The organism is Streptomyces sp. NPDC050485 (genome assembly GCF_044458185.1).
Lineage (GTDB): Bacteria > Actinomycetota > Actinomycetes > Streptomycetales > Streptomycetaceae > Streptomyces.
On sequence record NZ_JBITHR010000015.1, the window covers coordinates 112,950 to 225,252 of the forward strand.

At 71.4% G+C, this 112,303-nt stretch carries 106 protein-coding genes, 1 tRNA gene and 2 pseudogenes (2 of these 109 only partly in view); 45 read left to right on the forward strand and 64 right to left on the reverse strand.

Annotation, left to right across the window (positions count from 1 at the left end):
- Nucleotides 1-47 carry the beginning of a DUF4177 domain-containing protein gene (locus tag ACIBK6_RS27700; protein ID WP_003975360.1) on the reverse strand. The gene continues 115 nt to the left of window position 1, outside the view, so the window shows 47 of its 162 coding nt (coding positions 1-47); it begins with the start codon at nt 45-47; its stop codon lies off the left edge, out of view.
- Nucleotides 48-143: 96 nt separating this feature from the next.
- On the opposite strand from ACIBK6_RS27700, the gene ACIBK6_RS27705 reads away from it, so the two are divergent.
- A complete protein-coding gene (locus ACIBK6_RS27705) occupies nt 144-1,106 on the forward strand; it encodes an ArsA family ATPase (RefSeq protein WP_399054090.1) in 963 nt (320 codons plus the stop codon).
- Nucleotides 1,103-2,560 carry an ArsA family ATPase gene (locus ACIBK6_RS27710; protein ID WP_399054091.1) on the forward strand — a complete coding sequence of 486 codons (1,458 nt, stop codon included), beginning with the start codon at nt 1,103-1,105 and terminating at the stop codon, nt 2,558-2,560. The genes ACIBK6_RS27705 and ACIBK6_RS27710 overlap by 4 nt, the downstream gene beginning before the upstream one ends.
- A gap of 13 nt (nt 2,561-2,573) precedes the next feature.
- Here ACIBK6_RS27710 and ACIBK6_RS27715 read toward each other — a convergent pair whose 3' ends face one another.
- Nucleotides 2,574-2,942: a WhiB family transcriptional regulator gene (locus ACIBK6_RS27715; RefSeq protein ID WP_399054092.1), complete on the reverse strand. Its 369-nt coding sequence runs from the start codon at nt 2,940-2,942 to the stop codon at nt 2,574-2,576.
- 415 nt (nt 2,943-3,357) lie between these two features.
- On the opposite strand from ACIBK6_RS27715, the gene ACIBK6_RS27720 reads away from it, so the two are divergent.
- Nucleotides 3,358-5,616: a transglycosylase domain-containing protein gene (locus tag ACIBK6_RS27720; RefSeq protein WP_399054093.1), complete on the forward strand. Its 2,259-nt coding sequence runs from the start codon at nt 3,358-3,360 to the stop codon at nt 5,614-5,616.
- Between the two features lie 296 nt (nt 5,617-5,912).
- Here ACIBK6_RS27720 and ACIBK6_RS27725 read toward each other — a convergent pair whose 3' ends face one another.
- On the reverse strand, nt 5,913-6,377 hold the full coding sequence (locus ACIBK6_RS27725; RefSeq protein WP_399054094.1) for a GatB/YqeY domain-containing protein: 465 nt from the start codon (nt 6,375-6,377) through the stop codon (nt 5,913-5,915).
- 100 nt (nt 6,378-6,477) lie between these two features.
- Between ACIBK6_RS27725 and ACIBK6_RS27730 the strand changes: the two genes are divergently transcribed.
- From ACIBK6_RS27730 to ACIBK6_RS27770, 9 genes and pseudogenes are all read left to right on the forward strand, one after another.
- Nucleotides 6,478-7,407 carry a metallophosphoesterase gene (locus tag ACIBK6_RS27730; RefSeq protein WP_399054095.1) on the forward strand — a complete coding sequence of 310 codons (930 nt, stop codon included), beginning with the start codon at nt 6,478-6,480 and terminating at the stop codon, nt 7,405-7,407.
- Nucleotides 7,408-7,646: 239 nt separating this feature from the next.
- A tRNA-Pro gene (locus ACIBK6_RS27735) sits at nt 7,647-7,720 on the forward strand.
- Nucleotides 7,721-8,098: 378 nt separating this feature from the next.
- Nucleotides 8,099-8,767 (forward strand): two-component system response regulator CseB, encoded by a 669-nt coding sequence (gene cseB, locus ACIBK6_RS27740; RefSeq protein WP_399054198.1) that lies wholly within the window; start codon nt 8,099-8,101, stop codon nt 8,765-8,767.
- A gap of 32 nt (nt 8,768-8,799) precedes the next feature.
- Nucleotides 8,800-8,877 (forward strand): annotated as a pseudogene (locus tag ACIBK6_RS27745) (hypothetical protein); the annotation flags it as partial.
- A gap of 9 nt (nt 8,878-8,886) precedes the next feature.
- Nucleotides 8,887-10,218, forward strand: a complete 1,332-nt coding sequence (locus ACIBK6_RS27750; RefSeq protein WP_399054199.1) for a sensor histidine kinase — start codon at nt 8,887-8,889, stop codon at nt 10,216-10,218.
- Nucleotides 10,219-10,578: 360 nt separating this feature from the next.
- Nucleotides 10,579-11,349 carry an ABC transporter ATP-binding protein gene (locus ACIBK6_RS27755; RefSeq protein ID WP_399054096.1) on the forward strand — a complete coding sequence of 257 codons (771 nt, stop codon included), beginning with the start codon at nt 10,579-10,581 and terminating at the stop codon, nt 11,347-11,349.
- A gap of 155 nt (nt 11,350-11,504) precedes the next feature.
- On the forward strand, nt 11,505-14,069 hold the full coding sequence (locus ACIBK6_RS27760; protein WP_399054097.1) for an ABC transporter permease: 2,565 nt from the start codon (nt 11,505-11,507) through the stop codon (nt 14,067-14,069).
- Nucleotides 14,070-14,578: 509 nt separating this feature from the next.
- Nucleotides 14,579-18,658 (forward strand): AAA family ATPase, encoded by a 4,080-nt coding sequence (locus tag ACIBK6_RS27765; RefSeq protein ID WP_399054098.1) that lies wholly within the window; start codon nt 14,579-14,581, stop codon nt 18,656-18,658.
- A 157-nt stretch (nt 18,659-18,815) separates the two neighbouring features.
- Entirely contained in the window at nt 18,816-19,574 is a 759-nt protein-coding gene (locus ACIBK6_RS27770; protein ID WP_399054099.1) for a glycosyltransferase family 2 protein, read from the forward strand.
- 19 nt (nt 19,575-19,593) lie between these two features.
- Here ACIBK6_RS27770 and ACIBK6_RS27775 read toward each other — a convergent pair whose 3' ends face one another.
- Both ACIBK6_RS27775 and ACIBK6_RS27780 read right to left on the reverse strand, forming a co-directional pair.
- Entirely contained in the window at nt 19,594-20,520 is a 927-nt protein-coding gene (locus ACIBK6_RS27775) for an FkbM family methyltransferase (protein ID WP_399054100.1), read from the reverse strand.
- Between the two features lie 79 nt (nt 20,521-20,599).
- Entirely contained in the window at nt 20,600-21,835 is a 1,236-nt protein-coding gene (locus ACIBK6_RS27780; protein WP_399054101.1) for an amidohydrolase family protein, read from the reverse strand.
- A 179-nt stretch (nt 21,836-22,014) separates the two neighbouring features.
- Between ACIBK6_RS27780 and ACIBK6_RS27785 the strand changes: the two genes are divergently transcribed.
- Nucleotides 22,015-22,467 (forward strand): DoxX family protein, encoded by a 453-nt coding sequence (locus tag ACIBK6_RS27785; protein ID WP_399054102.1) that lies wholly within the window; start codon nt 22,015-22,017, stop codon nt 22,465-22,467.
- A gap of 66 nt (nt 22,468-22,533) precedes the next feature.
- A complete protein-coding gene (locus tag ACIBK6_RS27790) occupies nt 22,534-23,136 on the forward strand; it encodes a hypothetical protein (protein WP_399054103.1) in 603 nt (200 codons plus the stop codon).
- Nucleotides 23,137-23,190: 54 nt separating this feature from the next.
- Here the strand turns inward: ACIBK6_RS27790 and ACIBK6_RS27795 are convergent, their stop codons facing one another.
- Nucleotides 23,191-23,733 carry a GNAT family N-acetyltransferase gene (locus tag ACIBK6_RS27795; protein ID WP_399054104.1) on the reverse strand — a complete coding sequence of 181 codons (543 nt, stop codon included), beginning with the start codon at nt 23,731-23,733 and terminating at the stop codon, nt 23,191-23,193.
- A gap of 157 nt (nt 23,734-23,890) precedes the next feature.
- On the opposite strand from ACIBK6_RS27795, the gene ACIBK6_RS27800 reads away from it, so the two are divergent.
- Complete coding sequence (locus ACIBK6_RS27800) at nt 23,891-24,595, forward strand: DNA-binding response regulator (protein ID WP_399054106.1); 705 nt, start codon at nt 23,891-23,893, stop codon at nt 24,593-24,595.
- A gap of 9 nt (nt 24,596-24,604) precedes the next feature.
- Here the strand turns inward: ACIBK6_RS27800 and ACIBK6_RS27805 are convergent, their stop codons facing one another.
- The 8 genes from ACIBK6_RS27805 to ACIBK6_RS27840 all read right to left on the reverse strand — a co-directional run bounded on the left by ACIBK6_RS27805 (nt 24,605) and on the right by ACIBK6_RS27840 (nt 31,781).
- Entirely contained in the window at nt 24,605-25,042 is a 438-nt protein-coding gene (locus tag ACIBK6_RS27805) for a molybdopterin-binding protein (protein ID WP_399054107.1), read from the reverse strand.
- A 136-nt stretch (nt 25,043-25,178) separates the two neighbouring features.
- A complete protein-coding gene (locus tag ACIBK6_RS27810; protein ID WP_399054108.1) occupies nt 25,179-26,408 on the reverse strand; it encodes a 4-hydroxybenzoate 3-monooxygenase in 1,230 nt (409 codons plus the stop codon).
- A gap of 1 nt (nt 26,409) precedes the next feature.
- Nucleotides 26,410-27,588: a 3-oxoadipate enol-lactonase gene (gene pcaD / locus ACIBK6_RS27815; RefSeq protein ID WP_399054109.1), complete on the reverse strand. Its 1,179-nt coding sequence runs from the start codon at nt 27,586-27,588 to the stop codon at nt 26,410-26,412.
- 231 nt (nt 27,589-27,819) lie between these two features.
- The gene (gene pcaB / locus ACIBK6_RS27820; protein WP_399054110.1) at nt 27,820-29,061 is read right to left on the reverse strand and encodes a 3-carboxy-cis,cis-muconate cycloisomerase; all 1,242 of its coding nucleotides are present in this window, start codon (nt 29,059-29,061) and stop codon (nt 27,820-27,822) included.
- Entirely contained in the window at nt 29,048-29,608 is a 561-nt protein-coding gene (gene pcaG / locus ACIBK6_RS27825) for a protocatechuate 3,4-dioxygenase subunit alpha (RefSeq protein WP_399054111.1), read from the reverse strand. The genes pcaB and pcaG overlap by 14 nt, the downstream gene beginning before the upstream one ends.
- Complete coding sequence (gene pcaH / locus ACIBK6_RS27830; protein ID WP_399054112.1) at nt 29,608-30,330, reverse strand: protocatechuate 3,4-dioxygenase subunit beta; 723 nt, start codon at nt 30,328-30,330, stop codon at nt 29,608-29,610. The genes pcaG and pcaH overlap by 1 nt, the downstream gene beginning before the upstream one ends.
- A gap of 21 nt (nt 30,331-30,351) precedes the next feature.
- The gene (locus ACIBK6_RS27835; protein ID WP_399054113.1) at nt 30,352-31,005 is read right to left on the reverse strand and encodes a 3-oxoacid CoA-transferase subunit B; all 654 of its coding nucleotides are present in this window, start codon (nt 31,003-31,005) and stop codon (nt 30,352-30,354) included.
- On the reverse strand, nt 31,002-31,781 hold the full coding sequence (locus ACIBK6_RS27840) for a CoA transferase subunit A (protein ID WP_399054114.1): 780 nt from the start codon (nt 31,779-31,781) through the stop codon (nt 31,002-31,004). Before ACIBK6_RS27840 ends, ACIBK6_RS27835 begins: the two co-directional genes overlap by 4 nt.
- 122 nt (nt 31,782-31,903) lie before the next feature.
- Between ACIBK6_RS27840 and ACIBK6_RS27845 the strand changes: the two genes are divergently transcribed.
- The 3 genes from ACIBK6_RS27845 to ACIBK6_RS27855 all read left to right on the forward strand — a co-directional run bounded on the left by ACIBK6_RS27845 (nt 31,904) and on the right by ACIBK6_RS27855 (nt 36,047).
- Entirely contained in the window at nt 31,904-33,535 is a 1,632-nt protein-coding gene (locus ACIBK6_RS27845) for an IclR family transcriptional regulator C-terminal domain-containing protein (protein WP_399054115.1), read from the forward strand.
- A gap of 185 nt (nt 33,536-33,720) precedes the next feature.
- Nucleotides 33,721-34,926 (forward strand): cytochrome P450, encoded by a 1,206-nt coding sequence (locus ACIBK6_RS27850; RefSeq protein WP_399054116.1) that lies wholly within the window; start codon nt 33,721-33,723, stop codon nt 34,924-34,926.
- Nucleotides 34,927-34,955: 29 nt separating this feature from the next.
- The gene (locus tag ACIBK6_RS27855; RefSeq protein WP_399054200.1) at nt 34,956-36,047 is read left to right on the forward strand and encodes a type III polyketide synthase; all 1,092 of its coding nucleotides are present in this window, start codon (nt 34,956-34,958) and stop codon (nt 36,045-36,047) included.
- A 52-nt stretch (nt 36,048-36,099) separates the two neighbouring features.
- Here the strand turns inward: ACIBK6_RS27855 and ACIBK6_RS27860 are convergent, their stop codons facing one another.
- Complete coding sequence (locus tag ACIBK6_RS27860; protein ID WP_399054117.1) at nt 36,100-37,620, reverse strand: LCP family protein; 1,521 nt, start codon at nt 37,618-37,620, stop codon at nt 36,100-36,102.
- Between the two features lie 160 nt (nt 37,621-37,780).
- Here ACIBK6_RS27860 and tatA point away from each other — a divergent pair, with 160 nt between their 5' ends.
- The 4 genes from tatA to ACIBK6_RS27880 all read left to right on the forward strand — a co-directional run bounded on the left by tatA (nt 37,781) and on the right by ACIBK6_RS27880 (nt 41,950).
- Nucleotides 37,781-38,056, forward strand: a complete 276-nt coding sequence (gene tatA / locus ACIBK6_RS27865) for a Sec-independent protein translocase subunit TatA (protein WP_399054118.1) — start codon at nt 37,781-37,783, stop codon at nt 38,054-38,056.
- A gap of 23 nt (nt 38,057-38,079) precedes the next feature.
- Nucleotides 38,080-39,042, forward strand: a complete 963-nt coding sequence (locus ACIBK6_RS27870; protein WP_399054119.1) for a threo-3-hydroxy-L-aspartate ammonia-lyase — start codon at nt 38,080-38,082, stop codon at nt 39,040-39,042.
- 79 nt (nt 39,043-39,121) lie between these two features.
- A complete protein-coding gene (locus tag ACIBK6_RS27875) occupies nt 39,122-40,909 on the forward strand; it encodes a prolyl oligopeptidase family serine peptidase (RefSeq protein WP_399054201.1) in 1,788 nt (595 codons plus the stop codon).
- A 258-nt stretch (nt 40,910-41,167) separates the two neighbouring features.
- The gene (locus ACIBK6_RS27880; protein ID WP_399054121.1) at nt 41,168-41,950 is read left to right on the forward strand and encodes an SURF1 family protein; all 783 of its coding nucleotides are present in this window, start codon (nt 41,168-41,170) and stop codon (nt 41,948-41,950) included.
- 57 nt (nt 41,951-42,007) lie between these two features.
- Here ACIBK6_RS27880 and ACIBK6_RS27885 read toward each other — a convergent pair whose 3' ends face one another.
- From ACIBK6_RS27885 to ACIBK6_RS27915, 7 genes are all read right to left on the reverse strand, one after another.
- Nucleotides 42,008-43,219, reverse strand: a complete 1,212-nt coding sequence (locus tag ACIBK6_RS27885) for a hypothetical protein (protein ID WP_399054122.1) — start codon at nt 43,217-43,219, stop codon at nt 42,008-42,010.
- Nucleotides 43,216-43,887: a SigE family RNA polymerase sigma factor gene (locus ACIBK6_RS27890; protein WP_399054123.1), complete on the reverse strand. Its 672-nt coding sequence runs from the start codon at nt 43,885-43,887 to the stop codon at nt 43,216-43,218. Before ACIBK6_RS27890 ends, ACIBK6_RS27885 begins: the two co-directional genes overlap by 4 nt.
- Nucleotides 43,888-44,155: 268 nt before the next feature.
- On the reverse strand, nt 44,156-45,214 hold the full coding sequence (locus tag ACIBK6_RS27895) for an aspartate-semialdehyde dehydrogenase (RefSeq protein WP_399054124.1): 1,059 nt from the start codon (nt 45,212-45,214) through the stop codon (nt 44,156-44,158).
- Nucleotides 45,211-46,482 carry an aspartate kinase gene (locus tag ACIBK6_RS27900; RefSeq protein ID WP_399054125.1) on the reverse strand — a complete coding sequence of 424 codons (1,272 nt, stop codon included), beginning with the start codon at nt 46,480-46,482 and terminating at the stop codon, nt 45,211-45,213. Before ACIBK6_RS27900 ends, ACIBK6_RS27895 begins: the two co-directional genes overlap by 4 nt.
- Before the next feature lie 195 nt (nt 46,483-46,677).
- A complete protein-coding gene (locus ACIBK6_RS27905; RefSeq protein ID WP_399054126.1) occupies nt 46,678-46,827 on the reverse strand; it encodes a hypothetical protein in 150 nt (49 codons plus the stop codon).
- A 175-nt stretch (nt 46,828-47,002) separates the two neighbouring features.
- Nucleotides 47,003-47,947: a hypothetical protein gene (locus ACIBK6_RS27910; protein WP_399054127.1), complete on the reverse strand. Its 945-nt coding sequence runs from the start codon at nt 47,945-47,947 to the stop codon at nt 47,003-47,005.
- A gap of 309 nt (nt 47,948-48,256) precedes the next feature.
- Nucleotides 48,257-48,808 (reverse strand): RICIN domain-containing protein, encoded by a 552-nt coding sequence (locus tag ACIBK6_RS27915; RefSeq protein WP_399054128.1) that lies wholly within the window; start codon nt 48,806-48,808, stop codon nt 48,257-48,259.
- Between the two features lie 278 nt (nt 48,809-49,086).
- Here ACIBK6_RS27915 and ACIBK6_RS27920 point away from each other — a divergent pair, with 278 nt between their 5' ends.
- The gene (locus tag ACIBK6_RS27920) at nt 49,087-49,929 is read left to right on the forward strand and encodes a helix-turn-helix transcriptional regulator (RefSeq protein ID WP_399054130.1); all 843 of its coding nucleotides are present in this window, start codon (nt 49,087-49,089) and stop codon (nt 49,927-49,929) included.
- 54 nt (nt 49,930-49,983) lie between these two features.
- Here the strand turns inward: ACIBK6_RS27920 and ACIBK6_RS27925 are convergent, their stop codons facing one another.
- The 3 genes from ACIBK6_RS27925 to ACIBK6_RS27935 all read right to left on the reverse strand — a co-directional run bounded on the left by ACIBK6_RS27925 (nt 49,984) and on the right by ACIBK6_RS27935 (nt 51,744).
- Nucleotides 49,984-50,643 carry a DUF5063 domain-containing protein gene (locus tag ACIBK6_RS27925; RefSeq protein ID WP_399054131.1) on the reverse strand — a complete coding sequence of 220 codons (660 nt, stop codon included), beginning with the start codon at nt 50,641-50,643 and terminating at the stop codon, nt 49,984-49,986.
- 32 nt (nt 50,644-50,675) lie between these two features.
- A complete protein-coding gene (gene recR / locus ACIBK6_RS27930) occupies nt 50,676-51,275 on the reverse strand; it encodes a recombination mediator RecR (protein ID WP_399054132.1) in 600 nt (199 codons plus the stop codon).
- 133 nt (nt 51,276-51,408) lie between these two features.
- A complete protein-coding gene (locus tag ACIBK6_RS27935; RefSeq protein WP_399054133.1) occupies nt 51,409-51,744 on the reverse strand; it encodes a YbaB/EbfC family nucleoid-associated protein in 336 nt (111 codons plus the stop codon).
- Between the two features lie 318 nt (nt 51,745-52,062).
- On the opposite strand from ACIBK6_RS27935, the gene ACIBK6_RS27940 reads away from it, so the two are divergent.
- On the forward strand, nt 52,063-52,797 hold the full coding sequence (locus ACIBK6_RS27940; protein ID WP_399054134.1) for an SLATT domain-containing protein: 735 nt from the start codon (nt 52,063-52,065) through the stop codon (nt 52,795-52,797).
- 54 nt (nt 52,798-52,851) lie between these two features.
- On the opposite strand, the gene ACIBK6_RS27945 is transcribed toward ACIBK6_RS27940, so the two are convergent.
- From ACIBK6_RS27945 to ACIBK6_RS27960, 4 genes are all read right to left on the reverse strand, one after another.
- Entirely contained in the window at nt 52,852-53,502 is a 651-nt protein-coding gene (locus tag ACIBK6_RS27945; RefSeq protein WP_399054135.1) for a hypothetical protein, read from the reverse strand.
- A 288-nt stretch (nt 53,503-53,790) separates the two neighbouring features.
- Entirely contained in the window at nt 53,791-56,202 is a 2,412-nt protein-coding gene (locus ACIBK6_RS27950; RefSeq protein WP_399054136.1) for a dolichyl-phosphate beta-glucosyltransferase, read from the reverse strand.
- Nucleotides 56,199-56,870, reverse strand: coding sequence for a GntR family transcriptional regulator (locus ACIBK6_RS27955; RefSeq protein WP_399054137.1), 672 nt, complete (start codon nt 56,868-56,870; stop codon nt 56,199-56,201). Before ACIBK6_RS27955 ends, ACIBK6_RS27950 begins: the two co-directional genes overlap by 4 nt.
- 123 nt (nt 56,871-56,993) lie before the next feature.
- Complete coding sequence (locus ACIBK6_RS27960) at nt 56,994-58,355, reverse strand: aspartate aminotransferase family protein (protein ID WP_399054138.1); 1,362 nt, start codon at nt 58,353-58,355, stop codon at nt 56,994-56,996.
- 259 nt (nt 58,356-58,614) lie between these two features.
- Between ACIBK6_RS27960 and ACIBK6_RS27965 the strand changes: the two genes are divergently transcribed.
- Nucleotides 58,615-60,198, forward strand: a complete 1,584-nt coding sequence (locus ACIBK6_RS27965; protein WP_399054139.1) for a serine/threonine-protein kinase — start codon at nt 58,615-58,617, stop codon at nt 60,196-60,198.
- On the opposite strand, the gene ACIBK6_RS27970 is transcribed toward ACIBK6_RS27965, so the two are convergent.
- Nucleotides 60,180-60,599 (reverse strand): hypothetical protein, encoded by a 420-nt coding sequence (locus tag ACIBK6_RS27970; protein WP_399054140.1) that lies wholly within the window; start codon nt 60,597-60,599, stop codon nt 60,180-60,182. The genes ACIBK6_RS27965 and ACIBK6_RS27970 overlap by 19 nt on opposite strands.
- 155 nt (nt 60,600-60,754) lie before the next feature.
- Here ACIBK6_RS27970 and ACIBK6_RS27975 point away from each other — a divergent pair, with 155 nt between their 5' ends.
- Both ACIBK6_RS27975 and ACIBK6_RS27980 read left to right on the forward strand, forming a co-directional pair.
- Nucleotides 60,755-61,591: a Scr1 family TA system antitoxin-like transcriptional regulator gene (locus ACIBK6_RS27975; RefSeq protein ID WP_399054202.1), complete on the forward strand. Its 837-nt coding sequence runs from the start codon at nt 60,755-60,757 to the stop codon at nt 61,589-61,591.
- Nucleotides 61,588-61,896, forward strand: coding sequence for a DUF397 domain-containing protein (locus ACIBK6_RS27980; protein ID WP_399054141.1), 309 nt, complete (start codon nt 61,588-61,590; stop codon nt 61,894-61,896). Before ACIBK6_RS27975 ends, ACIBK6_RS27980 begins: the two co-directional genes overlap by 4 nt.
- Here the strand turns inward: ACIBK6_RS27980 and ACIBK6_RS27985 are convergent.
- The 4 genes from ACIBK6_RS27985 to ACIBK6_RS28000 are packed head-to-tail and all read right to left on the reverse strand — an operon-like array spanning nt 61,889 to nt 65,344.
- Nucleotides 61,889-62,899 (reverse strand): ROK family protein, encoded by a 1,011-nt coding sequence (locus ACIBK6_RS27985; protein ID WP_399054142.1) that lies wholly within the window; start codon nt 62,897-62,899, stop codon nt 61,889-61,891. The two genes, ACIBK6_RS27980 and ACIBK6_RS27985, sit on opposite strands and share 8 nt — an antisense overlap.
- 46 nt (nt 62,900-62,945) lie before the next feature.
- A complete protein-coding gene (locus tag ACIBK6_RS27990) occupies nt 62,946-64,001 on the reverse strand; it encodes an ROK family protein (RefSeq protein WP_399054143.1) in 1,056 nt (351 codons plus the stop codon).
- Between the two features lie 22 nt (nt 64,002-64,023).
- Nucleotides 64,024-64,824: a hypothetical protein gene (locus ACIBK6_RS27995; protein WP_399054144.1), complete on the reverse strand. Its 801-nt coding sequence runs from the start codon at nt 64,822-64,824 to the stop codon at nt 64,024-64,026.
- Entirely contained in the window at nt 64,808-65,344 is a 537-nt protein-coding gene (locus tag ACIBK6_RS28000; RefSeq protein ID WP_399054145.1) for an RNA polymerase sigma factor, read from the reverse strand. Before ACIBK6_RS28000 ends, ACIBK6_RS27995 begins: the two co-directional genes overlap by 17 nt.
- Before the next feature lie 250 nt (nt 65,345-65,594).
- Between ACIBK6_RS28000 and ACIBK6_RS28005 the strand changes: the two genes are divergently transcribed.
- Entirely contained in the window at nt 65,595-65,807 is a 213-nt protein-coding gene (locus ACIBK6_RS28005) for a hypothetical protein (RefSeq protein ID WP_399054146.1), read from the forward strand.
- Nucleotides 65,808-66,020: 213 nt separating this feature from the next.
- Here the strand turns inward: ACIBK6_RS28005 and ACIBK6_RS28010 are convergent, their stop codons facing one another.
- On the reverse strand, nt 66,021-66,599 hold the full coding sequence (locus ACIBK6_RS28010; protein WP_399054147.1) for a hypothetical protein: 579 nt from the start codon (nt 66,597-66,599) through the stop codon (nt 66,021-66,023).
- A 580-nt stretch (nt 66,600-67,179) separates the two neighbouring features.
- Here ACIBK6_RS28010 and ACIBK6_RS28015 point away from each other — a divergent pair.
- From ACIBK6_RS28015 to ACIBK6_RS28035, 5 genes are all read left to right on the forward strand, one after another.
- Nucleotides 67,180-67,515, forward strand: a complete 336-nt coding sequence (locus tag ACIBK6_RS28015) for a hypothetical protein (RefSeq protein WP_399054148.1) — start codon at nt 67,180-67,182, stop codon at nt 67,513-67,515.
- Nucleotides 67,516-67,536: 21 nt separating this feature from the next.
- The gene (locus ACIBK6_RS28020) at nt 67,537-67,848 is read left to right on the forward strand and encodes a pore-forming ESAT-6 family protein (protein ID WP_399053764.1); all 312 of its coding nucleotides are present in this window, start codon (nt 67,537-67,539) and stop codon (nt 67,846-67,848) included.
- Between the two features lie 66 nt (nt 67,849-67,914).
- Nucleotides 67,915-68,346 (forward strand): DUF6507 family protein, encoded by a 432-nt coding sequence (locus ACIBK6_RS28025; RefSeq protein WP_399054149.1) that lies wholly within the window; start codon nt 67,915-67,917, stop codon nt 68,344-68,346.
- Nucleotides 68,343-71,024, forward strand: coding sequence for a hypothetical protein (locus ACIBK6_RS28030; RefSeq protein WP_399054150.1), 2,682 nt, complete (start codon nt 68,343-68,345; stop codon nt 71,022-71,024). The genes ACIBK6_RS28025 and ACIBK6_RS28030 overlap by 4 nt, the downstream gene beginning before the upstream one ends.
- Nucleotides 71,025-71,036: 12 nt before the next feature.
- Nucleotides 71,037-71,903, forward strand: coding sequence for an immunity 49 family protein (locus tag ACIBK6_RS28035; protein ID WP_399054151.1), 867 nt, complete (start codon nt 71,037-71,039; stop codon nt 71,901-71,903).
- Between the two features lie 76 nt (nt 71,904-71,979).
- Here ACIBK6_RS28035 and ACIBK6_RS28040 read toward each other — a convergent pair whose 3' ends face one another.
- The gene (locus tag ACIBK6_RS28040; RefSeq protein ID WP_399054152.1) at nt 71,980-72,159 is read right to left on the reverse strand and encodes a hypothetical protein; all 180 of its coding nucleotides are present in this window, start codon (nt 72,157-72,159) and stop codon (nt 71,980-71,982) included.
- Nucleotides 72,160-72,200: 41 nt separating this feature from the next.
- Here ACIBK6_RS28040 and ACIBK6_RS28045 point away from each other — a divergent pair.
- The 3 genes and pseudogenes from ACIBK6_RS28045 to ACIBK6_RS28055 all read left to right on the forward strand — a co-directional run.
- Nucleotides 72,201-72,668, forward strand: a pseudogene (locus tag ACIBK6_RS28045) (carboxyl transferase domain-containing protein); the annotation flags it as partial.
- A complete protein-coding gene (locus tag ACIBK6_RS28050; protein WP_399054153.1) occupies nt 72,665-72,874 on the forward strand; it encodes an acyl-CoA carboxylase subunit epsilon in 210 nt (69 codons plus the stop codon). The pseudogene ACIBK6_RS28045 and the gene ACIBK6_RS28050, both read left to right, overlap by 4 nt.
- Before the next feature lie 104 nt (nt 72,875-72,978).
- Nucleotides 72,979-73,125: a hypothetical protein gene (locus ACIBK6_RS28055; RefSeq protein WP_399054154.1), complete on the forward strand. Its 147-nt coding sequence runs from the start codon at nt 72,979-72,981 to the stop codon at nt 73,123-73,125.
- 57 nt (nt 73,126-73,182) lie between these two features.
- Here ACIBK6_RS28055 and ACIBK6_RS28060 read toward each other — a convergent pair whose 3' ends face one another.
- Nucleotides 73,183-74,466 carry an adenylosuccinate synthase gene (locus tag ACIBK6_RS28060; RefSeq protein ID WP_399054155.1) on the reverse strand — a complete coding sequence of 428 codons (1,284 nt, stop codon included), beginning with the start codon at nt 74,464-74,466 and terminating at the stop codon, nt 73,183-73,185.
- Between the two features lie 175 nt (nt 74,467-74,641).
- Here ACIBK6_RS28060 and ACIBK6_RS28065 point away from each other — a divergent pair, with 175 nt between their 5' ends.
- Nucleotides 74,642-75,451: a diacylglycerol kinase gene (locus ACIBK6_RS28065; protein WP_399054156.1), complete on the forward strand. Its 810-nt coding sequence runs from the start codon at nt 74,642-74,644 to the stop codon at nt 75,449-75,451.
- A gap of 158 nt (nt 75,452-75,609) precedes the next feature.
- Here the strand turns inward: ACIBK6_RS28065 and ACIBK6_RS28070 are convergent, their stop codons facing one another.
- The gene (locus ACIBK6_RS28070) at nt 75,610-76,110 is read right to left on the reverse strand and encodes a GbsR/MarR family transcriptional regulator (protein ID WP_399054203.1); all 501 of its coding nucleotides are present in this window, start codon (nt 76,108-76,110) and stop codon (nt 75,610-75,612) included.
- 110 nt (nt 76,111-76,220) lie between these two features.
- Here ACIBK6_RS28070 and ACIBK6_RS28075 point away from each other — a divergent pair, with 110 nt between their 5' ends.
- Nucleotides 76,221-77,147, forward strand: coding sequence for an ATP-binding cassette domain-containing protein (locus ACIBK6_RS28075; protein WP_399054157.1), 927 nt, complete (start codon nt 76,221-76,223; stop codon nt 77,145-77,147).
- The gene (locus tag ACIBK6_RS28080) at nt 77,144-78,766 is read left to right on the forward strand and encodes an ABC transporter permease (protein WP_399054159.1); all 1,623 of its coding nucleotides are present in this window, start codon (nt 77,144-77,146) and stop codon (nt 78,764-78,766) included. The genes ACIBK6_RS28075 and ACIBK6_RS28080 overlap by 4 nt, the downstream gene beginning before the upstream one ends.
- A gap of 146 nt (nt 78,767-78,912) precedes the next feature.
- On the opposite strand, the gene ACIBK6_RS28085 is transcribed toward ACIBK6_RS28080, so the two are convergent.
- From ACIBK6_RS28085 to ACIBK6_RS28100, 4 genes are all read right to left on the reverse strand, one after another.
- Nucleotides 78,913-80,169, reverse strand: coding sequence for a cytochrome P450 (locus ACIBK6_RS28085; RefSeq protein WP_399054160.1), 1,257 nt, complete (start codon nt 80,167-80,169; stop codon nt 78,913-78,915).
- Between the two features lie 181 nt (nt 80,170-80,350).
- Nucleotides 80,351-81,016: a response regulator gene (locus tag ACIBK6_RS28090; protein WP_399054161.1), complete on the reverse strand. Its 666-nt coding sequence runs from the start codon at nt 81,014-81,016 to the stop codon at nt 80,351-80,353.
- Entirely contained in the window at nt 81,013-82,392 is a 1,380-nt protein-coding gene (locus ACIBK6_RS28095) for a sensor histidine kinase (protein WP_399054162.1), read from the reverse strand. Before ACIBK6_RS28095 ends, ACIBK6_RS28090 begins: the two co-directional genes overlap by 4 nt.
- A 101-nt stretch (nt 82,393-82,493) precedes the next feature.
- Nucleotides 82,494-82,985: an FBP domain-containing protein gene (locus ACIBK6_RS28100; protein WP_399054204.1), complete on the reverse strand. Its 492-nt coding sequence runs from the start codon at nt 82,983-82,985 to the stop codon at nt 82,494-82,496.
- A gap of 77 nt (nt 82,986-83,062) precedes the next feature.
- On the opposite strand from ACIBK6_RS28100, the gene ACIBK6_RS28105 reads away from it, so the two are divergent.
- Both ACIBK6_RS28105 and ACIBK6_RS28110 read left to right on the forward strand, forming a co-directional pair.
- A complete protein-coding gene (locus ACIBK6_RS28105; protein ID WP_399054205.1) occupies nt 83,063-83,632 on the forward strand; it encodes a TetR/AcrR family transcriptional regulator in 570 nt (189 codons plus the stop codon).
- Nucleotides 83,629-84,837 carry a GDSL-type esterase/lipase family protein gene (locus ACIBK6_RS28110; RefSeq protein WP_399054163.1) on the forward strand — a complete coding sequence of 403 codons (1,209 nt, stop codon included), beginning with the start codon at nt 83,629-83,631 and terminating at the stop codon, nt 84,835-84,837. Before ACIBK6_RS28105 ends, ACIBK6_RS28110 begins: the two co-directional genes overlap by 4 nt.
- 8 nt (nt 84,838-84,845) lie before the next feature.
- Here the strand turns inward: ACIBK6_RS28110 and ACIBK6_RS28115 are convergent, their stop codons facing one another.
- The 13 genes from ACIBK6_RS28115 to ACIBK6_RS28175 form a co-directional block, all read right to left on the reverse strand.
- Nucleotides 84,846-85,715 carry an alpha/beta hydrolase family protein gene (locus ACIBK6_RS28115; protein ID WP_399054165.1) on the reverse strand — a complete coding sequence of 290 codons (870 nt, stop codon included), beginning with the start codon at nt 85,713-85,715 and terminating at the stop codon, nt 84,846-84,848.
- Nucleotides 85,716-85,954: 239 nt separating this feature from the next.
- Entirely contained in the window at nt 85,955-87,151 is a 1,197-nt protein-coding gene (gene kynU, locus ACIBK6_RS28120) for a kynureninase (RefSeq protein ID WP_399054166.1), read from the reverse strand.
- Entirely contained in the window at nt 87,144-88,004 is an 861-nt protein-coding gene (locus ACIBK6_RS28125; protein ID WP_399054167.1) for a tryptophan 2,3-dioxygenase family protein, read from the reverse strand. Before ACIBK6_RS28125 ends, kynU begins: the two co-directional genes overlap by 8 nt.
- Before the next feature lie 323 nt (nt 88,005-88,327).
- Entirely contained in the window at nt 88,328-88,741 is a 414-nt protein-coding gene (locus ACIBK6_RS28130; protein ID WP_399054169.1) for a DUF3151 domain-containing protein, read from the reverse strand.
- Nucleotides 88,742-88,882: 141 nt separating this feature from the next.
- On the reverse strand, nt 88,883-90,367 hold the full coding sequence (locus ACIBK6_RS28135; protein WP_399054170.1) for an MFS transporter: 1,485 nt from the start codon (nt 90,365-90,367) through the stop codon (nt 88,883-88,885).
- Between the two features lie 190 nt (nt 90,368-90,557).
- Nucleotides 90,558-91,733, reverse strand: a complete 1,176-nt coding sequence (locus ACIBK6_RS28140) for a MalY/PatB family protein (protein ID WP_399054171.1) — start codon at nt 91,731-91,733, stop codon at nt 90,558-90,560.
- Nucleotides 91,734-91,806: 73 nt separating this feature from the next.
- Nucleotides 91,807-92,829, reverse strand: coding sequence for a class II fructose-bisphosphate aldolase (fbaA, locus tag ACIBK6_RS28145; RefSeq protein ID WP_053726437.1), 1,023 nt, complete (start codon nt 92,827-92,829; stop codon nt 91,807-91,809).
- A 212-nt stretch (nt 92,830-93,041) separates the two neighbouring features.
- Nucleotides 93,042-93,590 (reverse strand): orotate phosphoribosyltransferase, encoded by a 549-nt coding sequence (pyrE, locus tag ACIBK6_RS28150; protein WP_399054172.1) that lies wholly within the window; start codon nt 93,588-93,590, stop codon nt 93,042-93,044.
- 23 nt (nt 93,591-93,613) lie between these two features.
- Entirely contained in the window at nt 93,614-94,402 is a 789-nt protein-coding gene (locus ACIBK6_RS28155) for an aldose 1-epimerase (protein WP_399054173.1), read from the reverse strand.
- Between the two features lie 49 nt (nt 94,403-94,451).
- A complete protein-coding gene (locus tag ACIBK6_RS28160) occupies nt 94,452-95,234 on the reverse strand; it encodes an SRPBCC domain-containing protein (protein WP_399054174.1) in 783 nt (260 codons plus the stop codon).
- Nucleotides 95,235-95,309: 75 nt separating this feature from the next.
- Complete coding sequence (locus tag ACIBK6_RS28165; protein ID WP_399054175.1) at nt 95,310-96,887, reverse strand: polyamine aminopropyltransferase; 1,578 nt, start codon at nt 96,885-96,887, stop codon at nt 95,310-95,312.
- Between the two features lie 84 nt (nt 96,888-96,971).
- The gene (locus tag ACIBK6_RS28170; RefSeq protein ID WP_399054177.1) at nt 96,972-97,496 is read right to left on the reverse strand and encodes a DUF2617 family protein; all 525 of its coding nucleotides are present in this window, start codon (nt 97,494-97,496) and stop codon (nt 96,972-96,974) included.
- A gap of 355 nt (nt 97,497-97,851) precedes the next feature.
- Nucleotides 97,852-98,157 (reverse strand): hypothetical protein, encoded by a 306-nt coding sequence (locus ACIBK6_RS28175; protein WP_399054178.1) that lies wholly within the window; start codon nt 98,155-98,157, stop codon nt 97,852-97,854.
- A gap of 122 nt (nt 98,158-98,279) precedes the next feature.
- On the opposite strand from ACIBK6_RS28175, the gene ACIBK6_RS28180 reads away from it, so the two are divergent.
- Together ACIBK6_RS28180 and ACIBK6_RS28185 are read left to right on the forward strand one after the other, a co-directional pair.
- Complete coding sequence (locus ACIBK6_RS28180) at nt 98,280-99,470, forward strand: pyridoxal phosphate-dependent aminotransferase (RefSeq protein WP_399054179.1); 1,191 nt, start codon at nt 98,280-98,282, stop codon at nt 99,468-99,470.
- Nucleotides 99,471-99,744: 274 nt separating this feature from the next.
- Nucleotides 99,745-100,788 (forward strand): hypothetical protein, encoded by a 1,044-nt coding sequence (locus tag ACIBK6_RS28185; protein ID WP_399054207.1) that lies wholly within the window; start codon nt 99,745-99,747, stop codon nt 100,786-100,788.
- Nucleotides 100,789-100,804: 16 nt separating this feature from the next.
- Here the strand turns inward: ACIBK6_RS28185 and ACIBK6_RS28190 are convergent, their stop codons facing one another.
- Nucleotides 100,805-101,347: a YbjN domain-containing protein gene (locus ACIBK6_RS28190; protein ID WP_399054180.1), complete on the reverse strand. Its 543-nt coding sequence runs from the start codon at nt 101,345-101,347 to the stop codon at nt 100,805-100,807.
- A gap of 115 nt (nt 101,348-101,462) precedes the next feature.
- On the reverse strand, nt 101,463-104,069 hold the full coding sequence (clpB, locus tag ACIBK6_RS28195) for an ATP-dependent chaperone ClpB (protein WP_399054181.1): 2,607 nt from the start codon (nt 104,067-104,069) through the stop codon (nt 101,463-101,465).
- A gap of 130 nt (nt 104,070-104,199) precedes the next feature.
- Between clpB and ACIBK6_RS28200 the strand changes: the two genes are divergently transcribed.
- Nucleotides 104,200-104,613 (forward strand): pyridoxamine 5'-phosphate oxidase family protein, encoded by a 414-nt coding sequence (locus tag ACIBK6_RS28200; protein ID WP_399054182.1) that lies wholly within the window; start codon nt 104,200-104,202, stop codon nt 104,611-104,613.
- Between the two features lie 160 nt (nt 104,614-104,773).
- Here the strand turns inward: ACIBK6_RS28200 and ACIBK6_RS28205 are convergent, their stop codons facing one another.
- Complete coding sequence (locus tag ACIBK6_RS28205) at nt 104,774-105,106, reverse strand: (2Fe-2S)-binding protein (RefSeq protein WP_350231239.1); 333 nt, start codon at nt 105,104-105,106, stop codon at nt 104,774-104,776.
- A gap of 382 nt (nt 105,107-105,488) precedes the next feature.
- On the opposite strand from ACIBK6_RS28205, the gene ACIBK6_RS28210 reads away from it, so the two are divergent.
- Nucleotides 105,489-106,424 carry a helix-turn-helix transcriptional regulator gene (locus ACIBK6_RS28210; protein WP_399054183.1) on the forward strand — a complete coding sequence of 312 codons (936 nt, stop codon included), beginning with the start codon at nt 105,489-105,491 and terminating at the stop codon, nt 106,422-106,424.
- Between the two features lie 108 nt (nt 106,425-106,532).
- Here the strand turns inward: ACIBK6_RS28210 and ACIBK6_RS28215 are convergent, their stop codons facing one another.
- From ACIBK6_RS28215 to ACIBK6_RS28240, 6 genes are all read right to left on the reverse strand, one after another.
- Nucleotides 106,533-106,997 carry a heat shock protein transcriptional repressor HspR gene (locus ACIBK6_RS28215; protein WP_399054184.1) on the reverse strand — a complete coding sequence of 155 codons (465 nt, stop codon included), beginning with the start codon at nt 106,995-106,997 and terminating at the stop codon, nt 106,533-106,535.
- A 1-nt stretch (nt 106,998) separates the two neighbouring features.
- Nucleotides 106,999-108,177: a molecular chaperone DnaJ gene (gene dnaJ / locus ACIBK6_RS28220; RefSeq protein WP_399054185.1), complete on the reverse strand. Its 1,179-nt coding sequence runs from the start codon at nt 108,175-108,177 to the stop codon at nt 106,999-107,001.
- Between the two features lie 45 nt (nt 108,178-108,222).
- Nucleotides 108,223-108,864, reverse strand: a complete 642-nt coding sequence (gene grpE / locus ACIBK6_RS28225) for a nucleotide exchange factor GrpE (RefSeq protein ID WP_399054186.1) — start codon at nt 108,862-108,864, stop codon at nt 108,223-108,225.
- Entirely contained in the window at nt 108,864-110,729 is a 1,866-nt protein-coding gene (dnaK, locus tag ACIBK6_RS28230) for a molecular chaperone DnaK (protein WP_399054187.1), read from the reverse strand. Before dnaK ends, grpE begins: the two co-directional genes overlap by 1 nt.
- A 323-nt stretch (nt 110,730-111,052) precedes the next feature.
- Nucleotides 111,053-111,826 (reverse strand): FkbM family methyltransferase, encoded by a 774-nt coding sequence (locus ACIBK6_RS28235; RefSeq protein ID WP_399054188.1) that lies wholly within the window; start codon nt 111,824-111,826, stop codon nt 111,053-111,055.
- 29 nt (nt 111,827-111,855) lie between these two features.
- Nucleotides 111,856-112,303: the 3' portion of an MraY family glycosyltransferase gene (locus tag ACIBK6_RS28240; protein WP_399054189.1), read on the reverse strand. 599 nt of this gene lie beyond the right edge of the window; only the last 448 of its 1,047 coding nucleotides appear in the window; its start codon lies beyond the right edge, outside the window — the gene reads right to left on this strand; it ends in the stop codon at nt 111,856-111,858.

The following is a 112,303-nucleotide window of genomic DNA, read 5'->3' on the forward strand; positions in this document are numbered from 1 at the left end:
GTCGCGTGCACGAGAAGGGGCACGGTCGCGTATTCCCACTTGGTCATGGGCCCGACTGTAGCCGCTGCCCGCCGCCCCCTCGCGCGGACGCCTTACCCGGACCACATGCGTAGGCCGCGGGCGGACTGGTTAGGCTCGAAGGTGTGAGCAGGCTCCAGGTCGTCAGCGGCAAGGGCGGTACCGGCAAGACCACGGTCGCCGCAGCACTCGCGCTCGCCCTCGCGACCGAGGGCAGGCGCACCCTCCTCGTAGAGGTCGAGGGCAGGCAGGGCATCGCGCAGCTCTTCGAGACGGAAGCCTTTCCGTACGAGGAGCGGAAGATCGCCGTCGCGCCCGGTGGCGGCGAGGTGTACGCGCTGGCCATCGACGCGGAACGCGCGCTGCTCGACTACCTCCAGATGTTCTACAAACTGGGCGGCGCGGGCCGGGCGCTGAAGAAGCTCGGCGCCATCGACTTCGCCACCACCATCGCACCCGGCGTCCGGGACGTGCTCCTCACCGGCAAGGCCTGCGAGGCGGTGCGCCGCAAGAGCAAGCAGGGGGCGTACGCGTACGACTACGTCGTGATGGACGCGCCGCCCACCGGGCGCATCACCCGCTTCCTGAACGTGAACGACGAGGTGGCCGGGCTCGCGAAGATCGGGCCGATACACAATCAGGCCCAGGCCGTCATGCGGGTCCTCAAGTCACCTGAAACCGCAGTGCACTTGGTGACGCTGCTGGAGGAAATGCCCGTACAGGAGACCGTCGACGGGATCGCCGAGCTGCGCGGCGCCGAGCTGCCGACGGGCAAGGTCATCGTGAACATGGTCCGGCCGCACGTGCTTGACGAGGCGGCGGTGCGCGGGGTCACCGGCGACCGGCGCAAGGAGGTCGCCAAGACGCTGACGCGCGCCGGGGTGACCGGTTCGGCGAAGCTGGTGACGCCGCTGCTTGAGCAGGCCGCCGAGCATGCCGAGCGGGTGGAACTGGAGCGTGAACAGCGGGCGGTGCTCAGCGAGTTGGGGCTGCCGACGTACGAACTGCCGCTGATCGGCGAGGAAATGGATCTGGCCGGGCTCTACCGCCTGGCCACGGAACTGCGCGAGCTCGGGGTGGGTGAGTGACTTTGGACGCGGCCGAGCCGCTGGCGATCGATCCGCTGCTGGACGATCCGGGTACCCGCATCATCGTGTGCTGCGGCTCGGGCGGGGTGGGTAAGACAACTACCGCTGCCGCACTGGGAGTTCGGGCCGCCGAGCGCGGCCGGAAGGTCGTGGTGCTCACCATCGACCCGGCCCGCAGGCTCGCCCAGTCCATGGGCATCGACTCGCTGGACAACACCCCGCGCCGGGTCAAGGGCGTGGAGGGTGAGGGCGAGCTGCACGCCATGATGCTCGACATGAAGCGGACCTTCGACGAGATCGTCGAGGCGCACGCGGATCCCGACCGGGCCAAGGCGATCCTGATGAACCCCTTCTACCAGTCCCTGTCGGCCGGTTTCGCGGGCACGCAGGAGTACATGGCGATGGAGAAGCTGGGGCAGCTGCGGGCCAGGGACGAGTGGGACCTGATCGTGGTCGACACCCCGCCGTCGCGTTCCGCGCTCGATTTCCTGGACGCACCGAAGCGGCTGGGCTCGTTCCTCGACGGCAAGTTCATCAAGCTGCTGATGGCGCCGGCGAAGATGGGCGGCCGGGCGGGGATGAAGTTCCTCAATGTCGGCATGTCGATGATGACCGGCACCCTGGGCAAGCTGCTCGGGGGGCAACTGCTGCGTGACGTACAGACCTTCGTGGCGGCCATGGACACGATGTTCGGCGGGTTCCGGACCCGGGCCGACGCCACCTACCGGCTCCTGCAGGCGCCGGGCACCGCGTTCCTCGTGGTGGCCGCGCCCGAACGGGACGCGCTGCGCGAGGCCGCGTACTTCGTGGAGCGACTGGCGGCCGACGACATGCCGCTGGCCGGGCTCGTACTCAACCGCGTGCACGGAAGCGCGGCCGCCCGGCTCTCGGCCGAGCGCGCTCTCGCGGCGGCGGAGAGCCTGGAGGAACGGAGCGTGGAGGAACCGAGCTTGGACGAGCTGCCGGACGCGGCGGACGTGCCCGACGACGCTTCGGACACCACCTCGGGGGTACTCGACGCCTCGGACACCACCTCGGACGTGTCCGAAACCCCGGACGCCACTCCGGACAGCAGGCGCACAGAAAATCTTGACGGACGTCGCATTGTGGATCAGGAGGCCGGGAAGGCTGGAGGTCGTGGCTCCAGCGATTCCTCTCCCGAAGCTGCCGAGTCACCGGACACCAAGGCTCCCGAGCCTGCCAACACCCCTGGCGCTGACGGGAATTGTGAGGATTCGGTCGAGCGGCTGACCGCCGGACTGCTGCGGCTGCACGCCGAACGGATGCAGGTGCTCGCCCGCGAACAGCGCACGCGCGACCGCTTCACCGCGCTCCACCCCGAGGTCGCGGTGGCCGAAGTGGCCGCCCTGCCCGGTGATGTGCACGACCTCGTGGGGCTCCGGACCATCGGGGACCGGCTCGCGGCCGGTGGTCACCCGGCCGGAGCTGCCTGATCCCTCGACCTCGTCAGCCCACCGCCGCGTACGCCTCTTCTCCGAAGGAATGCCGGTAGTCGTAGACGGCTTCCTCCTCCGCGCACACGGGCAGGATGCCCGTACTGCGCTCGTACTCGGTGCGCGCGGTCTCCAGAAGACGGCGCCAAGAGGTGACGGTGGGGCGCCTGCGCAGCAACGCGCGCCGCTCCCGCTCCGTCATCCCGCCCCACACGCCGAATTCGACGCGGTTGTCGAGCGCGTCCGCCAGGCACTCGGTCCGCACCGGGCAACCGGTGCACACCGCCTTGGCCCTGTTCTGCGCTGCACCCTGTACAAACAGTTCATCCGGATCGGTAGTGCGGCAGGCTGCCTGCGCACTCCAGTCGGTTACCCAGCCCATACCGGCGCCGTCCTCTCCCGAATCGAGGCTCCCCCACGGCGGCAGCGGCATATTCACCGCTGCCAGTTGAGGACGTTACGGAAGGTGGGCACAGCGCAACACCCCCGGCGTGCCCAATCTTGAATGGCCCGAACGGACTATGCGTACGCGGCAGATCACCCAACGGAGTGAGCCGAGGACATGCGTGATGAAACCGAAATAACGGGACGCACCGGCTGAGCCAGAACGGACGCCCGATGACGCATGAGGCGCAATCGGACACCAACAAGGTTGATTCCCACCGGATTCGGGAACGGTGGAACACCTCTGCGCACGCCCGAGGTCTTGATGCGCAACCGCACAGCTGTGACAGTTGAGGGCAGCTTAGGCCAGAGCCTTGAGCCGTGTCCGGCGATTGAGAACGTAGGCTGCCCCCATGGCAAAGAAGCGTTCGGGCGCAGGCCTGACCGGGACCCAGCAGGCCGCCAAGTTCCTGGGCGTGAGCGTCCTTGCGGGAGCCGTGCTCGCGGGGATCGCCCTGCCGGCGGCCGGTGCGCTGGGGCTCGCGGCCAAGGGAACGGTCGACGGATTCGCCGAGATCCCGGCCAATCTGAAGACCCCGCCGCTGAGCCAGCGCACCACGATCCTCGACAACAAGGGCGGCACGATCGCCCAGGTCTACTCGCGCGACCGCACCGTGGTGCCGCTCGCCGACATCTCCCCGTACATGCAGAAGGCGATCGTCGCGATCGAGGACTCGCGCTTCTACGAGCACGGCGCGATCGACCTCAAGGGCGTGCTGCGCGCGATGAACAAGAACGCGACGAGCGGCGGCGTCGCCCAGGGCGCGTCCACCCTCACCCAGCAGTACGTGAAGAACGTCTTCGTCGAGGAGGCCGGCGACGACCCCGACAAGGTCGCCGAGGCCACCCAGCAGACGATCGGCCGCAAGGTCAAGGAGCTCAAGTACGCGATCCAGGTCGAGCAGGAGCTCGGCAAGAAGAAGATCCTGGAGAACTACCTCAACATCACGTTCTTCGGGCAGCAGGCGTACGGCGTCGAGGCCGCCGCCCAGCGCTACTTCTCCAAGCCGGCCAAGGACCTGACGCTTGACGAGTCGGCGATGCTCGCCGGAATCGTGCAGTCGCCCAGCCGGTACGACCCCGTCAATGACGCCCAGGAAGCGAAGAAGCGCCGCAACACGGTGCTCCAGCGGATGGTCGACATGAAGGACATCTCGCAGGCCGAGGCCGACCAGGCCAAGGAAGCGCCGATCAAGCTGGACGTCAGCAAACCGAAGAACGGCTGCATCACCGCCGTCGACGGTGCGGGCTTCTTCTGCGACTACGTGCGCGAGGTGTTCCTGTCCGACCCGGTCTTCGGCAAGACGAAGGAGGAGCGGGCCAAGCTCTGGAACCGGGGCGGGCTCACCGTCCAGACCACCCTCGACCCGCAGGCGCAGAAGTCGACGCAGGAGTCGATCAAGAACCACGTCTACCAGAAGGACAGCGTCGCGACGGCGGTCACGCTGGTCCAGCCCGGCAGCGGCAAGGTCCTGGCGATGGGTCAGTCCAAGCCGTACGGCTTCGGGGACAACGAGACCCAGATCAACTTCTCGGTCAACCGCCAGATGGGTGGTTCCAACTACGGCTTCCCGGTCGGCTCGACCTTCAAGCCGTTCCTGGCCGCGGCCGCGATCGAGGGGGGCAAGCCGCCGACCCAGCAGTACCCGTCCCCGTACGACATGGACTACCCGGCGACCGTCCAGACGTGCAGCGGCAAGCCGTGGGTGAACGACCCGAAGAACCCGGCGCACCTGGAGAACGAGAACGAGAACGAGGTCGGCCCGTTCGCGCTGAAGGACGCGATGGCCAAGTCGGTCAACACGTACTTCGTGCAGATGCTCGGCGACATCGGCATGTGCCCGGTCTCGCAGATGACCGACAAGCTGCACGTCTTCCAGGGCAACGGCGAGAAGCTGCCCATGGTGCCCTCGGCGCTGACCCTCGGCTCCACCGGCATGTCGCCGCTGACGATGGCCTCCGCATACGCCGCCTTCGCCAACCGGGGCACGTACTGCACCCCCATCGCCATCGAGTCCATCAAGAAGGGGGACGGCTCGTCGCTGCCGGTGCCGAAGACCTCCTGCTCGCAGGCAATGTCGCAGAACACCGCGGACAGCATCAACACGCTGCTGCGCGGAGTGATCGACTCCGGTACCGGTCAGGAGGCCGGGCTCAAGGACCGCGACAACGCGGGCAAGACGGGTACCACCGACGCCCGCAAGAACGCCTGGTTCGTCGGCTACACCTCGAACCTGTCGGCCGCAGTCTGGGTCGGCAGCCCGTCGCAGCGCGTCGAGATGAACAACATCACCATCGGCGGCCAGTTCCAGGAGCAGGTGTACGGCGGCCAGGTCCCCGGACCCATCTGGCGGGACGCGATGACCGGCGCCCTGCAGGGCCAGACCTCGGCGCCCTTCACCACCGTCAACATCCCCGACGGCCCCCAGAAGCCGGGCGCCCCCGCGACCGGCACGCCCGGCACGCCCGGCAACAACGACAAGAGCAAGAACAAGCACAAGCCGAAGCCGGGCGGCGACAACAAGCCCCCGGCCCCGGGCGGCTCCCCGTTCCCCGGCATCTCCATCCCGCCGGACCTGATCGGCGGCAACGACGGCGGCTGGCCGCAGTAGCGGGGCGTACGCACGGGGGCCCTGGGCACGTGGGCGTGGGCCACAGAGGTCGCGGGCACGTGCCGCGCGCCATGGGCCGTACGGCACGCGCATAGGCCGTACGCACATGGGCCGCACCCAGCCGGGCCGCAGGCTCACGGGCCGCACGCGCATGGATTCGACCCACATAGGCGATGCGCACATGAACCGCATCCACACAGGCCGCAGGCACACAGGCCGTACGCACATGAACATGAAAAGAGGCGCCCCGGGATTCACTTCCCGGGGCGCCCCTTTGCGTACGGGGGGTGCGGGGGTCAGCCCGCCAGGAGCTTCTTCACCGCGGCGGCGACGCGGCCGCCGTCGGCGAGGCCCGCCACCTTCGGGTTCACGATCTTCATGACGGCACCCATGGCGCGCGGCCCCTCGGCCCCGGCCGCCCGGGCCTCCTCGACGGCGGCGGCGACGATCGCCGCGAGCTCGTCGTCGGAGAGCTGCTTGGGCAGGTACGCGTCGAGGATCTCGCCCTCGGCCAGCTCGCGCGCCGCGGACTCGGCGCGGCCGCCCTTCTCGAAGGCCTCGGCCGCCTCGCGGCGCTTCTTCGCCTCCTTGGCGATCACCTTCAGGACCTCGTCGTCGGAGAGCTCACGCGCGGTCGTGCCGGCGACCTCTTCCTTGGCGACGGCGGTGAGGGTCAGCCGGAGCGTGGACGAGCGCAGTTCGTCGCGCGCCTTCATGGCGGTGGTGAGGTCGTCCTTGAGTCGGGCCTTGAGCGTGGTCATGCGCCCAGTGTGTCAGGTGCACTGTCGTACCCGCCCACTGATTTCCTCCGCCGCCCCCGGCGCCGCCGCCACGATCGTCGCAGTCTGCGACGATGGTCGTATGCGCGCGCGATACGGAATTCCCCTGGGTGTCACGGCGATCGGGGCCGCCGGTCTCGCCTATGCGGCCGGGTTCGAGGCCAGGTCCTTCCGGCTGCGCCGGGTGACGGTGCCCGTACTGCCGCCGGGGGCGGGCCCGCTGCGCGTACTCCAGGTCTCAGACATCCACATCGTGAGCGGCCAGCGCAAGAAGCGGGCGTGGCTGCAGTCGCTGGCCGGACTGCGTCCGGACTTCGTGGTCAACACCGGCGACAACCTCTCCGACCCGGAGGGCGTGCCGGAGGTGCTCGACGCGCTCGGCCCGCTGCTCGAATTCCCCGGCGTGTACGTCTTCGGCTCGAACGACTACTACGGCCCGAAGCTGCGCAACCCGGCCCGGTACCTGTTCGAGAAGGCCCAGGGCCGGCACGGGCTCAACGGCAACGCGCCGGCCGTCGGCGTCGTACACAACCCGTGGGAAGAGCTGCGGGACGCGTTCGACTCGGCGGGCTGGGTGAACCTGAACAACACCCGGGGCCACCTGAAGCTGGACGGCATGGAGCTGGCCTTCACCGGCCTGGACGACCCGCACATCAAGCGGGACCGTTACGAGCGAGTGGCCGGCGGTGCGGAAGCGGGAGCGGACTTCTCGATCGCCGTGGTGCACGCCCCGTACCTGCGGACGCTGGAGTCCTTCACCGCGGACGGCTACCCGCTGATCCTCGCCGGGCACACGCACGGCGGGCAGCTGTGCATCCCGTTCTACGGCGCCCTGGTCACCAACTGCGACCTGGACACCGGCCGGGTGAAGGGCCTCTCGACGCACGAGACCGACGGCCACCGCGCCTTCCTGCACGTCTCGGCGGGCTGCGGCACCAACCGCTACACCCCGATCCGCTTCGCCTGCCCTCCGGAGGCGACCCTGCTGACGTTGGTGGAGCGGCAGGGCTGAGCGCCGCCCGGCCGCTACCCGTACCCCTTCCTGCACCCCTTCCCGGACACCGGCCAGCACGGCTACGTCGGCGTCCTCGGCAACGCGCCGGCCCTCGGCCTCGCCTTTTACGTCCTGGCCCCGGCGATCGTCGGCCTGGGCCGCCTCCGCCCCTACCTGCGAGGCCCCGAAAACCGGATTTCGTCTCCGGCCGCCGGTGGGCTAAAGTAAACGACGTCGCCGCGACAAGCGGAGACAATCGGGGTGTAGCGCAGCTTGGCAGCGCGCTTCGTTCGGGACGAAGAGGTCGTGGGTTCAAATCCCGCCACCCCGACAGCTGAAGAACCACTTAAGGGTCTGATCCTCATCGAGGATCGGGCCCTTAAGTGGTTTCTGCTCCTGTCTCGGGAGCCGTTCACGATGCCGGTCAGCGATGTGCGGCCCTGGGTGGTTTTGTATCCGGTGGGTATCAGTGGGCGCTTGGTTGGCCGTCGGATCGGGGGCTGGGGGCGCGACGCGGTTGCCGCGTGGAGTGGCTGCCATATCGTTCCTTTCAGGTCGGGTCGTCGGCTGCCCGTGCGTGCGCGCGGGGCCGATGACCGGTGCCTCCCCGAGCCGTCCGAACAGGAGTGATCCGCCCGTGTCCTCGTCCGCGCCGAACCCGGCTTCCGTGCAGCCTGTTCGCGTGCTGCTGGTGGAGGACGACGACTTGATGCGGCGGTCCTTCGCCGTCGCTCTGCAGCGATACGGCTACGAGGTGGCGGTCGCGGCCGATGGGCTGACGGGGCTCGAGCGTTTCCGGGAGCAGGGCTTCGACCTGCTGATCCTGGACGTGATGCTGCCCGGCCTGGACGGGATCGGCCTGTGCCGCAGGGTCCGGGAGACCAGTCTGGTGCCGGTCCTGATGATGTCCGCCCGCGGCGACGGGCTCGATGTCGTCGCCGGTCTGGAGGCCGGGGCGGACGACTACGTGGTCAAACCCGTCGACACCTACGTACTCGTCGCACGCATCCGGTCGCTGCTGCGGCGGGCGACCTACGCACCCGCCCCCGGATCCGAGCGGGCCGCGGGCGAGGGGCCGGCGCGGTCCGACGGAGAGTCGCTGGTCTTCGGGGACCTGACCATCGACACCGCCGGCCTGGAGGTGTTCGTCGCCGGAAGCCCGGTGGCACTGACCCCGACCGAACTGAAACTGCTGCTGGAGTTCGCCGCGCACCCTGGCGTCGTCCTGGAGCGGCACACTCTGCTGCGCAACGTCTGGGAGTACGGCTGGGACGGCGACAGCCGGGTCGTGGACCTGTGTGTGCAGCGGCTGCGCAGCAAGCTGGGCCGGAACCGGATCGAGACGGTCCGCGGCTTCGGCTACAAGCTCAGGCGCTGAGGCCGGTGCGCCCGTTCCACCGGCTACGGCCCGTGCGCCTCCTCCACCCGCTGAGGCCCGTGCGCCTGTTGCACCCGCTGAGGTCGGCGCGCCTCCTCCACCCGCTGAGGCCCGTGCGCCTGCCCCACCCGCTGAGGCCGGCGCGCCTCCTCCACCCGCAGCGGCCGGCCCGCGTGTCGCTTCGCTGGAAGATCGCCGCGCTGGCCGCGGCCACCGCCTGCCTGGTCGTGGCGGTCGTGGGCGTACTGGTGCACACGTGGACCGCGGACGACATCCGGAGCCGGGCCGACATGCGGGCCTTCAACACGGTGTACTCGGCCATGGACACCTACCGGCGCACCGGAACACTCGCGGACGGTGCCGAGCTCGATCCGGCCGAACTGCCCCCGGCGCTACGACACCCCGCCGACGGCGCCCGGCACACCGCCTACGACGGGCACGTCGACGGGAACCTGGGGCCGAGCGCCTGGGCCGCCCAGCGGGTCGGCGGTCCGGACAGCCGGGTGCTGGCCGTCCGGATCAACATGAACTCGGAGTTCTACCAGCTGCGCCGACTCGACGTCGTCATGGTCCTGGCCTCGCTTCTCGCGCTCGCGGCGGCCATGCCGCTGGCGGTGTACGGGGCCGGGCTGCTCGGCCGCCGGCTGCGGCAGGTCTCCGAGACCGCGGGCCGGATCTCCGCCGGGGACCTCGACGCCCGGACCGGGCCCACCAAGGGCCGCGACGAGGTGTCCGACATCGCCGCCACCGTCGACCTCATGGCGGACAGTCTCGGCCGACGGCTGCGCACCGAGCGCCGGTTCACCGCGGACGTGGCCCATGAGCTGCGTACCCCCGTCGGCGGTCTGCTGGCCGCCGCCGACCTGCTGCCGCCCGGCGAGACCGAGGATCTGCTCCGGGCCCGGGTACGCGATCTGCGCGGCCTGGTCGAGGACCTCCTGGAGATCTCCCGCCTCGACGCCGGCGCCGAACAGCCGGTCCGCGCCCATGTGCCGCTCGGCGCCGTCGTCCGCGACGCCGTGGTGCGCACCGGCCTGGACACCGAGGTCAGCGAGATCGGCGCGACCGAGGTCAGCACGGTCACCGAGGTCAGCGACGCGCGGGGCTCGGCGGCCGGGCAGACCGTGGAGACCACCGTGGAGACCGACCCGCGACGCCTCGAACGGATTGTCAGCAACCTCGTCGTCAACGCCCACCGGCACGGGGACACCCCGGTACGGGTCACCGTCGAGGGCCGTACGGTCGTCGTGCGCGACCACGGCCCCGGGTTTCCGCCGGACCTGCTGCGCGACGGGCCGCGCCGTTTCCACACGGGCGCGGCGGAGCGCGGCTCGGGCCACGGCCTGGGCCTGACCATCGCCCTGGGCCAGGCCCGGGTCCTCGGCGCCGAGCTGCGCCTGGACAACGCCCCGGACGGCGGCGCCATCGCCACCCTGCGGCTGCCCGCCTGATCCAGGCCGGTTCCGGTTGGTCTGGCGATCTGGGCTAGTTCCGGTTGGTCTGGCATGGTCCCGGTTGAGTCGGGCAAGTCTGCCCGGTTCAGCCCGATCGGACTAGTTCCGACCAGTCCTGACTGGTCCCGGTTGGTTCAGCCCAGTCCCGGTTGGTCCGGCCCGGTCCGACCTGGTCCGGCCTGATCCCGCGTGATCCCGCGTGATCCGCAAGACACACCCTGACCGCCCCGCCTACAGAACCGCTACGCAGCGGAGCGGGCGCCGATACACGGTGGCACAGGCCCCGATACGTTTCCCGGACACCCTTCGAAGTGCACCTTTCCGATCCGAAGACCGCACCCCGAAGAGGAGTCCCCCGTGACCGCCGACCCCCTTGCCCCGCACACGCTGTACGCGACGACCGGGATCGCGGCCGCCACCACCGATCTGTCGAAGGTCTACGGCAGCGGTGACAGCCGTGTCGTCGCCCTGGACCGGGTCAGCATCGCCTTCCGGGAGGGCGAGTTCACCGCGATCATGGGTCCCTCCGGCTGCGGCAAGTCCACCCTGATGCACTGCGCCGCCGGGCTCGACCCGGTCAGCTCCGGCTCCGTACGCATCGGCACCACCGAACTGAGCACCCTCAACGACCGCCAGCTCACCCAGCTGCGCCGCGACCGGATCGGCTTCATCTTCCAGGCGTTCAACCTGCTGCCGACGCTGACCGCCCTTGAGAACATCACGCTGCCGCTGACCATCGCCGGACGCCGGCCCGACCGGCAGTGGCTGGACCAGGTCATCTCGATGGTGGGCCTGGCCGACCGGCTCGGCCACCGTCCGGCCCAGCTCTCCGGCGGGCAGCAGCAGCGCGTCGCGGTGGCCCGTGCCCTGGCCTCCCGACCCGCGATCATCTTCGGCGACGAACCCACCGGCAACCTCGACTCCCGCGCCGGGGCCGAGGTCCTCGGCTTCCTGCGCGACTCGGTGCGCGAGCTGGGCCGGACGGTGGTGATGGTGACCCACGATCCGGTCGCCGCCGCGTACGCCGACCGCGTGGTCTTCCTCTCCGACGGGCGGCTGGTCGACGAGATGACCCGTCCCAGCGCGGATCGGGTCCTCGACCAGATGAAGGCCCTGGGCACCCGCTGACCCCGAGCCACCGAGGGCCTGGCCCCCAGCCCCTAGCCCCCTGGCCCCCTGGCCCCCTGGCCCTTGGCCGTCCCGCCTCCCCCGCTTCGGCCCGTGAATCCTCGGCCCCCGAATCCTCGCCACCGCCCCCCGACCACCCAGGACTGAGACACCCCATGTTCAAAACCGCCCTGCGCAACGTGCTCGCGCACAAGGCGCGGCTGCTGATGACGGTGCTTGCCGTCATGCTCGGCGTCGCCTTCGTCTCCGGCACCCTCGTCTTCGCCGACTCCTCCTCCGCCGCCTACCGCGCCGCCGCGTCGAAGAGCTTCGCGGACATCGCCGTCACCGTGGTCCCGAAGGACCCCCCGCCGGGGAGCGCCGCGGACGAGCGCACCAGCGTGCTGGACGACCCGCTCGCGCGGAAGCTCGCCGGCGTGCCCGGTGTCGGCTCCGTACGGCCGTCGGTCGACGGGTCGGCCGTCCTGAACGGGGCGGACGGCGCTCCGCTGCGGGCCGGGAAGGCGTGGGCGAACCTGGCCGCCGCCTACGTACCGGGCCAGGACGGCAAGGACAGCCGCTATCCGCTGGTCACGGGCCATGCCCCGAAGAGCGGCGATGAGATCGCCGTGGACAGCGGCACCGCGGCCGCCGGCCGCTTCGGACTCGGCGACCTGGTCACGCTGGCCACCGACGGCCCGGTCATGGCCAAGCGGCTCGTCGGCATCGTCACCACCAAGGACAGCCGGGTGACCGCAGGCGGCACCCTCGCCCTGTTCGACACGGCGACCGCGCAGCAGCTGTTCTCCTCCCCGGGCCACTACACCGGGATCGACGTGTCCGCCGCACCTGGCACCGACCAGTTCAAGCTCTCCGACCGGATCGGCGCCCTGCTCCCGGCCGACCGGGCCGAGGCTGTCACCGGCACCGCCCAGGCCAACCAGCAGGCCACCCTGGTCGACACCCTGACCCGGGGCTACACGAAGCTGCCGATGATCTTCGCCGGGGTCTCGCTGTTCATCGGCTCGTTCCTCATCGTCAACACCTTCACCATGGTCGTGACGCGGCGCACCCGGGAGATCGCGCTGCTGCGGGCGATCGGCGCCGACCGCCGCCAAGTGGTCCGCTCCGTCCTCGCGGAGGCCCTCCTGCTCGGCCTCGTCGCATCGGTGGCCGGATTCCCGCTCGGACTCGGCATCGCCGCCGTACTGCCCGACGTCCTGAGCACCGGCGCGGACACGCTGCCCCGCGGCCCCCTGGTGATCGGCCCGCGCTCCGTCGTGGCGGCGCTCGTCGTGGGCGTGGGCGTCACCGTGCTCGCCGCCTGGCTGCCGTCCCGCCGGGCGGCGAAGATCGCGCCCGTCGAGGCGATGCGCTCGGCCGAGCAGCCACCGTCCGCCCACCGGTCCCGGATCCGCGGCGCGGTGGGTACGGCCCTCCTCGTCCTCGGCACCGGCTGGCTGGTGTCGCTCACCGGGGCCAAGGACGCCTCCGAGGGGAACGTGCAGAGCGCGATGCTCGGCTGCGCCATCCTCGTCGTCGCGGTGATCGTCCTCGCGCCGCTGCTCGCCGCCCCCGTGATCCGGCTGACCGGACGCCTGACCGGCCGCTTCGGGATCACCGGCCGGCTCGCCCGGGAGAACGCCCTGCGCGACCCCCGGCGTACCGCGGCCACCGCCGCCACCCTGATCGTCAGCACGGCGATGGTCGCGGGGCTCGCCGTCCTCGGGAACTCCACCGGGCAGGCCCTCGACCACCAGGCTGCGGCCGGCCTCGGCGCCGACTACGTGATCGGCACGCGTACGCCCACGACCGGCATCGACGCGGCCGCCGTACAGCGGGTGGCCGACGTCCCCGGGGTGCGGACCGCGGCCGCCGTCACGGACTCCACCCTGTTCACCGGCGGCGGTGTCCGGCAGATCTCCGGGGTCGGCCCCGACACCGTGAACGCCGTCATGAAGCTCGACTTCACCAGCGGTTCCCTGGCCGGCCTCGGGCCGGGCCGGATCGCCGTCTCCAGCACCCTCGCCCGGGAACACGGCCTGAGCGCGGGCGGCACGCTCAACGCCCGCATGGGCCGCGACCAGGACTTCACGGCGTACACCGTCGTGGGCGTCTACCGGGACAACCCCATCGCCCACGACGCGCTGGGCGCCCGCGGTGAGGTGCAGCGCAGCAGCTTCAAGCCCGGCTCCGTCCAGCGGATCCTGGTCCGCACCGACGGCGGCGCGGTCTCGACGAGCACCGAGGCCCGGCTGCGTACCGCCGTGGGCAACAACCCGCTGCTGAAGGTGCAGGACCGCAAGGAACTCGTCGCCGAGGCCGCCGGCACCCTGAGCAGCCTGCTCACCCTGATGTACGGGCTGCTCGCCATCGGCGTCGTGATCGCCTCGCTCGGCATCGTGAACACCCTGGCCATGTCGGTCGCCGAACGCACCCGCGAGATCGGCGTCCTGCGCGCCATCGGCATGGACCGCGCCGGCATCCGGCGGATGATCCGCCTTGAATCGGTGACCGTCGCCGCGTTCGGGACGCTGCTCGGCCTGGCGGTCGGGCTGTTCGGTGCCTGGGCGGTCGGCTCGCTGGCCAACGGGGCGATGGCCCAGTACTCCCTGGCCCTGCCCTGGGGGACGCTGCTCCTGGTGTGCCTGCTGTCCCTCACCGTCGGCGCGGTCGCCGCAGCCGTCCCGGCCCGCCGGGCTGCCGCGCTGAGCCCGCTGGAAGCCGTGGCGGAAACGTAAAGCCGAGCCCGCCGGAAGCCGTCGCGGAAGCGTGACCGGGACGAACGAGATGAACAGGACGAACGAGACAGTCGCTACGGCCCTCCCCGCCGACCCGTTTGGTCCGGCACCGGTCCCTCCCCTGTTGGGACCGGTGCCGGACCATACGGTCGGCGTCGATCCGCGCCGATGGGCGCGGGTCGACGGGAGGCGACCCGTGGTGGCGCGACGGCAGTCCGGATGGGACTGACTCCACGGATCCCTCAAGCTCACGCGACGAGTCGCCGACACCGTCTCGCGACTCCACGGACGCTGACCGAGAACATGCGGCATCATGAGCTGTCTCTCCGAGCGCTGAACCTTGGTGGCCCTGTCCGGGCGACGCCCGGTTGATGCGCTACTGGGTCGAGATCCTGCCATCTGCGGCTCCCGCCGCAGAGGCTCCGGTCTCGGACCCAGGACTTAACCGCAGGTCAGCCATATAGGGTGAGTTTTCCGGTCCGGACGTCCAGGTGCGGGTGAGGTAAGGGGTGGAGACCTTGAGCTCCGACTCAGGGGCACGCACGGCCTTCGCGGAACGTCTCGCGCTGCTCTACAAGGAGGCCGGCGACCCTCCCCTCAAGCGCGTCGCCGAAGCCGTCGTCCGGCTTCAGCGGGTCGACGAACGCGGGCGGCCGGTGCGGGTCTCCGCTCAGCGGATCAGCGACTGGCGGCGGGCCAGGAACGTGCCCGCCCAGTTCGCCGCCCTCGCGGTGGTGCTGCACATCCTGATACCCGAGGCGCGGCGCGCGCGGCCCGCGCCCGTGTCGTCGGGTCTGTACGACCTGGCCCAGTGGCAGCGCCTGTGGGAGCGGGCGGTGGCCGATCCGGTCGGCGACCGCCCCGCGCCGTCCGCGGAAGAGCAGGAACAGCCCCCGGCAGAGGCCCCGGCCGTCCCCGGCGGTGTCTGCCCGTACCGGGGGCTGGCCTCGTACCGCCCGCAGGACGCCCGGTGGTTCTTCGGCCGGGAGCGCAGTACGGACGCCCTCGTCGCCCAGCTCCGCGCGGTGGAGCAGACCGGCGGCCTGGTCATGCTCGTGGGCGCCTCGGGGGCGGGCAAGTCCTCCCTGCTGAACGCCGGTCTGGTGCCCACGCTGCGCGACGGCGCGCTGGGCGGAGCGGACGGCCGGGCGAGGGAGGTGCTCCAGCTCGTACCGGGAGCCGACCCCCTCGCGGAGCTGATCCACCAGATCCCCGAGCTCGAACCCGTCGTGTCCGCCATGGCGGAACCCGGCACCCCGCAATTCGGCCAAGCCGTGCGGGAGGCCGTCACCGCCTGGGCGCGGCGCGAGACGTCATCGCCCGCCCCGCCGGTCGTCATCGTGGACCAGTTCGAGGAGACGTTCTCCCTCTGCTCCGACGAGGCGAACAAGCGCACTTTCATCCAGGTCCTGCACGCCGCGTGCACGCCCTCCCCCAAGCTCTCGACTCCTCCCCCGAGTTCTCGGCTTCGCTCGAACAGGGGGGACCCCCATGAGCAGGGGGGACCCCCATCCTCGGACGGTCCGGCCCCCGTGCTCGTGGTCCTCGGCATCCGCGCCGACTTCTACGAGCAGTGCCTCGCGCATCCGGAACTGGCCGACGCGCTCCAGCACCGGCACATGGTGCTCGGCCCGCTGACCACGGCGGAGCTGCGCGAAGCGGTGACCGGCCCGGCCAAGGCCGTGGGAATGGAACTCGAACCCGGCCTCGCGGAGCTGATCGTCCGGGAAGTGAGCGCCGACGGCCCCGGCGGGACGCACAGCGCGGGGGCGCTGCCGCTGCTGTCCCACGCCCTGCTCGCCACCTGGCAGCGCCGGAAGGCGGGCCGGCTGACGCTGGCCGGCTACCGCGCGGCGGGCGGCATCCAGGGGGCGGTGGCGGCGACCGCCGAGCGGGCCTGGTCGAGCCTCGACCCGGCGGCCCGCACGGCCGCGCGACTGCTCCTCCTCAGGCTGGTCAGGCTGGGCGAGGACACCCAGGCCACCCGTCGGCGCGGGACGCGTCGCCAGCTCGCGGACGAGTCGACGGACTCCGACAAGACGGAGGAATCGCTCGAAGCGCTGGTCCGGGCCCGGTTGGTGACGCTCGACGCGGAGACCGTGGAGATCACCCATGAAGCGCTGCTGCACGCCTGGCCGCGGCTGCGTGACTGGATCGACGAGGACCGCACCGGCAACCTGCTGCGCCAGCGCCTTGAGGAGGACGGCAGGGCCTGGGAGGGATCGAACCGCGACACGTCACTGCTCTACCGGGGTTCCCGTCTCGAACAGGCCCACACCTGGGCACAGTCGGCCGGTGACACCTTCCTGACCCGGATCGCGGTCGATTTCCTGGCCGCTTCGGTCAAGCTGCGCAGGCGCACGGTCTGGATCAGCCGCGCCGCGGTGTCGGCCCTGGTCGTCCTCGCGATGCTGGCCGTCGGCGCGGCCGTGGTCGCCTGGCAGCAGCGGGACGACGCCGTGTTCGAGCAGGTCGTCGCCGAAGCCGATCGCGTCCAGCACAGCGATCCGTCGCTGTCCGCTCAACTCGCCCTGGTGGCACACCGCTTGCGGCCCGACGACGAGGGCGCGAACAACCGGCTCATCTCGATCGTCAACGCGCCGCTGGCCACCCCGCTCCTCGGCCACACGGCCGCCGTCTACCTCACCACGTTCAGCCCGAACGGACGGATCCTGGCCACCGCCAGCTACGACCGGACCGTACGGCTGTGGGACGTGGCCGACCCGGCTCGCCCCAAACCGCTGGGCGACCCGCTCACCGGCCACAAGAGCTGGGTGAGCAGCGCGGTCTTCAGCCCGGACGGGCACACCCTGGCCAGCGCTTCGGACGACGGCACGGTCCGGCTGTGGGACGTACGCGATCCCGGCCACCCGCAGCCGATCGGCGCGCCCCTGACCGGCGACGGCGGCACGGTCTACCTGGTCGCCTTCAGCCCGGACGGACACACGCTGGCCAGCGCCAACGAGGATCACACCGTCCGGCTGTGGGATGTGACCGACCCGCACCGGCCGACCCCGCGCGGTGTCCTGACCGGCCACACCGCCGCCGTACGCTGCGTGGCGTTCAGCCCCGACGGGCGGACGCTGGCGGCGGGCGGCGACAACGGCTCCGTCAGGCTGTGGGACATGACGGACCCGGGCCGTCCGGTGGGCATCGACACCGTGCTGACCGGCCACACGGGCACGGTGCACTCCGTGGCGTTCAGCCCCGACGGCCGCACCCTCGCCAGCGGCGGCTCGGACGACACGGTCCGGCTCTGGAACGTGGCCGACCCGCGGCACGCGACCCAGCTCGGCTCGCCGCTCACCGGCCACACCGGTCCCATCTGGTCGGTGGCCTTCAACCCCGCCGGGACCATGCTGGCCGCCAGCAGCGCGGACAGCACGGCGAGCCTGTGGAACGTCAGCGATCCGGCCTATCCCTCGCAGGTCGGCGAGCCGCTGGCAGGCAGCAGCGGCGAGATGTACGCCCTGGGCTTCAGCCCCGACGGCCGCACCCTCGCCACCGGGAGCGGCGACAGCAAGGTCCGCCTGTGGTCGATACCGACATCGGACATGACCGGCCGGATCGGGGTGTTCCGCCCGGACGGGCGGGTGCTCGCCACGGCCGCGAGCGACGGCAGGATCCGGCTGTGGAACGTGGACACTCCCGGTAGGCCCGCGTCGCTTGGCGAGCCGTTCGTGCCCGGCGTCGGCGACCTGCGTGAGCTGGTGTTCTCCCCCGACGGCCGCACACTCGCCGTGTTCATGGGGAGCCAGAACGTACAGCTGTGGAACGTCACCGATCCGGCCCGGCCCGTCTCGTACGGGTCGCCCGTCCCGCTGCGGACCCGGTTCTCGGGCCCCGACTCGCTGGCCTTCAGCCCGGACGGGCGCACCCTGGCGACCGCCTACGACGACCGCACGATCCAGCTGTGGGACGTCAGTAACCCGGCCCGCCACGTTCCGCTCGGCACACCGCTCACCGGGCACAAGGGCTACGTCAACTCCCTCGTCTTCAGCCCGGACGGCCGTACGCTCGCCAGCGGCAGCGCGGACACCACGGTCCGGCTGTGGAACGTGACCGACCCGCGGCACGCCGCGCAGCTCGGCGCGCCGCTCACCGGGCACCTCGGACCCGTCAACGCGCTCTCCTACAGTCCGGACGGCCGCACCCTGGCCAGCGGCAGCGACGACGACACGGTCCGGCTCTGGAACATCACCGACCCGGCCAGGGCGACCCGGGTGGGCTCCCCCCTCACCGGCCACACCGAAGCGGTCGTGTCGCTGACGTTCAGCCAGGACGGCCGCACCCTGGCCAGCGGCGGCAACGACAACACGGTCCGGCTCTGGAACGTCAGCCACCCGTCCGAGGCCGCGCCCATCGGCCAGTCGATGAGCCCCAACGCCAAGACGGGCAATTTCCTGTCGTTCGGTCCCAGGAGTCACATGCTCGGGGTGTCGAGCGGCAGCGACACCGTCCGGCTCTGGAACCTGGACGCCGCAGAGGCCATCAGCCGCATCTGCTCGACCACCCGAGGTGTCCTGACGCCGGAGATCTGGCACGAGAACCTGCCCCGCCTCTCGTACGCACCTCCGTGCGGCCAGTGACCGCACCACGTGATCTCGATCACAACTCGTCATCGCGGCGGAGCAGTTGACTCCCGCCGCACGACCAGCCTTGTTAGTCTGGCCTTAGCCCGATCGCTGGTGCATCCCCCGTCGCCAGCGGTCGGGCGCTGCCATACCCGGAAAGGTGGTGACCGCCGTGTCCCGGCGCATCATCGTCCTCACCGCCGTCCACGGCCCTTCGGCCCGCTATCTGCCCGAGGCGTACGAGTCGCTCCGCGCGCAGGAGCTGCCCGAAGGCTGGGAGTGGCACTGGCTCATCCAGGAGGACGGCCGCACCGACGAGGTCGAGCCGTATGTCCCGGACGATGGGCGGGTGACCTTCCGGCAGGGCCGCCGAGGCGGCCCGGGGGTCGCCCGGACCATCGCACTCGCGCGGGCCGACGGCGCATACGTGAAGGTCCTGGACGCCGACGACCGGCTCACCCCCGGCTGCCTGGCGCGCGACCTCGCCGCTCTGGAAGCGGACCACAGCATCGGCTGGACCACGTCCCGGGTGCTCGACCTCCTGCCCGACGGCTCCACGGCCGGCTTCGAGGGAGACCCGGAACAGGGCCCGCTGGAGCGCGGCGCCGTGCTCGCCTACTGGAAGGCGCACGATTTCCTCGCCCAGGTGCACCCGGCCACGCTCTGCGTGCGCCGCGATCTGCTCCTCGCGCTCGGCGGCTGGATGGCGCTGCCCGCCTCGGAGGACACCGGCCTGCTGCTCGCCCTGAACGCCACCAGCCGCGGCTGGTTCACCGCCGAGCCCGGCCTCCTCTACCGCAAGTGGCCCGGTCAGGCGACCGGCCAGGCCGCCCACACCGACACCGCCGAGCGCGCCGCGCGGATGGCCGTCGCGGAGGCGCGGGCGCGGGCGCTGGCCGAGTTCGGGTGGCAGTACCCGGCCAAGGACTGACCGGCGCCGGTCCGAGGGGCTACGGAAGCGTCTCGGCGTCCGTCCGGGAGAACACCAGGTCGCTCTCGCCCACCACCGGAGTGCGCAGGCGGACGGGCACTTCGGGCGTGCTGCCGTAGAGGGCCGCCGGATAGCTCTCCGGGGCGTAGTCGTTCGCCATCCGGTACGCGTGGAAGCCGTGCGCCCGCATGGTGGACATCAACTCCTCGGCGCTGTCGCCCAGTTGGGCCATGCGCTCCGGGGTCACCTCGACCGTGATCTCCGCGTCGGGGCGGAGCCGGTCGAGGACCGGAGCCAGGCCCCGGACCACGCTTCCCTCCGCGCCCTCGACGTCGATCTTGATGACTCGGGCCCGGCCGACCTCGGTGGCGCTCAGCACTTCGGCGAGCGGGCGCGCCTCGACCTCGAAGGTCGATTCCGCCGGACCGTCGTACGGGACGATGCTGTTCGCGCCCATGTTGCGGGAGCTGGCGAGGGTGAACTTCAGCGTCTTGCGGGAATCGGCGACGGCCTCGTTCACGGCCCGGATGTTGGTGCTGCGGTTCAGCTCGGCCTGGCGCACAAGTCGCCGGTGGAACACCGGAGATGCCTCGATGGCCACCACCTGGCCGCCGGCGCCCACGAGTTGGGACGCCAGGAGACTGTAGTAGCCGATGTTCGCGCCGACGTCGATGAAGGCGTCACCCGGCCGCAGCCGCCCCCGCAGCCAGCGGGTCATGTGGGGCTCCCACACCCCGAACAGGTAGAGGTAGCGCTGGATTATGTCCTGGGTGTCCACACCCATCCTCGCCCCGGACCGGGTGCGCACGATCCGCCGCCGCGGCTGATCACGGAGCCCGGGGTTGAGGTACTCGGCCACCAGCGGGGCCTTGCCGATCGCGCCGGGGGCGTGGCGGACGTACCAGCGCCCCAGGGTCAGCAGCGCCTGTGCCGTGTGGCTGTCCATCCGACCGCCTCCTCGAAGGATCACGAGGGAACCGTAGCGCTGGGCGGGTCGAGGCCCCAGCGCCACCCCCCGCCGCAGGTCAGGTGGCGGTCGGCCGCCGGTCGGCATCGAAGGAGAGATCCAGCATGCGGATGGCGTTCCCGCGGAGCAGCTTGTAGACCACGTCGGCGGGCAGCCCCGCGACATGGTCGGCCGCCACCTGCTTCGTATGCGGCCAGGTGGAGTCGACGTGCGGATAGTCCGTCTCGAAGGTGGCGTTGTCGACTCCCACCGTCCTGATCGCCTCGATGCCGTGCTTGTCCCGGAAGAAGCAGCAGAAGATCTGCCGGTAGTAGTACGTGGACGGCGGCTCGGGGATCAGGTCCTTCACCCCGCCCCAGGCGCGATGCTCCTCCCACACGTCGTCGGCGCGCTCCAGGGCGTACGGGATCCAGCCCATCTGCCCTTCGCTGTAGGCGAGTTTGAGCCGGGGGAACTTCACCAGCACGCCGCTGAACAGGAAGTCCATCATCGAGGCCATGGCGTTGTTGAAGCTCAGCGCCGCCTGGACGGCGGGCGGCGCGTCGGGCGAGGCGGCGGGCATCTGCGAGCTGCTGCCGATGTGCATGTTGACGACGGTGCCGGTCTCCTCGCACGCGGCGAAGAAGGGATCCCAGTAGCCGGAGTGGATGGACGGCAGCCCGAGGTGGGTGGGGATCTCGGAGAAGGTCACCGCGCGCACCCCGCGCGCGGCGTTGCGCCTGATCTCCGCCACCGCCAACTCGACGTCCCACAACGGGATCAGGCACAGCGGGATCAGCCGGCCCCCGCTGTCCCCGCACCACTCCTCGACCATCCAGTCGTTGTACGCCCGCACGCAGGCGAGGCCCACCTCCTTGTCCTTGGCCTCGGCGAAGGTCTGGCCGCAGAAGCGGGGGAAGGTCGGAAAGCAGAGGGAGGCTTCGACGTGGTTGAGGTCCATGTCGGCGAGGCGCGCCTTCGGGTCCCAGCAGCCGCGCCGCATCTGCTCGCGGGTGATGCCGTCGAGGGTCATCTCGTCGCGCGAGAAGCCGACGGCGGCGATGATGCGCTTGTAGGGGAAGATCTCGTCCTCGTACCGCCACCAGTCGGTCTGCTGTCCATCCGGGTCCGTGGTGAACCGGTACTTCCCGCCGATGTACTCCAGGTCGCCGATGCCCGCCGTGAAGGGCTGCGGGCCCTTGCCCCGGTACTTGCCCGGAAGCCACGTCCGGAAGAGGTGCGCGGGCTCGATCACGTGGTCATCCACGCTGATCACCTTCGGGATGTCCTGCGAGCCGTCCTGACTGTCGAGCACGTCGTTGCCCCCTGCCGCTGGCCGGTCGGTTCCATCAAATCTGACGATCCATCAGATTGAGCGTATGGGCAAGAACCCCGCGCGGCAAGCGGAGTTGGGCGGCCACGCCCCTTGCCAGCTCGACCCCGATCGGCTGAACTGACGACTCGTCAGGTCAACTGCTGCTGCGGAGGCGTGCCATGCAGACACTGTGGCTCAGCGGGGCCGAATGGTTCGCGGTGCTGAGGATCGGCCTCGGCCTCTGGTGGCTGGAGAGCTGGCGCCACAAGGACAAGAAGACGTGGTTCGACGGCGGCGGGATCGCCTGGGCCGCCGGCATCGCGGACAAGCACCGCTGGCCCTTCGTGAAGCACGGCTTCGACCGGCTCGTGAAGCCGCGGCTGCGCTTGCACGCCTACGTCGTCGCCTACGCCGAACTGGCCCTGGGCCTCGGCCTGATCACCGGCTTTCTGACCCCGGTCGCCCTGGTGGGGGGCCTGCTGCTGAACCTGACGTACTTCGTGCTGATGATCCACGACTGGGCCGAGCAGGGGCAGAACCTCATGATGGCCCTGATCTCGGCGGTCGGACTCTTCGCCATGAGCTGGCAGGCCTGGTCGCTGGACAGCGCGCTGGGGCTGTTCCTCCGGTAGGGCCGGGCATTCGGCGTGAGTGGCAAAACCCGATCGTGTTCTACGAGATCAATGGGAGGGATGGGCATGAGTGAATCCGACACACCCCGGGCCGAAGCGCCCGAAGCCCGGGAACCGGCGGCGGAAACCACCGGCGCGGTGCTCAGGGAGGGGCACGCGGCCCGCGCCAAGAGCGCCGCGACCCGGACGGCGGCCACCTGCCAGTACCTGGACGATGCGCGGAGCGGCCTGGTCGACAGGCATGCGGGCGGGACGGCGGCGGGGCCCGTACTGAAGGCCGACCAGGCCGTCCGCACGGCCGCCCAAGCGGTGGCGGCCTTCTCCTGCAGCGCTCCCGACCCCGCGGCGGACTCCCGCAGCGCCAGGAACGCCGCCGCCGCGGCCGCGCTGGCCGCCCAGACGGCCCAGCGCCACGACAACGACGGCGAGCTCGCCGTCGCGGCATGCCGGGCCGCTCAACAGGCCTCCCTGGCCGCCGGTACGGCCTCGGCGCTGGGGAACGCGGGGAGCGACGTCGCGTTGAACGCCGCGGCGGACGCGGCCGAGGCGGCCGCCGTCACCGCCGCGGAGCGGGCGGGGTGGCTGACCCCGGGCCGCGACTACACCCAGCCCCGGTCCGACAGCGAGTACACGCCGTCACTGGCCGACGTCATGCACCTGGAACACTGACCTCCCCCGCCAGTTGCAGCAAGGTCTAGGTGCCTCAAGGTCTAGTACTGCGCTCTATGGCCGGGCCCGGGTCGGGTGGCGGCTGGTCCAGGCTTCCAGGTCGGGGCGGGTGGGGCGGGGGGATTTGGTCCAGCCCCAGGACTCGTACGCGGCCGCGGCCGCCGTGTTCGCCGGGTCGATCAGGGTGGTGATCAGGTCGGCGTCCACGCGTTCCAGGAGTCTCTGCTGGAGGCGGGTGGCGATGTTCGTACGGCGCCGGGCGGGCACCACCATCAGCTCCGCGAGCGCGAACACCCGGTCGGCGGAGGCGAGTTCCTCGTCGCCGTCGGTCACGGCGCCGCGGTGGCCGTGCCACCACTCGCCCTCGCGGCCCGGCGGGTAGCCGTAGACACAGCCCAGCAGGGACGGGTCGCCCGCGATGATCATGTCGAAGCCGGGGCGCTGCACGTCCTCGGCGAAACGGCGCAGGAACCCCTCGCGGCCACGGGGATCCGCACCGGGCACTCCTTCGTACGCCGCGACGTACAGGTCCGCCACCGACTCCCGCTGCTGCTCGGCCTGCCAACGCGACAGTCGTCGCAAGAACACCTCTGTCATCGCAACAGCGTGGCAGGTCAGAGCGGTTGACGGAACAGTTTCGTGGGGTCTCCTGAGCCCGGTCACGCGAGCGGGGCGATCTTCGGGGACGGCGCCCGCGCCCTGTGCGGGCACCGTCCGTTGACCGGAGCCCGCCGGCATCGCAGACTGACCGGTCATGACCGACGACCAGATCGTGACGCTCCGCGGCGAGCGGGAGCTCATCGAGCGGGCCGGGCATCTGTTCGCGGGGGCGCGGCAGGAGTTCCTGGTCGCCGCCGCCGACCCGGTGACCTGGTCGGCCGGGGTGCGCACCGCCTTCGCCGCCGGGCTGCGGCCCGCAACGGAGCCCGGCGGCCTCACGATGCGCAAGCTCTACACCCCGCACGCCCTCCCCGACGCGCGGGCCGAGCGGCGCCTCGTCAGGATGGCCGCGGGCGGCGCGCACATACGGATCTGCGCCGCTCCGCTCGCCCAGGAGACCATCGTGCTCGACCGGCGCATCGCGATCCTGGCGGGGGCTCCGGCCGACGGGACGCGTACGTACACGGTGATCCGTTCGCCGGACATCGTCGCGGGGGTCGGATCGCTGATCCGCGCCGCTTGGGCGGCCTCGCCCGAGCTCGCCGACCATCTGCGCGGGCGGCCTCCGGAGCTGGACGCGCAGGCGCGGCGGATCCTGCGGATGCTCGGCGGCGGGCACACCGACGAGTCGGCCGCCCGCCGCCTCGGCATGTCCTTGCGGACGTACCGCAGGCGGGTCGCCGAGCTGATGGCGGTGCTGGGCGCGACGTCCCGGTTCCAGGCGGGGGTGCGGGCCCGGGAGTTGGAGGCGCGTGGCGGTGCGGCCGCGTACGCGCCCCTGAACTCCTCGGCGAGTTGACGGTGACGGTCAGGCCGTCGCGAGCGAGATCTCGGTGGACTTGATCAGCGCGACGACGGAGGCGCCGACGGAGAGCCCGAGGTCGGCGACGGCGTCCTTGGTGATGGCGGCGGTCAGCGAACCGCCCCGCACATCGAGCTTGACCCCGGCCATGGCGCCGCCGGTCGCCACCTCGGTGACGGTGCCGGGAATCTGGTTGCGGATGCTGAGCCCGTCGACGGTCCCGGTGGCCAGCGCCACCTCGGTCGACTTCACCAGCGCGCGTACGGCGCTGCCCGCCGCGATCCCCAGGTCCTTGACGGCGTCGAGGGTGATGGCGGCGGTGATCTCCTGACCTCCGTCCAGACGCACCTTGACCGTGGCCATGACCTCGCCGGAGGCGATGGCCGTGACGGTGCCGGGGAGCTGGTTGCGGATGCTGAGGATCTGGCTCTGGTTCTGGCTCACGGGTGTCTGCTCCTGGGGGGCTGATCGGGCTGGGGCTTTCCGGCTGAATGCCCTGTTTGTCCTTCACTTCGGACTGTAGTCACCCCGGGGAGCCCGCGCCCCGGCACGCGCCGTGGCCGGTCGGGGCTCCAGCCGGTCACGGCTCCATCGGCAGGCCCGTGTAGTTCTCGGCGAGCTCTGCGGCCGCGTCCCGCGAACGGGTGATGCGGTCGAGCTGGGAGAGCTGGAGCCGGGTCTGGAACGGGGAGTGCGCCGGGTCGGTGTGAAGCAGTTCGGTCATGGAGTACGAGAAGTGCTCGGCGCGCCAGACCCGGCGCAGACAGGTCTCGGAGTACGCGTCGAGGCGCTCCGTCGAACCGGTCACGTGCCACTGGACCAGGGCCCGGGAGAGCGCGACGACGTCGGCGACGGCGAGGTTCAGCCCCTTGGCGCCGGTCGGCGGGACGATGTGCGCGGCATCACCGGCCAGCAGGAGCCGCCCGTACCGCATCGGCTCGGTCACCCAACTCCGCATCGGCAGCACCGACTTGCCGGTCACGGGACCGCGTTCCAGCTTCCAGCCCGGGTCCGCGTCGGTCGCGAGGCGGGCGTCCAGCTCGTCCCAGACGCGGGCGTCGGGCCACTCGGCGGGGTCGGTGCCGTTGGGCACCTGGAGGTAGAGCCGGCTGACCGTGGGCGAGCGCATGCTGGCGAGGGCGAAGCCGCGCGGGGAGTGGGCGTAGATCAACTCCTCGTACGCGGGCGGGACTTCGGCGAGGACGCCCAGCCAGGAGTACGGGTACGTGCGCTCGTACGTGCTGCGGAGGGAGGCGGGGACGGCGTTGCGGGCCACCCCGTGGAAGCCGTCGCAGCCGACGACGTAGTCGCAGGTGAGGGTGGCTGGGTGGCCTTGGTGGCGGTAGTGGACGGTGGGGGTGGTCCCGGCCTGTGAGGCACCTCCCCATCCCTCCACCGCTTCGACTTCCGCCTCGAACAACAGGGGTGCTTCGGTGGCCAGTTGCAGGGATATGAGGTCCTTCACGACCTCCGTCTGGGCGTACACCATCACTCGGCGGCCACCGGTGAGGGAGGGGAAGTCGATGCGGTGGGAGCGGCGGTCGAAGCGGAGCTCGATGCCGTCGTGGGGCAGGCCCTCACGGTCCATGCGCTCGCCAGCGCCGACGGCCCTGAGCACGTCGACCGTCGCCTGTTCGAGGATGCCCGCGCGCTGGCGCTGCTCCACGTAGGCGCGGTCGCGGCGTTCCAGGACCACACAGTCGATCCCGGCGTTGTGGAGGAGCCGGGCCAGCAGGAGTCCGGCGGGGCCGGCGCCGATGATGCCGACGGTGGTGTGCGTGGTGGTCGCCCGTGTGGTGGTTGCCCGCATGTCAGGCTTCCCCCTCTTCCTCGTTGGCGTGGTACGCGTTGATCTCCCGTTCCGCGATCGCGAAGGCGGAGTTGGCGGCGGGGACGGAGCAGTACACCGCGCACTGGAGCAGCACTTCGCCTATGTCCTCGGGGCTCAGCCCGTTGCGCAGGGCTCCTCGCACGTGCGGCGCGAGTTCGTCCTTGTGGCCGCCCGCGACCAGGGCGGTCAGGGTGATGGCGCTGCGGGTGCGCCGGTCCAGGGTGCCTCCGCTCCAGATCTCGCCCCAGGCGTACCGGGTGATGAAGTCCTGGAAGCGGGCGGTGAAGGGAGTGGTGCGGGCGAGGGCCCGGTCCACGTGGGCGTCGCCGAGAACGGAACGCCGGGCGGCTTCCCCGAGGCGCGCGAGGGGCTCGGGCGGCTCGGGGTGGTTGTGCGCGAGGTGACCGAGCAGGGCGTCCCGTACGGCTTCGGGCTGCTCCACGTTGGCGAGGTGACCGGCGCGGGGGAGCTCGATGAGCCGGGCGTCGGGGATGCCGTCGGCGAGTTCGCGGGCGTGCGCGGGCGGGGTGGACCGGTCGTCGCGGCCCGCCACGACCAGGGTGGGGGCGGTGATGCGGGCGAGGTCGGGGCGCAGGTCGAGCCCGGCGAGGATGTCGCAGCAGGCGGCGTACGCGTCCGGGTCCACGCGGTGGTGGTCGGCGAGGAGGTGCTGCGGGGCGGCGAATCCAGCGGTGAACCACCGGCCGGGCGCGCCGTCGCCGATGTCCTCGACTCCCTTGGTACGTACGCTCTCTGCCCGCTGCCGCCAGGGTTCGGGCGGGCCGAAGTGGGCGGAGGAGCAGAGGAGCGCGAGGGATTCGACGCGGTCGGGGTGGTGCGCGGCCAACCACGTTCCGACGGCTCCGCCGAGGGAGATTCCGGCGTAGGCGAAGGTGTCGACGCGGAGGGAGTCCAGGAGGTCGAGGACGAGGGCGCCGAGGGTGGCGACGGTGGGGGTTCGGCCCGGCGGGAGGTCCGATGCGGGCGAGCCTCCGTGGCCGGGGAGGTCCCAGCGGACGACGTCGAAGTGGGCAGAGAGGTACGGGAGTTGTGCGTCCCAGACGGCGAGGGTGGTGCCGAGGGAGGGGGCGAGGACGAGTGTGGGGGCGGAGGGGGTGGAGGTGGGGGTGGGGGTGGGGGTCAGGTGGTGATGCAGCATGGGGGTCCTTCGGGGGCAGATTTCCCACCCGCCCGCCCGTTCAGCGGGATTGGGCGGCTCGGGCACCGTCGGGTGCGGGACGGTGGGGCGGTGCCGCAGCAGGGTCAAGGGGGCGGAGTGCAGCCCCCGGGCTCGCTGCTCTCAACCCGCCGCGCGGGCGGGCGGGAAACCGCGCTCCCTCGCCCTCACCCCACCCGGGCGGGCGGGTGGCAAACCGCGCTCCCTCGGCCCTCACCCCACCACCCTCCCCAACCCCCTCGCCACCAACCTCTGCGCCGCTCCCACATACCCCCCGGGGTCCGACGCGGGCTCCCCGCGCGCGCCCCGCAGGGACGCCCGCTCGGCCAGCACCGCGCCCCCCGTCAGGTCCAGGTTCCGCCGCATGCGGTCCGGCGCGACCCGCAGCCCCGCGCACAGCTCCGACGCCGCCCGCGCGGCGCCCCCGCTCAGGCGGAGTGCCTCGCGCAGGGGGGACCATTCGGCGTGCCACGCCCCGGGCGGGCGTTCGTCCTCCGCCGCCAGCGCGGCGTACAGCACCGAGGCCAGCGCCGGCACCTGCCGGGCCGCCGAGGCGATCAGCACCGAGCGCACCGGGTTCCGCTTGTGCGGCATCGTGGAGGAGGCCCCGCCCGTGCCCTCCGCCACTTCCGCCACCTCGGTGCGGGACAGCACGAGCACATCCGCCGCCACCTTCCCCAGCGCCCCGGCGCAGAACGCGAGCGCCCCGCCCAGATCCGCCACCGGCGTACGCAGCACGTGCCACGGCAACTCGGGTGCGGCCAGCCCCAGTTCCGCCGCGTACGCCTCCACCAGGCCGGGTCCATCCATTCCGTATGCCTCGAACGCCGCCAACGTCCCGGCCGCGCCGCCCAGTTGGGCGGGCAGCGTGTCCCGCACCCGTACCACCCGCTCGTGCGCGTCGAGCACCAGGGAGCGCCAGCCCGTCGCCTTCAGGCCGAACGTTGTCGGGACGGCGTGCTGGGTCAGGGTGCGGGCGGCCATCAGGGTGGCGCGGTGCCGGTCGGCGAGGCCCGCGAGGGATTCGGCCGTCGCCGCCAGGTCGGCCGCGATCAGGTCGAGGGTGCGGGCGGCGACCAGCATCAGCGCCGTGTCCAGGATGTCCTGGCTGGTGGCACCCCGGTGGACGAACTCCTCGTCGCCCGGAGACAGTTCTGCCACCGCCCGCCTCAGGTCGGCCACCAGGGGGATCACCGGGTTGCCGCCCGCCCCGGCCCGCAGGGCCAGCGCCCGCGCGTCGAAGCAGTCCGAACCCGCCGCCTGCGTCACGGCCGACGCGGCCCGCTCCGGCACCGCCGCGACCGCCGCCTGCGCCCGGGCCAGCGCCGCCTCGGCCGCCAGCATCGCCCGCAGCACCGCCCGGTCACCGGTCGCCGCCTCGGCCGGACTCCCCGCACTCACCGGCGTGAGCAGCCCGACGTCCCCTGAACCCTGGGTAGCGTCACGCGAAGTCAAGGAACACCGTCTCCTGCTCGCCCTGCAAGTGGATGTCGAACCGGAAGACCCCGTCTCGGGCACCTTCCCGCCGCGTAAGCAGCGTCTCCCCCCGCTCCCCCGCGATCGCCTTCAACTGGCCCTGGCCGCCCAGACCTTCGACGTACGCCCGGGTGAAGAGGTGGTGTGTCAGGCCGCGCGCGAACAGGCACACCGCGAGGTAGGGCGCGGCCGGCGGCGGGGGCAGCGTGCGGACCGCCCAGTGGCCGTCCGCGCCCGTCGGGACCCGGCCGAAGCCCGTGAAGCCGATGCCGTCGCGGCCGAGGAAGCCGCCGGTGGCCGCATCCCGGCGCCATGAGCCGGGGCGGCCCGCCATCGAGCCGTCGGGCGCGGCCTGCCAGAACTCCAGGAGCGCGTCCGGCACCGGCTCGCCCCTCCCGTCGTACACGTACCCGTGCACCGTGATCGCCTCCGGGTGTCCGGTGGGGGCGATGTCCCCGCCGCCGGGGAAGGGGAGGGCGTACCCGTAGAAGGGGCCGACGGTCTGCGAAGGGGTGGGCGCGGGCATCACGCCGTCACCTCCGGGTCGGGCAGCGTCGCGGCCGGGCCGTCAAGCACGATGTCCCAGCGGTAGCCCAACGACCAGTCCTGGACGGACAGTTCAGGGTCGTACGCCGCCACCAGCCGGTCCCGCGCCGCCCGGTCGGTGACCGCGTGCAGGATCGGGTCGTACGGCAGCAGCGGGTCGCCGGGGAAGTACATCTGGGTCACCAGGCGCTGGGTGAAGGCCGTACCGAAGAGGGAGAAGTGGATGTGGGCCGGGCGCCACGCGTTCTCGTGGTTGCCCCAGGGGTACGCGCCCGGCTTGACCGTCGTGAACGCGTACCTGCCTTCCGCGTCCGTCAGGCAGCGGCCCGCTCCGGTGAAGTGCGGGTCGAGCGGGGCGGCGTGCTGGTCGCGCCGGTGGGCGTAGCGGCCGGACGCGTTCGCCTGCCAGATCTCGACCAGCTGGCCACGGACCGGCCGCCCGAGGCGGTCTACCACGTGCCCTTCCACCGTGATTCGCTCGCCGTGCGGCGCTCCCGCGTGCTGCCGGGTCAGGTCCGCGTCGAGCGCCGTCACCTCGGTGACGCCGAAGACCGGGCCGTGCAGTTCGACCGCCTCCGGGTCGCCGCCCACGGCGACCGGCGCCCGCAGCGGCTCGCGGAACGCACCGCTGCGGTACGGGCCGACGCGCTGCCCCGAGGGCGTCTCCTTGAGCGCGCCGGCCTGCGGCTGGGTGAGTGTCATGGCTCTGCCACCTCTCCTGCTTCAGTACGGATTGCGGATACGGACCGGCGCCGCCGTCCTCGCGCGCACCTCTTCGGCATCGACGCCGGGCGCCGTCTCGACCAGTGCGAAGCCGCCGCCGGGTATCACGTCGAGCACTCCGAGGTCGGTGATGACCCGGTGCACGCAGGCCCGGCCGGTGAGCGGCAGCGTGCACCGCTCCACGAGTTTCGGGGTGCCGTCCTTGGCGGTGTGCTCGGTCAGCACGATCACCCGGCGCACCCCGTGCACGAGGTCCATCGCACCGCCCATGCCCTTCACCAGGCGCCCGGGAACAGCCCAGTTGGCGAGGTCGCCGCCCGCCGAGACCTGCATCGCGCCGAGGATCGCGGTGTCGACGTGGCCGCCCCGGATCATCCCGAACGACAGCGCGGAGTCGAAGAACGCGGCGCCCGGCAGCACGGTCACCGTCTCCTTGCCCGCGTTGACGAGGTCCGGGTCCACGTCCGCCTCCAGGGGGTACGGTCCGACGCCGAGGACGCCGTTCTCCGCGTGGATCACCACATCGACGCCCGGGGACAGATGGCCCGGGACCAGAGTCGGCAGCCCGATGCCGAGGTTCACGCAACCGCCGTCGGCGAGTTCGGCGGCAGCACGCGCCGCCATCCCGTCCCGCGTCCAGCCCTTCGTCTTCATCGGCCCTCCTCCCGATCGCGTACGTTCCGCACGGTCTGCTTCACAACTCCCTTGGTTGCGGCCTGCGTTGGAGTCAAGGGCACCACCCGCTGCACGAAAACCCCCGGCACATGCACCGTGTCCGGATCCAACTCGCCCGGTTCCACGAGGTGTTCGACCTCGGCGACCGTGATCCGGCCCGCCATCGCGGCGAGCGGGTTGAAGTTGCGGGCCGCCCGGCGGAAGAGCAGATTGCCGTGCCGGTCGCCCTTCCAGGCCCGTACGAGCGCGAAGTCCGTGATGATGCCGCGCTCCAGGACGTACTCGCGGCCGGCGAACTCGCGCACCTCCTTGGGCGCCGACGCCACGGCCACCTCGCCGTCGCCGCCGTAGCGCAGCGGCAGTCCGCCGTCGGCGATCTGGGTGCCGGTGCCCGCCGGGGTGTAGAACGCGGGGATGCCGCAGCCGCCCGCCCGCAGCCGCTCGGCGAGGGTGCCCTGCGGGACCAGCTCCAGCTCCAGTTCGCCGCTCAGGTACTGGCGGGCGAACTCCTTGTTGTCGCCGATGTACGAGCCGGTCGCGCGGGCGATCCGGCCTGCCGCGAGGAGGATGCCGAGGCCGCCGCCGTCCACTCCGCAGTTGTTGGAGACCACGCTCAGGGCGGTGGCGCCCTGTGCGTACAGGGCGGCTATGAGCACGTTCGGCACCCCGCAGAGGCCGAAGCCGCCGACCGCGAGACAGGCACCTTCGGGGATGTCGGCCACCGCGTCGGCGGCGGCCCCTACGACCTTGTCCATGGAACGCTCGCTATCTGTTCGCCAGATGAACTAGAGTTCAGAACTACGCTCGCCCCGAGTGTGCGTTCAGCCGGTACGCGTGTCAACGCCCCGTACCTCAACGCCCTGCCCCCGGAGGCCGGATGAGCACCGTCCCCGCCGAAGCCGTCGGCCCGCTGATGCGCGGGGTCGCCGTGCTGCGCGCGCTCAGTGACGCGGACGGGCGGCTCAGCCTCGGCGAGCTGGTCCGGGCGACCGGGCTCGCCCGCTCCACCGTCGACCGGGTCACCGCGACCCTGGCCCGCATGGGCCAGCTGCGCCTCGACGGGCCCACCGCGACGCTCGCCCCGCGCCTCATGGAGCTCGCCAACGCCTACCTGGGCGCCCTGCGCCTGCCCGCCCTGCTCGGCCCGTACGCGGTCCAACTGGCCGAAGAACTCGACGAGTCGGTGTCGCTGGCCGTACCCGACGGCGACGGCATCCGCTTCGTCCACCAGAGCACCCGGCGCCGCGCGATGTCCCTCACCTTCCGCATCGGCGACCTGCTCCCCGCCGAACGCACCGCGCCGGGGCCGCTGTTCGCCGCGCACTGGACGGCGCGGCAGTGGCAGGACTGGCGTGAACTGCGCGCGGCCGATCCGGCGGGGGCCGGTTTTCCCGCCGTCCCGCCCGGCGAGGGCGCGGCCGACGGTTTCGAACGGCGGGCCGCCGCAGCCCGCGCGGCGGGGTGGGCGGTGGACGACCAGCTCATCGAGCCGGGGCTGATCGCGGTGGCCGTGCCGGTGCGCGACCCGGCGGGCACGCTCGTCTGCGCGGTGAGCGCGGTGAGCCACACCAGCCGGCACAGCGCGGCGTCCCTGCGGGCGGCGGTACTGCCCCGGCTGCGCGAGACCGCCGCCGCGATGGAGGCCGAGCTGCGCCGCGAGCACACCCCGGCGCCCGCCCCGCCCCGGGCGCTCGCGGCCTGGACCTCCGCGTCCAAGCAGGAGCTCGGCGCGGAGTTCGTGGAGTCGCTGGCCCGTGGGCTCACCGTGCTGACCGCGTTCGGCGAGGGCCGGGCCGAGCTCTCGCTCAGCGCCGTCGCCGAGGCCACCGGCCTGGCCCGCGCCACCGCCCGGCGCGCCCTGATCACCCTGGACCACCTGGGCCTGGTCGCCGCCCACGGCCGCGCCTTCCGCCTCACCCCGCGCGTCCTGTCGCTCGGCTGCCCGCCGCTGTCCCGTACGACGCTGTCCGACATCGCGGCGCCGCACCTGGCCGCGCTGGCCCGCACGCTGCACGACTCGGCCTCGCTCGCCGTGCTCGACGGCGACGCCATCCAGTACACGGCCCGGGTCGCCACCACCCGGATCATGAGCGTCAACATCACGCCGGGCACCCGCCTGCCCGCGTACGCCGCCTCGATGGGCCGGGTGCTGCTCGCCGATCTGACCGCCGGGGAACGCGCGGCCCGGCTCGGCCGCACGCGGCTGCGGGCGCTCACCCCGCGCACGGTCACCTCCCCGGCCGCGCTGGCCGCCGTCCTGGACGCGGTGGCGGCTCAGGGATACGCCCTGGTGGACGAGGAGTTGGAGGAGGGGCTGCGCTCGATCGCCGTGCCGGTACGGGGTCCTGGCGGGCGGGTGGTGGCCGCGGTGAACGTGGCCATGCACACGACCCGCCGCACGGTGGCGGAGTGCGTCGCCGAGGTGCTGCCGGTGCTGCGGGGTGCGGCTTCAGCCATCGAGGCGGACCTGGGCGTTGTCGGCCGCTTCTGCGACGTCCCACTGTCGTGACGGGCACCCACCCGGTCGATCTTCCCGGCACCGGAATCCAGAGCGAACGCCGCTCGTCACCCCGACTCCCCGAATATCCCTCTAATCGGTTAATTCAGGGGATCGCGGACATGTTCATGACCTCATTCGGGGATACAGGGCTAGTCCACTGCCCAGCCTGTCCCTGACACACCGGAGTACGCCACGTGGAGACCGAAGACACCGTGTGGAGCTGCCCCTTCGATCACGCCGAGGCCCTTGAGTTCGACCCGCAGCTCCACCGGATGCTGGCGGACGAGCCGGTGGCGCGGATCCGGATGGCGTACGGCGAGGGCGAGGCCTGGCTGGTCACGCGGTACGAGGACGTGCGGACGGTCACCACCGACCGCCGGTTCAGCCGCAGCGCCGTCATTGGCCGGGACTTCCCCCGGATGACCCCCGAGCCCATCGTGCAGGCCGAGTCGATCAACCTCATGGACCCCCCGGCCAGCAGCCGGGTGCGCAGCCTCGTCGCCAAGAGCTTCGCCCCCAAGCACGTGGCGCGGATGCGCGAGCGCACCCAGCTGGTGGTGGACGAGCTGCTCGGGCGGATGGCCGCACACGGCTCGCCCGCCGACTACGTGGCGCACCTCGCCGCCCCGCTCCCCCTCGTCACGATCTGCGAGGTCCTCGCGATCCCCGAGGACGAGCGGGACTGGCTGCGCAGCCACGCGCTCACCATGATGAACATCGGTGCCGCCGGCCGCGAGGCCGCCGTCCGGGCCAAGGCCGAACTGCGCACCTACTTCACCGACCTCACCGCCGCCCGCCGGCGCGCTCCCGGCGACGACCTCATCTCCACCCTCGCCACCGCCCGCGACGGCGACGAGCTCCTGGACGACCAGGAGCTCGCCGTGATGGCGATGGTCCTGCTCATCACCGGCCAGGACACCACGACGTACGAGCTCGGGAACATCGCGTACACGATCCTGACCAAGCCGGACGTCCTCGACGCCCTGCGGATGCACCCCGACCGCTTCCCCTCCGTCCTGGACGAGCTGCTCCGCTTCATCCCGTTCCGCAAGGGCGTCGGCATCCCCCGCGTCGCCACCGAGGACGTCGAGCTGAGCGGGGCGCTCATCAAGGCCGGGGACATCGTCCATGTCTCCTACCTCACTGCCAACCGGGACAGCCTCAAGTTCGACCGGCCCCACGAGGTCGATCTGGACCGGGGCGCGGTCCCGCACATGACGTTCGGCTGGGGCGCGCACCACTGCCTCGGCGCCCCGCTCGCCCAGATGGAGCTGGAGGTGGCGTTCACTTCCCTGCTCACCCGCTTCCCCGGACTGCGGCTCGCCTGCGACGCCGCCGAGGTGCCGTGGAACACCCACTCCATCTGGCGCTACCCGCTCAGCCTTCCGGTCGCCTGGTGACCAACCCCCCACCGAAGAAGGGAAGCTCGATGGCCACCCTGTGCCGACCGGCGGTCGCTGTGCCCGACCACGTCATCACCCAGGAGCAGACGCTGGCGCTCGCCCGTGAGACGCATGCCGGGCATCCGCAGCGCGATCTCGTGCTCAGACTGATCAAGAACACCGGCGTGCTGACCCGGCATCTCGTCCAGCCCATCGAAGAGACCCTGAGACACCCCGGCTTCGCGTCCCGCAACCAGGTGTACGAGGCCGAGGCGAAGGCCCGGGTGCCGGAGGTGGTGCGCCGGGCGCTCGGATACGCCGAGGTCGAGCCGGCCGACATCGACCTGATCGTCTACGTGTCGTGCACGGGCTTCATGATGCCCTCGCTCACCGCCTGGCTGATCAACACGATGGGCTTCGACTACGACACCAGACAGCTGCCCATCGCCCAGCTCGGCTGCGCGGCGGGCGGCGCCGCGATCAACCGCGCGCACGACTTCATCACCGCCTATCCGGGCTCGAACGTGCTCATCGTGTCGTGCGAGTTCTGCTCGCTGCTCTACCAGCCCACCGACATCGGCGTGGGCTCGCTGCTCTCCAACGGCCTGTTCGGGGACGCCATTTCGGCTGCGGTGGTACGGGGCGAGGGCGGCACCGGCATGCGGATGGAGCGCAACGGCTCCCACCTGGTGCCGGACACCGAGAACTGGATCTCGTACGCCGTGCGCGAGACGGGCTTCCACTTCCAGCTCGACAAACGGGTGCCCGGCACCATGGAAATGCTCGCCCCCGCCCTCAAGTCCCTTGCGTCCGACCACAGTTGGGACGTCAGCCAGCTCGACTTCTACATCGTGCACGCGGGCGGACCGCGCATCCTCGACGACCTGTGCACGTTCCTCGGGCTCGGCCCGGAGATGTTCAGCTTCAGCCGCAGCACCCTCACCGAACGCGGCAACATCGCGAGTTCGGTGGTGTTCGACGCCCTGGCCAGGCTCTTCGCCGAGGGCGGCATGGCCGACGGGGCACGCGGCCTGATCGCCGGTTTCGGCCCCGGCATCACCGCGGAGATCGGCCTGGGCCGCTGGAACGCGGGCCTGACCGCCGACCCGCCGCTCACCGCCGCCCCGGCCCGGATCTGACCCCGGCGCCGGTACGGCTGCCCGCTTCCGCTACCCGGCCCCCCGCCTCGCCCTACCCGTAGGAGAGGTTCGAGCAGATGTTGTCGTCGGCCGAGCGGGCCTTGTCGGCGACCGACGAGGGGACCGCGGCCGGGGCGCTGGGCGCGGCGGCCGCGCCGCCCCCGCTCTGCTCGTACTGCGTACCCACGATGACGCTGAGGCCGGGTGCCTTCGACTTGCGCAGCAGCGCGCCGGGGAAGTGCGTGGCGAGCGTGTTGGCCTTGGCCTCGTCGTTCGCGCCGTACTCGATGACGCTGTGCGTGTAGTCCTGGGTGGCGGCGGTCGTGGCGCCGGTGATCGTGAACCCCGCGGCCTTCAGCGAGTCGGCTACCTTGCCGGCCAGGCCCTTGGCGATGGTGCCGTTGTAGACGGCGACGGCGATCCCCTTGCCGTCGGCGGGAGCCGGGGCATCGGCCGACGCGGACGGGCTCGGCTTGGCGCCCTTCGCCCCGGCGTCCTGGCCGTCGACCGTGCGGTCCGCCTTCAGCGCGGCGAACAGGGCGTCCGCCTCCGGCTTGACGACCGCGACGCGCGCGCCTTCGTAGCGCCAGGGCAGGGTCACGAACTTGGTGTTGTGCAGATCGATGTTCTTCATCGACATCGCGAACGAGATCAGCTTGTCGGCGGAGCCGAGGCCGGGGTCGACGGTCATCGACTTGGTGGCGGCGTTGGCGAGCGGCAGCAGGCTGGTCGGGTCCAGGCCGGTGCCCTTCACCTTCTTGATCAGGCTGCCGACGAAGGCCTGCTGGCGCTGGATCCGGCCTATGTCGGAGCCGTCGCCGATGCCGTGCCGGATCCGCACGTAGTCCAGGGCCTTCTGCCCGGACACCTCCTGCGGGCCCTTGGCGAAGATCAGGTTGCCCTTGTGATGGAGGTTGGGGTTGAGGTCGCCCTGGTAGACGTCGTTGGGGACGCAGACCTGGACGCCGCCGACGGCCTCCGTCATCTTCGCGAAGCCCGCGAAGTCCACGACCACGGTGTGGTCGACGCGCAGTCCGGTCAGCTTCTCGACGGTGTTCTGGGTGCACGCGGGGTTGCCCGCCACCGTCTCGCCCACCTCGAACGCCGAGTTGAACATCACATTGTGCTTGGTCGTGGTCCAGCTGCCGTTCGGCAGCTTGCACGGGGGTATGTCCACCAGGGAGTCGCGGGGTATGGAGACCGCGACGGCATGCTTCTGGTCGGCGTACACATGCATCATGAACGCGGTGTCCGAGCGGCCGATGTCGCCCGTGCCGTGGCCGTACTGGGCGTTGTCGCCGGAGCGTGAGTCCGAGCCGATGACCAGGACGTTCGAGCCCTTGTCCGAGCCGGCGGGGCGGTCGGCGGAGACGCCGCCGTCGTCGAAGGTCTTGATGTTGCCGTTCAGCTGGAGGTAGATCCAGCCGCCGCCGGCGAGCGCGAGAACCACGACCGAGAGCGCCGTGATCCCGGCGATACGGGCCCGGCTGCGTTTGCCGCGGCGCCGTGGAGCGGCGGAGCTGCCGCCCTCACGGTGCCTGCTTGCCGCTCCCGCTTTGCGCCTGCCGGCCATCGGACCCCTCATCCCTCATGAACGCCTCTTCTGTAGAGGAGACGGTGAGTCGCACCCTCTGGTTGTACAGTTGCGCAATGTAGCAAGTCTGAATTAGAGACATCAGCCCCAGTCGTACGACGAAAACGGCTGTAGGACGCGAACGAGGGAGGACGGCGGGATGTTCCTGCGCAACGGGCTCGAGCCCTGGCATCTGCTGATCGTGGCCGTAGTACTGATCCTGCTGTTCGGCTCCAAGAAGCTGCCCGACACAGCACGCGCGCTGGGCAAGTCCCTGCGCATCCTCAAGAGCGAGACCAAGGCGATGCGCGAGGACGGCACGGGCGATGCGACGTCCTCGGCCGCCGCCCCGGCCCCGCAGGTGACCCCGGCTCCGGCCCCGGTCCACCCGGCGACCCCGACCCCGACGGAAGCTCCCCCGCGCCCGGCCCAGTAACCGCGGCCGTACGCTCCGCAGGCATGGAGCAGCTGCCGACATACGACGACGTGGTCCGCGCGCACGAGCGGATCGCCTCGCACGCCCACCGCACCCCGGTCCTGACCTCCCGGCTCACCGATGCCGAGCTCGGTCTGAGCCTCTACTTCAAGTGCGAGAACCTCCAGCGCATGGGGGCGTTCAAGTTCCGCGGCGCGTTCAACGCGCTGTCCCTGTTCAGCGCGGAGCAGCGCCGCGCGGGCGTGGTCGCCTACTCCTCCGGCAACCACGCCCAGGCCGTGGCGCTGTCCGCTGCGCTGCTCGGCATCCCGGCGACCATCGTCATGCCCCGCGACGCCCCCGCGGCCAAGCTCGCCGCCACCAAGGGGTACGGGGCGAGCGTGGTTCCCTACGACCGCTACACCGAGGACCGCGAGGCGATCGGCCGGGCGGTGGCGAAGGAGCGCGGCCTGACGCTGGTCCCGCCGTACGACCATCCCCATGTGATGGCGGGCCAGGGCACCGCCGCGAAGGAGCTCTTCGAGGAGACCGGCCCGCTCGACGCCCTGTTCGTGCCGCTCGGCGGCGGCGGACTCCTGTCGGGCAGCCTGCTGTCGGCGGCCGCCCTCGCTCCGTCCTGCGAGGTCTACGGGGTCGAACCGGAAGCGGGCGACGACGGCCGCCGGTCCCTGCGCAGCGGCGCGATCGTGCACATCGACACCCCTCAGACCATCGCGGACGGCGCCCAGACCCAGCACCTGGGCGCCCACACCTTCCCCGTGATCCGCGACCGCGTCACCGACATCGTGACCGCCACCGACGCCCAACTCATCGACTGCATGCGACAGTTGGCGACCCGCATGAAGATCATCGCCGAGCCCACGGGCTGCCTGGGCCTCGCCGCCGCCCGCGACCTCGCCGACCGCTACCGCGGCGGTCGGGTCGGCGTGATCATCAGCGGCGGCAACGTGGACATGGACCGCTTCGTGGCACTGCTGGCCCGCTGAAACCGCACCTTGACCGACTTCCCTCTTGAGTTGTCCACAGGCTTGGGAGGAGGCGAACGGATTGTCGGCGGTACGGAGCATGATGGGGGGCATGAACGAGATGCCGGATTGGGAGAAGCGGTTCAGGGCGCCCCGGGTGGGGCTCCCCGACTGGGCGGAGGACGCCCCGGACCGCTCGCTGTTCGTGTCGAACGCGACAGGGACGTACGAGCTGTACGCATGGGACCGCACCACCGGCGCGCAGCGCCGGGCCACCGACCGCCCCAACGGGACGACGGACGGCGTACTGACCCCGGACGGCGAGTGGATCTGGTGGTTCAGCGATACGGACGGCGACGAGTTCGGCGTGTGGCAGCGCCAGCCGTTCGGGGGCGGCGACGACGAGCCGGCCGTGCCCGGTCTCGACCCGTCGTACCCGGCGGGACTGGCGCTCGGCCGGGACGGGACGGCGGTCGTCGGCCGCTCCACCGACGCGGACGGCACCACGATCCACGTCGTACGCCCCGCCGCCGCCCCCGTCGAGATCTACCGGCACCGCGAGTCCGCGGGCGTGGGCGACCTCTCGCACGACGGGACGCTGATCGCCGTCGAGCACACCGAGCACGGCGACGCGATGCACTCCGCGCTGCGCGTGGTGCGCCCGGACGGCTCGACGGTCGCCGAGCTCGACGACACCAAGGGCGGCACCGAGGAACTCGGCCTGGAAGTACTCGGGTTCGCGCCGCTGGCGGGCGACACCCGGCTGCTCGTCGCGCACCAGCGGCGCGGCCGCTGGGAGCCGATGATCTGGGACGTCGCCTCCGGCGAGGAGCGCGACCTCGCCCTCGACCTGCCGGGCGACGTCTCGGCCGAGTGGTACCCGGACGGCTCGGGGCTGCTCGTCGTCCACAGCTTCGAGGCCCGCAGCAGCCTGTTCCGCTTCGACCTGGCGACGCGTTCGCTGGTCGGGATCGACACCCCGGCCGGTTCGGTGTCGGGGGCTACGGCCCGCCCGGACGGCACCGTGGAGTACCTGTGGTCGTCCGCGGCCAGCCCGTCCGAGGTCCGCTCCACGACCGGCGAGGTCGTGCTCGACCCGCCCGGATTCAAGGCGCCCTCCTCCGTGCCGGTGGCGGACGTCTGGGTGGAGGGCCCCGGCGGCCGCGTCCACGCCCTGATCCAGCGCCCGGCGGGCGCGGGCCCCTTCCCCACGGTCTTCGAGATCCACGGCGGCCCGACCTGGCACGACAGCGACGCGTTCGCCTCCGGACCCGCGGCCTGGGTCGACCACGGCTATGCGGTGGTCCGGGTCAACTACCGGGGCTCCACGGGGTACGGCCGCGAATGGACCGACGCGCTCAAGCACCGGGTCGGGCTCATCGAGCTCGAAGACATCGCGGCGGTCCGCGACTGGGCGGTCTCCTCGGGGCTTGCCGACCCCGCGCGCCTCGTCCTGGCGGGCGGATCCTGGGGCGGCTACCTCACCCTGCTCGGCCTCGGCACCCAGCCGGACGCGTGGGCGCTCGGGCTCGCGGCGGTGCCGGTCGCGGACTACGTCACGGCGTACCACGACGAGATGGAGGCGCTGAAGGCGATGGACCGGACGCTGCTCGGCGGCACGCCGGAGGAGGTGCCGGAGCGCTTCCAGGCGTCCTCGCCGCTCACCTACGTCGACGCGGTGAAGGCGCCCGTCTACATCTCGGCGGGCGTCAACGACCCGCGCTGCCCGATCCGCCAGGTGGAGAACTACGTGGACCGCCTGAAGTCCCGGGGCGCGGCGCACGAGGTCTACCGCTATGACGCGGGCCACGGTTCGCTGGTGGTGGAGGAGCGCATCAAGCAGGTGCGGTTGGAGCTCGACTTCGCGGCGCGGCACTTGGCGGGCTGACGCGCCGGACGGGCTGGGGATGCCCGCACCGGACCCTGCCAGGGGCGCGGGGAACTGCGCGACCAGCCTCCCCCAAGCTCTCAACTTCGTTCGAGCAGGGGGGACCCCCATCGGCCCGCACCCGAACGACCAAGCACCCAGCCGCGGGGGTCCGGGGGCGGAGCCCCCGGCGGCTCAGCGTGGTGCCGCCGACGAAACAGGGGGTTGGGGGGCACCCCCCTGGACCGAGCACCCCGAACCGTTCCGTACCGTGGGGGTGTGTACCGGTTCCTGCTCACACCCCGCTGGTGGGGAATCCACGTCTTCGTCCTGCTCGCCATCCCCGTATGTATCTTCATGGGCTCCTGGCAGCTGGGCCGCTTCGAGGACCGCGTGCAGTCCCACAACGCGGCCGAGAAGGCCCCCGACCCCGCCACGCGGAAGGCCGAGCCGCTCGCCTCGCTGCTCCCCGTCGACCAGCGCACCTCCGGCCGCCCCGCCGCGGCGCGCGGCCGGTACGCCGAGCAGTTCGTGGTGCCCGACCGCCAGGTCGACGGCCGGACGGGCAGCTACGTCCTGACCATGCTGCGCACCGACGGCGGCAAGGCGCTGCCCGTCGTGCGGGGCTGGATCCCGAAGGGCGCCAAGGCCCCCGCCCCGCCCGCCGGCGAGGTGGCCGTCACCGGCGAACTCCAGGCGTCCGAGAACGTGGGCTCCGACGGGGTGAACGCGGCGGGCGGCCTCCCGTCGGGCCAGGTCGGCATGATCAGCGCGGCGTCCCTGGTCAACCTCGTTCCGTACCAGGTGTACGACGCCTGGGTGACGCTGCCCAGCGCCGATGCCGGGATGACTCCGGTGCCGGCGGCCGCGCCGCAGAACAGCGGGCTCGACCTGAAGGCGTTCCAGAACCTCGGCTACACCGGCGAGTGGTTCGTCTTCGCGGGGTTCGTGGTCTTCATGTGGTTCCGCCTGGTCCGGCGCGAGGCGGAGGCCCTGGAGGACGCCGAGCTCGGCCTCGCGCCCGAGCCGGACGACGCACCCGCGGCCCCGCTCCCCAACTGACCTGCCCCCAGGGCTGATTCGGCCCCCGGGCCCGCAGAGCCTGCTACCGAGACCCCGCTACTGCGCGGCGGCCGTCGACGTCCCCGCGTCGAGGACGCCCGTCTTGTAGATCGTCCCGGCGCAGGCGTTCGGGATCTTCGCCTCCGCGGACGGCGCGCCCGGCTCGGCGACGTGGGTCACCGCGACCGTGCCGTCCGAGGTCGTGTTCGGGGTGCCGGCGTCCGAACCGAGCTGCGCGGTCTGGCCGCCGCCGGTCGGGGTGGTGATCCCGCTGGTGCTGCCGGTGCTGCCGCCCGAGGGGCTCGGATCGGGCGAGGGCTGCGTCTTGGGACAGGTGTCGGAGGGCACCCAGGCGAACCGCACCTCATACGCCGCCGACGGATTCAGCACCAGGTGGCTGTTGTCCTGCGAGGGGTCGGGGAGCCCGGGCGCCGGGTCGCCCGCCGCGTGCTCGACGACGGTGATCTTCGCCGGGTTGGCCGCGCCCTGTGCCCGCACGTTGAACTTGCCGACCCCGCCGATCGCGCACTGCTTCTTCGAGGCGTTGACGATGCGGAAGGCTCCGTACACCTTGCCGGTGGAGTCGGGCTTGCCCACGCTCGCCGACTTGACGCTCAGTGCGTCCGCCCCGCAGGCCGGCGAGTTCGCCTGCACGGGGCCGCTGCCGGCCACCGTGGCGCCGCCCGCAGTGCCGCCGGTGGTGCCCTTGCCGGGGGTCGGCGTCCTGCCCCTGCCGTCGGGTTTCCCGGGCTGGACGCCGGCGCCGGAGGGCCGGTCGTCGTCCCGCACGCCGTCCGCCGGGTCCGAATCCGTGCCGCCGGTGCCGTGCGCCTGCTCGCCGTGCCCGGCGATGGTCGGCTGCTCGCCCGCGGTGCCCGAGGTGTTGGCGACATGGATGAACGCCGGTACCGCGGTGGCCACGAGCAGGGCGGCGGCGACCGAGCCGACGACGGCCTGCCGCTTGCGGGCCCGCCGCACGGGCACCGCGTTCTGCAGCTGTTCGAGCGCCCCGTGCGAGGGCGTCAGGTCGCCGACCGCGTCGTGCAGCAGGCTGCGCAGCGCCTGTTCCTCGGGTGAGTACGACCCCGCCGGGGCCGGTGGCAGGCCGAAGGGAGGGGTGCCGGTGCTGTTCTTGTCCGGCGTCTTGTCCACGAATCCGTATCCAGTCAGGTCGTTCAGGTCATTCGCGGGCCGCTGGTCCGGCCCGCTCTTCCCGTGCTCCCCGTCGTCCCCCGGCCACCCGCCGCCGTTCCTGCCGGGCCCGGTCATACCGGTGCCTCCATGGCGACGCGCAGGGCGGCGATGCCGCGCGACCCGTACGCCTTCACCGAGCCCAGGGATATGCCGAGCGTCTCGGCGGCCTGGGCCTCGGTCATGTCCGCGAAGTACCGCAGCACGAGCACCTCGCGCTGGCGGCGCTGGAGCCCGCGCATCGCCTTGATCAGCGCGTCGCGCTCCAGCTGGTCGTACGCGCCCTCCTCGGCGCTCGCCATGTCGGGCATCGGCTTGGAGAGCAGCTTGAGCCCGAGGATGCGGCGGCGCAGCGCGGAGCGTGACAGGTTCACGACCGTCTGGCGGAGGTAGGCGAGGGTCTTCTCCGGCTCGCGCACCCGGCTGCGGGCCGAGTGGACCCGGATGAACGCCTCCTGCACGACGTCCTCGCAGGACGCGGTGTCGTCCAGGAGCAGTGCCGCGAGGCCGAGCAGCGAGCGGTAGTGCGCGCGGTAGGTCTCGGTGAGGTGATCGACGGTGGTACCGGCCGCCATGACCGCGTCAGCGCTCTCGCGCGAGGTCGTCTGGGAGGGAACGCGGGCGGGACGGGTGGCGGGCATGGGCGCGATCACCGGCATGCCCCCGGGCGCACCGAGGCGCCGGCGCGGACGCACGGCCGTGCCGGCGAGCGCCGGGACGGCTCTGAAGTCGAGTACCTCTGCCACGCCTGTTGGACACGTTCCTCCCCGCCAGGGTTGTACGCGTACGACACCGTATTTGGCGGTGCGACAAATGCCCTCATGCGTACCCGCTCTTCCCCAATGCCCCGATTTTTACGGCACCTTGAAGGGGCGACCGCATAGACGCTCCATGCCGGACTGCGGTTGCAGGGACACGGAAATGAATGGTGTAACAACGCGTCGGTGCAGTTCAAGTGGTACAGACCAGCGACTTGCTCACAGAGTGTTCACAGATCCTACAAACCTGTAGCCCTCAGCGTGCGGTGAATTCCCGAGCCGCCAACTCGGCGATGTGCGCGGCGTTCAGGGCGGTGCCCTTGCGCAGATTGTCACCGCAGACGAAAAGTTCCAGTACGTGCGGATCGTCCGGTGAGCTGCGCACCCGGCCGACCCACGTGGGGTCGGTGCCGACCACGTCCGCGGGCGTGGGGAACTCGCCGACGGCCGGGTTGTCGAAGAGCACGACGCCCGGCGCGGTCGCCAGGATCTCGTGGGCCCGCGCCACATCGACGTCGTTCTCGAACCGGGCGTGCACGGACACCGAGTGCGTGGTGACGACCGGCACCCGTACACAGGTGGCGGCCACCGGCAGCCGCGGCAGGTCGAGCAGCTTGCGCAGCTCGTCGCGGAGCCCCAGCTCCTGCGAGGACCAGCCGTCCTCGCCGAGCTCCCCGGCCCACGGCACCACGTTCAGCGCGACCGGCGCCGCGAACGGGCCGAGCCCGTCACCGACGGCCCGCCGCACATCGCCGGGACTCGTACCGAGCCCGGTCCCGGCCACCAGCGAGATCTGCCGGCGCAGCGCCTCGACCGCGGCCTGCCCCTCACCGCTGACCGCCTCGTACGTGGAGACGACCAGCTCGCTCAGACCGAACTCGGCGTGCAGCGCGCCCACCGCCACGATCATGGCGAGGGTGGTGGGGTGCGGGCTGGCGATGATGCCGCGCGGGCGCATCCGTACCGCGTGCGGGTTGAGCTCGGGGACCACGAGCGGCACGTCCGGGTCCATCCGGAAGGCGGCCGAACTGTCCACCACCACCGCGCCCTTGGCGGCCGCGACCGGCGCCCACTGGGCGGCCACCGCGTCGGGCACCAGGAACACGACGACATCGGCCCCGTCCAGGGCCTCCTCGCTCAGCGCGCGGACCTCGCACTCCTCACCCCGCACGAGCAGGGTGCGCCCGGCCGAGCGCGCGGACGCGACGAGGCGGACCTCGCCCCACACGTCCGCGTGCTGGGACAGGATCTGGAGCATCACCGCACCGGCGCCCCCGGTCGCTCCGACGACCGCGAGCGCCGGTCTGCGGGTCATCGCCCGGTGCCTCCGTAGACGACGGCCTCGTCACTGTCGGAGTCGAGACCGAAGGCCGAGTGCACGGCGCGCACGGCCTCGTTCACCTCGTCGGCGCGGGTGACGACCGAGATGCGGATCTCGGAGGTCGAGATGAGCTCGATGTTGACGCCCGCGTCGGCGAGCGCCTCGAAGAAGCCCGCCGTGACGCCCGGGTTGGTCTTCATCCCGGCGCCGACCAGCGAGATCTTGGCGATCTGGTCGTCGTAGCGCAGCGACTGGAACCCGATGGTGGGCTTGGTCCGCTCCAGGGCGTCGATGGCCTTGCGGCCCTCGGCCTTGGGAAGGGTGAAGGAGATGTCCGTCAGGCCGGTCGACGCGGCGGAGACGTTCTGCACCACCATGTCGATGTTGATCTCGGCGTCCGCGATGGTGCGGAAGATCGCCGCGGCCTCGCCCGGCTTGTCGGGCACCCCGACGACCGTGACCTTGGCCTCGGAGACGTCGTGGGCGACTCCGGAGATGATGGCGTGCTCCACCTGCTGGTCCCCTCGCGGTTCGTTGCTGACCCAGGTGCCCTGGAGCCCACTGAAGGACGAGCGCACATGGATCGGAATGTTGTAACGGCGGGCGTACTCGACGCACCGGTGCAGCAGCACCTTGGAGCCCGACGCGGCCAGCTCCAGCATGTCCTCGAAGGAGATCCAGTCGATCTTCCGGGCCTTCTTCACGACCCGCGGGTCGGCGGTGAACACACCGTCGACGTCCGTGTAGATCTCGCAGACCTCGGCATCGAGCGCGGCGGCAAGGGCGACAGCGGTCGTGTCGGAGCCACCGCGCCCCAGCGTCGTAATGTCCTTGGAATCCTGGGAGACACCCTGGAACCCGGCGACGATCGCGATGTTGCCCTCGTCCAGAGCGGTACGGATCCGCCCCGGCGTGACGTCGATGATCCGCGCTTTGTTGTGGACCGAGTCGGTGATGACACCGGCCTGGCTGCCCGTGAACGACTGGGCTTTGTGGCCCAGGTTTTTGATCGCCATGGCAAGCAGTGCCATGGAGATCCGCTCTCCGGCGGTCAGCAGCATGTCGAATTCCCGCCCGGCAGGCATCGGTGACACCTGCTCCGCGAGCTCGATCAACTCATCCGTCGTGTCGCCCATCGCGGAAACCACGACGACCACCTGGTGGCCGTTCTTCTTGGCTTCCACGATCCGCTTGGCGACGCGCTTGATGCCCTCGGCATCGGCAACGGAGGAGCCTCCGTACTTCTGCACGACAAGGCCCACGTGCGCTCCTCGCTCAGTTCATTACTGCGGTCGGCTAAGTCTAACGAGCGGGCCGGATTCGCCCGCGCCGTATCACTTCGTGAGATGTCCCGCTCACAAGTTGATCACCGGACGCCCTTCCGGACCGCTCGCGACGTCCGCCTGCCCCTTTCCCCCCGGGGTACGCGAACTGTGCTCGGCGTCACAGACACGTGCTCATGCCGCTGATGACCCCGGGTTCTCGTTTCGCAGGTCGTACTGCAGGTCGATCTCTCCCGACCGGATCGCCTGGATGAAGTCCTCACGCCGCAAATACATCGCCAGCCTCATCGCGGCTTCCTTGACCGCCTGCTCGTCCGTCTCCACCCCGAACGCCTTGCGCAGGTCGGCAAGGAAGCCTTCGTCATCTCGATGGTCACGTTGCGGGCCATGTCAGCCCCCCCCTTCGGGCTGACGTTTCACGGGGTCTCCTCCACGATAGGTCGGTCTTCTTCGGATTTCAGGGAGTGCGCGGGGGCACCGGGCGGCGCCGGAGCGGCCGTCACTCCTCAGCCCCCTTCGGCGGCAGCCCCGCCGCGACGCGGGCCTGGTCGGCGGGGGACATGGGGCGCTGCCTCGGGACGGCACGGAAGGTGTCGGGGACGTGGCGGCCCTCCCCGTCGACCAGCTCCGCCTCGAACTCCCGGAAGCACGGCCCGCACAGCCCGTCGATGATCGGCTCGGTGCGTTCGTCCTCGTCGCAGCCCATGCAGGCCATGACGACGCGGGTGACCCGGGCCCGGCCGGTGTCCTTGGGGGTTTTCGTCGGGGGCATCTTCGTCTCCAGTCGGTTACGGGCCAGCGCCCCCGCGCTCAGCACGGGGCGCGGCAGGCCGGCGGTCAGGGTGCGGATGAGGCGTTCCGGGCTCGCGCCGCGCGCCAGCCACTCGGCGGCCAGCGGTTCCAGTGCTGCGCATTCGGCGGCGGACAGGCTCATCTCCCGGTCCGCGTCGCCCAGTTGAGCCAAGGTGTTGTACGCGACCGACCGCGCGGGTTCGGCAGGTTCCGGCGCGGCGCCGCGCGCCTGCGCTTCCGCCTGCTCCGGGGGCTCCTCGCTCACGTGGGCAAGTCCGTCCCGCTCCGCGGCCGTTACGTCGATGCCCTTCACGCCGCGCACGAACTCCGCCCACCACTCGTCGGACCGGGCGGTGGGTGACCAGTACGTTCTGGTCACCCACCGCATGCCGCCCGCGTCCAGGGCGAGGTGTTCCTTCACTCGCCGCAGATGGCCGGCGTAGGTGAGTTCGCGCAGTGCCGAGGCGCAGCCCTGCTGACCGTGGTCGGGGTGGTGGGCGGCGAGGGTCTTCACGCCCATCGCCGCGCCTTCGACCAGCGCGCAGATAAACACCGCGATCGACGCCGCACGCCTGGACAGGTGCGCGAAGTTCGATTCGGGGGGCGGGACTTGGTCACCCGCATGGCGCTTTCCGTAGCCCTTATTGGCCATGGGGTGTGCGGGGCCGGGTAGAGCAGGGCTAAAGTCGGTGCAAGCCACGGATCGACTGCTTTCGATCTAGTCGGTTAGGCCTCGGCACGGTGCTGCTAACACCTGCCGGGGCCGTTCTTTTGCCGCGAACCTAGAGTGTCTTTACTCTCCGGCGCAACTCGAACACGGAAAGTCACACGTGCGGGTGGTCCGACCTAACACCCGTACGAACAAGGGGGGTTGGGCGGTAGCCCAACCCCCTGAAGACCAAAACCAAACCCTGGTTTCAGGTCTCGGATCCCGGGTCCCAAGACCCGGGCTGTCGTGCGGTTACTGACCCACGAACTGCTGGTAGTTCATGCCGTTGCAGCCGAAGGCGCGCAGACCGTAGGCGCCGCTGTCGTCTATGCAGCGACCGGTGTTCTCGTTCTGGAAGGTCAGCGTGCCATTGCCGTTGTAGTAGATCGCCCAGCGCTGGTAGTCCATGCCGTTGCAGCCGAAGGAGCGCAGGCCGTAGGCCCAGCTGTCGTCCATACAGCGGCCCGTGTTGCCGTTCTGCATGACCCAGTTGCCGTTGGACTGGCCGTACAGCCCCCAGTACTGGTAGTTCATGCCGTTACAGCCGAAGGCCCGCAGGCCGTAGGCGCCGCTGTCGTCCACGCAGCGGCCCGTGTTGAGGTTCCTCAGCGCTCCCGCGTCGAGGGCGTGGGCCGGCACGGCGCCGGGGTGGAGCTGGGTGGAGTGGGTCAGCGGGGCCGGGGCCGGGACCGACGGCGCGGCGGCCGACGCGGCGCCAGCGCCCGCGAACGCCAGGGCCGCAGCGGCGGCGAGCGCCCCCGCGAGCCGGGCCGTGCGGAGCGAGAAGCGCGTACGGAAGTTCATGGTCTTCTCCTGTCGTAAGGACGGGCGGAAGGACGGGCGGATCCGCCGGGCCGGAGGCGAATGGCTGCGGCCCGGCGGTCACCACCCTGGACCGGCCGGACACCCCCCGTCTTTGTACGGACGCGACAGCATCCGGAGCTAACGGGTCCTTTGCCATGCACGGTGCGATTGAGCCACAACTGCCGTAATTGGCGCGGGAGTTCGTTGTGGGGCGGGGACGGCGCGAGCACCATCGCGGCGTCCGCACAACGACAGAAAGGCTTCGCGAAGGGGTTCCCATGGGCTCACCACCGCTCCGCTACAGACCGCCGAGACCCGGCCTGCGGCCGCACGTCCTCGGCTACTTCGGCTACCACTACCCGCCGCGCAGCCCGCAGCGCCGGCTGGTCTTCCCGGACACGGCGTGCACCGTCGTCTTCGGGTTCGACGTGCCGGTGCAGATCGTCGGGCTTGTCGAGCCCGTGCGTACGGTGAGCTGCCGCTCGCGGGCCGATCTGCCCTTCACCACGGCCCTGCTGGGCCACCACGAGGGCGGTGTCCGGGGCGTCGCGGTGCGGCTGACGCCGATGGGCGCGTACCGGCTGTTCGGCATCCCGATGCACGAGTGGGACGTACCGCACCTGGACCCGGTGCATCTGCTGCCGCCCGCCCTGCGGCACCTTCCGGAGCGGCTGGAAGCGGCACCGGACTGGCCGGAGCAGTGCCGGCTCCTGGACGAGCACCTCGGCCTGCTGCTCGTCGGCGGCCCGCACCCGCGCATCGCACCCGAAGTCGCCTGCGTCTGGCGGGAGTTGGACCTTCGGCGGGGCATGGTCACCGTGCGGGAGCTGGCCGGCACCGCGCATTGCAGCGTCCGCCATCTGGAGCGCCGCTTCCGCGAACAGGTGGGTCGCTCGCCCGCCGCGATCGCCCGCGTGCTGCGGTTCCGGGCGGCGCTGCGGCTACGGGACAGCGGGCTGCCGCCGTGCCTGGTGGCACAGCGCTGCGGCTTCCACGACCAGGCCCACTACAACCACGTCTTCAAGGCGACGACGGGCCTCACTCCGACCCAGGTCCTGGCCGTCCCGATGAACTGGTCCACCCAGGCCCGCACCAACTCCCCCGCGTGGGAGGCGGTTTAACGTCAGACGCACACCAACTCCCCTGCGTGGGAAGCCGCTTGACCCGAACGGCGCTTACTTCGCCTCGCGCAGCCCCAGCGGCCCCGCGAGCTCCTCGGCCATGACGCGGCCCGCCTCCTCCTCCAGGGCGTCCTCCGTCAGGTCCTGGTCGGTGTCGAGGCCGTCCAGTTCCTCCAGAGGCTGGTTGAGACGCACGTGGGCGACCAGGGACTGGAGGGCGCGCAGGGCTGCGGAGGCGGTCGATCCCCAGTTGGAGAAGTAGGAGAACTGCCACCACCACAGGGCCTCGGTGGTACGGCCCGCGCGGTAGTGGGCGAGGCCGTGGCGCAGGTCGGTGACGACATCGGCGAGGTCGTCCGAGATCCGGCACGGCACCGGCGCCTTGCGCGGCTCGTACGGGTCGAAGACCTCGGAGTACACGTCGATGGGTTCCAGGAGCCGGGCGAACCGCTCGCGCAGCTCGTCCACGTCCGCCTCCGGGCCGAGGTCCGGCTCGTACCGCTCGTCGGGGACGATGTCCTCGTGCGCCCCGAGCCGGCCGCCGGCGAGCAGCAGCTGGGAGACCTCCAGGAGGAGGAACGGTACGGCACTGTCGGGCTCGTCGCCCTTGGCCACTTCCGTGACCGCGACGATGAAGGACTCGACCTGGTCGGCGATCTGGACCGCGAAGGAGTCCGGGTCCTGGTTGGTCGCGTGCAGCGTTGCGTCAGACATCGAGTTGACCTTCCTCGTACCCCGCGTGGGCGTCATACATCGAGCAGCCGCCTTCCCTCGAAGGCCCGGCCCAGGGTGACCTCGTCGGCGTACTCGAGGTCGCCGCCCACCGGCAGGCCGCTGGCGAGCCGGGTGACCTTGAGACCCATGGGCTTGATCATGCGGGCGAGGTACGTCGCCGTGGCCTCGCCCTCCAGGTTCGGGTCGGTGGCCAGGATCAGCTCGGTGACCGAGCCGTCCGCGAGGCGGGTGAGCAGCTCGCGGATGCGCAGGTCGTCCGGGCCGACGCCCTCGATCGGGCTGATGGCGCCGCCGAGCACGTGGTAGCGCCCGCGGAACTCGCGGGTCCGCTCGATGGCCACCACGTCCTTGGGCTCCTCCACCACGCAGATGACGCTCTCGTCGCGGCGCGGGTCGCGGCAGATGTTGCACCGCTCCTCCTGCGCCACGTTGCCGCACACCGCGCAGAACCGGACCTTGTCCTTCACCTCAAGGAGGGCGTGGGCGAGACGGCGCACATCGGTCGGCTCGGCCTGCAGGATGTGGAAGGCGATCCGCTGCGCGCTCTTGGGACCGACGCCGGGCAGCCTGCCCAGTTCGTCGATGAGGTCCTGAACCACGCCTTCGTACAACGGAACGCCTTTCGTGGGTCGCGCTGGTGCTCTGATGCTTACGGTAGTTGCTGTACGTCCGCCCCAGTAGGGTGGGCGCGCGTCTTGCGTCCGGGCGGGCGGGCCTACGCCGGTACGCCCGGGGGTCCGGCCGCTAGAACGGCAGGCCCGGCATGCCGCCCATGCCCTGCGCCAGCGGGCCCAGCTTCTGCTGCTGGAGCGCCTGGGCGTTCTCGTTGGCGGCCTGCACGGCCGCGACGATGAGGTCCGCGAGGGTCTCGGTGTCCTCCGGGTCGACCGCCTTCGGGTCGATGGCGAGGGCACGCAGCTCGCCCGAACCGGTCACGGTCGCCTTGACCAGACCGCCGCCGGCCTGGCCGTCGACCTCGGTCGCCGCCAGCTCCTCCTGGGCGCGGGCGAGGTCCTGCTGCATCTTCTGGGCCTGCTGGAGAAGCTGCTGCATATTGGGCTGGCCACCACCAGGGATCACGTTTCACTCCGGGTTTCGGTCGGACAGGGTCGATTTCCGCTGTCGCTTTCGGCACTCCGAGCCTACGTGGTCGACAGGCGCCCTGCTCCGCAACTCTTTCGAGTGACGCGAGGTGCGTTCCTATACCTGATCAAGGGCCACTTCCGGGCGGAAATACCGGGATATCGACCCCCTGGGCCCTCCATTCGGCGGTAGGAATGGCTGGCGGGGCGCATCGGTACGCACACGCGCATCGCAGGCGCCTGCTACGTCACTCGTGGTTTCGAGGTGCCTGTACGTCACAGAGGGTCACAGCAGCAGCGCGGAGGGAGCGGCCGGGTGAGCCAGCCGGAGATGCAGCCCGAGGGGCCCCCGGGACCGGCCCGGCCCGGCGGGGAGACCGGCGATCTGACCGGTCGGCCGTTCCCGCCCGGCGACTGGGGCGAGCCCGCTGAGCGCCTGGACGAGCTGTACCGGTGGGTCGAGGCGGGGGCGCTGCGCACCGCGGACTGGTACCTCGCCGACCGGCTCTGGAAGCGCCGCGGCGCGCGCGCCCTGCGGGCCGGTACGGCGGGCGGCGCGATCGCGGGGGCCGTGCTGCCGCTGCTCGATCTGACGCGCGCCCTGGCGGGCGCCGCGGGCTGGGGCTACCTCAGTCTGCTGCTCGGCGGGGCGTGCATGGCGTGTGACCGCTACTTCGGTCTCACCTCGGGCTGGATAAGGGACGTGGCCACCGCGCAGGCCGTGCAGCGGCGGCTCGGTGCGCTGCAGTTCGACTGGGCCTCGGAGAGCGTACGAGAGGTCCTCGGGCCCACCGAGGGCACCGCGAGCGAGGCGGCCGAGCGCTGCCTCGCGCTGCTGCGCCGGTTCACCGAGGACGTGACGGAACTGGTCCGCTCGGAGACGGCGGACTGGATGGTGGAGTTCCGGGCGGGTCCCGCGCCACTCGTCATGCAGACGCTGAGCGCGACGGCCCCGCGCACGGACGGGCCCCCCGGCCCCGGCCGGCTGCCCCTGCCGCCGGCCGCGCGGCCGAACATGCCGCGGCAGCGGCCGCCGGAGGGGCCTCGGTAGGGTTCAGCCGCGCGAGGGCCGGGGGGCCCGCTCCGTACCCGCAGAGCCGGTGCCTCAGCTGAAGATGATCATTGAGCCCTGGGCGAGGCTCCGGGTCGCGGCCGCGTGCAGCCCCAGCCACACATGCCGCTCGCGGGCGAACGGGCTCTCGTCGTACGGAATCGGCCCGGCCGGTTCCTCAAGGGAGGTGGGCCGGTCCGGGGGCGCGGGCGCGGACGGCGGGTTGGCCGGATCTATCCCGATCGCGGGCCCCACGAACTCCAGCTCCCGCAGCAGCCCCTGCGCGGAGCCGAGCGGTCCGCCGCCCGCGAGGAGCTCCTCGCTGGAGAGCGGCACCCGGAAGTCGACGGGGACGTACGCTCCCGCGTGGTCGTAGTGCCACACCAGGTGCGACTGCTGCGCGGTCGCCTCGAACATTTCCAGCAACTGCTCGTAGTCGCCGCCGAGTTCGTCGACCGGGGTCACCGCGAGGCCGCACAGCTGGAGCAGATAGGCACGGCGCAGGAAGTGCAGGGCGTCGTAGTCGAACCCGGCCACGGGCGCGACATCGCCGGAGAGACCCGGCATGTACGCGAAGACCGGCACCGGTGGGAGCCCGGCGTCGCCGAGCGCCTTGTCGTACGAGGCGATCTCCTCGGCGAACGGGTTGTCGGGGCTGTGGCACAGCACGTCGACGAGGGGGACCAGCCACAGGTCACAGGCCAAAGCGGGCTCGCTCTCAACTCGTTTCGTGCGATGGTCGGGACAGCGTAGTGCGCTGGGCACTCTGCGCGAAGAGTGCCGGTCAACTCCCGGTGCGGGGTGACCGGATCCCCCACGGCCCCGGCCCCGGGGGTTTACCCAGCCGTCCGGCCGTTACTCGGGGCCGGGCGGCGGCGCGGGAGGTCACATCCGCCGGATGGGGTGGCTGCGGGAGGTCACACCTGCCGGACCCGGCGGTCGCACCCCCCGGACCGGGAGGTCACATCTCCCGGATTCCGGCGGCGCAGACGGTCACACCTGCCAGATCCACACGTCGTCCACCTTCATGCCCGGCCGTCCGAGCAGCCGGGTGACCGCCTCGTACAGTTCGGGAGCCCTCGGCTGCGGCGTCAGGACCAGGACTCCCGCCCGCCAGTACGCCAGGTCCTCGCGGGCCTGGCTCTGCCAGGCCGTGCCGATGTCCGGGACCGGTTTGCCGGAGCGGATGTCGCCGAAGAGGTTCGACGTCCAGCGCGGGGAGGCTCCGTAGATGCCGATGCGGTCCGGGCCCCAGGGGCCGTTGAAGTAGCCGCCGGGGACCGAGAAGCCGAGGCCCGTCGCCGACTGCCAGTGCAGTGCCTCCGCCGAGCCCGGGTCCGGCAGCGGCACCGGGACCAGCGATCTGCCCGGCGGCACGTACTGCTTCCACCGGCCCGACGCGATGAAGTCCGGCACCGCCGGGCGCGCGTTCGTCGGGAACGACGTCGGGATGATCGGGATCAGCGCCAGCGCGATCGCCGCGAAGCCGACCGCCCTGTTCGCGCGGACCCGGCTGCGGGCCAGGCGCCCCGCCGCCAGCGCGACCAGCGCGCCGAGGACCGGCGCGCAGATCATCGCGACCCGGCCCTCGATCACCGACTCGAAGAGCGGGCGGTGCGCGAGCAGCTTCCAGGGGCCGGGGAACACCACATCGGTGTACGGGATGCGGATCTTCTGGCCGAGGGACAGGAGCGCGGCCGCCGCGCCCGTGAAGGCGAGGGCCTTGACCAGCGGCTCGCGCCACAGGCGTACGACCAGCGCGAGGGCCAGCGCCACCAGCGGCCAGCCGTAGAACGCGTTCTGCTCGGTGCGGTTCAGGGCCAGTTTGTCCGCCGTCGCGTCGTCGCCCAGCAGCGAGCGCCCCGCGAACTCGATCAGCGCGAGCGGTGAATTGCCCGCGTTGTCGCCGTGCAGCACGCCCTGATAGCTCTGCGCGCCCGCGAACTGCCAGTACAGCGGGTACGCGAGCAGCACCAGGCAGACCCCCAGGGCGTACCCCACGCCCTGCGCCAGCGGGCGGATCGCCGCGCGGGCGACCTCGCGCCGGGCCAGGGCGTACGACAGCGCGAACAGCGCCATGCCCAGCGAGGCGAGCAGCAGCACCTCCTCGCCGAGGAAGATCTGGTACGTCGTGAACAGGCCCAGGATCACCCCGTCGCGGCGGACGTTCCCGCCCTCGCACAGGCGCAGCGCGCGGTCGATGATCAGCGGGATCATGAACAGGACGCAGAAGTTCGGGTGCGCGTTGCCGTGCGAGATCATCGGCGGCGCGAAGGCCGCGAGTGCGCCGCCGAGCCCGGCCGCCCAGCGGTTCTCCGTCACCCGGCGGGCGAACAGCCAGTACCAGGCGTACGCCGTCGCCGCGATCCCCAGGGTGAGGACCAGCGCCCAGGTCACCGTCGGCCCGAAGGCCAGCGTCACCGGCGTGAACGGCACGGACAGGCCCAGCATCGGGGTGTTGCCCATCAGGTTCACGCCGTCGGGGAAGTTCTGGACGGTGGTGAACAGCGGGTCGCGCAGATGGGCCACGCTGTCCGCGGTGACCGCGAAGAACCACTCCCACTGGTTCTGGTCCCGCATCGAGTCGGTGAGATAGCTCCGCCCGAGGTCCGCCCAGAGGTTTTTGTAGAGCAGTACGGAGGAGAGCAGGAACAGCGCGCCCAGGGCGAGGTCCACGCGCCGCACCGTCCGCGCCTTCAGGCGCGCCAGCTCCCACAGGACCTTGCCGTAGTCCGCCGCGCCCACCTTCGAACCTTCCTGGTGCGACCAGCGCACCGGCACCTCGGCGACCGCCCAGCCCCGGCGGCGGAAGAACTGGAGGATCTCCACGTCGATGCCCCAGCCGTCGAGCCGGGCATCCGCGAACGCGGCGCGCGCCTTCTCGCCGTCGAACAGTTTGAAGCCGCACTGGGTGTCGCGGATGCCGGGCACGGCGACGGCCCGTATGAGGCGGTTGCCCATCCGGCCGAGGGTTTCGCGCAGCCGGCTCTGGTGGACCTCGATGTTCGCGTCGGGGTGGGCGCGCGAGCCGATCGCGGCGGCCGTCTCACCCCCGGTCATCGCCTTGGCGAGGTGGTCCAACTCCTCGATGGGCGTGGCCAGATCGGCGTCCGTGAGCAGCACCCGGCGTCCGTAGGAGGCGAGCACCCCGAGCCGCAGGGCGTGCCCCTTGCCCCGGTTGGAGCCGCTCGCCACGACGTTGATGCGGGGGTCGCGGGCGGCGGCCTCGCGGGCGATGCGGACGGTGTCGTCGGTCGATCCGTCGTCGACGACTATCAGTTCCCAGGTGCAGGTGTCGCCGAGGTGGGCCCGTATCGCTTCGAGGGTCGGCGCGAGGCGCTGCTCCTCGTTGAACGCGGGGACCACGACGCTCAGTTCGACCTGTCCGGCCGGGTCGGTGTTCACCGGGGCAGCCGCTCCGCCCACGCCAGGGAGTCGTCGTTGTACGCGGCGATCAGGGCCTGCGCCCGCTCGAACTCGCCCCGGCCGATCGCGTCGACCACCTCGCCGTGACCGGTCCACAGGCAGTCGCTGAGGTCGGCGTGGCCGCGCAGGTGGGGCACCGCGAACACCCAGCTCTGCATGCGGAGCCGGTGCAGGAAGTCGGAGATGTACGCGTTCCCGGCGAGTGCGCCGAGCTCCCGCCAGAATCGCAGGTCGTAGCCGACCAGGATGTTCAGGTCGCCGCTGCGGGCGGCCCGCGCGGCCTCCTCGCCGCGGCGGCGTACCGAGACGAGGGCCGCTTCGTACGCTCCGAGCGAGCCGGGCAGCACGGCCCGCCGGAAGATCCCCTCGACCACCAGCGCCCGCGCCGCGACCATGCCCTTGTAATCCTCCACGGAGAACACCCGCACGCGGAAGCCGCGGTGCTGGTCGGAGTCGAGCAGGCCCTGGGCGCAGAGGTCGACCAGCGCCTCCCGCACGGGCGTCGCGGAGACGCCGTACTGCTCGGCGATCTGCTTGACCGTGAAGTCCACACCGGGCTGCATACGCCCCGCGAGCACCTCGTCACGCAGCGCGTCCGCGATCTGCTGCCGAAGAGTGCTGCGGGTGACCGCTCCGCTCGCGGGCATGGCTCGCTCCCCTCTCCGGCTTCGAGCCACCCTATGGTGTGCCCGGAAACCGGACAAAGGAGAGCGGGCTTTTGCCCCCGGCCGGGGGGCTCAGACCGTGTGCTCGTCAGCCTGCTGGGGGGCTCAGACCGTGTGCTCGTCGGCCACCGTCAGTGCCTCGTCCAGGACCGCGAGGCCTTCCTTGGCCTCGGCCTCGGTGATGTTGCAGGGCGGCACGACATGGGTGCGGTTCATGTTGATGAAGGGCCACAGCCCGTTCTTCTTGCACGCGGCGCCGAACGCGGCCATCGGCGCGTTGTCCGCGCCACTCGCGTTGTACGGGACGAGCGGCTCGCGCGTCTCCTTGCTGCGCACCAGCTCCAGGGCCCAGAACACGCCGGTGCCGCGCACCTCGCCCACCGAGGGGTGCCGCTCGGCGAGCTCGCGCAGGCCGGGCTCCAGGACGGTGGCGCCGATGTGCGCGGCCTGCTCCACGATGCCCTCCTCCGCCATCACGTTGATGGTGGCGACGGCTGCGGCGCAGGCCAGCGGGTGCCCGGAGTAGGTGAGGCCGCCGGGGAAGGGGCGGTGCTCGAAGGTCTCGGCGATCCGCCCGCTGATGGCGACGCCGCCGAGCGGCACGTACCCGGAGTTGACGCCCTTCGCGAAGGTCATCAGGTCGGGCACGACGTCGTAGTGCTCGCAGGCGAACCACTTGCCGGTACGGCCGAACCCGGCCATGACCTCGTCCAGGATGAGGACGATCCCGTACCGGTCGCAGATCTCGCGCACGCCGGGGAGGTAGCCGGGCGGCGGGGTCATGATGCCGGCGGTGCCGGGCACGGACTCCAGGATGATCGCGGCGATGGTGGCCGGGCCCTCGAAGGCGATGGTGTCCTCAAGGTGCTTCAGGGCACGCGCGCTCTCCTCCGCCTCGGTGGTGGCGTGGAAGGGCGAGCGGTAGAGGAACGGCGCCCAGAACCGCACGACGCCCGCCGAGCCGCTGTCGGAGGCCCAACGACGCGGATCACCAGTCAAGTTGATCGCGGTGTTCGTACCACCGTGGTACGACCGGTAGGCGCTCATCACCTTGTGGCGGCCGGTGTGGAGGCGGGCCATGCGGGTGGCGTTCTCGACGGCCTCCGCGCCTCCGTTGGTGAAGAAGATCTTGTCGAGGTCCCCAGGGGTGCGCTCGGCGATCAGCCGGGCCGCCTCCGAGCGGGCCTCCACGGCGAAGGCGGGCGCGAACGTCGTCATCGTCGCGGCCTGCTCCTGGATCGCCGCGACGACCTTCGGGTGCTGGTAGCCGATGTTGGTGAAGACGAGGCCGCTGGTGAAGTCGAGGTAGCGGTTGCCGTCGTAGTCCCAGAAGTAGGACCCCTCCGCGCCGGCCACGGCGAGCGGGTCGATCAGGCCCTGGGCGGACCAGGAGTGGAACACGTGCGCACGGTCGGCGGCCTTCACAGCCGCGCCCGCCTGCGGATCGGGGATGCCTTGAGGGGTCATGCCCCCAGGGTAAGGAACCCCAGATGGGACCAGCCATGGCCACCTTGTCCACGTTGACGCGCGGGGCTCGGCAAGGTGTCGGGGTGCGGGGGGGAAGCTAGGGGCGCGGGGAACTGCGCGCCCAGCCACAGACAGCCCGCAGCAGACGACACACCCTGTCCCGCGCGCCAGGAAAGCCGCACTCCCATCGCTACCCGCCAGGGAAGCCGCACTATTCTCGGCGCGTGGGGGCGGTGGGATCGGGGGAGGTGCGGCTGACGTGGGGATATCGGGGAGCTTGGGGCCGGGGGATCCGGAGCGGATAGGGGCGTATCGGCTGCTCGGGCGGCTCGGGGGCGGGGGGATGGGGCAGGTTTATCTCGCTCGGTCCGATCGCGGGCGTACGGTCGCCGTCAAGCTGGTGCGGGCCGAGCTCGCCGAGCAGGACGAGTTCCGCAGGCGGTTCCGGCAGGAGGTGGCGGCCTCGCGGCGGGTCGCCGGGCCGTGGACGGCGCCCGTGCTCGACGCCGACACCGAGGCGCCCGTGCCCTGGGTCGCGACCGGTTACGTCGCGGGCCCCTCCCTCCAGTCCGTCGTGGCGGGCCCGCACGGCCCGCTGCCCGAGCGTTCCGTACGCAGCCTCGCGCGCGGCCTCGCCCACGCGCTCAAGGACATCCACGCCGCCGGGCTCGTGCACCGCGACCTCAAGCCCTCCAACGTCCTCATCACCATCGACGGCCCCCGCGTCATCGACTTCGGCATCGCCCGCGCCCTGGAGGCCGGCCCCGACGGCGGTCTGACGCGGACCGGCGCGCTCATCGGCTCGCCCGGGTTCATGGCGCCGGAGCAGGTGCGCGGCGACGAGATCACCCCGGCCTGCGACATCTTCTGCCTCGGCTCGGTCCTGGCGTACGCGGCGAGCGGCAGGCTGCCGTTCGGGGAGGCGGCGAGCGGGGCGCACGCGCTGATGTTCCGCATCGCGCAGGAGCCGCCCGACCTCGACGGCGTACCCGAGTCGCTCCATGAGCTGATCGGCGACTGCCTGCACAAGGACCCGGCGGCCCGCCCCGGCCCCGACCGCATCCTGCGACGCGTCCACGAAGACCCCGACACCCCGTGGCTCCCCGCTCCCCTGGTGGCCGAACTGGCCAGCCACGCCGCGCAGTTGCTCGCCGAGGAGACCCCCGCGCCCTCACCGAGCGACGCACCCCCCGCCCCGCCGCACATACCCGCCTCGGCCCAGCCCGTCCCGCCGCAGAAGGCGGCACCGCCCGCCCCGCACGGCTATCCGTCTGCGGTGTACGCCCCGTACGCCCCCGAGCCGCCGCTCCGCCGCAGCGCGAAGTCCACGGCGGCGCTGATCGCGGTGGCGCTGGTGGTCGCGGGAGTGGCGGGCGGGTCGGTGTACGCGTACATGAGCGGCGGCCCCGGGCCGCAGGACAACCGGGGCGCCACTCCCCCACTCTCCAACTCCCCTTCCCCATCGGCCAGTTCGAGCAGCCACGACGGCATGTCCCCTGCCACACCCGGCGGGATACCGCAGCAGTACGTAGGCTCCTGGTCGGCCACCATCGCGGGCGGCAACACCCGGAGCCTTGTCATCCGGCCCGGCCAGGTCGGCGACACCGTGCTCACGCTCACTGCCGACGGCAGCGGCTACCACTGCGTCTTCCGGGCCCAGTTGACCCACGCGCTCACCGCGACCGACCCGGGAGTCCAGATCGGCCCCTCCCAGGTCACTCCCGGCTCGACCGGCGCCTGCAACCCCGGAAGACCCAGCACCCTCACCCTGCTGCCCGACGGCCGACTGCACCGACAAACCGTTGGCTCCGGCGAGTTCCTCGATTACACGAAAGGCCACTGACCGAGCAGGGTCACCACGGACCGCAGCAGCAGCGTGTGCACGAAACGATCCGGCCCCGACGGCAAGCACCGCCACCACAGCGGCCAGGTGTGCCCCGTCAGCGCCGGGACCGGCACGTAACTGGCCGTGTTGGACACCGAGTTGAAGAGTGTGACCCCGACGGGCCAGGCCCGGTGCGAGGTGCTGCCCGGCGCGACGAAGAAGTACACCGCCCGCTGCCCGTTCGCCTCCGCGACCACCGGCCCCGGGTCGCCCCCGGTCAGCCGCTCCAGCGCATCGGCCGTGCGCAGCCCGCCTTCACCGTCCATCCGTACGGCGTCGAATTGCACACCCGCTTTTCGGAGTTGGTGCCCGGTGAGCGGGATCCAATTGAAGTTTACTTCGCAGTTTTTCGTATCCACGAGGACATTTTCGGGCTGCGGCGCTAGCGTTTTCCATGGCCGCGCAGGGACCGTCGGGCAGCCGTTGACCAGCCCCAACTCCCCTTGCAGCGAGTCGAATTCGGCGGGGTTGAGTTGTGACCGGTTGAGACCGGTTGAGTCGGAGCGTGATCGCAATGGCACGAGCGGAAAACAAAGTGACGGCGGGACCGACGGCGCAGATGGTCGCCAATCTGGCCCGCAAATTGCGCGTTAGGAAGGGGTGGACGCAGGAGCAGTTGGGCAAGCAGCTGGGGTTCTCCGGTGCCGCCGTGAGCGCCATGGAGACGCTGGCCCAGCCCGCGTCCGACGACATGCTGGTCGAGCTGGAAAAGGTGCTCGGCGACGGACTCGGGGTGTTCGAGGAGGCGCGCGTGTTCGTACGCCTGGAGAAGTACCCGGTGCAGTTCCAGGACTACGCGCTGCTGGAGCAGAAGGCGGTGGTGCTGCGGCTGTACGCGACGCTTGTACTTCACGGGCTGTTTCAGACTGAGGAGTACGCCCGCGCGCTCATCGGCGGTGGCTACCCGCCCCTGCCCGAGCAGCGGGTCGAGGAACTGGTCGAGGCGAGGATGGCACGGAGGGCCCTCTTCGACCGCACGCCGGTCGCGCACATCGAGCTGGTGGTGGAGGAGTCCGTGCTGCGGCGCGTGATCGGCGGGCCGGAGGTGATGAGGGGCCAGTTGCTGCATCTCGCGGAGTGCATCCGGCGCCGCAACGTAACGCTCCAAATCCTTGAGATGGACTCTGGGTTGACCGGCGAGTACGCCGGTGCACGCGGCGAGCTGAACCTGGTGGAGACACCTGAGCACGACCACCTGGTGTACTTGGAGGTTCAGGACGAGAGCATCCTGCTCAGCGACCCTGCAAAGGTGAGTACGTATGCGCAGCGCTATGCGAAGATCCGAGCACAGGCTCTGGATCCTCGCAAATCACTGAGCCTCATCGAGGAGTTGGCGGGAGAGTATCAATGAGCAACACCCTGCACTGGTTCAAGTCCAGCTACAGCAGCGATAGCGGCGGCAACTGCGTAGAGGTGGCTCTCACCTGGCGCAAGTCCTCGTACAGCAATGCAAGCGGCGGGGAGTGCGTCGAGGTGGCCCTCCCCTGGCGCAAGTCCTCGCACAGCGACAGCAGTGGCGGCGACTGCGTAGAGGTAGCCACTTGCCCCCAAGCCGTCCACGTACGGGACTCGAAGGTGGCCCATGGGCCCTCCCTCGCTGTCGATCCTCGCGCGTGGACGGCGTTCCTGGACTGGGAAGGGACTCCGGTCAGTTGAGGGCGGCGCGGGTGCCGCGCAGGGCGTTCTCGTCGTAGGCGTCCAGCGCGAGCAGTGCCGCGCCGATCCAGCCCGCGCCGGGGCCGAGCAAGCTGGGCCTGATGGGCGGGAGTTGGCGGCAGCCGCGTGCGGTGACGTAGCGCTCGAAACTGCGGCGGGTCGGGGCGAGGAGTGCGTCTCCGGCCTCGGCCACCCCGCCGCCGACCACGACCAGCTCGACGTCGAAGAGGTTGACCAGCGTCGCAATGCCGATGCCGAGCCAGTGGCCGAGATGCGCCAACTGGGCCCGGGCGGTGGGGTCTCCGGCGCGGGCGGCCGCCGAGACGGTCTCGCCGGTCACCCGGGACGGGCCGCCCGCGAGGGTGGCGAGCAGCCCGCCCGGGTCGGCGGCGGCGGCCGCGCTGCCGTACCGGCCGAGCGCGGGGCCGGACGCCAGGGGTTCGAGGCAGCCGATCGTGCCGCAGCCGCAGCGCTGGTCGCCGCGCGGGTCGACGATCATGTGGCCGAGTTCGGTGCCGATGCCGGTGCGGCCGCGAAAAAGCCGGTCGTCCAGGACGATCCCGCCGCCGACACCCGTACCGACGGTCACGAACGCCATGTACGAGGCGCTGTTGCCCATGCGGTACTCCGCCCAGCACGCGGCGTTGGCGTCGTTGTCGACCACCGTCGGCAGGCCGGTGGAGTCCTCAAGGAGCTGGCGGAACGGCAGGTCGCGGTAGGCGTTGTTGGGGGCGGTGCGGATGCGGCCCTCGGGCCAGCTGACCAGACCGGCCGCGCCGACACCGAGGGCGACCACGCCGGGGTGGCGGTCGCGCAGTCCGTCGATGAGCCGGGCTGCGGTCCGCAGCACGGCCTCCGCATCGTCCGCCGGGCAGGGCAACTGCGGTACACGTTCCAGGACTTGACCTTTGGCGTCCACGACTCCGGCGGCGATCTTCGTGCCTCCGACGTCGAGCCCGATGGAGCGCGCGGGGCGCTCGTGAGGGGCGGAAGAAGAAGCCATGCGGTGTACTCCTAGCGGGATTAGCGGATTTGCGGGACTAGCGGGGTCAGTGAGGTTGGAGCTGGATGCCGAAGCAGTTCTGCAGCGCGATCAGAGCGGCGCCCTGCGCACCCCGTACGGCGTCCAGCTCCTTGGTGACGATGTGGCAGTTGCGGCTGATCTGGAAGGTGTGGTCGGGGAAGCTCCGCAGCGCGCGCAGGAAGGCGTTGGCCGCGCGGCGGCCCGGCCCGCCGGTGATGAGATCTCCGGCGGCGTAGATGACGACCTGGCTCGGCCCGAACGTGGTGAGCAGCGTGGCGATGCCCCGGGCCAGCGACACCCCGGCCTTGCGGAACGCGGCGATCGCCTCGACCGCCTGCGCGGTGCCGCCGTCGGCGAGCGCTATCGCCGCCTCCAGGCCGTCCAGCTCCCGCCCGGTGCGCTCCTTGACCACCGCAGGCAGCGCCCGATTGCCGAGCTGGCTCTCGATGCAGCCGCGCATCCCGCAGTCGCAGGCCCGCCCGCGCGGCCACACCTGGAAATGCCCGAACTCGATGGGTACGGCGAGTCGTTCACGGCGTACGACCACTCCCGCGCCCACGCCGTCGCGGATCAGGATGACCGCGAACGTCGCGCACTCGACACCCACGCCGAGCCGCTGCTCGTACGCGGCGAAGGCGTGCGCGTCGTTCTCCAGGGCGGTGGCGCAGCCGAACGCGGACGCCAGCTCGGGGCCGAGCGGGAAGTCCACCCATTCGTAGGGCGGCGGCCTATCCCTGCCCCGGTCGTCGGGGGCGTTCAGGAGGTGCAGGACCATGCCGGTGTCCGGGTCGACGGGGCCGCCGACCTGCACGCCGAGGCAGAGTCTGCTCCTCGGGAACCCGGAGCCGAGCCGGGCTGCCGCCAACTGCGCGGCCAGCTCGGCCGCGTGCTTGACGACCTCGTCCGGGTCCATGTCGGTCAGGTCACGGCGCGAGCGTGCCATCACTCTGCCGTCGTCCTCGGCGAGCACACCGACCAGCTTGTAGGGCTGGATCTCGATGCCGATCGCGAACTGCCCGTGGTCGAGTTCGTAACTGCGGCGGAGTATCTGCCGCACCTTGGCGTCGTCGTTCGCGTTCATGTGTCACCTTGCGCGGGGTGGTTCAGGGCATGGAGGTGGGGTCGACGGCCTCGGGGTAGCGCTGGGCGGCGGCGCGGATCGCGATCGGCGTGAGCGTGATGACCTCCTCGGTCTGGCCCGGCCAGTCCTCCCGGCCGGCCACCCGGCGCAGGGCGTCCGCGCGGCCGGGGGCCACACAGCCGTACAGCGCCTGGACGATCTCGACCTCGTCCGCGTCCTCGAACTCGTCGTACGGGATGTGCTCGCCCATGAGCCGACGGCTGCGCTGGGCATACGGCAGGTGGCGTACGCACTCCGTGAGGAACTCCGCCCTCGGCTCCGGCCCCGCGGCCTCCGGTTCCGGCAGCCGGTCCGGGCGTACGGTCCGGTCGCGGAAGCTGTTGACGGCGCGGGCGACGGTCTCGACGGCGAGGGGGTCGATGTCGTCCCGGCCAAGTGCCACTGTCTGTAGGGCTGTTGACCGCCGGCCTGTTGCGGTCGCTATTGCGGTCAGCCAGAGCCGTACGACGTGGTAGCCGTACGCGGCCCACTCGGCGCGGGTGGCCAGCTCGTGGACGCGGGGCGGTGGAGGCGGGGCCTCGTGGGCGCCCAGGGTCTGCTTGATCTGGCGCAGCCGGTGCTCCAGCTCGTCGTCGGTGATCCTGGTCTCGACCTCGGCGTCGACGGAGCGCAGGAAGCGGTCGAAGGCGGGGTGCGTCTGGCGCAGCTGGTTCAGCTGGTTCAGCTGAAGGACCGCGTCTCCCGGAGCTCCCGGGGCTCCCGGGGCGGGGGCCTGCGGGTGGGGCCGGCTTGTCGCGAGACCCTGCTCATCCCTGTTGGGCATGCGGACCTCCTTCTTGTGAGCGGTTGTCGGGTTCCGGGTGGTTTTCCAGCGCGCTGCGCAGGGCGGCGCGGGCGTGGCGCAGGTTGCTGCGGACGGTGCCGGGCTTCAGGTCGAGGAGTTCGGCGATCTCGTCCGTGCCGTAGCCGTCCAGGGCGAGGGCGAGTACTTCGCGCTGCCGGGGCGGGAGTTCGCGCAGGAGCTTCAGCACCTGGGCGTGCTCCTCGGGGTTGTGGTCGGTGTGGTGCTGGGGAGCGAGGGGTGCCAGGCGGGCGTTCAGGGACTCCAGGGCGACGCGCTTGCGGTCGCGTTCGGCCTTCCTGAGGTACGCGCGCCAGGCGGTGGTACGGACCCAGCCGACGGGGTGCTCGCATCCCGGCAACTTGTGCAGCAGCGCCTTCATGGCTTCCTGCGCGGAGTCCTCGGCCTCCTCGAAGGCGGCTCCGGCCCGCATCAGGTAGCGGACGGTCCTCGGGAACTCCGCCCGGAAGAAGTCGTCGTAATCCACCAGACCGGGGCTCACGGCCACCTCCTTGATGGTTGGTCACCTATAGGGGGCGGCGGGAGCCGGATCCGTGCAATGCGCTGCGCGGCGGGGCGGGTGCTTTGTCGGGCGTGTTTGTTGTGCGGGGTCAACTGGCTGGTGCCCGGCGGGGGTTGAGGCGCGACGCCGTTGCACGGATGGGCGGTTGCACGGGCTGGGGGGTGTTCGGCCCCCTTCCTGTAAGCCCGTTCAACCAGCTCAACCAGCTCCGCAGAGAGGTGAGGCAGCAATGAGGCGCAGGTCCCGTTCCCGTACCGGCTCCGGCTCCGTACGCGAGAAGCGTGCGAAACAGCCCAGTCCTACGGAGGTCGTGGCACTGGTCAACGGCGTGACCGCGAGCATTGGGGGTGTGTACGTGCTGACGTCCTCGGCGCTGGTGGCCGCGCTGGCGGGGGTGCTGGCGCTGGTGGTGGCGGGGTTGTTCTTTGTCGGGGGGCGGTAGGGGACCTGCGGCGGTTTGCCCACCCGCCCGCCCGTGACTCGGGGCTGGGAAGGCTGAGCCCTGGGGGCTTCGCCCCAGACCCCCTCGCGCAGGGGCGAGAGGTTGGCGCGGTTGGAAGCGTCCTGCCAGAACGTTGGGGGCGACAAGGTCGCCATGGCAAGGCTGAGCCCCGGTCGCTGGTAGCGGCCGGGGCCTGGGAGTTGCCGGAACGGGTTACGCCTTTTGGATCTTCCAGTCGGCGACGTTGCCACCGCGGTTGAAGTAGGCGTTGGTGCAGACGTCGAGCTTGTCGCCGTTCGTGTTGCCTGCGGCGTTCTGGTTGGCCTCCAGGAAGCCGCCGTTGTCGTCGTAGGTGTTCCACAGATGGACGACGTCCCCCTCCCGGACGTTCTGGTCGCCGGGTGTGGAGGTCTGGGCGAAGATCCGCCATCGTCCACTGCCCGGGGTGCGGTCCTGGGACTGCGCAGTGGCCACGCCGTACTTGCCGCCGACGGTCTGCTGTGTGCTGGTGGCCTGGTTGACGGTGTCGAGATAGCCACCGTCGCCGGCGTAGAGGTTGCGCAGGTGGACCAGGTCCCCGCTCAGGACCGGCTGGCCTGCTGCCTTGCCCGAGGCAGAGACGATCTCCCACGTGCCCGTGCCCTTGGCACGAGTGGCCGAGTTCGCAGTGGCCACGTAGTGCTTGAGACCTGCCAGGGTGTGGTTGTTGATGGTGTCGAGGTAGCCGCCCTGCCAGCCGTTGTACCCGTTCTGCAAGTGGATCTGATCGCCGTACTTGAGCTCGTTCGCCATCCGGCGTTCCCCTCACTTGTTGGCGTCTGTCCCACCTGGACGGCCCCGCAAGAGGGGCATCCGGCATGGACATGGGAATCATGGCAAGGCGGTCCGCGCCCCGGACCGGAACTCACAACTTGTCCAATAGTCGTCGGACACACTTCCGGCCACGAACCGCCACGTCCCTGCACCCCATGAGGAGCTCCGTCCCTCGAACCCCGGCGGGGCTCCGCCCCCTGCACCCTTCAGGACTCCGCCCCGCACCCCAAGGAATTGCCCACCCGCCCGCGGGCCGGATCGCCGCCAAGGCCCGTCCGCTCCTGCGCTGGCCAGCGCAGGCGCAAGCGCACCGAAGCGGACCACAGCGGGCATTTCCCAGATCCCGGCGGAGGCTCTGGCCCCCTGTGTCCCCAGACCCCCGGTACCAACCACCGGACACCCCCTCGCCAGGGTCTCGGGGAGGGGCGGGGTGGGGGCTGGGACCAAACTGCGACACAACGACATTGCGCCTGAAACGCGCGTTCGATAGACATGTAAATCGCTATGCGAGGCACGCGTGGCGAATCGGAACACCGGTGACTGTTACGGGGGTGTGTGCGTGAAGTTCGACATGGGGTCCACGACTCTGTCCGATCTGGGGAAGAGCACCGAGGGGTCGAGTGGTGATCTCGGGGCGTTGATCCGGCAGTTGATCGCTGCGGCGGATCCGCTGGAGGGGAAGTTCAACGGGGCCGGGAAGGCCGCGTTCGACACGTTCAAGGCGCATGCCGATGAGATCACCAACGATCTGAACGGGTCGTTGCAGGACATTCTGGGTGGTCAGTCCGGGATGGACTCCGCGTTCGGGTCCGGTGACCACGAGCAGGAGTCCAACGCGCACCAGAACATGTCGTCGGCGAACTTCGACGCCGCCCGCTTCGGCGCACGCCACTAACCACACGGGGGACGGATCATCATGGGTCAGAATCAGGACCGGCGCAGTTACGACACCGGCGCCTCCACCGAGGTCCAGGGCGGGCTCGCCGGGATCATCGGGCATCTGGAGCGCGTCCTGGGCGAACGCGACCGCGCCGTCAAGGCCGCCATGGCCGAGTTCACCGCCGACGGCGTCTCGGATGAGTACCACGGCAAAGAGCTCCGCTGGAACAAGGCCGCAGGCGAAGTCCGCGACATCATCCGGCTCGTACGCGGCACCCTGGAACTGAATGACGGGACGGCGCAGTCCACGCTGTCCAAGGCGAAGTCGGCCGTCGACGCCATCGGCTGAGTGGCCTGGTTCGTACGGTAGTTGTGCGGTTGCTTGTTGGTTGTTGGGTCACGGGGGTGGTGTGCGGTGAGTAGTTGGGATATTTCGCCGGCCGGGGTGTCGGGTGTGCTGCAGAAGACCGGTACGGCGGCCGAGGGCATGTCGAAGGCCGGGACGGCGATGCAGGAGAGCCTGAAGTCGGCGGCGTCCTCGGCGGGCACCATCTCCGGCCCGTACTGCGGGGTGGAACCGCCGACCGGCCCGGTCGGCGGTGCGCTGGGTGAGTTCATGCAGCACAAGGCGCAGGACCTGGGCTATATCGCCGTACGCACGGAGCATTCGTTGCAGGGTGCGTTCGATGCGACGACGGCGTATGTGCACGGTGATCTGGCGATGGCGGCGAACAAGCAGTCGCAGGCGGTGAAGGAGCCCGTCATCAACGACAAGGGCCAGGAGATCGGGCCGGACGGCAAACCCGTCGAGAACAAGCCCGCCGATCCGTCGGGAGCGGCCAAGTGAGCAAGGACGTCATCGAGCCCGGCGGTATCCCGTTCTTCACCGGGAACCTGGAGCAGCTCACCCTGGACGCGGCCGCGCTGACCAAGCAGGCCGGTGACTTCCGCGATGGTGGATCCAATGTCCATACGGAGTTCCAGGGGCTGTCCACCTGCTATCACGCCCCTGAGGCCGACCAGCTGTTCGCCACCACCCTCCCCGTCAAGACGAAGGCCGACTCGTTCGCCGGCGACCTGGAGAAGGCGGCTGCCGCGCTCACCGCGTACGAGGGTGAAGTCCGGCCGATCGTGGAGAAGCTGAAGAGTCTGCGGACCGAGGCGTTCACGTTCACCGACAGCATCGCGGGGGACGACCACTGGCGGCGGGACCAGAAGAAGGTCGATCACAACGAGCGGATGATGAGCGATGTCGCCGCCGCCGTCGCCGCGTTCACCGCCGCCGAGCGCACCTGCCACGACAAGATCACCGCGCTGGTCGGGGGCAGCAAGCTGACCGTGGACGACGGCAGCCACAAGGACGGCATGTACGGGTACTCCGAGGACGCCCTCAAACACGCCGAGGAAACCCCCTGGGGCGGCCACGCCGAACGCGAATACACCGGTATCGCCTGGGTGTGGCACCAGGTCAAGAGCTTCGTGTGGGACGGGTTCATCGTCGACGGGATCTGGGGCACCGTGAAGGGCCTGGGCACCCTCGTCGGCGTCGACGGATGGGACAAGGCCGGACAGGCCTGGACGGGCCTGGCCAAACTCGCCACCGGCCTCGCCATCTCCTCCACCCCCTTCGCCTCCCTCTACTGGGCCGCACCCGACAAGGACCTGCCCAGCTGGCTCCGCGACTCCCGTACCGCGGTGAAGGAGACCGGCAAAGCACTCGTCGCCTGGGACGAATGGGGCAAGAACCCCGCCCGCGCGGCAGGCTCCGTCACCTTCAACGTCCTGACCACCGTCTTCACCGGCGGCTCCGGCACCGCCGCCAAGACCGGCGCCGTCGCCAAGGTCCTCTCCGTCACCGGCAAGGTCGCCAAGGTCGTCGACCCCATGACCTACGTCGCCAAAGCCGGCAAATTCGGCATCGTCAAAGTCGGCGACCTGCTCGGCGGCCTCAAGAACGTCACATTCGGCGCCTCCAAAGACGCCCTCTCCGGCCTCGGACACACCACCGACATCAAGTTCGGCGACGGCATCAAGCTCGGCGACAACGTCAAATTCGGCACCGGCGACGTCAAAGTCCCCAAGGGCACTTACGTGGAGTGGCCCGACGGAACGCGCCTCTACGCGGACGACGGCTCCGTCATCAAGCCGGACCGCACCCATGCCCCGGCCGCCGGCGAGCTGTCGGCCGCCGACCGCGCGAAGCTGGACGGCGCCCTCCCGCACACCAACGAAACCGCCCCCCTCGAAGCCAAGCAGCCGGTACTGGTCGGCGCGGGAGACCGGGCAGGCAGCATCGGCGACCACCCGGCCACCCCGGGCGCCCGCGTGCCCGACGGCATGTCCCACGACCTGGGCCGCACTCCGGGCGGTACGTCCGGCGACCTCGGCCGCACCCCCGGCGGCACCGCCCACGACCTCGGCCGCGGCGCGACCAACGAACTCGACCGGGGCGCGACGGGCGGAAACCGCGGCGGCTCGGGACCCTCGGCGGGCGACACGGCGGGGCACGCGGCCGACGCGGGCCACGGAAGCACCCCGGGTCACGGCGGCACCCCCGACCACGGGAGCACCCCGGGTCACGGCGGCCACCAGCCCAGCGGCGGCGGGTCCGGTACCGGCGGGCACGGCGGTGCGGGCGACGATGCCGCACGGTCGGGGGGCCACCAGAACGGCCACGAACCGCGGCAGCTGACCGCCGCGGAGCGCAAGCAGCTCATGGACGAGCACGTCCGTAAGGCGAACGAGGACCCGGCCTGGCGCGAGAAGTACTACAACTCGCTCGGCCACCGCAAGAGCGTCGAAACGCTGGTGGACGGCGTAGAGCTCCCCCAGCTCGTGGAGATGCCGGACCACAGCTGGGTGCCCAGGCACGACATGCCGCACGGCCCGTCCGAGACCAGGTTCGGCAAGACGACGCTGAACCTGGACTCGGTCAAGCCGCAGCACCTGCCGAACCTGGACGAGGCGGCGAAGAACCGCAAACTCGGTGTCGACCTCACCAACGCGCAAAAGGCATTCGATGATGCCCCAAGTCCCAAAACCCAGAAGGCCCTTGATGCGGCGCAGGCCGCTTTCGACAAGCATCTCCTCGGGACGCCGAACAACAGCAAACTCTCCGAGAAGCTCGGCGAACTCGCGGCCGAACTGCACGTGGTTCCCAAGGAATTCCCGACCGCCGACTGGATCGAGCTTCCCAAGACGCCCAACGGTGCCAACATGTTCGACCAGCTCTACAAGCTGGACGACAACGGGAAGTACCTCATAGTCGAGGCGAAGGCGCCGTCCGGGGATCTCGGCTGGCGCAAGGGGTCGGGCACGGCCGCGAACATGATGGTCAAGCAAGGGACCAAGGAATACGTCCACACCATCCTCACCGAGATGTGGAAGCGCGGCGGCAAGGACAGGACTCTCGCGGACGACCTCTTCCAAGCGCTGGAGGACAACAAGATCGATTACGTACTGGTGAAGGCGACCGACAACACGGGCTCCTACGCTGGTGCCGTAATGGAATACTTCAAGATTTAAAGGAGAGCTTCAGTGGTCACGAGCGTTCCCCGCCATGACTTTCCCGTCGCGCAGACCAAGGAGGACATGCCGGGGCTCCTGGAGAGCACCGGTCGGGTGCTCTCGCGACTCGAAGGGTCGGAGATGTCCCGGTCCCGGGCCCTGGACAGCGCTCTGACCGTGGCCTACGCGTCTTGTGCGATCGACCCCGTGGCGGGGCAGTTCGAGACATGGGAGGCGTGGGTCACCGCGCTCCAGGTCGGGTGCGGGCTGTTCGACGCGGCTGTCGCGAGCGAGGGGCCCGTACCGTGCCGGGTCGGGAGCAAGGGCGAGGTGGTGAACCTCCCGGCGACCGGGCCGACGTCCTACACGCACGCCGGAGCCTGGGTCACGACGGTCTACCTCGCGGTGATCTGCCGCGACAACGAGCGTCTGGAACGGCTGATGAACGTGCCCGTCTCGCTGCTCCGCGAGTCCGGCGCGGTCTTCGACGAGTACATGTACTCCTGGGTGGAGACCTTCCAGAGCCTGTTCCACGGCCGGGACGACCTGGGCGAGAAGCTGCAGGCCGCGTTCCACGGCACCGACCCCCAGGTGCTGAGCGTCGGCGACACGGAGACGACGCTCAAGCTCTTCTATCCGCCCATCAACCTCTTCTACCGCTACGTGAAGCGAGACGCGGCCGAGTTCAACGAGGCGCTGGCCGAGGCCCTCGACTGGCACAAGCAGTACTGGACCGCCGACGAGGCACGGTCCCTCAGCGGAGACGGCCTGGTCGCTCTCGGTCCACTCGCCATGGCCTGCATGGCTCTCGACAACGACTTCCCGGTCGAGGTCGAGTCGGAGTACCTCCCCAAGCACCTCCTGAAGCGGTCCTGGGTGGGTGAGTACGAGGCGTGAGGTGAGCCCCGGCGCTGCCGGGGCCACACCACCGTGCTGATCAGTTCCTGGAACGGCTCCGCCCGGATCCGACGCCCTACCGGGCCAGCGCCGCCTCCGCGTACTGCGCGGCCGCTCCCTCGAACTGGAGCACCGCGTGCGCCGCGACCGTGTGGACGTCGCGCCAGCAGCGCTGCACCGTGCCCCCGCCGTCGCGGGCATGCAGGCCACCCGTGCGGAAGAGCCGTTCCACGGCGGTGACCAGGAGGTCGGCCACGACCGGTGGCGAGCGCCGCCTACGACGACGAGGAGAGCTGCCTGGCGGACGTACGCCATCTGCTGTCCGGCCAGGAGCACGAGGGGATCATCCGGCACGGCGCCAAGCTGCTCTACGCGTACTGCAACGCGACCGTGCCCCGCATCCAGCTGATCGTGCGCAAGGCCTACGGCGGCGCGTACATCGTCATGGACTCGCGCTCCATCGGCGCCGATCTGTCGCTTGCCTGGCCGTCCAACGAGATCGCCGTGATGGGCGCCGAGGGCGCGGCGGGCGTCATCTTCCGCCGCGAGATAGCCGCGGCCGACGACCCGGACGCGGCCCGCGCCCAGCGCATCAAGGAGTACGAGACCGAGCTGATGCACCCCTATTACGCCGCCGAGCGCGGCCTGGTGGACGAGGTCATCGACCCGCGCGACACCCGCTCGGTGCTCATCCGCGCGCTGGCCATGCTCCGCACGAAACACGCCGGCCTGCCGGCCCGCAAGCACGGGAACCCGCCGGTATGACGGACCCCGAGAGCCGCCCCGCCGCCGCCTTCCACGTCGTACGCGGCGCCCCCGATCCGCAGGAACTGGCCGCCCTCACCGCGGTGCTGCTCGGCATCGCCCGGAGCCCGGCCGCGATGCCGGGCCCGGCCGCCCCGCCGCCCCGACCGGGCTGGCGCCGCCCGCGCCGGGCCCAGCACCCGGGCGCCGGATCCTGGCACCGCTGACACCTTCGGTACCAGGGCGCTCCCACTTCCGTGGCAGCCGCCGCCCGGGGCCCTGCGGCGGCCGCTAGCGTTCCCGGAACATCAGGGACGGAAGGAGTCAGCCGATGGCACCGGACCCAACCGTCCGCGAACAGGCCGCGGGGGAACAGGAGTTGAGCAGTCTCGACACCTGGGCGAGATGCGCGCCGATCCGGCTCGCCGGATACGAGGAGGACCTCACGGAGCCGCACATACTGCCCGGAGTCGACTGAGCGGGGCTCCCGGCGGCAACGTGCCGCCGGGAGCCCCGCTCAGTAGAACTGCCCGCTCTAGATGAAGGAGTTGATCTCGATCGTCTCGGTGCGGCCGGGGCCGACGCCGATGGCGGAGATCGGGGCGCCCGACATCTCCTCAAGGGCCTTCACGTACGCCTGCGCGTTCTTCGGCAGGTCGGAGAAAGACTTCGCCTTGGTGATGTCCTCGGACCAGCCGGGCAGCTTCTCGTAGATCGGCTTCGCGTGGTGGAAGTCGGTCTGCGAGTACGGGAGCTCCTCGACGCGCTTGCCGTCGATCTCGTACGCGACACACACCGGGATCTCCTCCCAGCCGGTCAGCACGTCCAGCTTGGTGAGGAAGAAGTCGGTCAGGCCGTTCACCCGCGTCGCGTACCGGGCGATCGGCGCGTCGAACCAGCCGCAGCGGCGGTCGCGGCCGGTGGTGACGCCCCGCTCGCCGCCGATGCGGCGCAGCGCCTCGCCGTCCTCGTCGAACAGCTCGGTCGGGAACGGGCCCGCGCCGACCCGGGTCGTGTACGCCTTGAGGATGCCGATGACGCGGCTGATCTTCGTCGGGCCCACGCCCGCACCCGTGCAGGCGCCGCCCGCGGTCGGGTTCGAGGAGGTGACGAAGGGGTACGTGCCGTGGTCGACGTCAAGCAGGGTGCCCTGGCCGCCCTCGAAGAGCACGACCTTGTCGTCGTCCAGCGCCTTGTTGAGGATCAGCGTGGTGTCGGCGACGTACGGCTTGATCTGCTCCGCGTACTGGAGCATCTCCTCGACGATCTTGCCCGCGTCGATCGCGCGGCGGTTGTAGATCTTGGCGAGCAGCTGGTTCTTGCCTTCAAGCGCCGCCTCGACCTTCTGCTCCAGGATCGACTCGTCGTAGAGGTCCTGGACGCGGATACCGACGCGGTTGATCTTGTCGGCGTAGGTCGGGCCGATGCCGCGACCGGTGGTACCGATCTTCCGCTTGCCGAGGAAGCGCTCGGAGACCTTGTCGAGCGTGACGTTGTACGGCGTGATCAGGTGGGCGTTGCCGCTGATCAGGAGCTTGGACGTGTCCACGCCGCGCTCGTTCAGCCCGCTCAGCTCGGAGAGCAGGACCGCCGGGTCGACGACGACTCCGTTACCGATCACCGGGGTGCACCCCGGCGAGAGGATCCCGGAAGGGAGAAGATGCAGCGCGTACTTCTGGTCGCCTACGACGACCGTGTGGCCGGCATTGTTGCCGCCCTGGTAACGCACCACATAGTCAACGGATCCACCGAGGAGGTCGGTGGCCTTTCCCTTGCCCTCGTCACCCCACTGAGCACCGAGCAGCACAAGTGCGGGCACAGGCGTACACCCCTTCCGGGCGGGGCATGTCCAAGGTCAGGGGCATACGCGTTCCATACGTGGACGCGTACACCATGGGCCTGAACCGTAGAAAGCTGCCCCGGAATAGACGAAGCCCCTGGCGCAATAGCGCAAGGGGCTCTTGCACAAAGATGCTACCCGAGGAAGGACCGAGGTGTCGGCTGCGCACCAGCTCGTCGTGCTCATCGACCCGGTCGCCCGCCGTATTGACGGCGAGTCCGTACGGATCGCGAAGGATGTGCTGTGTGCGGGAGCACAGGCGAAGATTTGCTGGCCACAGGACCCGGAGGAATTTGCCCGGGCGCTGGCCCGGCGGGGCGGGCGGCGCACGGTGGTGGTCGGAGACGACCAGGCGCTGCTACGCACCGTGACCCTGCTGCACAAGGAGCGTGAGCTGGCCGAGGGCTCGCTCGCGCTGGTGCCGGTGGGTCCGGCGGCCTCGCTGGACCTGGCCCGCTCGCTGGGCGTGCCGATGGGCGCGGTGGCGGCGGCGCGGGCGGTCCTGGAGGGCACGGAGCGCCGCCTCGACCTGCTGGTCGACGACAGCGACGGGGTCGTCCTCGGCGCGCTGCGGATCCCCGCCCTGACCCGCCCCGCGCCAGCCGCACCGCCGTCGGTGTGGGGCACCTGCCGCTCGCTCGTCCGCACTCTGGTGCGGGCGCCCGCACCAGTGGCGGCCGCGATGGCGCACCGCTTGCGGGTGGAGGCGGACGGCGTCCTCCTGACGGACGTGGACCGCCCGGTGGCCGGGGTGTCACTGGCCTCGGCGGACGGGCTCGCGCAGGTGGTGGTGCACGGGCGCGCCGGGGAGCGAGCGCGGGCGGCGGCGAGGGTGGTGACGGTGTCCGGCGCGGTCTCCACGGGGGGGTTCCGGTACCGGGCGGATCAGGTGGTCGCGGGCCCGGTACGCACGCGTACGTGGACGGCGCTGGCGGGGGCGTGGGGGCTGGTCCTACCGGGGTGACCTGTCAGGCGCTGGCCGACAATTCAAGCCCCTCATGGGGGTCCCCCCTGGCCCTTCAGCCCTTGGGGGAGTTTGAGGAGCGGGGGTCTGGGGGCAGCGCCCCCAGACCCGGTCCGCGGGCGAAGTAGCGGGGGTCCAGGGGGCGGCGCCCCCAGGGCCTACCTCGGCGGGATCGGCGGGAGGTCCAGCGTGGTGCGGTGGGTGCGCCAGCGGTCCATCAGCTGGGACAGCTCGCCGTGCAGGAAGGCGAAGAACGCCGCCGTCTCCGCCATCCGCGCCCCCGCCGCCGTGTCCGGCCCGCCCGCGCTCGCGACCCCGTCCCGCATGACCTGCTCCCACCGCGTCAGGATCCGGTCGCGGTTGGTGAAGGTCTCGTACCAGAGCTCGTTGTGCAGGACGTACCGGTCCCGCCGCGAACCGGGCTCGCGCTCCCGGCCGACCATGTTGACCTGCGTGAGGTAGCGGATCGCGCCCGAGACCGCCGCCGGGCTGATCCGCAGGGCCGAGGCCAGTTCCGCCGAGGTCATGGAGCCGGACTCGGAGACGAGCAGCGCCGCGAAGACCCGGGCCGCCATCCGCTGCATGCCCGCCTCGGTCAGCTCGGAGGCGAACCGTTCGACGAACCGGCCCACCGCGTCCTCGTCGCGCTCCACCGGCATGCCCTCCCGCACGTCCCGCACCTCCCGCTCGCTGTTCACCCTGATCGACCCCAGACTTTACACGCTTCCTTAACTTCACAACTTCATGAAACTACTGTACGTTCAGAAGCATGACGAAGGCAATCACGGTCGCCGGACTGCACAAGTCGTTCGGGCGCACGCACGCGCTGGACGGCCTCGACCTCGCCGTCGAGACCGGCGAGGTACACGGCTTCCTCGGCCCCAACGGCGCCGGGAAGTCCACCACCATCCGGGTGCTGCTCGGCCTGCTGCGCGCCGACTCGGGCGCCGCCCGGCTGCTCGGCCGCGACCCGTGGTCCGACGCGGTCGAACTGCACCGGCAGGTGGCGTACGTACCGGGTGACGTGACGCTGTGGCGCAACCTCTCCGGCGGCGAAGTCATCGACCTGTACGGCAGGTTGAGGGGCGGCACTCTCGACACGTCCCGGCGGGCCGACCTGATCGAGCGGTTCGAGCTCGACCCCACCAAGAAGGGGCGCACCTACTCCAAGGGCAACCGGCAGAAGGTCGCCCTGGTCGCCGCGTTCGCCTCGGACGCGGACGTACTGATCCTGGACGAGCCGACCTCCGGGCTCGACCCGCTGATGGAGGAGGTCTTCCAGGGCTGCGTGGAGGAAGAGCGCGACCGGGGCCGGACCGTGCTGCTGTCCTCGCACATCCTCAGCGAGGTGGAGAGCCTCTGCGACCGGGTGAGCATCATCCGCCGGGGACAGACCGTGGAGACCGGCTCGCTCGCCGAGCTGCGCCACCTCACCCGTACGTCCGTCACCGCCGAACTCGCGGGCACACCCAACGGGTTGGCCCATCTGCCCGGCGTGCACGATCTGGCCATTCACGAGATCGAAGGCAGCCAGGGCCGGCGGGTCAAGCTCCAGGTCGACACCGACAAGCTGGACGCGGTGCTCCGCTCGCTCACCGAGTCGGGCGTACGCTCCCTCATCTCCACCCCGCCCACCCTGGAGGAGCTGTTCCTGCGCCACTACACCGGCGCGGCGGAAGGGACGGGTGCGCGATGAGTGCGGCAACCGCGGCCATGCCCGTACGCGGCCGTTCCAGCGGTGAACTGGCAGGCACCGGCGCCCTGTTGAGGCTGGCGCTGCGCCGGGACCGGGTGCTGATCCCGGTATGGTCGGTCGCGCTCGGCGGGATGATCGCCAGCGGCGCGAGCACGCTGGAGAAGGTGTACACGACGGCCGCCCAGCGCGCCGACCTCGCGCGTTCGATGAGCGGCAACAGCTCGCTGCGGGCGCTGTACGGGCCGGTCTTCGGGGACTCGCCCGGCGGGCTCACCGCCTGGCGGTTCGGCAGCTTCGGGTATGTGCTCGCGGCGGTGATGAGCCTGCTCATCGTCGTACGGCACACCAGGGAGGAAGAGGAGACCGGGCGTCAGGAACTGCTGTCCTCGGCGATGGTGGGGCGGCGGGCACCGCTGACGGCGGCGCTGCTCGCCGCGTTCACCGCCAACGCGGGCGTCGCCCTCATCATCACGGCCGGGCTCGCCAAGTCGACCGGAAACACTGCTGGTTCGGCCGCGCTCGGGCTGACGACCGGGGCGATCGGCATGCTCTTCGCGGGCATGGCGGCGATCACGGCGCAGCTGACGGAGAGCGCGCGGCTCGCCAAGGGGCTCACGGGTGCGGTGCTCGGCGCGGCCTTCCTGCTGAAGGCGGCGGGCGACACCGCGAGGGCCGACGGCTCCTCGGTGCTCGACTGGCTCTCCCCGCTCGGCTGGGCCGAGAACGTACGGGCGTACGCGGGCGAGCGGTGGTGGACGCTGCTCCTGATCGCCGCGGCGGTCCTCGCACAGGGCGCGGCGGCGTACGTCCTGGCCGGGCGGCGCGACATCGGGATGAGCTTCGTGCCGACGCGGCCCGGTCCCGCCGAGGGCCGGATCACGACGGCGTACGGGCTCGCGTGGCGGCTCCAGCGGGGCGGCGTGATCGGCTGGAGCATCGGATTCGCCCTGGCCGGGCTGCTGTTCGGCTCGATGACCAACGGCGCGGCCGATCTGGTCGGCAACAACGCGCGGACCAGGGAGATCATCCAGCGGATGGGCGGCCAGTCCGGTCTGACGGACGCCTTCCTCGCCACGATGGTCGGCCTGCTGGGCATGGTCGCGGCACTGTACGCCACCTCTTCCGTACTGCGGCTGCACGGCGAGGAGACCGGACAGCGGGCCGAACCGGTCCTCGCGAACGCGGTGGGCCGCCTTCGCTGGGCGGCCGGGCACCTGGTGATCGCGTTCGGCGGAGCGGCCCTGATCATGGTGGTCGGCGGGCTCGGCCTGGCGGCCGGCTACGGCCGGGAGCCGGGTGCGGTCCTCGGCGCGGCGCTGGTCCAACTGCCCGCGATCTGGACGCTGGCGGGGCTCGCGGTGCTGCTGTACGGAGCGTTCCCGAAGGCCGCGCAGGCGGCGCTCGGGGTGGTCGGCCTGTGTCTGGCGCTCGGCTGGATCGGCCCCGCGCTCAACCTCCCCTCGGCGGTGCTCGGCCTCTCGCCCTTCGGCCACCTGCCGAAACTGCCGGGCACGGACATGGCGTGGACTCCGGTGCTGGTCCTGACGGTGATCGCGGCGGCGCTGGTGACGGCGGGGCTCGCCGCCTTCCGCCGCCGGGACCTCAGAGCCTGTGTGTAAACCCCGCCCGGGTCCGCGACGCCTGGCACGCACTCCCCCAAGGTCTTAAGGACCAGGGGGGACCCCCATCGAGGACGCTCCGGCGCCTTGCGATCGCACGCACCAGACGCCGCGGCCTGATCCGGACGGGGTTTAAACACAGGCTCTCAGCACGTGACCCGGAGCTCCTTGAGACCCCGGATGACGAATCCGGGCCTGCGCTCCGGCTCGGCGGCCAGCCGCAGCCGGGGCGCCTTTCTGATCAACTCCCCGAAGGACGCCTGGAGTTCGACGCGGGCCAGCGGGGCGCCGAGGCAGTAGTGGATGCCCGCGCCGAAGGAGATGTGCGGGTTGTCCGCGCGGGTCAGATCCAGGGTGTCCGGGTCGGCGAACCTCGCCGGGTCGCGGTTGGCCGAGCCGAAGAGCAGGGCGACCTCGCTGCCGCGCGGGAGGGCCCGCCCGGCGAACTCGATGTCTTCGAGGACCCAGCGTTCGAAGAGCTGAAGCGGGGTGTCGTACCGCATCAACTCCTCGATGGCGGTGGGGAGCAGGGCGTCCGGCGCGGCTCGGAGTGCGGCGAGCTGCGCGGGGTTTCGGAGCAGCGCCCACCAGCCGTTCGCGGTGGTGTTCACGGTGGCCTCGTGACCGGCGTTGAGCAGCAGCACGCAGGTCGAGACCATCTCCTGCTCGGAGAGCCGGTCGAGCCGATCGCGCTGGTCGAGCCGGTCGCCACTGGCACCGCTGCCGTCCTCGTACGCGGCGATGAGCGCGGAGATGAGATCTTCGCCGGGGTCTTTGCGCCGCTCTGCGATCAACTCCCGTAGGTACACGCTGAATTCGAGGGATGCGGTGACGGCCCGGGTGGCGGTGTCCTCGTCCGGGTTGAGCTCGTACATGCCGCAGATCGCGGCCGACCAGGGGCGCAGCAGCGGGCGGTCCGCCTCGGGGATGCCGAGCATCTCGGCGATGACCGCGACGGGCAGGGGCTCGGCGACCGCGGCGATCAGGTCGCCGCCGCCCGCCGCGCGGAAGTCGTCGACGAGCCGGGCGGCGAGGCGGCGCACGGTCGGGGCGAGGCGCTCGACGGTGCGCGGGGTGAAGGCCTGCGAGACGAGCCGCCGGATGCGGGTGTGGTCCGGGGGCTCCAGATCGAGCATGCCGTGATCGTTGAGGGTGTGGAACGGCTCGTGCGCGGCGGGTGGCGCGGGTCGGCCGAACTCCTCGTGGCTGAACCGGTGTTGATAACTCCGGCCGAGCCTTCGGTCCCGCAGCAGGGCGGACACGTCCGCGTGGTGCGGGACGAGCCACTGCCCGGTGGGCGCGTAGTGATGCACCCGGCCCGCTGCGCGGAGCTCCGCGTACGCGGGATAGGGGTCGGCGACGAACCCGGCCGAGCCGGGCAGGAAGACGGCGCTGGCATCCATGTGGCTGAGCATGCGGTGTGGGGGCTGGGGGATCAAGGCGGTTCACCCACCCGCCCGCCCATGCCGGGTGCGGCTGCCCCCGGCGGTCGGCGGGCGGAACCCCTCAGGGGCGCGGGGAACTGCGCGACCAGCCACGCGCGGCCCGCAGCCAAGCGGGCGCACCGGGCGGGCCCGGGGGCGCTCAGCTCGGGGTGACCAGGCGGGTCTCGTACGCGTACACCGCCGCCTGCGTACGATCCCGCAGCCCCAGCTTCACCAGCACCCGGCTCACGTGCGTCTTGATCGTGGACTCGGCCACCACAAGGCGGTCCGCGATCTCCTGGTTGGAGAGGCCCTGGGCGATCAGGACCAGGACCTCCGTCTCGCGGTCGGTGAGCTCCTCGACCTGCCCGGTCGGCGACGCCCCGGCCCGCTGCACCGGCATCACCCGCGCGAACTCGGTGATCAGCCGGCGCGTCACGGACGGCGCGAGCAGCGCCTCGCCGGACGCCACCACCCGTACCCCCTCGGCGAGTTGACGCGCGGAGGCGTCCTTCAGCAGGAACCCCGACGCCCCTGCCCGCAGCGCCTGGTAGACGTACTCGTCCAGGTCGAACGTCGTCAGGACGAGCACCTTGGAGGCGGCGTCCGCCGCGACGATCTCCCGCGTCGCCTCGATGCCGTTCATCCCCGGCATCCGGATGTCCATCAGGACCACGTCGGGCCGCAGCGCCTGCACCTGGGCGACCGCCTCGCGGCCGTCGACCGCCTCGCCGACGACCTCGATGTCCGGCTGCGCGCCGAGCAGCACGGAGAAGCCCTCGCGCACCATCACCTGGTCGTCGACGATCAGAACTCGGATCGTCACGCCCCCTCACCCTTCTCCAGGCTCGTCTCCGTCGGCTCCGGCTCGGCCGCGGCGACCGGGATGAAGACGGTCACCTCGTACCCGCCCTCCGCCGACGGCTCCGCCGTCATCGCGCCGCCCAGCATCGCCACCCGCTCCTCCATGCCCGTGATCCCGTGGCCGGAGCCCTGCGAGGGCCCCGCCTCGGTGGTCGCGGGGCCGTTGACGATCCGGAGGCCGAGCCCGCCCAGAACGTATCCGATCTCCACCCGGGCCCCCGCGCCGGGCGCGTGCCGCAGCGTATTGCTGAGCGCCTCCTGGATGATCCGGTACGCCGACAGCTCGACGCCCTGCGGGAGTTCGCGCACCGCGCCGGTGACGATCTTCTCGACGGGCAGCCCGGCCTCGCGGACGTTGTCGAGCAGGCTCTCCAGGTCGGCGAGGGTCGGCTGGGGGGCGTCCGGGGCCTCGTAGTCCTCGGCGCGTACGACGCCGAGCACCCGGCGCAGTTCGGTCAGCGCGGCCACCGCGTTCTCGCGGATGGTGGCGAAGGCCTGGGCGAGCTCGGGCGGTGTGTTCTCGACCCGGTAGGGCGCGGCCTCGGCCTGGATGGCGACCACCGACATGTGGTGCGCCACCACATCGTGCAGCTCGCGCGCGATGTTGGTGCGCTCCTCCAGGACCGTCCGCTTGTCGCGCTCCACCGCGGTGACCGACTTCTCGGCGATGACCTGCCGCTCCGCGTCCCGCCGGATGTGCCGTATCGCGATGATGAGCAGCAGGATGCCGGAGACGGTCGCCATCTGCCCGGTGTTGCTGGAGTCCGCGTAGCCTCGGACTGAGCCCAGCACCACGCCGAACACCAGGGTGACCAGCCACATCCAGCCCGCCACACGGGGGCGGGTGCGCAGCGCCACCACGGTCAGGACGGCGAGGTGCATGGAGAACGAGGGGGGCGACCAGGGACCCATGCTCCCGTGGTCCCCCACCACACCGGTGACGACCGTCGCCGCGCAGGACAGCCAGAACGCCCCGACCGGCCGCACCAGCGTCATGACCATCGGCACAGCCAGGATCAGCCCGCCGAACAGCCAGGCGATGCCGCCTCCGAAGTCCTGCGGGCCGCGCGCGTACCCGAACATCAGCACCCAGAACGCGAGCAGGCAGACCACAGCGTGCGGGGTCCAGGCCGCGTACTCGCGTATCCGGCCCGGGAGCCGGCGGGTCAGCGGCCCGTCGGTGCGCATCTTCGGGAGCGGGCGATAGGCGAACGCGTCGTGGAACAGGTCCTTGCGCAGCCCGCCGTACGCGTCCATGGCCAGCCGGAACTCCGGGCTGCGCTGTGCGCCGCCCGCCTTGCCGCCGCTCCCATGGAGGGGCCTGGTCGTCTCATTCACACCGCCAAAGGTAGGCGGCGGGCCGCCCGGCGGCGTCCGGCGCGAAGCGGATCCTTTGGGGTCCGCCTCAGGGACTACGCGGGGGAAAGGGGGGCCTCGCGTCAGGCGGTCACCTTGGCGACGAACGCGGCGACGTTCGCCACGGTCCGCTCGATCTTCTCCGCCACGGTGAGCGTCTCGTGCAGCCGGCCGCCGGCGCCCGCGTCCTTCTTGCCGCGCACGTACAGCGAGCAGGCGAGGTCGTCGCAGAGGTAGGCGCCCACCGAGTTGCCCTGCTTCCCGGGCTTGCCCGCCTTCGGCGCGACCATCAGGGAGACGTTGCCGCCGTGCGTGGTCAGGCACATCGAGCACATGCTGCGCCGCTGCTGCCCGGAGACGGAGCTCGGGCAGCGCAGCGCGAGCGCCCTCGGGCGGCCGTCCAGCTCGATCACCAGGTAGGCGCGGTCGGGCGCCTGGGGATCTCGCCAGCCCAGATAGTCCAGGTCCTCCCAGGGACGGTCGGCCAGGTCGCGCGGTACGGACAGGCGCTTGGCCTCGCCCTTGGTGCAGTTCACGAACGCGGCACGGATCTCTTGCTCGGTCAGCGGCTTCATAAACGTCATGCTAATTTGCCTAAAGCTTTTAGGCAACTGCATAATCAGTGAAGGAGAACGGAAGGATGGTGATGACCGTGGTGCGCGCAGGACTGACCACCGAACGCCTGGTCCAGGCGGGTGCGGAGCTCGCCGACGAGACCGGCTTCGACCAGGTGACCCCGTCGGCACTCGCCCGGCGGTTCGACGTCAAGGTGGCGAGCCTGTACTCGCACATCAAGAACGCCCAGGACCTCAAGACCAGGATCGCCCTGCTGGCCCTGGAGGAACTCGCCGACCTGGCCGCCGAGGCCGTCGCCGGGCGGGCCGGCAAGGACGCGCTGGCCGGCTTCGCCAACGCCTGCCGCGACTACGCCCGCGAACACCCCGGCCGCTACGCCGCGACGCGGTTCCCGCTCGACCCGGACACCGCGGCGGACAGCGCCGCCTTCCGGCACTCCCTCATGATGCGGGCCATCCTGCGCGGCTACTCCCTGACCGAGCCGGACCAGACGCACGCGGTGCGGCTGCTCGGCAGCGCCTTCCACGGCTTCGTCGACCTGGAGACCGCCGGAAGCTTCAGCCACAGCGCCCCCGACCCGCAGGAGAGCTGGACGCGGACGCTGGACGCCCTGGACGCCCTGCTGCGGAACTGGCCCGCGTCATGAACGGAACCGACCACATGTGGATCACGACACCCATAACCGCCGAACTCCTGCGCGGCGCCGTAGAGTTGGAGCACACCGGGCACGGCGTGCTGCCGCACCGGCTGCCCGCACGGGCCCGCGCCCAGGGCGCCGACGCACAACTGCTCATGGCCGAGTCCCAGCCCGCCGGCGTACGCCTCGCCTTCCGCACCCGGGCCACCGCGATCGAACTGGACGCGCTGCCCACCAAGCGCGTCTACACCGGCGCCCCGCCCCTGCCGGACGGCGTGTACGACCTGCTGGTCGACGGACGCCTGGCCGGGCAGGGCAGGGTGCCCGGCGGCCGCACCCTGACCATCGACATGGCCGCGGGGACCGTCGAGCACCGGGACGGCCCCGTGGGCACCCTCCGCTTCAGCGGCCTGCCCAGCACGGCGAAGGACGTCGAGATCTGGCTGCCGTACAACGAGACCACCCAACTCGTCGCGCTGCGCACCGACGCCCCCGTCGAGCCCGTACCGGACCGGGGCCGCAAGGTGTGGCTGCACCACGGCAGTTCGATCAGCCACGGCTCCGACGCCGCGAGCCCCACCACCACCTGGCCCGCGCACGCCGCCTCCCTCGGCGGCGTCGAACTGATCAATCTGGGCTTCGGCGGCAGCGCACTGCTCGACCCGTTCACCGCGCGTACGCTGCGGGACACCCCGGCCGACCTGATCAGCGTCAAGATCGGCATCAATCTGGTCAACACCGATCTGATGCGGCTGCGCGCGTTCGTACCGGCGGTGCACGGCTTCCTGGACACCATCCGCGAGGGCCACCCCACCACGCCGCTGCTCGTGGTCTCGCCCCTGCTGTGCCCCATCCACGAGGACACCCCGGGGCCCAGCGCCCCCGACCTCACCGCTCTCGCCGACGGGCGGCTGCGGTTCCGGGCCGCGGGCGACCCGGCGGAACGGGCGGCGGGGAAGCTGACCCTGCGGGTCATCCGGGACGAGCTGGCCGGGATCGTGGCGCAGCGCGCCGAGGACGACCCGAACCTGCACCACCTGGACGGCCGTTCGCTCTACGGCGAGGCGGACGCCGCCGAGCTGCCCCTGCCCGACGCCCTCCACCCGGACGCCGCGACCCACCTCCGCATGGGCGAGCGCTTCGCCGAACTGGCCTTCAGGAAAGGGCCGTTCGCGGACGGCAGTACGTACAAGGGCGAGCCGGCGACCGACTGAGGAAGCACCTAGTAGGCGAGCTGGGCGATCTCCTCGGCGACCACGGCGCTCGCGTCGGCCGCCGGGTCGATCAGAGGGAAGTGGCCCACGTCCTCCAGGAGGGTCAGGCCCACCGTCTCGCCCGCCGTGGCCGCGGCGTCGACGTACGCCTCGGCCACGGCCGGCGGTACGACGACGTCCTCGCGGCCCTGCACGATGGCCGTGGCGATCCCGGTGGGCAGCAGCGCGGCGGGGTCAGCGTGCGGGACACGCGCCGCCAACTCGCCTTTGCCACCCAGGAGTTGGAGTACCGCCCCCGAGCAGACGTCCAGCTCCACGGCGGTGGCGAAGTCCGCGATGGGGGCCAGGGCCACCACTCCGCGCAGGGCAGCGGGGCCCCGGGTGCGCCACGGCGAACCCTCCGGCAGTACATGCCGGGCCGCCGCCCACAGCGCGAGGTGGCCGCCGGCCGAGTGCCCGACAAGCACGATGCGGCGGGCGTCGGCCTGCGGCACGGCTTCGCGTACAAGGCCGGGCAGCGCGTCCAGCGCCGCCGCCACGTCGTCGAACGTGTCCGGCCAGCGTCCGGCGACCGGGCCTTCGCCGCCCTGCTGGGGCAGCAGACTCCCCCGCCGGTACTCGACGTTGGCCACGGCGAACCCGCGCTGGGCCAGGAAGTCGGCGAACGGCGTGACGTGCATGCGGTCGTACGGGGCCCGCCAGGCACCGCCGTGCAGCAGCACGACGAGCGGGGCGGCGTTGGTTCCGTCCCGGGGGGTGTAGAAGTCGACCACCTGGTCGGGGTGGGGGCCGTAGGCGGCGGTGGCGTCCGGGGTGACGGGGGGATGGGAAAAGGCGGAGGCCTCTTCGGCCGCGTCACGCTCTGCGGGATCCGTCATTCCCCAACCTTTCCGCCAGGCCAAGCCGGTTGATCACGCTACCAGGGCCCTGCGCAGCGGGGCGGGGGCCTTCCTTCCCGCCCGCCCGTGACGGCCCTGCCGAAAGCCGGGCACCAGTGGGTGCGCACCCACCGCCGGCGACCGCCCGCCTGCGGGCGCCAACGGCGGGTGGCCCAGGGCCGGTTCCTCAGCCATCGCAGGGGGACGAACGGGCGGGCGGGTGGGAAGGTGGAGGCTCCTCAGCTCAGCACCCTCGCCAGTTCCGCCGCCGCGCGCTCCGCGTCCGCGAAGCCCACGTACAGCGGGGTGAAGCCGAAGCGGAGGATGTCGGGGCGGCGGTAGTCGCCGACGACCCCGCGTGCGGTCAGGGTGCGCATCACCTCGCCCGCCTCCGCGCACCGCAGGGACACCTGGCTGCCCCGCTCCGCATGCGCGAGGGGCGTCACCGACGACACCCGGCCCGACGGAACGTACGCTTCCACGCACTCCAGGAAGAAGTCCGTCAGGGCCAGGGACTTCGCCCTGACCGCCTCGATCGAGACCCCCTCCCAGACGTCGAGGGCCGACTCCAGGGCCAGCATGGACAGGATGTCCGGGGTGCCGACCCGGCCCCGTACCGCGCCCTGACCCGGCACGTACTCCGGCCGCATCCCGAACGGGTCCTCGTGCGAGTTCCAGCCGGGCAGCGGCGAGTCGAACCGGGGCTGGTGGTCGCCGCGCACGTACAGGTACGCCGGTGAACCCGGGCCGCCGTTCAGGTACTTGTAGGTGCAGCCCACCGCGAAGTCGACGCCGTGCGCGTCGAGGCCGACCGGCAGCGCGCCCGCGCTGTGGCACAGGTCCCAGACCGCCAGGGCGCCCGCCGCCTGAATGGCCGCCGTCATCCCCGGCAGGTCGTTCAGGCGGCCCGTCCGGTAGTCCACGTGGTTGACGAGGACCGCCGCCGTGCGCGGGCCGAGCGCGGCCGGAATGTCGGCGGGGAGCAGCGCCCTCAGCTGACGGCCCGTCATGCGGGCGGCGGACTCGGCCACGTACCCGTCCGTGGGGAACGTCGACGCGTCGACCAGTATCTCGTCCCGGTCGTCCGGCGCGAGCCGGGCCGCCGCGACCAGCGCCTTGAAGACGTTCACGCTGGTGGAGTCGCCGACCACGATCCGGCCCGGCGCCGAGCCGACGAGCGGCGCGATGCGGTCGCCGATCCGTTCCGGCGCGGTCCACCAGCCGCTCTCCTCCCAGGAGCGGATGCGCAGTTCGCCCCACTCGCGGGCGATGACGTCCTGCATGCGGGCGGGAACATGGCGGGGCAGCGCGCCCAGCGAGTTCCCGTCGAGGTAGACGGCGCCCTCTTCGAGCGCGAACAGCTCGCGGTGCTTGGCGAGTTCGTCTGCGGCGTCGTACGCCGCGGCCTTTCCGGCCAGGGTCGTCGGCTCAGACATGGCTGCGCGCCGTCCACAGCTCGGGGAACACGTTCTTCGTGGCGCGCTTCTCCAGCCAGGCCACCCCGGCCGAACCGCCGGTGCCCGCCTTCGCGCCCATCGCCCGCCGCGTCGCGACCAGATGGTCGTTGCGCCATCTCCACACGAGTTCGCCGACATCGGTCAACGCCTCGCCCAGGCGCACCAGTTCAGCGTTCTGGTCGCCCGCGTACAGCTCCGTCCAGACCGCCTCGACCTCGGCCGACGGCTCGTACTTCCGGGTCAGGTCGCGCTGGAGGACCGCGGCGGGGACCGCGTACCCGCGCCGGGCGAGCAGGGCGAGGACCTCGTCGTACAGGCTCGGCTCGCCGAGCGCCTTCTCCAGCTCGGCGTGCACGCGCGGCGCGCCCCGGTGCGGGACCAGCATCGACGCGGACTTGTCGCCGAGCAGGAACTCCATCCGCCGGTACATCGCCGACTGGAACCCGGAGCCCTCGCCGAGCGCGGCCCGGTAGGAGTTGAACTGCGCCGGGGTCAGCTGCGCCAGCGGCGTCCACGAGGCGTTGAGCGCCTCCAGCTCCCGTACCGAACGCTTCAGGGCGTCGACCGCGACCTGCACCCGGTCCGCGCGCAGCGCCCGCGAGGCGGTCTCCCACTCGTGCACGACGACCGTGAACCACAGCTCCATGACCTGGGTGGTGACCAGGAAGACCATCTCGCCCGGGTCGTCGGAGCGCAGGTGCTGGAGGTGGGTGAGGACGTCCGCCTGGACGTAGTCCTCGTACGGCGTGGTGCCCGCGAAGTCGAGATTCGGGGTCTCCGGCTCGTCGCCCGTGGCTGGCGACGCGACCGGTTCGGACATCTTTGATGACATCGCTGTCTCCTCGATGTGTCCGGGTAGCGGTCCGCCCCTTCCTTCATCGGCATCGGAGCCCCGGTCCCCACCGGCATCATAAGCACGCCGAAGCCCGCTTGGTCAGGGCACCGAAGGGCCCGAAACGAAGGTCCCGGACGGGGTGCGGGGCCAGGCCAGATACCCGGTCCTCGGATGCCGGGTCCTCGTGCGCGCGACCGTGCCGCACGCGGCTGCCCGTGCCGTCCGTGTCAGCGGTACAGACGGCACGGGCGGCGCGGGCGATCCCGTTGAACTTTTCCGATCAGCGTTGCCGATCAACGTTCCCGATCAGCGTTGCCCGATCAGCCCAGGGTGTCGGCGGCGAGCGGCGAGGAGTCCCGCAGGAAGCTCGAGCAGCGCTCGTACTCGGCGTCCTCACCGATCGCCTGCGCGGCACGCGCGAGGGCGTGCAGGGCGCGCAGGAAGCCCCGGTTGGGCTCGTGCTCCCACGGCACCGGGCCGTGTCCCTTCCACCCGGCGCGGCGCAGCGAGTCCAGGCCGCGGTGGTATCCGGTACGGGCGTAGGCGTACGACTCGACGGTGCGGCCGCCGTCGAACGCGTCGTCGGCGAGCTGCGCCCAGGCGAGCGAGGAGGTGGGGTACTTGGCGGCGACATCGGCGGGCGCGGCACCCCCGGCGAGCAGCGCACGCGGCTCCGGGTCGTCGGGCAGCAGGGTCGGGGCGGGGCCCCCGAGCAGGTTCTCGTGAATGGACATGGGAGCCAGTCTGCCACCGAGTTTTCCCAAACCTGGTCGGCAGAAATCAAGCCCCTCATGGGGGTCCCCCTGGCCCGTCGGGCCTCGGGGGAGTTTGCGGAGCGGGGGTCCGGAGGCGGCGCCCCCAGCGAACCGGCCGCACTACTCACCCCGCCCGGGCTCAATCGCCGGCCCGGACACCCCGCACTGCATCCGGCACTGCGGCTCCACCACCGCCTCCGCCGGCCGCCGCACGGTCAGGAAGGCAACCAGAGCGGCCAGCGCCAGCGAACCCGCGCACATCGGCATGGCCCGCCGGAACGTCGCCCCGAACTCCGCCGCCGAGCGGTACGCCTCCGGCCCCATCCCCGCGGCCAGCGGCAGCGCGGCCACCGCGATCAGGCCGGCCGCGCGCGCGGCGGCGTTGTTGATGCCGCTGGCGAGCCCGGCCCGGCCCGCGTCGACGGACCCGAGCACCGTCGCGGTGAGCGGCGCCACCAGGGTGACCATGCCGAGGCCAAGCACGAACAGCGCGGGCAGCACATCGCGTACGTACGACGCGTGCTCGCCGACCCGCAGCATCAGCAGCATCCCCGCCGCGCACAGCAGCGGCCCCACGGTGAGCGGGACCCGCGGCCCGATCCGCTGGCCGAGCTCGCCGGAGCGGGCCGAGAGCAGCAGCATCAGCACGGTGGTCGGCAGCAGCGCGGCGCCCGCGCCGAGCGCCGAGTACCCGACGACGACCTGGAGCTGGAGCGCGGCGAGGAAGAAGAATCCGCCGAAGGCGGCGTACACGCACACCGTCACCGCGTTGACCGCGGTGAAGACCCGGGAGCGGAAGATGTCCGGCGGCAGCATCGGCTCGGGCAGCCGCCGTTCGCGCCGCGCGAACGCCACACCGAGCCCGAGTGCGGCGACCGCGGCCCCGACGACCAGCCGCGACGAGCCCTGGCCCGGGGCCTCGATCAGCGCGTACGTCGCGAGGGCGAGGGTCAGCGCGCCGAGCGCGGCGCCCGTCGCGTCGAAGCGGCCGGTGTGGGCGCGCGGGTCGCGCGACTCGGGTACGTGGCGCAGGGCGACCGGTACGCAGAGCGCGGCCAGCGGCACGTTGATCAGGAACACCCAGCGCCAGCCGGGGCCGTCCACCAGCCAGCCGCCGAGGAACGGGCCGACGGCGGCGCCGACCCCGCCGAGCCCGGACCACACGCCGACCGCGCGGGCCCGGTCGTCGGGGTGGAAGCCCGCCTGGATGATCGCGAGGGAGCCGGGGGTGAGCAGGGCGCCGCCGATGCCCTGGAGGGCGCGGGCGGCGATCAGCACCCCGGCGTCGGGGGCGAGCCCGCACAGCAGCGATCCGGCGGCGAACCACACCACCCCGATGACGAACACCTTCCGCCGCCCGTAGCGGTCGCCGAGGGCGCCGCCGAGCAGGATGAGGCCGGCGAGGGTGAGCATGTACGCGTTGACGGTCCACTGCAGTACGGCCATGTCGGCGTTGAGGTCGGCGCCGATGTGGGGCAGGGCGACGTTGACGACGGTCGAGTCGAGCATGGCCATGCCGGACCCGAGCACGGTGGTGAGCAGCACCCAGCGGCCGGGGCGGGTGCCGATGCGTACGTAGTCCGCCACAGCGGATCTGTCCCCCACCCCGCCCCTCCCCGAAACCCGCCGGGGGTGGGGGGGAAGGGTGAAGGGGGTCTCCCGGGGCTCCGCCCCGGCCCCCGAGCGGGGGCTCCGCCCCCTGCACCCCCGCTCCTCAAACTCCCCCAAGGGCTGAAGGGCCAGGGGGGACCCCCATGAGGGGCTGGGTTTTCGCTTGCCAGGGCTGACTCAGCTGTCAGCCCAGCCGGCCCAGTGCCCGTACCAGCGCCCCCACCCCCGCCTCGGCCTTCGTCCGCGGGCATCCCACGTTCAGCCGGACGAAACCCGGCGCCCCGTACACCGCACCCGGCATGATCGCGACCCGCTCGACCTCCACCAGCTCCCGCTGCAGCGCCGCATCGTCCACACCCAGCGGCCGAAGGTCGATCCACGCGAGGTAGCCCGCCTGTGGAGGGGTCCAACTCAGGGCGGGGAACGCCGAGTTGAGGCGGGACGCGACCAGCGACAGGTTGCCCGCCACGTACGCCCGCAGCGCGTCCAGCCACCCCCCGCCCTCCCGGTACGCCGCGATGTGCGCGGTCAGCGAGAGCACCGCGGGCGAGCCGAGACCCTCCCCCGTCTCCATGCGGCGGACGAACTCCGCATGGTCCGCCGCCGCTGCGACGATCCCGTACGCCCCCGTCAGCGCGGGAAAGTTGAACGACTTCGTGCCGGAGGTGATCAGCGCCCAGCGGCCCCGCCCGAACCGCGTCCACGGCAGGTGCCGATGGCCGTCGTGGACGAAGTCCGCGTGGATCTCGTCGCTGATCACCGCGACCCCGTACCGCTCGGCGAGCTCCGCGAAGCCGGTCAGTTCGGGCTCCGTCCACACCCGGCCGGTCGGGTTGTGCGGCGAGCACAGGAGCAGCACCCGGCTGTCGTCCCGGGCCAGCGCCGCCTCCAGCGCGGCCGGGTCGCCGAGCGGGACGCCGCGCAGCTCCCGCCCGAGCCCGCCGACCGCCTTGCGGAAACCGTCGTACACAGGGGTGTGGACAACGATCCCGTCCCCGGGCCCGGTCCACATGCGCAGGAGCTGCGAGAGCTGGTTGAGCACCGAGGGCGCGTACACGAGCCGGCCGGTGTCGATCTCCGTCGCGTGCCGGTCCCGGTACCAGTCGCGTACCGCCGAGCGGAACTCCTCGTTCTGCCAGTCGGTGTAGCCGAACACCCCGTGCGCGACCCGCTCCTGGAGCGCCGCGAGCACTTGGGGCGGGCAGGCGAAGTCCATGTCGGAGATGGTGAACGGCAGCAGCCCGGCCGCCCCGAACCGCTCGGCCACCCCGTCCCACTGCACGCTCCAGGTGCCGCGCCGGTCGACGGGTATGTCGAAGCCGAAGTCGATATCGGAGTGGGGGTCGGAGTCGTACGTCATCGAGAACCTCCGGGTACGGCTCGGGCCCGGCACCCCCCGAAAGGGAGGCCGGGCCCGGGCGGACAAGACGTGGTTACTTCAGCTTCGTGCCGGTCGAGCGCAGGTTCGCGCACGCCTCGGTCACACGCTTGGCCATGCCGGCCTCGGCCAGCTTGCCCCAGGTGCGCGGGTCGTACGTCGACTTCTTGCCGACCTCGCCGTCGACCTTCAGGACACCGTCGTAGTTGCGGAACATGTGGTCCGCGACCGGGCGGGTGAACGCGTACTGGGTGTCGGTGTCGAGGTTCATCTTCACGACGCCGTTCTCCAGGGCGGTCGCGATCTCCTCGGCCGTGGAGCCGGAGCCGCCGTGGAAGACGAAGTCGAACGGCGAGGCCTTGCCGTACTTCTCGCCGACACCCGCCTGGAGGTCCTTGAGCAGCTCGGGGCGGAGCACGACGTTGCCCGGCTTGTAGACGCCGTGGACGTTGCCGAAGGACGCGGCAAGCAGGTAACGGCCCTTCTCGCCCAGGCCCAGGGCCTCGGCGGTGCGCAGCGCGTCGTCGACGGTCGTGTACAGCTCGTCGTTGATCTCGTGGCTGACGCCGTCCTCCTCGCCGCCGGTCGGGGTGATCTCGACCTCAAGGATGATCTTCGCGGCGGCGGCCTTGGCGAGCAGCTCCTGGCCGATGGCCAGGTTGTCCGCGAGGGTCTCGGCGGAGCCGTCCCACATGTGGGACTGGAACAGCGGGTTCAGGCCCTTGGCGACGCGCTCGGCGGAGACCTCGATCAGCGGGCGGACGTAGCCGTCCAGCTTGTCCTTCGGGCAGTGGTCGGTGTGCAGCGCGACCGTGATGTCGTACTTGGCGGCGACGACGTGCGCGAACTCGGCCAGGGCGACCGCGCCGGTGACCATGTCCTTGTTGTACTGGCCACCCAGGAACTCGGCACCGCCGGTGGAGATCTGGATGATGCCGTCGCTCTCGGCCTCCGCGAAGCCGCGCAGCGCAGCGTGCAGGGTCTGGGTCGAGGTCACGTTGATGGCCGGGTAGGCGAACTTGCCTGCCTTCGCCCGGTCGAGCATCTCGTTGTAGACCTCGGGGGTTGCGATGGGCATCTGTCCGCTCCTTGTGATGTGCGGGTGTGCGTATGTGCTGGCCCTGACCTGGGGGCGACGTCATCGTCGCGGCCTATCTTTCCAGACTCTGGCCCTGGCTCCACCCGGCGGACGCGCGAGGGGCGGGCTGTTTCACGTGAAACAGCCCGCCCCTTGAAGAATGCGCAGGTCAAAACCCGCATGCCCGGATCTCGGGACCTAGGTCACGAGTTTTACGCGAGCCCGAGGTCCGTCGAGGAGAACGCGAAGACGTACGGCACGCCCGCGCCCTCGGTGATCTTCTCGGCGGCGCCGGTCGCGCGGTCCACGATCGTCGCGACGGCGACGACCTCGGCGCCGGCCGCGCGGACCGCCTCGACGGCGGTCAGCGGGGAGCCGCCGGTGGTGGAGGTGTCCTCGACGACCAGGACCCGGCGGCCCTTGATGTCCGGGCCCTCGACCTGGCGCTGCATGCCGTGCGCCTTGGCGGCCTTGCGGACGACGAAGGCGTCCAGGGTGCGGCCGCGGGCGGCGGCCGCGTGCAGCATCGCGGCGGCCACCGGGTCGGCGCCCATGGTCAGGCCGCCGACCGCGTCGAAGTCGAACTCGGCCGTGACGTCGAGCATCACCTGGCCGACCAGCGGCGCGGCGACGCCGTCAAGGGTGACCCGGCGCAGGTCGACGTAGTAGTCGGCCTCGATCCCGGAGGAGAGGGTCACCTTGCCGTGCACCACGGCCTTGTCCTTGATCTGCTGGAGCAGGTCAGCGCGTACGTCAGTCATGTCTTAGAGCTTAAGGGCCCCGCTCACAGGCGGCGCCACGTCCAGGTGGTCGCCAGCTCCAGCGGGTCGATGGGGGTGACGAGGCGGGGCAGGGTGTTGAGCCCGTTGGGCGGGCCCGACTGCGGCTCCACGCAGACGGCCTCGTGCTGCTCGTCGTAGACCACGACCCACTCGGTGCGGCTGGTGACCTTCAGTTCGAGCCGTTCCGGCCAGGTCAGGGTGACGTCCACGCCGTCGGGCATCCCGAAGCAGTCGTCCCAGGGGCCGGGCAGCGGCTCGATGCGCCGGCCGGTGGGGAGGTGGTCGTCACCGCGCTCCTCCTGCCATGCGGGCGCGAAGGCGAGCTCGACCCGGCTGCCGTCGATCTCCCGCCGGAACCAGGGGTGCCAGCCGGCCTGCGCGGGGAAGGAGTTGTCGTACGTCTCGACGCCCATCCGCACGGTCAGCGCGTCCGGGGTCAGCTCGAAGATCTGGGTGACCGTGCCGGTGTACGGCCACGGCTCGGCCAGCTCGTAGGTGAAGACGGCCTCGGTCTCGGAGACCCGCACGGTCTTCCACGCCGTGTCGCGGCCGGTGCCGTGGATGGCGTGCGGGGCCGCGTTGAGCGGCAGCTGGTACTTCTCGCCGCCGTCGCGGAACTGGCCGTTCTCGACGCGGCCGCACCACGGCACCATCGGGAAGCAGCCGTACTTCTCGCCCTGGCGCAGCACCTCGGTGCCGTCGATCCGCAGGCTGCTGATCCGGCAGCCGTTGCCCGGGTCGACGGTCAATTCCGTGCCGCCGACGCCCAATTTGATCTGGTCACTGCTCACGCCCCGACCCTAACCGGTGGGCCGGGCCGGCGGTCAGAGCCACAGGCTGTCAGCGGCGGCGCCTGAGCGCGCGGCCGACGACCACCGCCGAGGCGAGGGCGAGGGCGGCGGCCGGTGCGACCCAGCGCAGGGTGGCACCGGCGCCGACGCCCGTGGGCGCGGGCACCGGGGCGTACCGGCCGCGCGGCGGTGCGTGGTCGACCTCCTCGGCGCTGCGGCCGATCATCGTGCGGCGGGCGTGCGCGGCCTCGGCGGGCAGCGTCTCGTCGACCTCGATCGCGAACTCCTCGTCGGCGAGCGGGTCCAGGGACGGCGGCGGGACCTCCGCGTCGAAGACCGAGGCGAGCTCCGCCGCGTCGAGGTCGGTGTTGAGGTCGGTGTCGGCGAGCTCGGCCGTCGGCTGCTCGGCGGGTGCGGGCTGGGCGAGCGCCGAGGCGAACCGGTCGAGCAGCCGGGCCGCCGAGGCCCGGACCGCCTCGACCGGGATGTCGGCGGCCCGGCCCTCGGCGAGCGCGGTCCCGGCGAAGGCGAGCAGGGTGCCGCCGGGGGCCGGGTCGAGCCGCACGGTCAGGGCGAGCTCGGCCGCGCCCGCCCCGCGCACCTCGACGCCCTCGCCCTCGAAGGCGAACACGTCGCCGTCCCGCTCGCTGATGCGCAGGGCGCCGCGGTAGGTGATGGTGCTCCCGCCGAGGCGGACCTTCAGCCGGCCCGCGATGGGCGGCTCGCCCGCATCCTGCTGGAGCCCCGGCACACAGCCCGCGACCCGGGCGGGGTCGCGCAGCGTCTGCCGGAGTGACTGGGCCTCAACCGGAACGAACACCTCATGCTCCATAGCCACCGAGCCTACTCAGCACCGGCCGTCACGTCTGCGCAAAAACGCGGCCCCGGCCGGGCGGCCCGGCGCGGATCAGCCGGCGTAGCGCGGATGCACCAGCGTCGACGGCGGGTATCCGGCCGCCTCGCTCGGCGCGGTCAGCGGCTCGGTGCCGGCGGGCAGCCGCACTCCCGGCCGCGCACCGGCCGCGGCCAGCGGCAGCGGCGCGGGGCGGCCGGCCAGGACGAATCCCCAGTCGCGTGCCGAGTCCGCCGGGCCATCGGCGCGGTCGGGGCCGGCGGTGGGCCCGGTGGCGCGCCCGGTCGCCCGGTACGGAAAGGTCTCCAGGCCCGCCGCGCGGACCGTCGCCTCGGCCGTCCAGAAGGTGCGCTCCCGGCTCGCCACGGGCCCCGCGTGCACCACGAGCCGCCCGCCGGGGGCCAGGACGCGGGAGGCGAGCCCGTAGAACTCCTGCGAGTAGAACTTGGTGCCGGCGGTGATGTCGGGGTCGGGCAGGTCCGAGACGACGACGTCGTACGTTCCCGAGGTGCGGCCGTCGCTGCGCAGCCAGCCGAAGGCGTCCGCGATCACCGGGCGCAGCCGGGGGTCCTGGTAGGCGTGTCCGTTCAGGGCCGCCAACTCCGGGTCGGTGCGGGCGAGTTCGATGACATCGGGGTCGAGTTCCACCAGGGTCACCGAGCGCACGCCGGGGTGGCGCAGCGCTTCGCGGGCGGCCAGGCCGTCGCCGCCGCCCAGGATCAGGACCCGGCCGTGCGGGCCCGCGTCGAGCGCGGGGCCGACCAGCGCCGCGGGGTAGCGGGACTGGTCACGGGCGTCGATGCGCAGCCGCCCGTCGAGGAACAGGTCGAGGGGGCCGCCCTTCTTGCCGGTGAGGACGATCTCCTGGACGCGGCTCTGCACGGCGACCCGCACCTGGCCGCCGTACACGGCGCGGCGCGCGGCCTGTTCGAAGTCGCCCACCATGGCGGTGGTCAGGGCGAGCACGGCGAGGACGAGCACATTGGCGCCGAGCAGCACCCAGCGGGCGCGCGGGGACAGGTCGCGGCCGAAGAGCAGCAGGACGAGCGAGCCGCCGGCGACCGCGTTGACCGCGCCGGTGAGCAACGCGCTGGTCAGCTGGCCGAGTTGGGGAAGGAGCAGGAACGGGAAGGCGAGGCCGCCGACGAGCGCGCCCACGTAGTCGGCGGCGAAAAGGTCGGCCACGGTGCCGCTCGCGTCTCCCGCGGCGCGCCGCGAGACGCGCTGGATGAGGGTCATCAGGAGCGGGATCTCGGCGCCGATCAGCATGCCGATCGCGAGCGAGAACGCGACCAGCGCGTACCGCGAGCCGCCGAACCAGGCGAACGTCGCGTACAGCGCCATCGCGGAGCAGCCGCCCACCAGGGCGAGGGTGGTCTCGATGAGGCCGAAGCCGACGGCGGCGCGGCAGCGCAGCCGCTTGGCGAGCAGTGAGCCGACGCCCATCGCGAAGACCATCACCGAAAGGACGACCGAGGCCTGGGTGACCGAGTCTCCGATCAAGTACGAGGCGAGGGCGACCAGTTCGAGCTCGTACACGAGACCGCAGGCGGCGCAGATGAACACGACGGCCAGGACGAGGAACCGACCCGACCGCGGACTACTCACGGGAGCGGGGAGCGGTTCGATCATGATGCGAACGCTACGTCACACTCCGTTTGCTTCCTGTCACCCACACGGGTTCAACTGGAGCGGGTCACCGGCGGACCGAGCGCCTCAGAGTCCGACGGGTGCGGGCTTTCGCGCTCCGACCCGGGTCCGGGTCACCACCAACTGCCCTTCCTGCGGGTAGGCGTGCCAGGTGCGCCACCACACCTGGTCCTCGCCGCGCTGCGCGAGCATCGCGGTGAACGCGTGCGGGGAGCCGGGAAACGTTCCGGCCAGCCCGTTGGGGTGGTCGGCGACCAGCGCGAGGAGTTCCTGCGCGCGCCCCGCGAACGAGCCGCGCGACAGCGTCTCGACGCGCGCGGCGAACTCGTAGTCCCACTCCCCGAGCCGCTTCGCCACGCCGAGCGGCAGCGGCGTGCTGCTGCCGGGCATGCAGGCGACGGTCTCCGAGCAGGTGCCGCGCTCCTCGTCGAGGAGTACTTGGTGCGAGGCGCCGAGGAGTCTCAACTGGAGGTTGGCGCCGGAGAGTTGGAGGTCGAGTACGGCGAGGGCGGGCAGCGGCTCCCTGCCGAGCGCCCAGGCGAGGTCGGCGGCGCGCGTGTCGGTGTAGGTGGTCTTGAGGGTCGTGAGCATGGGTGGGCTCCGCAAAACACACATGTGGCGGGTGGGTGACCGATGTCACCTCGGACCGGAACGAAGTACGGGGTACCGGCTCTGGCTCGCCCGGGGTGGGTCCGAGGGCTGCGTCGTTTCTCATCTGCGAGGGAATCATGAAGTGCCCGGCGCTCACAGCTTTTTTACCCAACTTGATGGGGTTTCCATCCTCTGGGGGGCCACTCGGTTCAAACGTTCAACTACCGGCGGGAAAGAAGGCGCCCGGTCGGCACCGGTCCACCGGGCGCACAACGGGCGGGACCGGCGGCGGAATCGGCTGCCCCGTGTCAGCCGCGACCGCCCACCGGCCCCCTGTGCCAACCAGTCCCCTCCACTAGCTGGAACCGCAGCCGCCGCCCCCGCAGCCCGAGTGGCCGCCGCACCCCGAGTGGCCCCCTCCGCAGGAGTGGTGGCCGCCGTGGTGGCCGCCGCCTCCCCCGCACGACGAGCCGCCCGAATCGCCGGCCGCCCACCAGCCGGCCCCCGATGCCGCCGAGGCCTCCGAACTGGCCCCGCGCGCCCGCGACTTGGCGAAGTTCACCCGGCGGCTGCGCTGCTGGCGGACCTTCTCCGCCAGCAGGAACATCCCCCACCCCACGAAGAACACCGCCACCACACCGACCACGATGAGGTACCCCATCCCTGTCCCCCCCTTCCGGTCCCGTCGGGGTTCACGGCCCCCGCTGTCCCGTGTGGAAGGGGGATGCCCTCAGCCGCCGTACGCCAAAGCACACTTGAGCAACTCCAGAGGTTGCCCGCAGGATGGCCGTCATGACCTCCAGCGCGCGCCCACTCCTCAACCGCCGCCTCGCCGAGTTCGGGACGACGATCTTCGCCGAGATGTCCGCCCTCGCCCAGCGGACCGGGTCCATCAACCTCGGCCAGGGCTTCCCCGACACCGACGGCCCCGAAGCCGTCCGCGAGGCCGCGGTCCGGGCCCTGCGCGAGGGGCACGGCAACCAGTACCCGCCGGGCCCCGGCGTCCCCGAGCTGCGTACCGCGATCGCCGGACACCAGCAGCGCTGGTACGGCCTGGCGTACGACCCCGACCACGAGGTCCTGGTCACCGCGGGCGCCACGGAGGCGATCGCGGCCGCCCTGCTCGCGCTGCTCGAACCCGGCGACGAGGTCATCGCCCTGGAGCCGTACTACGACTCCTACGCCGCGTGCATCGCGATGGCGGGCGCCACCCGGGTACCGGTCACCCTGCGGCCGTCCGAAGGGCGCTTCGTGCTTGACCTGGACGAGCTGCGCGCCGCCGTCACCCCGCGCACCCGGCTGCTCCTCCTCAACACCCCGCACAACCCGACCGGCACGGTCCTGACCCGCGCCGAGCTGGCCGCCGTCGCGGAGCTCGCCCGCGAGCGCGATCTGCTGGTGATCACCGACGAGGTGTACGAGCACCTGGTCTTCGACGGCGCCGAGCACATCCCGCTCGCCTCCTTCCCCGGCATGCGCGAGCGCACGGTCACCATCGGCTCGGCGGGCAAGACGTTCTCCTTCACGGGCTGGAAGGTCGGCTGGGTGACGGCGGCCCCGGAGCTGGTGGCCGCGGTCCGCTCGGCCAAGCAGTTCCTGACGTATGTGTCCGCGGGGCCGTTCCAGTACGCGGTCGCCGAGGCGCTCGCCCTGCCCGACAGCTACTTCGACGCGTTCCGCGCGGACATGCTGGCCAGGCGGGACCTGCTGGCGGCGGGCCTGGCGGAGGCGGGCTTCGCGGTCTTCCGCCCGGCCGGCACGTACTTCATCACCACCGACATCCGCCCCCTCGGCGAGACCGACGGCTTCGCCTTCTGCCGCTCCCTCCCGGAGCGCGCGGGCGTGGTCGCCATCCCCAACGCGGTCTTCTACGACAACACGGAGGCGGGCGCCCCCTATGTCCGGTTCGCGTTCTGCAAGCGGACGGCGGTGCTCGAAGAGGCGGTCGCCCGGCTCAAGGCACTGGCGGGCTAGGAGTCCTCGGCGCGCGCTGTCACGGCGACACGCGTGACACCGCCGGGTGGGCCAAGTTCCACCCGGTCGGGGGCGCACCGGTCGCGGGAATCCGGATCCGGTCCGATGGTCGGTCTGACCGACCACGCGCGCCCGGAGGTGCCCCCTGTCCGCCGAGATCACCGCCCCCGCCCGGGCCCGCGGCCGCAGCACGAGCGCCCCGTACTGGACGGACGCACTGCGCCGGGCGGCGCCCGCGCTCGGCCTGTTCGCCGCCGCCCGGCTGGCCGGGCTCCTGGTCGTGGCGGCGGCGGCCTGGCACCGGGGGCGCTCGCCGCGCGTGCGGCTCGCCACCGCGTGGGACGCCGAGTGGTACGCCCGGATCGCCGCGCACGGCTACGGCCGCACGCTGTCCTGGCCGGACGGTTCGGTCCAGAGCGACCTGGCGTTCTTCCCGTTCTACCCGGGCCTGATCCGCGCCGTGACCACGGTCCTGCCGGTCGCCGGCGGCACCGCGGGGCTCCTCGTGTCGTGGACGGCGGCGGCGGTCGCGGCCTGCGGGATCTACCGGATCGGCGAGCGCCTGTACGGCCGCCCGGTGGGCACGATGCTGGTGCTGCTCTGGGGGCTGCTGCCGCACTCCGTCATCCTGACGATGGCGTACACCGAGCCGGTGATAACGGCGCTGGCCGCCTGGTCGCTGTGGGCGGTCCTGGAGCGCCGCTGGCTGTGGGCGGGCTCGCTGGCCCTGCTCGCCGGCCTGTCCCGGCCGAACGCCATCGCGGTGGCGGCCGCGGTGATCGCGGCGGCGGCGTACGAGATCCGGCACGGCGGGCGACGCTCGTGGCGGCCGTGGGCGGGCGCGCTGCTCGCGCCGCTCGGCTGGTGCGGATATGTGCTGTGGGTCGGGGTGCGCGAGGGCGATCCGCTCGGCGGCTACTTCGCAGTGCAGTCCGGCTGGACCTCGCGCTTCGACTTCGGCGCGGGCTGGCCGCGCTTCCTGACCCGGATGGCGACGGCCCCGTACGACCTGGGGTTCACGATGGTCGCGCTGCTGACCGCGGTCATGGTGGTGCTGTTCGTGCTGTTCGCCCTGGACCGGCCGCCGCTGGTGCTGCTCGTCTACACGGCGGTCCTGGTGCTGATCGCGGTCGGCGGCTCGGGCTTCTTCGAATCGAAGCCGCGCTTCCTGCTCCCGGCGTTCCCGCTGCTCGTGCCGCTCGCGCTCGCACTGACGAGAGCCCGGACCCGGGCGGCGGTCGCGGTGACCGCCGCCCTGGCCGGGCTCTCGTTCTGCTACGGGGCCTATCTGCTGGCGCTGGCCCCGATGGCGCTGTGAGTCACGGCGCCCCACGTCACTCGGAGTCGGACTCGCCCGGCTCGTCGCCCTCGCCGCCGTCGACGTCCTTCTCCAGGCCGAGCTGCTCCAGGAGCCACTTGTCGAACTCGATCGAGGCCCGCACCCAGCTCACCGTGGACGACACGAAGTGCTCCAGGGCGACACCGGTGCCGATCAGCATCTGCGCCTCGCCGATGAGGCGGACGGTGCCGTCGTCGTGGGTGTGCGTGTAGACCTTGGGCCACAGGGTGCGACGGTTCCAGTCGTCGATCGACTCCAGGATCTGGACCTTGTCGTCGATGCTGTGCGGCCGGTCGTAGAACGTCCGCACCGAGAAGACCTGCTGGTCGTCCTCGCCGCGGAACATGAAGTACGTACGGAAATCCTCCCAGGGCGCGGCGAGGTCGCCCTCGTCGTCCACGACGTACTTGAGCTCCATCTGGTCCAGGAGCTGCTTCACCAGATCCTGGTCGGGAACGACGGGCCCGGCGGGCGCGCCGCCGGACGGCGGGCCGGGCTGAGCCCCGAAATTCGGAATCGAGGACGGGTCGATGCTCATCGTGAATCTTCCTTCGTACGGTTCCGGTCATCCTCCCCCATGCCGGGGCGGGGCTGGCAACCCCCGCCCCCGGGTATCCGCTGCGGGCTGACCGAATCCGGCCCGGGTGGCGGAATCAGCTCGCGGCCCCCACGATCAACCCCTCCCCGAATCGGTCCACCCGAACCGTGTCGCCGTCCTTGATCTCGCCCGCCAGGATTTCCTTGGCCAGCCGGTCGCCGATGGCGGTCTGGATCAGGCGGCGCAGCGGGCGCGCTCCGTACGCCGGGTCGTTGCCCTCGTCCGCGAGCCACTCCAGGGCGGCCGGGGTGACCTCCAGGGCGAGCCGGCGGTCGGCAAGCCGCCTGGCCAGGCGGCCGATCTGGAGCTCGGCGATGTGGGACAGCTCGTCCTTGGTCAGGGCCGAGAAGACCACCAGGTCGTCCAGGCGGTTCAGGAACTCGGGTTTGAAGGACGCCCGCACCACTTCCAGGACCTGCTGCTTCTTCTCCGCCTCCGAGGTCAAGGGCTCGACCAGGTACTGGCTGCCCAGGTTGGAGGTCAGGATCAGGATGGTGTTGCGGAAGTCGACCGTGCGGCCCTGGCCGTCGGTGAGGCGGCCGTCGTCCAGGACCTGGAGCAGGATGTCGAAGACCTCGGGGTGGGCCTTCTCCACCTCGTCCAGGAGCACCACGGAGTACGGGCGGCGGCGCACCGCCTCGGTCAGCTGGCCGCCCTCCTCGTAGCCGACGTAACCGGGAGGCGCACCGACCAGGCGGGCCACGGAGTGCTTCTCGCCGTACTCGCTCATGTCGATGCGGACCATGGCCCGCTCGTCGTCGAAGAGGAAGTCCGCGAGCGCCTTCGCCAGCTCGGTCTTGCCGACGCCCGTCGGGCCGAGGAAGAGGAAGGAGCCGGTGGGGCGGTCGGGGTCGGCGATGCCGGCCCGGGTGCGGCGCACCGCGTCGGAGACGGCCTGGACGGCCTCCGACTGGCCGATCAGGCGCTTGCCCAGCTCGGCCTCCATGCGCAGCAGCTTCTGCGTCTCGCCCTCCAGGAGGCGCCCGGCGGGAATGCCGGTCCAGGCACCGACCACGTCCGCGATGTCGTCGGGGCCGACCTCCTCCTTGACCATGCTGCTTTTAATGTCACCAGTCTTCGACTTCTCCTGCTCGGCCTCCGCCTCGGCGGCCTCCTCCAACTCCCGTTCCAGGCCCGGGATTTCGCCGTACAGGAGCTTGGAGGCGGTGTCGAAGTCGCCGTCGCGCTGGGCGCGTTCGGCCTGGCCGCGCAGGTCGTCGAGGCGCTCCTTCAGCTCGCCGACCCGGTTGAGGCCCTGCTTCTCCTTCTCCCAGCGGGCGGTGAGCCCGCGCAGCTCCTCCTCCTTGTCGGCGAGGTCCTTGCGGAGCTTGTCCAGGCGCTGGAGCGAACCGGCGTCGGTCTCGTTCTTGAGGGCCAGCTCCTCCATCTTCAACCGGTCGACGGCGCGCTGGAGTTCGTCGATCTCGACGGGCGAGGAGTCGATCTCCATGCGCAGCCGGGACGCGGCCTCGTCCACCAGGTCGATGGCCTTGTCGGGCAGGAAGCGGGAGGTGATGTACCGGTCGGAGAGGGTGGCGGCGGCGACCAGCGCGCCGTCCGCGATCTGCACCTTGTGGTGGGCCTCGTAGCGGCCCTTGAGCCCGCGCAGGATCGCGATGGTGTCCTCGACGCTCGGCTCGGCCACCAGGACCTGCTGGAAGCGGCGCTCCAGGGCGGGGTCCTTCTCGATGCGCTCGCGGTACTCGTCCAGGGTGGTCGCGCCGACCATGCGCAGCTCGCCGCGGGCCAGCATGGGCTTGAGCATGTTGCCCGCGTCCATCGCCGAGTCGCCGCCGGCGCCCGCGCCGACGACGGTGTGCAGCTCGTCGATGAACGTGATGATCTGGCCGTCGCTCTCCTTGATCTCGGACAGCACGGTCTTGAGGCGCTCCTCGAACTCACCGCGGTACTTCGCACCCGCGACCATCGCACCGAGGTCGAGCGAGACCAGCTTCTTGTTCTTCAGCGACTCCGGTACGTCGCCCTTCACGATGCGCTGGGCGAGCCCCTCGACCACGGCGGTCTTGCCGACGCCGGGCTCGCCGATGAGCACAGGGTTGTTCTTCGTACGCCGCGACAGGACCTGCACGACCCGGCGGATCTCCTGGTCCCGGCCGATGACCGGGTCGAGCTTGCCCTCGCGGGCGGCCGCCGTGAAGTCCGTACCGAACTTCTCCAGCGCCTTGTACTGACCCTCCGGGTCGGGTGTGGTCACCCGGCGCCCTCCCCTGCTCTTCTCGAACGCGTCAAGGAGCTTCTTCGCGCTCGCCCCCTGCTGGGAGAGGATCTCACCGGCCTGCCCGCCCTTGGCCGCCAGGCCGATGAGCAGGTGCTCGGTGGAGAGGTACTCGTCGCCCAGTTCCTTGGCGCGCTGCGCCGCGTCGGCGATGACGGCGAGCAGTTCGCGGTTGGGCTGGGGCGGGGCGACCGTGGAGCCGGTCACGCTGGGCAGGCCGGCCAGGATCCGGTCGGCGCCGGAGCGCACGGCGGCCTGGTCGGCGTCGACGGCCGCCAGCAGGTCGATGATGTTCTCGTTGTCCTGGCCCTCCAGGAGCGCGAGCAGCAGATGCGCGGGGGTCAGATCCGGGTGGCCCCCGGCGACGGCCCGGCTGCTGGCCGCGTTGATCGCGTCCCGGCTCTTGTTGGTCGGCTCGGCATCCACGTGCGCTCGCTCCTCCTCGTCGTACGGCTGGACCACGGCTCTACGCCCATGACCCTTCCAACCTACACAAAGTTGAGCCTATTCCGCTCAAGGTGGAGGGAAGGGATTGCGGCGGCTAGGTTGCTTGGCCATGGCCATCGACGTACGCACACCCGACGACGCCTATCTCAGCTTCTGGCGCGAACGCCACATCTGCACCTTGACGACGCAGCGGCCGGACGGCTCGCCGCACGTGGTGCCGGTGGGGGCGACGTACGACCCGGAGGCGGGCCTCGCGCGGATCATCACCAACAAGAGGAGCCGGAAGGTCGCCAACATCCTGGCCGCGCTCGCGGCGGACCCGGCGGGCGCCCGGGTCGCGCTCTGCCAGCTGGAGGGCAGGCGCTGGGCGACGCTGGAGGGCCGCGCGGTCGTGCGCACGGAGGCGGAACTGATCGCGGACGCGGTGGAGCGCTACGCGGTGCGCTACCAGCGAACCCCGGCCCCGAACCCGGACCGGGTGCTCATAGAGATCAGGCTCGACCGGGCCATGGGCAACACCTGAGCCGCTTGCGGCGGCATGGACCGGAGGGCCCGCACGGACTTCATGAACCTCATGGCCCGCATGTACCCGGGCAGCACAGCGGCGCCATCGTGTTCAGGTCCACGATGGCGCCGCTGTGTGGGGGAAGCACCTGCGCGATGTACAACGACGGGGGATCGCGTCAGGCACTGCGGGGGGTGGCGGTGGATGAATCGGGTTGGGCCTCCGACTCGAAAAGCTGGTGGTCGCGTTGGTCAAGATTCACGAAGACCATGCCGTACCGGACAACGCAGCGAATGGGCTGCGGCGCCCCGCGCGGCCGGCGCAGGCAGCGGTAGGCACGGACGTCCTCGTCGTCCTCACGCGCGATCAGGACCGGCTCACCGAGCAGGGTGACCATCAACGAATCGCCACGGTGCGGAACCGCTGTGGCGAGATCGATGAAGTGCCACCCAGAGCGGTAGGCCGTGGCCATTTCACGACGGAAGGTACGGTCATCGGGCGGGAAGCTCATGCGACAGCACCCGCAGGAGCGGCCTCCCAGGTGATGTCCCCGGCAAGCGTCGCGGTCTTGGGCGCTATCTCCCAGGTTATGTCCTGCCGGGACGCGGTGTCCGACTTCGCGGGGTGGCTCTCCCAAGTAATGTCCCCAGGCGCCGAGAGAGCGCAGAACGCAGCCGCCACAACAGCTGTCGTGCTTAGTGCTCGAACCATCCTGCTCATGGCCGATCTCCACCTCTTTTGATCATTACCTCCCCCCGCGGATACGACGATGGCCCACTCCGAGCGCTTGCACCAGCGCAGCCAGGCATCATGTTCCTGTAATTCAAAAGGATGAGGGGGGTGCAACTAGGTTGAATCAGGGGCATATAGGACACGATCACGGCCCAGTTGACTTGTGCGAGACAGGAACGGCTCTGTACGCGCTCGCCCTGCGTACTGGGGGAATTACCCGCTCAGAGGCCGAATCCGCGCCATGCCTCGTCGACCTCACCCTGCTCCGCCCCGACCCGGATGACGCGCAACTCCTGCGCCCGGTTCCGCCCACGGTGGTGCTCAACCTGCTGACGCAGCCGCTGGAGCGCGAGATCCAGGAGCGCCGAAAGCTCTCCGTCGCACTTGCCAACACCTTCGAGCCGTTCATGTCGATCGCCACGCCCGCCCTCTCGGGCACCCACGCGGTCACCGTCCTCGAAGGCCTGGAGCTCATCAACGCGACGCTGGACCGCGTCATCGACGAGTGCACCGAGGAACTGCTCGTCATCCAGCCGGGCAGCGGCCGCAGACCGGAGAGCTTCGAGGCGGGGCTTCGCCGCATCGAACCGCTGGTCGCCCGCGGGGTGGAGATGCGCACCCTCTACCAGCACACCGCCCGCCACCACTCCGCGACCATCGGCTACGTGGAACGGATCGCTCCGTACGGTCTGGAGGTGCGGACCCTGGAGGAGATCATCGACCGGCTCATCATCATGGACCGCAAGATCGCCTTCATACCCGCGCGCAGCGACCGCCAAGTCGCCCTGGAACTGCGCCACGAGGGCCTGGTGCAGTACCTCGTCGGCGTCTTCGACCAGTTCTGGCAGTACGCCGTCCCCTGGGACGACGAGGTGCCCTACCACCTGGAGACCGCCGGCATCACCGGCGTCCAGCGCTCCATCGCCAAGCTCCTGGTGGAGGGCCACGTGGACGAGGCCATCGCCCGCCGGCTCGGCATGAACGTCCGCACCTGCCGCGCCCACATCGCCAAGCTGGCCGCCGCCCTCGGCAGCGGCAGCCGGGCCCAACTCGGCTTCCTGATCGCCCAGTCCGGGATCCTGGACCAGGACGCCTGAGAGGCCGGCACGGGCTCCGAAACACGCTCAAGGCCCGCCACCCCCGGAAAGGGGGTGGCGGGCCTTGAGGAGACTCGCAGGGGCCTGGGCGGCCCGGACCTACCCGGACTACTCCGTCGACCGCTTCGGGCGCCAGACGACCAGCGCGCTGGCCTGCTGCACGTCCTGGTACGGGACCAGGTCCCGGCGGTAGGAGGCGTGCACCTGGGCCTCGCGCTGGCTCATGGCGACGGCCGCGCCCTCGACCGCCGACGACAGCTCGGCGACCCTGGCCTGCAGCGCCGCGACCTGGTTCTCCAGCTCGATGATGCGCTTGATGCCGGCCAGGTTGATGCCCTCGTCCTGCGACAACTGCTGCACCGTACGCAGCAGTTCGATGTCGTGGGCCGAGTAGCGCCGGCCGCGCCCGGCCGTGCGGTCGGGCGAGACCAGGCCGAGGCGGTCGTACTGCCGCAAGGTCTGCGGGTGGAGGCCCGAGAGCTGGGCCGCCACCGAGATGACGTACACCGGCGTCTCATCGTTCAGTTCGTACGCCCGATTACCAAATTGAGGCTGCCGACGCTGGCGGTCCATCTCATGCTCCCTTCGCGGCCTGGAACAGTTCTGCCCTCGGGTCTTCGCCCTCGGTGGCCTCGCGGTAGGTCTCCAGGGCCTCGCGGGCCTTGTCGTCCATGTCCTTCGGCACGGCCACCTCTACGGTGACGAGCAGGTCGCCCCGGGTGCCGTCCTTGCGGACCGCGCCCTTGCCGCGCGCCCGCATCGTACGGCCGTTGGGGGTGCCCGCGGGCAGTTTCAGGGTGACCGGCGGACCGCCGAGGGTGGGAACCTTGACCTCGCCGCCCAGCGCCGCCTCCACGTAGGTGATCGGCACCGTGATGGTGAGGTTGTCGTCCCTGCGGCCGAAGACCGGGTGGGCGTCGACGTGGACGACCACGTACAAGTCGCCTGCGGGGCCGCCCCGTTCGCCCGGCGCGCCCTTGCCGCGCAGCCGGATCCGCTGGCTGTCGGAGACGCCCGGCGGGATACGGACCTGCATGGTGCGCGAGGAGCGGGCCCGCCCGCTGCCCTTGCAGATGTCGCACGGGTTCTCGGCGATCAGACCGCGGCCCTTGCAGTCGACGCACGGGTCGGTCAGCGAGAAGCCGCCGCCCGAGCCGCGCGAGACCTGGCCGGTGCCGACACAGGTCGGGCACACCCGGGGCGTGCCGTTCTTGTCGCCGGTGCCCGAACAGGCCTTGCAGGGGGACTGGCTGGACAGCCGGATCGGGACGGTGGCCCCGTCGACCGCCTCGGTGAAGCTGAGCGTCACCTCGGACTCCAGGTCCTGCCCGCGGCGCGGCTGGGTGCGCGTGCCGGTGCCCGCGCCGCCCCGGTTGAACAGGCCGCCGAACACGTCGCCGAGCCCGCCGCCGAAGCCGCCGGCGCCCGCGCCGCCCGGCTGCTGCCCGCCGAACAGGTCGCCCAGGTCGAAGTTGAAGCTGCCGCCGGCACCGGGACCCGCCCGGTAGCCGCCGTTGCCGAACAGGGCGCGCGCCTCGTCGTACTCCTTGCGCTTCTTGGGGTCGCCGAGGATGTCGTTGGCCTCGGAGATCTCCTTGAAGCGCTCCTCCGCCTTGGCGTCGCCCTTGTTGGCGTCCGGATGGTTCTCGCGGGCGAGTTTGCGGTACGCCTTCTTGATCTCGGCGTCGGTGGCGTCCTTGGGGACGCCGAGAACCTTGTAGTAGTCCTTCTCGACGAAGTCCTTCGTGTTCATCGACATCCCTCCTTCCGGACGATCACTTCTGCCATGACCGCGGCGTCAGCCCTTCTCGGGGCCACCGCTCTCCTCGTCGTTCGACTTCTCGTCCTTGGCGGCCGCTCCCGGCTGGGGCTCGGCCACCGCGACCCGGGCGGGCCGGATCGTGCGCTCGCCGATCCGGTACCCCGGTTGCAGGATCGCCACGCAGGTCGTCTCGGTGACGTCCGGCGCGTAACTGTGCATCAGGGCCTCGTGCACCGTCGGGTCGAAGGGCTCGCCCTCCTTGCCGAACTGCTGCAGGCCCATCTTCGCGGCGACCGTCTCAAGAGACTCGGCCACCGACTTGAAGCCGCCCTGCAGTTCGCCGTGCTCCCGGGCCCGGCCGATGTCGTCCAGGACGGGCAGCAGTTCGGTCAGCAGACCCGCGACGGCGATCTCCTTGACCGTGACGCGGTCCCGCTCCACCCGGCGGCGGTAGTTCTGGTACTCGGCCTGCAGGCGCTGGAGGTCCGTGGTGCGCTCGGTGAGCGCCGTCTGGGCCTGGTCCAGCTGAGCCTGCAGGGCGATGTCCTTGGCTGCGTCCCCGGCCGGGGCCGCCTTCCCCTCCTCGGAGGAGTCGGCGGCCTTCGGCTCGGCGTCTTCCGCACCGGTGCCGGAGGGGACGTCGGGCTTCTCCTCGAAGCCCGGGGTCTCCTCCGTCATCAGTGGGCGCCGCCCTTCGCGTCACGCGGCTTCTCGTCGTCGACGATCTCGGCGTCCACGACGTCGTCCTCGGCCTTGTGCTGCTGCGAGGCGCCCTCGGCACCGGCGCCGCCGGCCGCACCCTGCGCGGCCTGGGCGTCGGCGTACATGGCCTGGCCCAGCTTCTGCGAGACGGCGGCGACCTTCTCCGTGGCGGTGCGGATCTCGGCCGAGTCCTCGCCCTTGAGCTTCTCCTTCAGCTCGGCGACGGCGGCCTCGACCTCGGTCTTGACCTCGCCCGGGACCTTGTCCTCGTTGTCCTTGAGGAACTTCTCGGTCTGGTAGACGAGCTGCTCGCCCTGGTTGCGGCTCTCGGCGGCCTCGCGGCGGCGGTGGTCCTCCTCCGCGTACTGCTCGGCCTCCTCGCGCATGCGGTTGACCTCGTCCTTCGGCAGCGAGGAGCCGCCGGTGACGGTCATCTTCTGCTCCTTGCCCGTGCCGAGGTCCTTCGCGGTCACGTGCATGATGCCGTTGGCGTCGATGTCGAAGGCGACCTCGATCTGCGGGACCCCGCGCGGGGCCGGCGGCAGACCGGTGAGCTCGAACATCCCGAGCTTCTTGTTGTACGCCGCGATCTCGCGCTCGCCCTGGTAGACCTGGATCTGCACGGACGGCTGGTTGTCCTCGGCCGTCGTGAAGATCTCGGACCGCTTGGTCGGGATCGTGGTGTTGCGCTCGATGAGCTTGGTCATGATCCCTCCCTTGGTCTCGATGCCGAGGGACAGCGGGGTCACGTCGAGCAGCAGGACGTCCTTGACCTCGCCCTTGAGGACACCGGCCTGCAGGGCGGCGCCGATGGCGACGACCTCGTCCGGGTTGACGCCCTTGTTGGCCTCGTTGCCGCCGGTCAGCTCCTTGACGAGCTCGGCGACGGCCGGCATGCGGGTGGAACCGCCGACGAGAACGACGTGGTCGATCTCGGACAGGTTGATGCCCGCGTCCTTGATGACGTTGTGGAACGGCGTCTTGCAGCGCTCCAGGAGGTCGCTCGTCAGCTGCTGGAACTGGGCGCGCGTGAGCTTCTCGTCCAGGTGCAGCGGGCCCTCGGCGGAGGCCGTGATGTAGGGCAGGTTGATCGAGGTCTCGGTGGACGAGGACAGCTCGATCTTGGCCTTCTCGGCGGCCTCGCGCAGGCGCTGGAGGGCCATCTTGTCCTTGGACAGGTCCACGCCGTGACCGGAGTGGAACTGCTTCACCAGGTAGTCGACGACGCGCTGGTCCCAGTCGTCACCACCGAGGTGGTTGTCACCGTTGGTGGCCTTCACCTCGACCACGCCGTCGCCGATCTCCAGGAGCGACACGTCGAAGGTGCCGCCGCCGAGGTCGAAGACGAGAATGGTCTGGTCGTCCTTGTCGAGACCGTAGGCCAGGGCGGCGGCCGTCGGCTCGTTGACGATACGCAGGACGTTGAGGCCCGCGATCTCGCCGGCTTCCTTGGTCGCCTGGCGCTCGGAGTCGTTGAAGTACGCCGGCACGGTGATGACCGCGTCGGTGACCTTCTCGCCGAGGTAGGCCTCCGCGTCGCGCTTCAGCTTCTGCAGGATGAAGGCGCTCATCTGCTGCGGGTTGAAGCTCTTGCCGTCGAGCTCGATCTTCCAGTCGGTGCCCATGTGGCGCTTGACCGACCGGATGGTCCTGTCGACGTTGGTGACCGCCTGGCGCTTGGCGACCTCGCCGACCAGCACCTCGCCGTTCTTCGCGAAGGCGACGACGGACGGCGTGGTCCTGGCGCCCTCTGCGTTGGTGATGACGGTGGGCTCGCCGCCTTCAAGAACGCTGACGACGGAGTTAGTCGTGCCCAGGTCGATGCCGACCGCACGTGCCATTTCGATTCCTCCAACAACTGACTACTTGAGTGGAACTGGCTCAAGGATGCCTCATCCGTCCCGGGCGGTCAACAGAGCTGAGTCTCATCGACTCAACTTTTATGTGCGGCTTACGTTGCACAGTTCTTCGACTGCGGCTCGATGGGGGCCGGTTGCGCAGTTCCCCGCGCCCCAAAAAAGGCGTCCCTCCGGGGCGATCGGGCGCCCTGGAGGGGCGCGGGGAACTGCGCGAGCAACCCAGCACGGTCCGCAGCCGAACGGTGGTTTTCAGGGGCGCCGGGAACTGCGCGGTCAGCCCCCACCGGGCCGCGGTCGAAAGCGCGTTACTCGGCGTGCGCCGCCTGCGCCGGGACCTGTTCCGACGGGTCGGAGGTGTCCTCCCGGAGCAGGACCAGTTCGCACCGCAGCGTGCGGCCGTCGCGGGGGTCGGTGAGGCCCGGCGCCAGCGACATCAAGGTCAGCCCCAGCTTCTCCCTGGCCAGCGCGAGCAGTTCGTCGAAGAGCGGGGCGCCCTGGAAGAGCGGCACCAGCGGCGCCCCGAGCCGCACTCCGCAGATCTCATCCGCGAACTCCCCTGCCCCGCCAAGCACTTGGGCCTCGTACCCCTGTACATCGAGGTTGAGGAAGACCCGCTCGCCGGGGGCGGTGACCTGCTCCCACAGCTCGTCCAGGCGGCGGGTCTGCACGATGACGTCGCCGGTGTACGCGGTGCGCGGCGCGGCGGCGCGGTGCCGGGGCAGCATCGGCAGGAAGGAGCTGGCGGGGCCGCAGTGGCCGGAGATGTTGAGGGTGGCGGTGCCGGTGCGGTCGCCGAGCGCGTACGGCAGGACGCTCCAGGTGTCGTCGAGCCCGGCGCGGTGGCGCAGTTCGGCGCGGGGCTCGCGCAGCGGCTCGAAGGAGACGATGCGGCCGCGGTAGCCCGCCTCGCGCAGCAGCGTGCCGAAGTCGCCGCGGTGCGCGCCGGCGTCGAGGACCAGATCGATCTCGTACCGGCGCAGCAGGCGGACCAGGTCGCCGCCGCCGGGGCGGTGGCGGACCACGTCGATGCCGAGGCGGCGCACCGCGCGGCGCAGCGGGCGCAGGAGGTTCGTCGTCATGTGCGTACTGCTCCCTGCCGGAAACGGGTTCATCCGCGGCCGCCCGCGAGGTCGACGGAGGCGGTGGGGTTCGCGGGGGTACGGGCGCGGGGTGCGCGGCGCCGCGAGGCCGGGCCGTACACCGGCACCCGGAGCAGCAGCACGACCGCGGACGGCACCAGGAGGACGAGCGGCAACACCGCGATTGGGGCGATGCGCCCGTCGTGGATCTGGAGCCCGATGAGGGTTCCGGCCAGCGAGGCGAGGCCGAGGACGACGGCCGAGCCCTGGGTGCTGAGGCCCATGCGGCGCAGCCGGTGGGCGATGTGGTCGCCGCCGCCGCGCAGCAGCGGGCGGCCCGCGAGGCGGCGGGAGGCCACCACGAGCAGGGTGTCGGTGAGGACGACGGCGGTCAGCGCGAACAGTTCGGCGGTGGCCTGCGGGCCGGGCGTACCGGCGTGCACGGTCACCGCGGAGGAGGCGAGCAGGAAGCCGGTG

Coding starts and splice junctions, on each gene's coding strand:
- ACIBK6_RS27715 (WP_399054092.1), bottom strand. CDS start 2,942: ATGGGCTGGGTAACCGACTGGAGTGCGCAGGCAGCCTGCCGCACTACC.
- ACIBK6_RS27720 (WP_399054093.1), top strand. CDS start 3,358: ATGGCAAAGAAGCGTTCGGGCGCAGGCCTGACCGGGACCCAGCAGGCC.
- ACIBK6_RS27725 (WP_399054094.1), bottom strand. CDS start 6,377: ATGACCACGCTCAAGGCCCGACTCAAGGACGACCTCACCACCGCCATG.
- ACIBK6_RS27730 (WP_399054095.1), top strand. CDS start 6,478: ATGCGCGCGCGATACGGAATTCCCCTGGGTGTCACGGCGATCGGGGCC.
- cseB (WP_399054198.1), top strand. CDS start 8,099: ATGCGGCGGTCCTTCGCCGTCGCTCTGCAGCGATACGGCTACGAGGTG.
- ACIBK6_RS27760 (WP_399054097.1), top strand. CDS start 11,505: ATGTTCAAAACCGCCCTGCGCAACGTGCTCGCGCACAAGGCGCGGCTG.
- ACIBK6_RS27775 (WP_399054100.1), bottom strand. CDS start 20,520: ATGGACAGCCACACGGCACAGGCGCTGCTGACCCTGGGGCGCTGGTAC.
- ACIBK6_RS27785 (WP_399054102.1), top strand. CDS start 22,015: ATGCAGACACTGTGGCTCAGCGGGGCCGAATGGTTCGCGGTGCTGAGG.
- ACIBK6_RS27790 (WP_399054103.1), top strand. CDS start 22,534: ATGAGTGAATCCGACACACCCCGGGCCGAAGCGCCCGAAGCCCGGGAA.
- ACIBK6_RS27795 (WP_399054104.1), bottom strand. CDS start 23,733: ATGACAGAGGTGTTCTTGCGACGACTGTCGCGTTGGCAGGCCGAGCAG.
- ACIBK6_RS27800 (WP_399054106.1), top strand. CDS start 23,891: ATGACCGACGACCAGATCGTGACGCTCCGCGGCGAGCGGGAGCTCATC.
- ACIBK6_RS27810 (WP_399054108.1), bottom strand. CDS start 26,408: ATGCGGGCAACCACCACACGGGCGACCACCACGCACACCACCGTCGGC.
- pcaD (WP_399054109.1), bottom strand. CDS start 27,588: ATGCTGCATCACCACCTGACCCCCACCCCCACCCCCACCTCCACCCCC.
- pcaG (WP_399054111.1), bottom strand. CDS start 29,608: ATGCCCGCGCCCACCCCTTCGCAGACCGTCGGCCCCTTCTACGGGTAC.
- pcaH (WP_399054112.1), bottom strand. CDS start 30,330: ATGACACTCACCCAGCCGCAGGCCGGCGCGCTCAAGGAGACGCCCTCG.
- ACIBK6_RS27835 (WP_399054113.1), bottom strand. CDS start 31,005: ATGAAGACGAAGGGCTGGACGCGGGACGGGATGGCGGCGCGTGCTGCC.
- ACIBK6_RS27840 (WP_399054114.1), bottom strand. CDS start 31,781: ATGGACAAGGTCGTAGGGGCCGCCGCCGACGCGGTGGCCGACATCCCC.
- ACIBK6_RS27845 (WP_399054115.1), top strand. CDS start 31,904: ATGAGCACCGTCCCCGCCGAAGCCGTCGGCCCGCTGATGCGCGGGGTC.
- ACIBK6_RS27855 (WP_399054200.1), top strand. CDS start 34,956: ATGGCCACCCTGTGCCGACCGGCGGTCGCTGTGCCCGACCACGTCATC.
- ACIBK6_RS27860 (WP_399054117.1), bottom strand. CDS start 37,620: ATGGCCGGCAGGCGCAAAGCGGGAGCGGCAAGCAGGCACCGTGAGGGC.
- tatA (WP_399054118.1), top strand. CDS start 37,781: ATGTTCCTGCGCAACGGGCTCGAGCCCTGGCATCTGCTGATCGTGGCC.
- ACIBK6_RS27870 (WP_399054119.1), top strand. CDS start 38,080: ATGGAGCAGCTGCCGACATACGACGACGTGGTCCGCGCGCACGAGCGG.
- ACIBK6_RS27875 (WP_399054201.1), top strand. CDS start 39,122: ATGATGGGGGGCATGAACGAGATGCCGGATTGGGAGAAGCGGTTCAGG.
- ACIBK6_RS27885 (WP_399054122.1), bottom strand. CDS start 43,219: ATGACCGGGCCCGGCAGGAACGGCGGCGGGTGGCCGGGGGACGACGGG.
- ACIBK6_RS27895 (WP_399054124.1), bottom strand. CDS start 45,214: ATGACCCGCAGACCGGCGCTCGCGGTCGTCGGAGCGACCGGGGGCGCC.
- ACIBK6_RS27910 (WP_399054127.1), bottom strand. CDS start 47,947: ATGGCCAATAAGGGCTACGGAAAGCGCCATGCGGGTGACCAAGTCCCG.
- ACIBK6_RS27915 (WP_399054128.1), bottom strand. CDS start 48,808: ATGAACTTCCGTACGCGCTTCTCGCTCCGCACGGCCCGGCTCGCGGGG.
- ACIBK6_RS27920 (WP_399054130.1), top strand. CDS start 49,087: ATGGGCTCACCACCGCTCCGCTACAGACCGCCGAGACCCGGCCTGCGG.
- ACIBK6_RS27925 (WP_399054131.1), bottom strand. CDS start 50,643: ATGTCTGACGCAACGCTGCACGCGACCAACCAGGACCCGGACTCCTTC.
- ACIBK6_RS27955 (WP_399054137.1), bottom strand. CDS start 56,870: ATGCCCGCGAGCGGAGCGGTCACCCGCAGCACTCTTCGGCAGCAGATC.
- ACIBK6_RS27960 (WP_399054138.1), bottom strand. CDS start 58,355: ATGACCCCTCAAGGCATCCCCGATCCGCAGGCGGGCGCGGCTGTGAAG.
- ACIBK6_RS27975 (WP_399054202.1), top strand. CDS start 60,755: ATGGCACGAGCGGAAAACAAAGTGACGGCGGGACCGACGGCGCAGATG.
- ACIBK6_RS27980 (WP_399054141.1), top strand. CDS start 61,588: ATGAGCAACACCCTGCACTGGTTCAAGTCCAGCTACAGCAGCGATAGC.
- ACIBK6_RS27985 (WP_399054142.1), bottom strand. CDS start 62,899: ATGGCTTCTTCTTCCGCCCCTCACGAGCGCCCCGCGCGCTCCATCGGG.
- ACIBK6_RS27990 (WP_399054143.1), bottom strand. CDS start 64,001: ATGAACGCGAACGACGACGCCAAGGTGCGGCAGATACTCCGCCGCAGT.
- ACIBK6_RS27995 (WP_399054144.1), bottom strand. CDS start 64,824: ATGCCCAACAGGGATGAGCAGGGTCTCGCGACAAGCCGGCCCCACCCG.
- ACIBK6_RS28005 (WP_399054146.1), top strand. CDS start 65,595: ATGAGGCGCAGGTCCCGTTCCCGTACCGGCTCCGGCTCCGTACGCGAG.
- ACIBK6_RS28010 (WP_399054147.1), bottom strand. CDS start 66,599: ATGGCGAACGAGCTCAAGTACGGCGATCAGATCCACTTGCAGAACGGG.
- ACIBK6_RS28020 (WP_399053764.1), top strand. CDS start 67,537: ATGGGTCAGAATCAGGACCGGCGCAGTTACGACACCGGCGCCTCCACC.
- ACIBK6_RS28050 (WP_399054153.1), top strand. CDS start 72,665: ATGACGGACCCCGAGAGCCGCCCCGCCGCCGCCTTCCACGTCGTACGC.
- ACIBK6_RS28055 (WP_399054154.1), top strand. CDS start 72,979: ATGGCACCGGACCCAACCGTCCGCGAACAGGCCGCGGGGGAACAGGAG.
- ACIBK6_RS28070 (WP_399054203.1), bottom strand. CDS start 76,110: ATGCCGGTGGAGCGCGACGAGGACGCGGTGGGCCGGTTCGTCGAACGG.
- ACIBK6_RS28075 (WP_399054157.1), top strand. CDS start 76,221: ATGACGAAGGCAATCACGGTCGCCGGACTGCACAAGTCGTTCGGGCGC.
- ACIBK6_RS28080 (WP_399054159.1), top strand. CDS start 77,144: ATGAGTGCGGCAACCGCGGCCATGCCCGTACGCGGCCGTTCCAGCGGT.
- ACIBK6_RS28085 (WP_399054160.1), bottom strand. CDS start 80,169: ATGGATGCCAGCGCCGTCTTCCTGCCCGGCTCGGCCGGGTTCGTCGCC.
- ACIBK6_RS28100 (WP_399054204.1), bottom strand. CDS start 82,985: ATGAAGCCGCTGACCGAGCAAGAGATCCGTGCCGCGTTCGTGAACTGC.
- ACIBK6_RS28110 (WP_399054163.1), top strand. CDS start 83,629: ATGAACGGAACCGACCACATGTGGATCACGACACCCATAACCGCCGAA.
- ACIBK6_RS28115 (WP_399054165.1), bottom strand. CDS start 85,715: ATGACGGATCCCGCAGAGCGTGACGCGGCCGAAGAGGCCTCCGCCTTT.
- kynU (WP_399054166.1), bottom strand. CDS start 87,151: ATGTCTGAGCCGACGACCCTGGCCGGAAAGGCCGCGGCGTACGACGCC.
- ACIBK6_RS28125 (WP_399054167.1), bottom strand. CDS start 88,004: ATGTCATCAAAGATGTCCGAACCGGTCGCGTCGCCAGCCACGGGCGAC.
- ACIBK6_RS28130 (WP_399054169.1), bottom strand. CDS start 88,741: ATGTCCATTCACGAGAACCTGCTCGGGGGCCCCGCCCCGACCCTGCTG.
- ACIBK6_RS28140 (WP_399054171.1), bottom strand. CDS start 91,733: ATGACGTACGACTCCGACCCCCACTCCGATATCGACTTCGGCTTCGAC.
- fbaA (WP_053726437.1), bottom strand. CDS start 92,829: ATGCCCATCGCAACCCCCGAGGTCTACAACGAGATGCTCGACCGGGCG.
- pyrE (WP_399054172.1), bottom strand. CDS start 93,590: ATGACTGACGTACGCGCTGACCTGCTCCAGCAGATCAAGGACAAGGCC.
- ACIBK6_RS28160 (WP_399054174.1), bottom strand. CDS start 95,234: ATGGAGCATGAGGTGTTCGTTCCGGTTGAGGCCCAGTCACTCCGGCAG.
- ACIBK6_RS28165 (WP_399054175.1), bottom strand. CDS start 96,887: ATGATCGAACCGCTCCCCGCTCCCGTGAGTAGTCCGCGGTCGGGTCGG.
- ACIBK6_RS28170 (WP_399054177.1), bottom strand. CDS start 97,496: ATGCTCACGACCCTCAAGACCACCTACACCGACACGCGCGCCGCCGAC.
- ACIBK6_RS28175 (WP_399054178.1), bottom strand. CDS start 98,157: ATGGGGTACCTCATCGTGGTCGGTGTGGTGGCGGTGTTCTTCGTGGGG.
- ACIBK6_RS28180 (WP_399054179.1), top strand. CDS start 98,280: ATGGCCGTCATGACCTCCAGCGCGCGCCCACTCCTCAACCGCCGCCTC.
- ACIBK6_RS28190 (WP_399054180.1), bottom strand. CDS start 101,347: ATGAGCATCGACCCGTCCTCGATTCCGAATTTCGGGGCTCAGCCCGGC.
- ACIBK6_RS28200 (WP_399054182.1), top strand. CDS start 104,200: ATGGCCATCGACGTACGCACACCCGACGACGCCTATCTCAGCTTCTGG.
- ACIBK6_RS28205 (WP_350231239.1), bottom strand. CDS start 105,106: ATGAGCTTCCCGCCCGATGACCGTACCTTCCGTCGTGAAATGGCCACG.
- ACIBK6_RS28215 (WP_399054184.1), bottom strand. CDS start 106,997: ATGGACCGCCAGCGTCGGCAGCCTCAATTTGGTAATCGGGCGTACGAA.
- dnaJ (WP_399054185.1), bottom strand. CDS start 108,177: ATGAACACGAAGGACTTCGTCGAGAAGGACTACTACAAGGTTCTCGGC.
- grpE (WP_399054186.1), bottom strand. CDS start 108,864: ATGACGGAGGAGACCCCGGGCTTCGAGGAGAAGCCCGACGTCCCCTCC.
- dnaK (WP_399054187.1), bottom strand. CDS start 110,729: ATGGCACGTGCGGTCGGCATCGACCTGGGCACGACTAACTCCGTCGTC.
- ACIBK6_RS28235 (WP_399054188.1), bottom strand. CDS start 111,826: ATGACGACGAACCTCCTGCGCCCGCTGCGCCGCGCGGTGCGCCGCCTC.